Annotated in this window: 113 protein-coding genes and 1 tRNA gene (2 of these 114 cut by a window edge); 40 read left to right on the top strand and 74 right to left on the bottom strand. The window is 63.4% G+C overall.

The annotated features are described in order from the left end of the window. From IVB29_RS17760 to IVB29_RS17730, 7 genes are all read left to right on the top strand, one after another. Positions 1-664, top strand: partial view of an ABC transporter permease subunit gene (locus tag IVB29_RS17760; protein ID WP_247504669.1) — the 3' portion only. Its footprint begins 359 nt before the window's first position; the window shows 664 of its 1,023 coding nt (coding positions 360-1,023); its start codon lies off the left edge, out of view; the stop codon is at positions 662-664. Beyond that, a complete protein-coding gene (locus IVB29_RS17755) occupies positions 658-1,452 on the top strand; it encodes an ABC transporter ATP-binding protein (protein ID WP_247504668.1) in 795 nt (264 codons plus the stop codon). The genes IVB29_RS17760 and IVB29_RS17755 overlap by 7 nt, the downstream gene beginning before the upstream one ends. Then, positions 1,446-2,618, top strand: a complete 1,173-nt coding sequence (locus IVB29_RS17750; RefSeq protein ID WP_247504667.1) for an acyl-CoA dehydrogenase family protein — start codon at positions 1,446-1,448, stop codon at positions 2,616-2,618. Before IVB29_RS17755 ends, IVB29_RS17750 begins: the two co-directional genes overlap by 7 nt. A 24-nt stretch (positions 2,619-2,642) precedes the next feature. Further along, complete coding sequence (locus IVB29_RS17745; protein ID WP_247504666.1) at positions 2,643-3,737, top strand: LLM class flavin-dependent oxidoreductase; 1,095 nt, start codon at positions 2,643-2,645, stop codon at positions 3,735-3,737. 345 nt (positions 3,738-4,082) lie between these two features. Continuing rightward, on the top strand, positions 4,083-4,928 hold the full coding sequence (locus IVB29_RS17740; protein ID WP_247504665.1) for a CmcJ/NvfI family oxidoreductase: 846 nt from the start codon (positions 4,083-4,085) through the stop codon (positions 4,926-4,928). Between the two features lie 101 nt (positions 4,929-5,029). After that, entirely contained in the window at positions 5,030-5,341 is a 312-nt protein-coding gene (locus IVB29_RS17735) for a septal ring lytic transglycosylase RlpA family protein (protein ID WP_247504664.1), read from the top strand. A gap of 43 nt (positions 5,342-5,384) precedes the next feature. Then, positions 5,385-6,554, top strand: a complete 1,170-nt coding sequence (locus tag IVB29_RS17730; RefSeq protein WP_247504663.1) for a Gfo/Idh/MocA family oxidoreductase — start codon at positions 5,385-5,387, stop codon at positions 6,552-6,554. A gap of 26 nt (positions 6,555-6,580) precedes the next feature. Here the strand turns inward: IVB29_RS17730 and IVB29_RS17725 are convergent, their stop codons facing one another. From IVB29_RS17725 to IVB29_RS17685, 9 genes are all read right to left on the bottom strand, one after another. Continuing rightward, positions 6,581-6,760: a hypothetical protein gene (locus IVB29_RS17725; protein WP_247504662.1), complete on the bottom strand. Its 180-nt coding sequence runs from the start codon at positions 6,758-6,760 to the stop codon at positions 6,581-6,583. Positions 6,761-7,034: 274 nt separating this feature from the next. Then, complete coding sequence (locus IVB29_RS17720) at positions 7,035-8,345, bottom strand: ABC transporter substrate-binding protein (protein WP_247504661.1); 1,311 nt, start codon at positions 8,343-8,345, stop codon at positions 7,035-7,037. A gap of 193 nt (positions 8,346-8,538) precedes the next feature. Next, positions 8,539-9,777 (bottom strand): ABC transporter substrate-binding protein, encoded by a 1,239-nt coding sequence (locus tag IVB29_RS17715; RefSeq protein WP_247504660.1) that lies wholly within the window; start codon positions 9,775-9,777, stop codon positions 8,539-8,541. Positions 9,778-9,817: 40 nt separating this feature from the next. Next, complete coding sequence (locus IVB29_RS17710; protein ID WP_247504659.1) at positions 9,818-11,299, bottom strand: ATP-binding cassette domain-containing protein; 1,482 nt, start codon at positions 11,297-11,299, stop codon at positions 9,818-9,820. Continuing rightward, positions 11,299-12,225 (bottom strand): branched-chain amino acid ABC transporter permease, encoded by a 927-nt coding sequence (locus tag IVB29_RS17705; protein ID WP_247504658.1) that lies wholly within the window; start codon positions 12,223-12,225, stop codon positions 11,299-11,301. Before IVB29_RS17705 ends, IVB29_RS17710 begins: the two co-directional genes overlap by 1 nt. Position 12,226: 1 nt before the next feature. Beyond that, positions 12,227-13,102, bottom strand: a complete 876-nt coding sequence (locus tag IVB29_RS17700) for a branched-chain amino acid ABC transporter permease (protein WP_247504657.1) — start codon at positions 13,100-13,102, stop codon at positions 12,227-12,229. 87 nt (positions 13,103-13,189) lie between these two features. Further along, positions 13,190-14,434, bottom strand: a complete 1,245-nt coding sequence (locus tag IVB29_RS17695; protein WP_247504656.1) for an ABC transporter substrate-binding protein — start codon at positions 14,432-14,434, stop codon at positions 13,190-13,192. A gap of 292 nt (positions 14,435-14,726) precedes the next feature. Beyond that, positions 14,727-15,842, bottom strand: coding sequence for a D-alanine--D-alanine ligase family protein (locus tag IVB29_RS17690; RefSeq protein ID WP_247504655.1), 1,116 nt, complete (start codon positions 15,840-15,842; stop codon positions 14,727-14,729). A gap of 133 nt (positions 15,843-15,975) precedes the next feature. Next, positions 15,976-17,208 carry an SMP-30/gluconolactonase/LRE family protein gene (locus tag IVB29_RS17685; protein WP_247504654.1) on the bottom strand — a complete coding sequence of 411 codons (1,233 nt, stop codon included), beginning with the start codon at positions 17,206-17,208 and terminating at the stop codon, positions 15,976-15,978. 291 nt (positions 17,209-17,499) lie between these two features. On the opposite strand from IVB29_RS17685, the gene IVB29_RS17680 reads away from it, so the two are divergent. The 5 genes from IVB29_RS17680 to IVB29_RS17660 all read left to right on the top strand — a co-directional run bounded on the left by IVB29_RS17680 (position 17,500) and on the right by IVB29_RS17660 (position 21,991). Then, the gene (locus IVB29_RS17680) at positions 17,500-17,742 is read left to right on the top strand and encodes a hypothetical protein (protein WP_247504653.1); all 243 of its coding nucleotides are present in this window, start codon (positions 17,500-17,502) and stop codon (positions 17,740-17,742) included. A gap of 394 nt (positions 17,743-18,136) precedes the next feature. After that, on the top strand, positions 18,137-19,699 hold the full coding sequence (locus IVB29_RS17675; RefSeq protein WP_247504652.1) for a 2-isopropylmalate synthase: 1,563 nt from the start codon (positions 18,137-18,139) through the stop codon (positions 19,697-19,699). Positions 19,700-19,920: 221 nt separating this feature from the next. Beyond that, the gene (locus IVB29_RS17670; RefSeq protein WP_247504651.1) at positions 19,921-20,922 is read left to right on the top strand and encodes a TRAP transporter substrate-binding protein; all 1,002 of its coding nucleotides are present in this window, start codon (positions 19,921-19,923) and stop codon (positions 20,920-20,922) included. A gap of 227 nt (positions 20,923-21,149) precedes the next feature. Next, positions 21,150-21,746, top strand: coding sequence for a Spy/CpxP family protein refolding chaperone (locus IVB29_RS17665; RefSeq protein ID WP_247504650.1), 597 nt, complete (start codon positions 21,150-21,152; stop codon positions 21,744-21,746). Positions 21,747-21,915: 169 nt separating this feature from the next. After that, positions 21,916-21,991: transfer RNA gene (locus IVB29_RS17660), tRNA-Lys, on the top strand. Between the two features lie 397 nt (positions 21,992-22,388). Here the strand turns inward: IVB29_RS17660 and IVB29_RS17655 are convergent. The 15 genes from IVB29_RS17655 to IVB29_RS17585 all read right to left on the bottom strand — a co-directional run bounded on the left by IVB29_RS17655 (position 22,389) and on the right by IVB29_RS17585 (position 38,094). After that, positions 22,389-23,456: a UDP-glucuronic acid decarboxylase family protein gene (locus IVB29_RS17655; RefSeq protein WP_247504649.1), complete on the bottom strand. Its 1,068-nt coding sequence runs from the start codon at positions 23,454-23,456 to the stop codon at positions 22,389-22,391. A gap of 11 nt (positions 23,457-23,467) precedes the next feature. Further along, a complete protein-coding gene (locus IVB29_RS17650; RefSeq protein ID WP_247504648.1) occupies positions 23,468-24,592 on the bottom strand; it encodes a glycosyltransferase in 1,125 nt (374 codons plus the stop codon). After that, on the bottom strand, positions 24,589-25,677 hold the full coding sequence (locus IVB29_RS17645; protein ID WP_247504647.1) for a glycosyltransferase: 1,089 nt from the start codon (positions 25,675-25,677) through the stop codon (positions 24,589-24,591). The genes IVB29_RS17650 and IVB29_RS17645 overlap by 4 nt, the downstream gene beginning before the upstream one ends. Beyond that, on the bottom strand, positions 25,674-26,804 hold the full coding sequence (locus tag IVB29_RS17640; RefSeq protein WP_247504646.1) for a glycosyltransferase: 1,131 nt from the start codon (positions 26,802-26,804) through the stop codon (positions 25,674-25,676). Before IVB29_RS17640 ends, IVB29_RS17645 begins: the two co-directional genes overlap by 4 nt. After that, entirely contained in the window at positions 26,801-27,913 is a 1,113-nt protein-coding gene (locus IVB29_RS17635; protein ID WP_247504645.1) for a glycosyltransferase family 4 protein, read from the bottom strand. The genes IVB29_RS17640 and IVB29_RS17635 overlap by 4 nt, the downstream gene beginning before the upstream one ends. Next, entirely contained in the window at positions 27,910-29,196 is a 1,287-nt protein-coding gene (locus IVB29_RS17630; protein WP_247504644.1) for a TIGR04295 family B12-binding domain-containing radical SAM protein, read from the bottom strand. The genes IVB29_RS17635 and IVB29_RS17630 overlap by 4 nt, the downstream gene beginning before the upstream one ends. Next, positions 29,193-30,257, bottom strand: a complete 1,065-nt coding sequence (locus IVB29_RS17625) for an NAD-dependent epimerase/dehydratase family protein (RefSeq protein WP_247504643.1) — start codon at positions 30,255-30,257, stop codon at positions 29,193-29,195. The genes IVB29_RS17630 and IVB29_RS17625 overlap by 4 nt, the downstream gene beginning before the upstream one ends. After that, complete coding sequence (locus IVB29_RS17620) at positions 30,257-31,369, bottom strand: NAD-dependent epimerase/dehydratase family protein (protein ID WP_247504642.1); 1,113 nt, start codon at positions 31,367-31,369, stop codon at positions 30,257-30,259. Before IVB29_RS17620 ends, IVB29_RS17625 begins: the two co-directional genes overlap by 1 nt. Before the next feature lie 209 nt (positions 31,370-31,578). Further along, positions 31,579-32,784: a phosphopentomutase gene (locus IVB29_RS17615; protein WP_247504641.1), complete on the bottom strand. Its 1,206-nt coding sequence runs from the start codon at positions 32,782-32,784 to the stop codon at positions 31,579-31,581. After that, a complete protein-coding gene (locus IVB29_RS17610) occupies positions 32,772-33,725 on the bottom strand; it encodes a beta-xylosidase (RefSeq protein ID WP_247504640.1) in 954 nt (317 codons plus the stop codon). Before IVB29_RS17610 ends, IVB29_RS17615 begins: the two co-directional genes overlap by 13 nt. Next, positions 33,722-34,489, bottom strand: a complete 768-nt coding sequence (locus IVB29_RS17605; protein ID WP_247504639.1) for a TIGR04290 family methyltransferase — start codon at positions 34,487-34,489, stop codon at positions 33,722-33,724. The genes IVB29_RS17610 and IVB29_RS17605 overlap by 4 nt, the downstream gene beginning before the upstream one ends. Next, entirely contained in the window at positions 34,486-35,295 is an 810-nt protein-coding gene (locus tag IVB29_RS17600) for a sugar phosphate nucleotidyltransferase (protein ID WP_247504638.1), read from the bottom strand. The genes IVB29_RS17605 and IVB29_RS17600 overlap by 4 nt, the downstream gene beginning before the upstream one ends. 2 nt (positions 35,296-35,297) lie before the next feature. Further along, positions 35,298-36,401 (bottom strand): glycosyltransferase, encoded by a 1,104-nt coding sequence (locus tag IVB29_RS17595; RefSeq protein ID WP_247504637.1) that lies wholly within the window; start codon positions 36,399-36,401, stop codon positions 35,298-35,300. Continuing rightward, positions 36,398-36,994, bottom strand: coding sequence for a histidine phosphatase family protein (locus tag IVB29_RS17590; protein ID WP_247504636.1), 597 nt, complete (start codon positions 36,992-36,994; stop codon positions 36,398-36,400). The genes IVB29_RS17595 and IVB29_RS17590 overlap by 4 nt, the downstream gene beginning before the upstream one ends. Continuing rightward, the gene (locus tag IVB29_RS17585) at positions 36,994-38,094 is read right to left on the bottom strand and encodes an inositol-3-phosphate synthase (protein WP_247504635.1); all 1,101 of its coding nucleotides are present in this window, start codon (positions 38,092-38,094) and stop codon (positions 36,994-36,996) included. Before IVB29_RS17585 ends, IVB29_RS17590 begins: the two co-directional genes overlap by 1 nt. A gap of 333 nt (positions 38,095-38,427) precedes the next feature. Here IVB29_RS17585 and IVB29_RS17580 point away from each other — a divergent pair, with 333 nt between their 5' ends. Next, entirely contained in the window at positions 38,428-38,715 is a 288-nt protein-coding gene (locus tag IVB29_RS17580; protein WP_247504634.1) for a hypothetical protein, read from the top strand. A 15-nt stretch (positions 38,716-38,730) separates the two neighbouring features. Beyond that, complete coding sequence (locus IVB29_RS17575; protein WP_247504633.1) at positions 38,731-39,645, top strand: hypothetical protein; 915 nt, start codon at positions 38,731-38,733, stop codon at positions 39,643-39,645. A gap of 6 nt (positions 39,646-39,651) precedes the next feature. Here IVB29_RS17575 and IVB29_RS17570 read toward each other — a convergent pair whose 3' ends face one another. The 3 genes from IVB29_RS17570 to IVB29_RS17560 all read right to left on the bottom strand — a co-directional run bounded on the left by IVB29_RS17570 (position 39,652) and on the right by IVB29_RS17560 (position 42,481). Beyond that, the gene (locus IVB29_RS17570; protein WP_247504632.1) at positions 39,652-40,434 is read right to left on the bottom strand and encodes a Crp/Fnr family transcriptional regulator; all 783 of its coding nucleotides are present in this window, start codon (positions 40,432-40,434) and stop codon (positions 39,652-39,654) included. 164 nt (positions 40,435-40,598) lie between these two features. Further along, positions 40,599-40,778 carry a CsbD family protein gene (locus tag IVB29_RS17565; protein WP_247504631.1) on the bottom strand — a complete coding sequence of 60 codons (180 nt, stop codon included), beginning with the start codon at positions 40,776-40,778 and terminating at the stop codon, positions 40,599-40,601. A 101-nt stretch (positions 40,779-40,879) separates the two neighbouring features. Next, complete coding sequence (locus IVB29_RS17560; RefSeq protein ID WP_247504630.1) at positions 40,880-42,481, bottom strand: alpha-amylase family glycosyl hydrolase; 1,602 nt, start codon at positions 42,479-42,481, stop codon at positions 40,880-40,882. Positions 42,482-43,124: 643 nt separating this feature from the next. On the opposite strand from IVB29_RS17560, the gene IVB29_RS17550 reads away from it, so the two are divergent. From IVB29_RS17550 to IVB29_RS17535, 4 genes are all read left to right on the top strand, one after another. Continuing rightward, entirely contained in the window at positions 43,125-43,346 is a 222-nt protein-coding gene (locus tag IVB29_RS17550) for a hypothetical protein (protein ID WP_247504628.1), read from the top strand. Then, positions 43,342-44,313 carry a cation diffusion facilitator family transporter gene (locus tag IVB29_RS17545; protein ID WP_346731293.1) on the top strand — a complete coding sequence of 324 codons (972 nt, stop codon included), beginning with the start codon at positions 43,342-43,344 and terminating at the stop codon, positions 44,311-44,313. The genes IVB29_RS17550 and IVB29_RS17545 overlap by 5 nt, the downstream gene beginning before the upstream one ends. 295 nt (positions 44,314-44,608) lie before the next feature. After that, a complete protein-coding gene (locus tag IVB29_RS17540) occupies positions 44,609-44,809 on the top strand; it encodes a hypothetical protein (protein ID WP_247504626.1) in 201 nt (66 codons plus the stop codon). Between the two features lie 65 nt (positions 44,810-44,874). Further along, complete coding sequence (locus IVB29_RS17535) at positions 44,875-46,641, top strand: SDR family oxidoreductase (protein WP_247504625.1); 1,767 nt, start codon at positions 44,875-44,877, stop codon at positions 46,639-46,641. 20 nt (positions 46,642-46,661) lie between these two features. On the opposite strand, the gene IVB29_RS17530 is transcribed toward IVB29_RS17535, so the two are convergent. The 13 genes from IVB29_RS17530 to IVB29_RS17475 form a co-directional block, all read right to left on the bottom strand. After that, a complete protein-coding gene (locus IVB29_RS17530) occupies positions 46,662-49,052 on the bottom strand; it encodes a membrane-bound PQQ-dependent dehydrogenase, glucose/quinate/shikimate family (RefSeq protein WP_247505128.1) in 2,391 nt (796 codons plus the stop codon). A 13-nt stretch (positions 49,053-49,065) separates the two neighbouring features. After that, the gene (locus tag IVB29_RS17525; RefSeq protein WP_247504624.1) at positions 49,066-49,443 is read right to left on the bottom strand and encodes a c-type cytochrome; all 378 of its coding nucleotides are present in this window, start codon (positions 49,441-49,443) and stop codon (positions 49,066-49,068) included. Between the two features lie 17 nt (positions 49,444-49,460). Continuing rightward, positions 49,461-50,087 carry a cytochrome c gene (locus tag IVB29_RS17520; protein ID WP_247505127.1) on the bottom strand — a complete coding sequence of 209 codons (627 nt, stop codon included), beginning with the start codon at positions 50,085-50,087 and terminating at the stop codon, positions 49,461-49,463. Then, complete coding sequence (locus IVB29_RS17515; RefSeq protein ID WP_247504623.1) at positions 50,087-50,926, bottom strand: substrate-binding domain-containing protein; 840 nt, start codon at positions 50,924-50,926, stop codon at positions 50,087-50,089. The genes IVB29_RS17520 and IVB29_RS17515 overlap by 1 nt, the downstream gene beginning before the upstream one ends. Then, positions 50,910-52,721, bottom strand: a complete 1,812-nt coding sequence (locus IVB29_RS17510; RefSeq protein ID WP_256466892.1) for a methanol/ethanol family PQQ-dependent dehydrogenase — start codon at positions 52,719-52,721, stop codon at positions 50,910-50,912. Before IVB29_RS17510 ends, IVB29_RS17515 begins: the two co-directional genes overlap by 17 nt. 139 nt (positions 52,722-52,860) lie before the next feature. Then, entirely contained in the window at positions 52,861-53,649 is a 789-nt protein-coding gene (locus IVB29_RS17505) for a heme-binding protein (protein ID WP_247504621.1), read from the bottom strand. 58 nt (positions 53,650-53,707) lie between these two features. Beyond that, positions 53,708-54,637, bottom strand: a complete 930-nt coding sequence (locus IVB29_RS17500) for a cytochrome c oxidase assembly protein (RefSeq protein ID WP_247504620.1) — start codon at positions 54,635-54,637, stop codon at positions 53,708-53,710. After that, positions 54,625-54,978 (bottom strand): hypothetical protein, encoded by a 354-nt coding sequence (locus tag IVB29_RS17495; protein ID WP_247504619.1) that lies wholly within the window; start codon positions 54,976-54,978, stop codon positions 54,625-54,627. The genes IVB29_RS17500 and IVB29_RS17495 overlap by 13 nt, the downstream gene beginning before the upstream one ends. Beyond that, the gene (locus tag IVB29_RS17490; RefSeq protein WP_247504618.1) at positions 54,975-55,574 is read right to left on the bottom strand and encodes a cytochrome c oxidase subunit 3; all 600 of its coding nucleotides are present in this window, start codon (positions 55,572-55,574) and stop codon (positions 54,975-54,977) included. Before IVB29_RS17490 ends, IVB29_RS17495 begins: the two co-directional genes overlap by 4 nt. Continuing rightward, positions 55,571-57,484 carry a cytochrome c oxidase subunit I gene (gene ctaD, locus IVB29_RS17485; RefSeq protein WP_247504617.1) on the bottom strand — a complete coding sequence of 638 codons (1,914 nt, stop codon included), beginning with the start codon at positions 57,482-57,484 and terminating at the stop codon, positions 55,571-55,573. Before ctaD ends, IVB29_RS17490 begins: the two co-directional genes overlap by 4 nt. Beyond that, complete coding sequence (gene coxB / locus IVB29_RS17480) at positions 57,481-58,491, bottom strand: cytochrome c oxidase subunit II (protein ID WP_247504616.1); 1,011 nt, start codon at positions 58,489-58,491, stop codon at positions 57,481-57,483. The genes ctaD and coxB overlap by 4 nt, the downstream gene beginning before the upstream one ends. An 88-nt stretch (positions 58,492-58,579) precedes the next feature. Further along, the gene (locus tag IVB29_RS38405; RefSeq protein ID WP_256466891.1) at positions 58,580-58,702 is read right to left on the bottom strand and encodes a hypothetical protein; all 123 of its coding nucleotides are present in this window, start codon (positions 58,700-58,702) and stop codon (positions 58,580-58,582) included. Between the two features lie 21 nt (positions 58,703-58,723). Continuing rightward, positions 58,724-58,933 (bottom strand): hypothetical protein, encoded by a 210-nt coding sequence (locus tag IVB29_RS17475; RefSeq protein ID WP_247504615.1) that lies wholly within the window; start codon positions 58,931-58,933, stop codon positions 58,724-58,726. 86 nt (positions 58,934-59,019) lie between these two features. On the opposite strand from IVB29_RS17475, the gene IVB29_RS17470 reads away from it, so the two are divergent. Beyond that, positions 59,020-59,487, top strand: coding sequence for a metallophosphoesterase family protein (locus tag IVB29_RS17470; RefSeq protein WP_247504614.1), 468 nt, complete (start codon positions 59,020-59,022; stop codon positions 59,485-59,487). A gap of 68 nt (positions 59,488-59,555) precedes the next feature. Here IVB29_RS17470 and IVB29_RS17465 read toward each other — a convergent pair whose 3' ends face one another. Together IVB29_RS17465 and IVB29_RS17460 are read right to left on the bottom strand one after the other, a co-directional pair. Then, positions 59,556-60,332, bottom strand: coding sequence for a Crp/Fnr family transcriptional regulator (locus tag IVB29_RS17465; RefSeq protein ID WP_247504613.1), 777 nt, complete (start codon positions 60,330-60,332; stop codon positions 59,556-59,558). 137 nt (positions 60,333-60,469) lie between these two features. Next, entirely contained in the window at positions 60,470-61,180 is a 711-nt protein-coding gene (locus IVB29_RS17460) for a Crp/Fnr family transcriptional regulator (RefSeq protein WP_247504612.1), read from the bottom strand. A gap of 270 nt (positions 61,181-61,450) precedes the next feature. Between IVB29_RS17460 and IVB29_RS17455 the strand changes: the two genes are divergently transcribed. The 3 genes from IVB29_RS17455 to IVB29_RS17445 all read left to right on the top strand — a co-directional run bounded on the left by IVB29_RS17455 (position 61,451) and on the right by IVB29_RS17445 (position 63,464). Next, positions 61,451-61,657 (top strand): hypothetical protein, encoded by a 207-nt coding sequence (locus IVB29_RS17455; protein ID WP_247504611.1) that lies wholly within the window; start codon positions 61,451-61,453, stop codon positions 61,655-61,657. Between the two features lie 210 nt (positions 61,658-61,867). Then, a complete protein-coding gene (locus IVB29_RS17450) occupies positions 61,868-62,725 on the top strand; it encodes an SDR family oxidoreductase (protein ID WP_247504610.1) in 858 nt (285 codons plus the stop codon). A 541-nt stretch (positions 62,726-63,266) separates the two neighbouring features. Then, a complete protein-coding gene (locus tag IVB29_RS17445; RefSeq protein ID WP_247504609.1) occupies positions 63,267-63,464 on the top strand; it encodes a hypothetical protein in 198 nt (65 codons plus the stop codon). Between the two features lie 136 nt (positions 63,465-63,600). On the opposite strand, the gene IVB29_RS17440 is transcribed toward IVB29_RS17445, so the two are convergent. Continuing rightward, the gene (locus tag IVB29_RS17440) at positions 63,601-63,981 is read right to left on the bottom strand and encodes a hypothetical protein (protein ID WP_247504608.1); all 381 of its coding nucleotides are present in this window, start codon (positions 63,979-63,981) and stop codon (positions 63,601-63,603) included. Positions 63,982-64,171: 190 nt separating this feature from the next. Between IVB29_RS17440 and IVB29_RS17435 the strand changes: the two genes are divergently transcribed. Then, positions 64,172-64,669: a ferritin-like domain-containing protein gene (locus IVB29_RS17435; protein WP_247504607.1), complete on the top strand. Its 498-nt coding sequence runs from the start codon at positions 64,172-64,174 to the stop codon at positions 64,667-64,669. Positions 64,670-64,773: 104 nt separating this feature from the next. Next, positions 64,774-65,028 carry a hypothetical protein gene (locus IVB29_RS17430; protein WP_247504606.1) on the top strand — a complete coding sequence of 85 codons (255 nt, stop codon included), beginning with the start codon at positions 64,774-64,776 and terminating at the stop codon, positions 65,026-65,028. Between the two features lie 108 nt (positions 65,029-65,136). Here the strand turns inward: IVB29_RS17430 and IVB29_RS17425 are convergent, their stop codons facing one another. After that, the gene (locus IVB29_RS17425; protein ID WP_247504605.1) at positions 65,137-66,408 is read right to left on the bottom strand and encodes a DUF892 family protein; all 1,272 of its coding nucleotides are present in this window, start codon (positions 66,406-66,408) and stop codon (positions 65,137-65,139) included. A 282-nt stretch (positions 66,409-66,690) separates the two neighbouring features. Between IVB29_RS17425 and IVB29_RS17420 the strand changes: the two genes are divergently transcribed. Beyond that, positions 66,691-67,002: a hypothetical protein gene (locus IVB29_RS17420; RefSeq protein WP_247504604.1), complete on the top strand. Its 312-nt coding sequence runs from the start codon at positions 66,691-66,693 to the stop codon at positions 67,000-67,002. Positions 67,003-67,053: 51 nt separating this feature from the next. On the opposite strand, the gene IVB29_RS17415 is transcribed toward IVB29_RS17420, so the two are convergent. Genes IVB29_RS17415 through IVB29_RS17405 form a run of 3 tightly spaced genes read right to left on the bottom strand, consistent with a single transcriptional unit; the run spans position 67,054 to position 69,908 of the window. Next, on the bottom strand, positions 67,054-68,190 hold the full coding sequence (locus IVB29_RS17415) for a DUF305 domain-containing protein (protein WP_247504603.1): 1,137 nt from the start codon (positions 68,188-68,190) through the stop codon (positions 67,054-67,056). Then, positions 68,177-68,722 carry a hypothetical protein gene (locus IVB29_RS17410; RefSeq protein WP_247504602.1) on the bottom strand — a complete coding sequence of 182 codons (546 nt, stop codon included), beginning with the start codon at positions 68,720-68,722 and terminating at the stop codon, positions 68,177-68,179. Before IVB29_RS17410 ends, IVB29_RS17415 begins: the two co-directional genes overlap by 14 nt. A 10-nt stretch (positions 68,723-68,732) precedes the next feature. Further along, positions 68,733-69,908, bottom strand: coding sequence for a zinc-dependent alcohol dehydrogenase (locus tag IVB29_RS17405; protein WP_247504601.1), 1,176 nt, complete (start codon positions 69,906-69,908; stop codon positions 68,733-68,735). A 576-nt stretch (positions 69,909-70,484) separates the two neighbouring features. On the opposite strand from IVB29_RS17405, the gene IVB29_RS17400 reads away from it, so the two are divergent. Continuing rightward, entirely contained in the window at positions 70,485-71,045 is a 561-nt protein-coding gene (locus tag IVB29_RS17400) for a type 1 glutamine amidotransferase domain-containing protein (RefSeq protein WP_247504600.1), read from the top strand. An 803-nt stretch (positions 71,046-71,848) separates the two neighbouring features. On the opposite strand, the gene IVB29_RS17395 is transcribed toward IVB29_RS17400, so the two are convergent. The 12 genes from IVB29_RS17395 to IVB29_RS17340 all read right to left on the bottom strand — a co-directional run bounded on the left by IVB29_RS17395 (position 71,849) and on the right by IVB29_RS17340 (position 83,931). Beyond that, entirely contained in the window at positions 71,849-72,823 is a 975-nt protein-coding gene (locus IVB29_RS17395) for a tripartite tricarboxylate transporter substrate-binding protein (protein ID WP_247504599.1), read from the bottom strand. A gap of 25 nt (positions 72,824-72,848) precedes the next feature. Next, positions 72,849-73,565, bottom strand: a complete 717-nt coding sequence (locus IVB29_RS17390) for a GntR family transcriptional regulator (RefSeq protein ID WP_247504598.1) — start codon at positions 73,563-73,565, stop codon at positions 72,849-72,851. Positions 73,566-73,588: 23 nt separating this feature from the next. After that, the gene (locus IVB29_RS17385; RefSeq protein WP_247504597.1) at positions 73,589-74,329 is read right to left on the bottom strand and encodes an SDR family oxidoreductase; all 741 of its coding nucleotides are present in this window, start codon (positions 74,327-74,329) and stop codon (positions 73,589-73,591) included. 36 nt (positions 74,330-74,365) lie between these two features. Further along, positions 74,366-75,136, bottom strand: a complete 771-nt coding sequence (locus IVB29_RS17380) for an SDR family oxidoreductase (protein ID WP_247504596.1) — start codon at positions 75,134-75,136, stop codon at positions 74,366-74,368. An 18-nt stretch (positions 75,137-75,154) separates the two neighbouring features. Further along, entirely contained in the window at positions 75,155-75,532 is a 378-nt protein-coding gene (locus tag IVB29_RS17375; protein WP_247504595.1) for a carboxymuconolactone decarboxylase family protein, read from the bottom strand. Between the two features lie 27 nt (positions 75,533-75,559). Beyond that, complete coding sequence (locus IVB29_RS17370; RefSeq protein WP_247504594.1) at positions 75,560-76,795, bottom strand: ABC transporter substrate-binding protein; 1,236 nt, start codon at positions 76,793-76,795, stop codon at positions 75,560-75,562. 33 nt (positions 76,796-76,828) lie between these two features. Further along, a complete protein-coding gene (locus IVB29_RS17365; RefSeq protein ID WP_247504593.1) occupies positions 76,829-78,079 on the bottom strand; it encodes an ABC transporter substrate-binding protein in 1,251 nt (416 codons plus the stop codon). 34 nt (positions 78,080-78,113) lie between these two features. Then, positions 78,114-78,821 carry an ABC transporter ATP-binding protein gene (locus IVB29_RS17360; protein WP_247504592.1) on the bottom strand — a complete coding sequence of 236 codons (708 nt, stop codon included), beginning with the start codon at positions 78,819-78,821 and terminating at the stop codon, positions 78,114-78,116. Beyond that, positions 78,808-80,586 (bottom strand): branched-chain amino acid ABC transporter ATP-binding protein/permease, encoded by a 1,779-nt coding sequence (locus IVB29_RS17355; protein ID WP_247504591.1) that lies wholly within the window; start codon positions 80,584-80,586, stop codon positions 78,808-78,810. The genes IVB29_RS17360 and IVB29_RS17355 overlap by 14 nt, the downstream gene beginning before the upstream one ends. Beyond that, on the bottom strand, positions 80,583-81,518 hold the full coding sequence (locus IVB29_RS17350; protein ID WP_247504590.1) for a branched-chain amino acid ABC transporter permease: 936 nt from the start codon (positions 81,516-81,518) through the stop codon (positions 80,583-80,585). Before IVB29_RS17350 ends, IVB29_RS17355 begins: the two co-directional genes overlap by 4 nt. 94 nt (positions 81,519-81,612) lie before the next feature. After that, on the bottom strand, positions 81,613-83,007 hold the full coding sequence (locus IVB29_RS17345) for an MmgE/PrpD family protein (protein ID WP_247504589.1): 1,395 nt from the start codon (positions 83,005-83,007) through the stop codon (positions 81,613-81,615). Between the two features lie 30 nt (positions 83,008-83,037). After that, positions 83,038-83,931 (bottom strand): NAD(P)-dependent oxidoreductase, encoded by an 894-nt coding sequence (locus IVB29_RS17340; RefSeq protein ID WP_247504588.1) that lies wholly within the window; start codon positions 83,929-83,931, stop codon positions 83,038-83,040. A gap of 226 nt (positions 83,932-84,157) precedes the next feature. Between IVB29_RS17340 and IVB29_RS17335 the strand changes: the two genes are divergently transcribed. From IVB29_RS17335 to IVB29_RS17285, 11 genes are read left to right on the top strand one after another with little or no spacing between them, the layout of a single operon-like run. Then, positions 84,158-85,534, top strand: coding sequence for an MmgE/PrpD family protein (locus IVB29_RS17335; protein ID WP_247504587.1), 1,377 nt, complete (start codon positions 84,158-84,160; stop codon positions 85,532-85,534). A gap of 28 nt (positions 85,535-85,562) precedes the next feature. Further along, positions 85,563-85,952: a carboxymuconolactone decarboxylase family protein gene (locus IVB29_RS17330; RefSeq protein WP_008557256.1), complete on the top strand. Its 390-nt coding sequence runs from the start codon at positions 85,563-85,565 to the stop codon at positions 85,950-85,952. A gap of 21 nt (positions 85,953-85,973) precedes the next feature. Beyond that, the gene (locus IVB29_RS17325) at positions 85,974-86,816 is read left to right on the top strand and encodes an N-acyl homoserine lactonase family protein (RefSeq protein WP_247504586.1); all 843 of its coding nucleotides are present in this window, start codon (positions 85,974-85,976) and stop codon (positions 86,814-86,816) included. Positions 86,817-86,875: 59 nt separating this feature from the next. Further along, positions 86,876-87,604, top strand: a complete 729-nt coding sequence (locus IVB29_RS17320) for a GntR family transcriptional regulator (RefSeq protein WP_247504585.1) — start codon at positions 86,876-86,878, stop codon at positions 87,602-87,604. Between the two features lie 50 nt (positions 87,605-87,654). Beyond that, a complete protein-coding gene (locus IVB29_RS17315; protein ID WP_247504584.1) occupies positions 87,655-88,620 on the top strand; it encodes an ABC transporter substrate-binding protein in 966 nt (321 codons plus the stop codon). Between the two features lie 2 nt (positions 88,621-88,622). Continuing rightward, on the top strand, positions 88,623-89,378 hold the full coding sequence (locus IVB29_RS17310; protein WP_247504583.1) for an ABC transporter permease: 756 nt from the start codon (positions 88,623-88,625) through the stop codon (positions 89,376-89,378). Continuing rightward, complete coding sequence (locus tag IVB29_RS17305) at positions 89,357-90,163, top strand: ABC transporter ATP-binding protein (RefSeq protein WP_247504582.1); 807 nt, start codon at positions 89,357-89,359, stop codon at positions 90,161-90,163. Before IVB29_RS17310 ends, IVB29_RS17305 begins: the two co-directional genes overlap by 22 nt. A 7-nt stretch (positions 90,164-90,170) precedes the next feature. Then, positions 90,171-90,968, top strand: coding sequence for an ABC transporter permease (locus tag IVB29_RS17300; RefSeq protein WP_247504581.1), 798 nt, complete (start codon positions 90,171-90,173; stop codon positions 90,966-90,968). A gap of 9 nt (positions 90,969-90,977) precedes the next feature. Beyond that, positions 90,978-91,637 carry a polysaccharide deacetylase family protein gene (locus IVB29_RS17295; RefSeq protein ID WP_247504580.1) on the top strand — a complete coding sequence of 220 codons (660 nt, stop codon included), beginning with the start codon at positions 90,978-90,980 and terminating at the stop codon, positions 91,635-91,637. A gap of 3 nt (positions 91,638-91,640) precedes the next feature. Beyond that, the gene (locus tag IVB29_RS17290) at positions 91,641-92,495 is read left to right on the top strand and encodes a fumarylacetoacetate hydrolase family protein (protein ID WP_247504579.1); all 855 of its coding nucleotides are present in this window, start codon (positions 91,641-91,643) and stop codon (positions 92,493-92,495) included. 36 nt (positions 92,496-92,531) lie between these two features. Beyond that, a complete protein-coding gene (locus tag IVB29_RS17285) occupies positions 92,532-93,575 on the top strand; it encodes a uroporphyrinogen decarboxylase family protein (protein WP_247504578.1) in 1,044 nt (347 codons plus the stop codon). A 373-nt stretch (positions 93,576-93,948) separates the two neighbouring features. Here IVB29_RS17285 and IVB29_RS17280 read toward each other — a convergent pair whose 3' ends face one another. The 7 genes from IVB29_RS17280 to IVB29_RS17250 all read right to left on the bottom strand — a co-directional run bounded on the left by IVB29_RS17280 (position 93,949) and on the right by IVB29_RS17250 (position 103,051). Further along, the gene (locus tag IVB29_RS17280; protein ID WP_247504577.1) at positions 93,949-94,533 is read right to left on the bottom strand and encodes an HdeD family acid-resistance protein; all 585 of its coding nucleotides are present in this window, start codon (positions 94,531-94,533) and stop codon (positions 93,949-93,951) included. A 162-nt stretch (positions 94,534-94,695) separates the two neighbouring features. Continuing rightward, complete coding sequence (locus IVB29_RS17275; RefSeq protein ID WP_247504576.1) at positions 94,696-97,824, bottom strand: multidrug efflux RND transporter permease subunit; 3,129 nt, start codon at positions 97,822-97,824, stop codon at positions 94,696-94,698. Then, positions 97,821-99,065: an efflux RND transporter periplasmic adaptor subunit gene (locus IVB29_RS17270; protein WP_247504575.1), complete on the bottom strand. Its 1,245-nt coding sequence runs from the start codon at positions 99,063-99,065 to the stop codon at positions 97,821-97,823. The genes IVB29_RS17275 and IVB29_RS17270 overlap by 4 nt, the downstream gene beginning before the upstream one ends. Positions 99,066-99,100: 35 nt before the next feature. Beyond that, entirely contained in the window at positions 99,101-99,577 is a 477-nt protein-coding gene (locus IVB29_RS17265) for a DUF992 domain-containing protein (protein ID WP_247504574.1), read from the bottom strand. Continuing rightward, positions 99,578-100,177, bottom strand: coding sequence for a hypothetical protein (locus tag IVB29_RS17260; RefSeq protein WP_247504573.1), 600 nt, complete (start codon positions 100,175-100,177; stop codon positions 99,578-99,580). Beyond that, a complete protein-coding gene (locus IVB29_RS17255; RefSeq protein WP_247504572.1) occupies positions 100,174-101,304 on the bottom strand; it encodes an AI-2E family transporter in 1,131 nt (376 codons plus the stop codon). Before IVB29_RS17255 ends, IVB29_RS17260 begins: the two co-directional genes overlap by 4 nt. Before the next feature lie 307 nt (positions 101,305-101,611). Continuing rightward, positions 101,612-103,051 (bottom strand): basic amino acid/polyamine antiporter, encoded by a 1,440-nt coding sequence (locus tag IVB29_RS17250; protein WP_247504571.1) that lies wholly within the window; start codon positions 103,049-103,051, stop codon positions 101,612-101,614. Positions 103,052-103,682: 631 nt separating this feature from the next. Here IVB29_RS17250 and IVB29_RS17245 point away from each other — a divergent pair. Further along, on the top strand, positions 103,683-104,393 hold the full coding sequence (locus tag IVB29_RS17245; protein ID WP_247504570.1) for a Bax inhibitor-1/YccA family protein: 711 nt from the start codon (positions 103,683-103,685) through the stop codon (positions 104,391-104,393). A gap of 5 nt (positions 104,394-104,398) precedes the next feature. Here the strand turns inward: IVB29_RS17245 and IVB29_RS17240 are convergent, their stop codons facing one another. The 8 genes from IVB29_RS17240 to IVB29_RS17205 form a co-directional block, all read right to left on the bottom strand. Then, on the bottom strand, positions 104,399-104,902 hold the full coding sequence (locus IVB29_RS17240) for a DUF1269 domain-containing protein (protein ID WP_247504569.1): 504 nt from the start codon (positions 104,900-104,902) through the stop codon (positions 104,399-104,401). A 174-nt stretch (positions 104,903-105,076) separates the two neighbouring features. Further along, complete coding sequence (locus IVB29_RS17235; protein ID WP_247504568.1) at positions 105,077-106,843, bottom strand: proton-conducting transporter membrane subunit; 1,767 nt, start codon at positions 106,841-106,843, stop codon at positions 105,077-105,079. Next, positions 106,843-107,184: an NADH-quinone oxidoreductase subunit K gene (locus tag IVB29_RS17230; RefSeq protein ID WP_247504567.1), complete on the bottom strand. Its 342-nt coding sequence runs from the start codon at positions 107,182-107,184 to the stop codon at positions 106,843-106,845. Before IVB29_RS17230 ends, IVB29_RS17235 begins: the two co-directional genes overlap by 1 nt. A gap of 2 nt (positions 107,185-107,186) precedes the next feature. Then, a complete protein-coding gene (locus IVB29_RS17225) occupies positions 107,187-108,125 on the bottom strand; it encodes a hydrogenase subunit MbhD domain-containing protein (protein ID WP_247504566.1) in 939 nt (312 codons plus the stop codon). Further along, entirely contained in the window at positions 108,122-108,412 is a 291-nt protein-coding gene (locus tag IVB29_RS17220) for a monovalent cation/H(+) antiporter subunit G (RefSeq protein ID WP_247504565.1), read from the bottom strand. Before IVB29_RS17220 ends, IVB29_RS17225 begins: the two co-directional genes overlap by 4 nt. Then, positions 108,409-108,699, bottom strand: a complete 291-nt coding sequence (locus IVB29_RS17215; RefSeq protein ID WP_247504564.1) for an MrpF/PhaF family protein — start codon at positions 108,697-108,699, stop codon at positions 108,409-108,411. Before IVB29_RS17215 ends, IVB29_RS17220 begins: the two co-directional genes overlap by 4 nt. After that, a complete protein-coding gene (locus tag IVB29_RS17210; protein ID WP_247504563.1) occupies positions 108,692-109,144 on the bottom strand; it encodes a Na+/H+ antiporter subunit E in 453 nt (150 codons plus the stop codon). Before IVB29_RS17210 ends, IVB29_RS17215 begins: the two co-directional genes overlap by 8 nt. A gap of 287 nt (positions 109,145-109,431) precedes the next feature. Next, entirely contained in the window at positions 109,432-109,635 is a 204-nt protein-coding gene (locus IVB29_RS17205; protein ID WP_247504562.1) for a DUF3551 domain-containing protein, read from the bottom strand. Between the two features lie 309 nt (positions 109,636-109,944). Between IVB29_RS17205 and IVB29_RS17200 the strand changes: the two genes are divergently transcribed. Beyond that, positions 109,945-111,054 carry an efflux RND transporter periplasmic adaptor subunit gene (locus IVB29_RS17200; RefSeq protein WP_247504561.1) on the top strand — a complete coding sequence of 370 codons (1,110 nt, stop codon included), beginning with the start codon at positions 109,945-109,947 and terminating at the stop codon, positions 111,052-111,054. After that, on the top strand, positions 111,051-112,505 hold the 5' portion of the coding sequence (locus IVB29_RS17195) for an efflux RND transporter permease subunit (RefSeq protein ID WP_247504560.1). It continues 1,632 nt past the right edge of the window; the window shows 1,455 of its 3,087 coding nt (coding positions 1-1,455); its start codon is at positions 111,051-111,053; its stop codon lies beyond the right edge, outside the window. The genes IVB29_RS17200 and IVB29_RS17195 overlap by 4 nt, the downstream gene beginning before the upstream one ends.

Raw genomic sequence — 112,505 nt, 5'->3', positions numbered from 1 at the left:
GTTCTTTCCGCCGCCGCAATCGATCATCGAAGTCTATACCGACGATTTGCCAAAGCTGCTCGACAGCGTGTTTGCTTCGGTCAAGCTTCAGCTCGGCGGTTATCTGATCGGCGCGACAGTCGGCTTCCTGACCGGCGTCTCGATCGGCTGGTCGCGTGCGGTCGGCTATTGGGTGCATCCGGTGCTGCGCTTCATCGGCCCGCTGCCGGCGACCGCCTGGCTGCCGATCGCCTTCTTCACGTTCCCGTCGAGCTGGAGCGCCTCGACTTTCCTGATCGCGCTGGCGACCGGCTTCCCCGTCACAGTGCTGACCTGGTCGGGCGTTGCGAGCGTCAGCAACGCCTATTACGACGTCGCGCGGACGCTCGGCGCAAAACCGTCCTTCCTGGTGCTGAAGGTCGCGATCCCCGCGGCATTGCCGCATGTCTTCGTCGGCCTGTTCATGGGGCTCGGCTCGTCCTTTGCCGTGCTTGTCGTCGCCGAGATGATCGGGGTCAAGGCTGGCCTCGGCTGGTATCTGCAATGGGCACAGGGCTGGGCTGCCTACGCCAACATGTATGCGGCGCTGATCGTGATGGCGCTGCTCTGCTCCGGCGCGATCACGCTGCTGTTTGCGATCCGCGACCGCCTGCTGGTCTGGCAGAAGGGGACCGTGAAATGGTAACTGCACTGGCAGAAATCGCCACCCCGCCGGCCGCCGGTGCCGCGCTCGACATCGAGCAGGTCAGCCACGCCTTCGACATCGATGGTGCCGAGCTGCCTGTTCTCAGCGACGTCAGCCTCTCCGTCGAGCCTGGCGAATTCGTCGCGCTGCTTGGTCCCTCCGGCTGCGGCAAGTCGACGTTGCTGCGTCTCGTCGCCGGCCTCGACAAGCCCAAGGCTGGGACGCTGCGTGAGGACGAGGTCCGCATCGCCCGGCCGCATCCGTCGCGCGTGGTCGTGTTCCAGGATCCGACGCTGTTTCCGTGGCGTACGGTCTGGGACAATGTTGCGTTGGGGCTCGAAGCGCAGGGCGTATTGAAGAGCCAGCGTCATCGCGTGGACGATGCGCTCGATCTCGTCGGGCTATCGGACTTCCGCACCGCTTATCCGCACCAGCTCTCCGGCGGCATGGCGCAGCGCGTCGCGCTGGCGCGGGCCCTGGTCAACGATCCAAAAATCCTCATCCTCGACGAGCCGCTGGGAAAACTGGACTCGCTGACTCGCATCACCATGCAGGCCGAGCTGGTCTCGCTCTGGCAGCGCAAGGGTTTTACGACTCTGCTGGTGACGCATGACGCCGAGGAAGCCCTGGTGCTCGCCAACCGCGTCATCGTGTTCAGCGACCGCCCCGCGCGCGTGAAGGCCGACATCCGCGTCGACCGGCCCTATCCGCGCCATCGCGGCGATCCATATCTGGCGGATCTGCGCCGCCAGATTCTTGGCCTGTTGGGATTGGATGCCACATGGTGACTTCTGTAGCTCAAGGACGTGTGGCCCATAGCGAACCCGATTACATCGCGCGCGCCGAAGCACTGGCCGAAGGTTTTGCAGCGCGTGCGGCCGAGCATGACCGCACCGCGAGTTTTCCCTTCGGGAATTTTCGCGAGCTCTCCGAGGCGGGCCTGCTGTCGCTGACGGTGCCGGCTGCCCTCGGCGGCGCCGGTGCCGGGGCGAGATATGCCGCGCGCGTGCTCGGCCTCGTCGGCAAAGCCTGTTCGTCGACGGCGCTGGTGCTGTCGATGCACTACATCAACCATCTGGTGATGGCGCGAAGTCCTAGCTGGCCGGTGCGGCTGTCACGCAAGCTCGCTCACGAGACCGTTGAAGGTCTCGCGCTGATCAACGCACTGCGCGTCGAGCCCGAGCTCGGCTCACCCGCACGCGGTGGTCTGCCGGCGACCATTGCGCGTCGCACCGAGACCGGCTGGCGTCTTTCCGGCCACAAGATCTATTCGACGGGCTCGCCGATCCTGAAATGGTATCTGGTCTGGGCCCGGACCGACGAGGCCGAGCCGCGGGTCGGGCAGTTCCTGGTGCCGGCCGGCCTGCCGGGCACGCGTATCGTTGAAACCTGGGACCATTACGGCCTGCGCGCGAGCGGCAGCCACGACGTGATCTTTGACGACGTCGTGATCCCGCTCGATGCCGAAATCGATGTCCGCAAGCCCGCCGACTGGCGTGCACCGGACTCGGTACAGGCAACCGTTCACACGATTTTCGTCGCGGCGATCTATGACGGCATCGCACGCGCCGCACGGGACTGGCTGGTCACCTTCCTGAAGACACGTGCGCCGGCCAGTCTCGGCGCGCCGCTGGCGAGCTTGCCCCGCGCCCAGGAAATGCTCGGCGGCATCGAGGCGCGGCTCGCCGTCAACGCACGTTTGATCGACAGTTTTGCCTCCGATTTCGACGACGGCTTGCAGCTCGGCGCGATCGAGTCCAACATCGTCAAGCTGACGGTGACCAATAACGCCGTGGCCGCAGTGGAGGACGCCTTGTCGCTGACCAGCAATCACGGTCTGTCGCGCAAAAATCCGCTGGAGCGGCATTACCGGGACGTGCTCTGCGGCCGCGTCCACACCCCACAGGATGACACCACGAAAATCGCTGCCGGGCGCCATGCGCTCGGCATCTGACCAATCACCAAACGGAGTTTTCTGATGTCGGTCGAGTTCATCGGCTTTATCGCTAACAGCAATGCCTCCGAGACTATCGTGCGCCAGGGGCCGGTGCTCGATCCGAACTACATCGAAACGGTGGCAAAGGCGCATGAGCTCGCCGGTTTCGACCGCGCGCTGCTGGCGTTCCATTCGACCACGCCGGATGCGCTCCAGATCGCCCAGCACGTGCTGACCATCACCAGGAAGCTCAAGGTGATGATCGCGCAGCGGCCGGGTTTCACGGCGCCGACGCTGCTGGCGCGCCAGTTCGCCACGCTCGACCAGCTTTATGAAGGCCGCGTCTCGCTGCACGTCATCACCGGCGGCAACGCGATCGAGCTGCGCCAGGACGGCAACACGCTCGACGACAAGGACGAGCGTTACGCCCGGACCAGCGAATTCCTCGACGTGGTGCGGCTGGAATGGACCAGCGAGAAGCCGTTCAACTACAGCGGCAAGTACTACAATGTCGAGAACGGCTTTTCGCAGGTCAAGCCGCTGCAGAAGGGCGGCATCTACACCTTCGTCGGCGGCGGCTCCGATGCCGCGATCGAGGTCTCGGGCAAGCATGCCGACACCTTTGCGCTGTGGGGCGAATCCTACGCGCAGGTGCGCGACGTCACCGCGCGCGTGCGGGCGGCGGCGGCAAAGCACGGGCGTCCAAGCCCGCGCTTCAGCCTGTCGGTGCGGCCGATCCTCGCCGACACCGAGGAGAAGGCCTGGCAGAAGGCCGAGGCGATTCTGGAGCGCGCCACCGCGCTTCAGGACCAGACCGGCTACCGCCGGCCCAATCACGCGACCGATGGCGCCAAGCGGCTGCTGGCGCTGGCCGACCAGGGCAGCCGCATCGACAAGCGGCTGTGGACGGAGATCGCAAAACTCACCGGCGCCAACAGCAACACGACCGCATTGGTCGGCACACCCGAGCAGGTCGCCGAGGTCTTCGCCGACTATTACGACCTCGGCGTCAGCCACTTCCTGATCCGCGGCTTCGATCCGCTTCCCGATGCCATCGACTATGGCCGCGAGTTGATCCCGCTGACGCGCGAGCTGATTGCCAAGCGTCAGGCGGTTCGCGGCGAGGCGGCGGAATGATCCAGGTCATTTAACGACGCTCTCATGTCCCGGACGCGGCGCAGCGTGCAACGCTGCTCCGCAGAGCCGGGACCCATGTCGCGCATATCGCTTTCGATGAGATGGGCCCCGGACGCAGCGCACCGCTGAAGAAGCGCTGCGCTGCGTCCGGGGCACGAGACCTCACGAGCCTCTCAAGCATTCGTGAAGCGAAGAGCGCGCCTTCCGATCTGATCCCCATCCTGGGAATATTTCTTCTGTCGTCCTCGCTTTCGACAACACCCCCATTGCTATTTGCACCGCCTCCCTTGCGCCGCGCCGCATCGCCGCAAAAATGATTCAGACGACCACATCGGGAGACCGGCCATGGGCCTGCAAGAAACAAAAATCGAATCGCTTCCTTTCGTCACCGCTGAACTCAATTACCTCGCGCCCGTTTCGGGCAAACCGCGCACCTACGCTTTCGATCCACCGCCGGGCGAGCCGAAAAGCACGTCGTTGCCGGAGCCGCATCAGGTGCCGATCTTCGATGCGCGGCTGATCGCGCAAAACATCTCGCTCGATCGCGAGGGCTTTGCCCTTGTGCGGCATCCGAACCAGGTGAAGGACTTTTCCAACGAGGCGGAGATCAAAGCGGTCTACTATCCCGCCGTCGAGGCCTTTTTGCGGGCGACGCTGAAAGCCGATCGCGTCTTCATCTTCGACCACACGGTGCGCAGGCGCGTCGAAGGCGCCGCTGACATTCGCGACGGCGGCCCGCGCCAGCCGGCGACGCGCGTCCATGTCGACCAGACCGCCGTCTCCGGCGCCAATCGCGTGCGCGAGCATTTGCCTGAAGAGGCCGACGAGCTTCTGAGAGGCCGCGTGCAGGTGATCAATCTGTGGCGGCCGATCCGCGGTCCCTTGCGCGATTCACCGCTGGCGATGGCCGACGGAACGACGGTGGCGCCGGATGATCTCGTTGCCTCCGACCTGATCTATCCCAACCGCCGCGGCGAGACCTATTCGGTGAAATACAATCCGAACCACCGCTGGTTCTATTTCCCCGAGATGACGCCGGACGAGGCGCTGCTGCTCAAATGCTACGATTCCGCAGCAGACGGTCGCACCCGCTTCGGGCCGCATACGGCGTTCATCGACCCGACCACGCCGGCGGATGCCGCGCCGCGCGAGAGCATCGAGGTTCGCGCGCTGGTGTTCCACAAGCAGTAACAAACTGTGATGCCACTGCCGGGCATAGCCCGGCAGGGGCCAGGAACCTGCGGGAACCAACAAACGTTTGCGCTCCGGGCAGGGCCAACCGGAGCGATGCCGTGCGAGCGCAGACCAAGCTATTTTCTTGCCTTGCCACCTTCTCGCTTTCAGCTTTTTCTGCCGCCCACGCCGAGAGTGGGCTTGCCTCATATTACGGATACGGAAAGGCCGGCAAAGGTGAGTTGACCTGCGCCCATCGCACGCGGCCGTTCGGCAGCGTTCTGAAAGTGTCCTACAGCGGGCGCACGATCCAGTGCCGCGTCAACGATCGCGGTCCCTTCATCCGTGGCCGGATCGTCGATCTCTCGGTGCCGGCCGCCCGCGCGCTCGGCATGATGAGCGCCGGCGTGGTGCGGGTCTCGGTGGAATAGGCCTGTGAGCGCGCTATAGTGCCGCCCAAAGCAAGGGGGCGCTATGGCCAGGATTCGTGTTGGGCTCGTCGGCTGCGGCTTCGTGTCGGAGCTGCATATGTATGCGTTCCGGCGCGTCTACGGCGTCGAGGTCGAGGTCGCGGCGGTGGCCGCGCGCGGCGATCGCGTCGCCGATTTTGCGAGGCACCACGGGATACCGAAGGTCTATCGCAGCTTCGCCGAACTGATCGCGGACCGTGAGCTTGACGTCGTCGACATCTGCACCCCGCCCAACCTTCATGCGGAGATGATCATCGCCAGCATGCAGGCCGGCAAGCACGTGATCTGCGAAAAGCCGTTCGCCGGCTATTTCGGCCGCGAGGGCGATCAGCAGCCGATCGGCAAGCACGTGCCGAAGGCGCAGATGTACGAGCGCGTGCTGGAGGAGATGGACGCCACGCGGGCCGCGATCGAGCGCACGGATAAACTCTTCATGTATGCCGAGGACTGGATCTACGCGCCCGCGGTGACCAAGACCGCGGAGATCATCAAGGCGACGAAGGACAAAATCCTGTTCATGAAGGGCGAGGAGAGCCATTCCGGTTCGCACGCAGCCCATGCCGCGCAATGGGCGATGACCGGCGGCGGCTCGCTGATCCGCATGGGCTGCCATCCGCTCTCGGCGGTGCTTTATCTGAAGCAGGTCGAGGCCAAGGCGCGGGGCGAGACCATCAAGGTCGCCAGCGTCACCGGGGATGTCGGCAACGTCACAGCCAGCCTCAAGCCGGAGGAGCGCACTTACATCAAGGCCAATCCGATCGACGTCGAGGACTGGGGCACGCTCACCGCGACGTTCTCGGACGGCACCAAGGCGACCGTGTTCTCCGGCGACATGATCATGGGTGGCGTGCGCAATCTGGTCGAGACTTACACGTCCGGCGGTTCGCTGTTCGCCAACATCACGCCGAACAACCATCTGATGAGCTACCAGACCTCCGAGGAAAAGCTCGCCAGCGTCTACATCACCGAAAAGGTCGACCGCAAAACCGGCTGGCAATATGTCTGCCTGGAGGAGGAATGGACGCGCGGCTATTTGCAGGAGATTCAGGATTTCATGGAATGCGCGGCAACGGGACGGCAGCCGCTGTCGGACCTGGCGCTGGCCTATGAGACGATCAAGGTGAATTACGCCGGCTATTGGGCGGCGGAGGAGGGGCGGCGCGTAGTGTTGTAGGGGACGACCGCGCGCCCGCTGCCGAGCTATTTCCTGACGCGCTTCATTTCTGCTTCGTGCTGCGCGTCCATCCTGCTTACGTCTTCTGGATCGTCACCGGCCTGCGGGAGTTCGGGATGCTTGCCCGTGAGCAGAAGCTGTTTGCGCATTTCAGCAAGGCGAGCGCGGCAAAATTCCTTGTAGAGCAATTCGAATATGGCGGGCATTGTCACCCCCATCGCTGGAAATTGACGATTGGAAAATTTCTGATCCGTGCTGGATGGCTCGGAAATGCGAGCCGGCCCTGCGCGTGATCGTAGATCGAGAATCCAACCAGGGGCGTGAAAACAACGTGAATGGCAATGACGGTGCGCGAAAGAGCCGAACGAGGGGCGGTTTTGCGAAGTCACGAGCGAGATGTTCGCGCGTCGCGAGAATCTCTCACTCGTCTCGCCGATATGGCGAACCGCTCACAAGGGGTGAGGCTGCACCTTCATCGCCTCACACCCCGTAAGTCGATCCCTTCGGCAGGGGAAACACCGGATCTTGCGTGCGGATGTTGGTCGGCCACACCACCGAGATGTGCTCGCCGGCGTTCTGCATCACGACCGGTGTCGAGCGCTCGTTCTGGCCTGACATCGGCGTGCCCGGCGGGAAGAATTTGACGCCGTAGCCCTGGATGGTGCCGCCCGCGGGGATGTCGACGTCGAGCGCGGCCTTGCGGATGGCTTCGGGCTCGAAGCTGCCATACTTCTCCTTGGCGACCGGCAGCACGTTGTTGATCAGCACCCAGGTCTGGTTGAAACCCATCGAGCAGTGCGGCGGCACGTCGGTCGCGCCGGTCTTGGTCTTGTAGCGCGTGACCATGGCGTTGGTCAGGTCGCCGACCCCCGGCGCAAGTTTGGCCGGATCGAGCAGTTGCGCCGGCACCGGATCGATGTTGCAGAAATTGTCGATGTCAGGACCGAAAGTCGCGCGCAGCTTGTCGAGCTGGCTGTAGCCGGCGCCCGCGCCGAACAGCATCTTGAAGCGTAATCCGCTCTCGCGGGCCTGGCGCAGGAACAGGGTGATGTCGGGGTTGTAGCCGGCATGCGAGATCACATCGACCTTGGCGCGCTTGAGTTTGGTCACGAGCACTGAGAGGTCGGGCGCGGACGCCGAATAGCCCTCGCGCATCACCACCTGGATGCCGGCCTGCTTGGCATAGGCCTCGTCCGCTGCGGCAACGCCGACGCCATAGGGGCCGTCCTCGTGGATCAATGCGACCTTGACCTCGCCCGGCTCCATGCCGAGCTTGGCCTTGGCGTGCTCGGCGAGGAAGCCCGCAAACGCCTGGCCGTACTGGTCGGAATGGATCTGCGCGCGAAACACGTATTGCAGGTTCTTGTCCTTGAACACGGCGGTCGACACCGCGGTCGTGATCCAGAGGATCTTCTTCTGCTGCTCGACTTTCGCCGCCATCGGCACCGCATGCGCGCTGGAATAGACGCCGTTGATGATGTCGATCTTTTCCTGGCTGATCAGCCGCTCGGCCTCGTTGATGGCGACATCCGCCTTGCTCTGCGAGTCCGCCGCAACCGGCACGATTTTGGTCTTGCCGCCGATGCCGCCTTTCTCGTTGACGAGGTCGATGGCGATCTGCGCGCCGACCGAGGAGGCGACCGAGCCCCCGGCGGCAAAGGGACCGGTCAGATCGTAGATCAGGCCGATGCGCAAATTCTCGGCCTGCGCCTGCGCCCGTGTCCAATCGAGGCTGAGTGCAGCGGCGGCAGCCGCCGAACCCTTCAGCAGCTGCCTGCGTGAAGTCGGCATCCTATCCTCCCTCAAAACCTGTCTGTTGATTGGTCTTGCTTTTTGCGAAGTATGGGGAGCGGCACGGCGGAAAGTCAACATCGCACAAGGTCGATACGCGGCGCCGGCCGCGCCACACAACGCATTTGCGAAGGGCACCGGAAAAGCCCACCGCTCGCAAGCGAGCGATGGGCCTGATGCCGCTGCGGGCCGATTACTGCGACAGCTTCACGAAGCTCGGAAACTTCAGCTTGCCCTCGGCGATCTTCTGCGGCCAGACCACGACCTGCTTGGAATCCTGCCACTGGAAGACGAGGCCGGTGACCGCGCCCGGACCGGACTTGATGCCATGGGTGAACTCGTCGTCCTTGCCGTAGAACTGGATGCGTCCGATCGTGCCTTCGTAGTCGGTCTTCTCGAGCTCGGCGACCATCTTGTCGGGATCAGTCGAGCCCGCCCGCTTGATCGCGTCCGTGATGAAGTAGACCTCGTCATAGGCGGTGTAGCCGGTATAGGCCGGCGGGCTGCCGAACTTGGCCTTGAAGGCCGCCGCGAACGGCTTTGTCTTGGAGGTCACGGCGACGTCCGGCGTTGCGACCGCCAGCGACGGCACGCCATCGGCGGCGCCATTGGTGTCCTTCCAGAAAGTCGGGCTCAGCGCCTGCGCGCTGATGCCGAACATCGGGATCGGCACCTGCTGGTTCTTCCACTGCACCGTCGGCTGTACGCCGACATGGGAGATGCCGGTGACGATCACGTCGGGCTTCTTGCTCTCGATGTTGTTGAAGATCGGCGTGAAGTCGGTGGTGTCAGGCGAGAAGCGCACATGCTCGACGACCTTGAGGCCGGCCTTGGGCAGGCACGCCTCGTAGCCGACGTCGAGCGGCTTGGTCCAGGCGGCGTCCTCGCTCATGATCGCGACCGTCTTGAACTTGAGCTCGTCGACGAGCAGGTCCTTCGCGGCGTCGCAGACGAGCTGGGCCTGCGCGGCCGATGTCAGATAGCCGTGGAACGTGTATTTGTTCTTCTCATAGTCGTTGTGGATCGCCTTGGTGATTTCGTTCGAGGCTGCACCCGGCGTGATCAGCGGCATCTTCAGCCGCGCCGCCCAGGGTTCCAGCGCCAGCACGACCTCGCTGATATAGCTCGCGATCACAGCGGAGACCTTGTCCTCGCTCACCGCGCGCTGGAACGCGCGCACCGAATCTGCGGACGAGCTCTTGTTGTCATACGTGACGATCTCGACCCTGCGACCGAGGATGCCGCCCTTGGCGTTGATCTCGTCGGCCGCGATCTGCGCGCCGCCGGGCGTCGCAGCGCCCGCGATCGACTGTACCTCGGCGATGACGCCGATCTTGATTGGATCGTTCGACTGCGCGTAGGCGGGCGCGGCAAGGCACAGCGCCAGCGCCGAGGCGAGGAAGCTGCCACTGAGAAGTGTCGATAGTCGCATGGTCGTTTCCCTTTCGCTTGTTCTTGTTGATGTTGACGAACTACAGAAAATCAGCACCGGCCTCACTCGCGAAGCGGCCGGGATCGCCCTCCCAAACGATTCGCGCATGCTCCAGCACATAGACGCGGTCGGCATGCGGCAGCGCGAAGGTCACGTTCTGCTCGCCGAGCAGCACCGTGATCGACGTGGTCTGCCGCAGCTTCGTCAGCGCCTTTGACAGCTGTTCGAGGATGACGGGAGCGAGCCCGAGCGTCGGCTCGTCCAGGATCAGGATCTGCGGCTGCATCATCAGCGCGCGGCCGATTGCCAGCATCTGCTGCTCGCCGCCGGAGAGCGTCTGCGCCATCTGCCCCTGCCGTTCCTTCAGAATCGGGAACAGCTCGAATAGCCAAACGAGCTGTGCGGCGCGCTTGTGCTCGGAGAGGTGCTGCCCGCCGAGATCGAGGTTTTCCCGCACGCTCATCTCGCCGAACAGCTCGCGCGACTCAGGGCATTGCACGAGACCGCTGCGTGCGATTTTCGCCGGGCTGGTGCCGCGCAGCTTCGTCCCGCCGCGCATGATCTCGCCGCCATAGGGCAGGAACCCGGAGATGGTGTTGAACAGCGTGGTCTTGCCGGCGCCGTTGAGGCCGACGATCGACACGAACTCGCCTTCATGGACGTGGATCGAGACGTTCTCCAGCGCCTGCGCCTTGCCGTAGAACACGCTGACATTCTCGACCTGGAGCAGCGGCACCTTGTCCTTGAAACTGGTCTCGGATCGCGCATGGGTCTCGATGGCGCCGCCGAGATAGACCCGCCGCACCGTCTCGTTCTTCATGACCTCGTCGGCTTTGCCGGTCACGATTTCCTCGCCGAGATACATCGCGAGCACGCGGTCGACGAGGGCCGCGACGCTCTTGACGTTGTGGTCGACCAGCATCACGGCGCGGCCGTCATCGCGAAAGCTGCGGATCAGGTCGGAGAAGACGTCGACCTCAGCGCGCGTCAACCCGGCGAAGGGTTCGTCCACCAGCACGACTTTTGGATCACGCGCGATCGCCTTGGCGAGTTCGAGCCTACGCAGATCGGCGAACGGCAGCGTCGGCGGGCGGCGATTCATCACGTTGCCGAGCCCGACGCGGTCCGCGATCCATTTGGCGCGCTCGACCAGCGCCTTGTCCGGAAACAGCATGAACAGGCTGTCCGGCAGCAGCGCGACCATGATGTTCTCCAGCACGGTCTGCCGGTTCAACGGCCGCGAGTGCTGGAACACCATGCCAAAGCCTTTGCGGGCGATCTTGTGCGCGGGCAGGCCGGCGACGTTCTCGCCCTCGAAGATCACTTCGCCCGCGGTCGGCCGCTCGATGCCCATTACGCTCTTCATCGCGGTCGACTTGCCTGAGCCGTTCGGCCCGATCAGCCCGAAGATCTCGCCGCTGTTGACCTCGAAGCCGAGATCTTTCACCGCGGTCAATCCGCCAAAGCGCTTGGTCAGGCCGCGAACTTCGAGCGCGGCCCTGTTTGATGTTCTCATGTCCATCACGAGCGCGCCTCACGTGAAAGGGCCGCTCCAAGGAAGCCGCCGGGAAAGAACAGCACGACGAGCAGCGCAACCGCCGAGACGATGAAGGTCGCAAGCTCGCCGGTCGGGCGCAGGAACTCGCCGGCGACGATCAGGAAGATCGCGCCCAGCGCCGCGCCAAGCACGGTGCGCCGCCCTCCGAGCACGGCCGAGACGATGACATTGACGCCGACCGCGACGTCGACGACGGTCCCGACCGAGGCCGTGCCGAAGTAGAACACCAGCAGTGCCCCCGAGAGGCCCGAGAAGAACGCGCTGACGATAAAGGCGGCGAGCTTGTGCTTGACGATGTTGAAGCCGAGCGCGCCGGCTTGCACCGGGTCCTGGCCGCTCGCTTGCAGCACGAGGCCAACAGGCGATTGTGACAGGCCGTAGAGGATCGCTGCCGAGATCGTCATGAAGCCGAGCGCGATCCAGTAATTCACGCCAGCGTCGATCGAGATGACGTCGGGGATGGTGAGGCCGATCTCGCCCCCGGTGAGATCGGCAAACACCACGATGAAATTCTGCAGCATCAGCACGGCGACCAGCGTGGTCAGGCCGAAATACGGTCCGCGCACGCGTAGCGCCGGGAGGGCCAGCACCAGGCCGGCGATGACAGAGGCGAGCGCCCCTAACACGATGCAGAGATAGACCGACCAGCCGAACTGGGCGTTGAGGATTCCGGCGGTGTAGGCGCCGACGCCGATCAGGAAGGTCGGCCCGAAATTGACTTCGCCGGCGAAGCCGAACAGCAGGTCCCAGGCCATCGCAAACACGCCGAAATAGAATGCGACGGTGAGCAGGCCGAGCACATAGCCGGAGACGTAGAGTGGCAGCGTTGCCGCGATGATGACGAGCGCGAGCGAGATGAAGAACAGGCGCGTGGTAAAGAAGCTGGCCATCTCAGCGCCTCCCCAGAAGGCCCTGGGGCCGGATGTACATCACGAACACGAGCAGCAACAGCGCCGGAATTGTGCGGTAGGCCGGCGAGACCAGATAGGCGGTGAGCGTTTCGAGATAACCGACTACGAAGGCCGCGATCAGCGAGCCGGAGACGCTGCCGAGGCCGCCGAGCACCACGATCGAGAACGCGCTCGCCGTCAGCGGTCCGACGCTGTAGGAACTGACCCCCAAGAACATTCCGAGCAACACGCCGGCGATGCCAGCGAGGATGCCGTAGATTGCCCAGACCACGATGTAGATGTTGGTGAGCTCGAGCCCCAGCAGGGTGACGCCGCGCGGGTTCATCGAGGCGGCCAGCACTGCCTTGCCGGTGCGGGTGCGGTTCACCAGCAGCCACAGCAGCGCGATCACGAGGCAGCACACGATCGCGGTGAAAATCTCATTCTTCGGCGTGCGGACGCCAAGCACGTCGACCACGCCTTCGACGATCGGCAGCACCGTCTTGGCGTTGTTGGTGAAGAAATAGGCGATCAGTTCCTGGATCATGATTCCCCACAACAGCGTGCCGGTGAGGACGAAGATCTCCTTCTCTTCGTTGGGAATGCGCCGGGAGTCCTGGATCGGCTTCACCACCGCGAAGTAGGTGGCAAAGGCGGCGAGGAGGGCGACGGCGACCCCGATCAGCGCGCCGGCATAGGTGCCGACATTCAGGATGCTGGCGGCGGCCCAGGCGGCCACCGCTGCCGCCACCATGATGGCACCGTGGGAGAGGTTGAGCACGCCGGAGACGCCGAAGATCAGCGTGAAGCCGGTGGCACCGAGGGCGTAGAGAGCGCTGATGGCAAAGCCATCGATCAGGATCTGGAAGGCTCGCATCTATGTCGGGACTGCTGCTGTGAGGGGAAGGCGCTGCGCGCGCCGCACGTGGAAACTCCCGGGAGATGGTCCCGGGAGCTGTTCCGGCTAGTTCGAGAGCTTGATAAAGCTCGGGAACTTGACGTCGACCTTGGCGACGTCCTTGGGCCAAACCGCGCTCTGCTTGCCATCCTGCCATTGCAGCATCAGCCCGGTGATCAGGCCCTTGCCGTATTTGATCGAGTGAGTGAACGGATCGTCCTTGCCATAGAACTGGACGCGGCCGATCGTGCCTTCCCAGTCGGTCGTCTCAAGCGCGGCGACCAGCTTGTCGGCGTCGGTCGAGCCGGCCCGCTTCACCGCGTCGGCGATGTAATAGACCTCGTCATAGGCCGTGTAGCCGGCATAGGACGGATAATTGCCGAACTTCTTCTTGAAGTTTTCCGCAAATGGCACTGACTTCGGCGTCACCGCGACGCCGGGACCGGAGACACCCTGGTAGAGCACGCCTTCGGCGGCTTGGTTGGTGTCTTTGCCGAAGGTCTCGTTGGTCGCTTGCGAAGAGATGCCGAACATCGGGATCGGCACCTGCTGGTTCTTCCATTGCACGGTCGGCTGCACGCCGACATGGGAGATGCCGGTGATGATCACGTCGGGCTTGGAGCCCTCGATCTTATTGAAGATCGGCGTGAAGTCGGTGGTATCAGGGGAGAAGCGGATGTGGTCGAGCACCTTCAGCCCGATCTTCGGGAGGCATTCCTCGTAGCCGACATCGAGCGGCTTGGTCCAGGCGGCGTCCTCGCTCATGATGACGGCCGTCTTCATGTGCATTTTGTCGACGAGCAAATCCTTGGCGCCGTCGCAGACCGAGAGTGCCAGTGCGGCCGAGGTTAGATAGCCGTGGAATGTGTATTTGTTCTTCTCGTAATCAGCGTGGACGCTCTTACTGATCTCGTTGGAGGCAGCGCCGGGTGTCACGAACGGCGTCTTCAGCCGCGAGGCCCAGGGCTCCAGTGCCAGCACTACTTCGCTGATATAGCTGGCGATGACCGCGTTGACCTTGTCCTCGTTCACAGCACGCTGGAATGCGCGCACTGAATCTGCCGAGGAGGAGTGATTGTCGTAGGAGATGATCTCGATCTTGCGACCGTCGATGCCGCCGCTCGCATTGATCTCGTCGGCGGCGAGCTGCGCCGCCTGCGGAATGGAGGCACCGGCAATCGCCTGCGCTTCCGCGATCACGCCGATCTTGATCGGATCCGCCGCAAAGGCCGGGCTTAAGGCTGCCAGCAATGCGCCCGTCGCGGCCGCACCAAACGCACTTCGCAATGCACCAGAGAGTGCTTTATTCATGTTGTTCTCTCCCTTGAACCAAGCTTCTTTGAGCTATTGGGCCGGACTATAACGGCGAGAGAATCCTCGGCAAGTGAAACTGTATTCAGGATTGTACGATGCGGACTAAAGTCTAGCGCTTGCGCAAGTCGTGGGCAGGAGAGGCGCGGAAGACTGGCCGCACGCACAGGCATGCAGATTCCGTCGGCGGGCATGCGTGGCTATCGTGTCGCAATGCGATCGAGAAAGAGTGATGCCGCCGAGGAGCTTGCGCCAGCCGTGCGGTTTTGCTCTGTCTCCGACGGAAAGAAACCTAGCTCGAATAGCCTCGTTCGAGGGAATGACGCTGTTGGTACCGGTCGAGCGCCTGATCGACCAGGCGCGTCAGCAGTTCTGCATAGGGCACGCCCGAGGCTTCCATCATCTTCGGGTACATGCTGATTGAGGTGAAGCCGGGCAGGGTGTTGATCTCGTTGAAGCAGAATTTGCCGGTTTGCCGGTCGAGGAAAAAGTCGACGCGCGCGAAGCCGCTGCATTCGAGCGCCGCGAATACCTGCGTTGCCAGCGACCGCACGCGCTCCATTTCTGCCGTGTCGAGCTTGGCCGGCAGGTCGACCCGGGCACCATCGGGATCGAGATATTTGGCCTCGTAGGAATAGAACTCGTGATGGGCGTTGGGGTTCAGCTCGCTGGCGACGCTCGCGAACAGCGTCTCGCCCTCGAGCACCGCGACCTCGATCTCGCGCGCGTCGATGCCCTGTTCGACCAGAACCTTGACGTCATAGCGAAATGCATCGTCGAGCGCAGCGCCAAGCGCGTCCCACGTTTTCACCTTGTGGATGCCGACGCTGGAGCCCATGTTGCACGGCTTGACGAACACCGGCAGGCTCAAGCCCTCGACCGCCTTCGCAAGCGATGCGGAGCGGTCCTGCACGAAGGCCTTGCGGGTGAGCACGCGGTAGGGCGCGATCGGAATGCCGGCGAATTCAGCGAGCCGCTTGGCGACATCCTTGTCCATGCTGACGGCGGAGCCGAGAACGCCCGATCCCACATAGGCGACATCAGCCAGTTCCAGCAGGCCCTGCACGGCGCCGTCCTCGCAAAGCGGCCCATGCATAACCGGAAAAACGACGTCGATCTCGATCGGGGCTCCCAGCGTGATCGGCATGAGGGCGCCGCGTCCGTCGGGGCCTCTGGCGAGCCGCATCTCCGGCGCGTCGGGCAGGATCGGCAAGGATGCCGCGTTCGCCTGATCGAGCGTGCGAAGATCGTTCCATTGCCACCGGCCCTCCTTGTCGATCGAGACCGGGATCACCTCGAAGCGGGTGCGGTCGAGATGATGGAGCACGGAGGCCGCCGATTTCAGCGAGACCTCATGCTCACCGGACCTGCCGCCATAGAGAACAACGACGCGAATTTTGTCTGCCATGGTTCAATTATCACGCGCTCCGGCAGGAAGTCACCTCCGTTGCTTCGGCTCGCGCATCGGGAAGGCGACCAAAAACAAAACGGCGCCGGCGAGGGACGCCGGCGCCTTGTCGCAATTAGAAGCTCGGGCCTGCTCAGCCTGGTCCTGCGCCCTGTGTCGCTGTGTAAACCGCGTAGAGCGACTGGCTCGCGGCCATGAACAGGCGGTTGCGCTTGGGGCCGCCGAAGCAGATGTTGCCGCAGACCTCCGGCAGGCGGATGCGGCCCAGCAGCTTGCCCTCCGGCGACCATGTGGTGACGCCGCTATAGCCTACCGCGCGTCCGGCATTGCTGGAGGCCCAGACATTGCCGTTGACGTCGCAGCGCACGCCGTCCGGTCCGCATTTCACGCCGTCGATCGTGCAGTCCGAGAAGCGCTTAGGGTTGGTGAGCTTGTTGTCCGTGCCGACGTCGAACACAAAGATCTCGCCATTGCCGCCGGCGCCGGTGTCACCCGGTCCCTTGCCGGTCGAGACGACGTAGAGCTTCTTGAAGTCGGGCGAGAAGCACAGGCCGTTGGGATCGGGCACCTGCTCTTCGGTGACGACGAGATCGACGCGGCCTGAGGGATCGATGCGATAGCAATTGGTCGGCAGCTCGCGCTTGCCCGGTGCGAAGCCGGCCGGCTGTCCGATCCGCGGATTGAGCTTGCCGCCCGCATTGCTCGGGCCGCCCGGCCCGTCGGGCTCGCCTTCATAGAGCTGGCCGCCATAGGGCGGATCGGTGAACCAGTAGCTTCCGTCGGGATGGGCTGCGATGTCGTTCGGCGAGTTCAGCCGCTTGCCCTGATAGGAATCCGCGAGCACCGTGGCGGTGCCGTCATGCTCATAGCGCGTCACCCGCCGTGTCAGGTGCTCGCAGGAGAGCTGGCGGCCCTGGAAGTCGAACGAATTGCCGTTGGAATTGTTGGAGGGTGAGCGGAACACGCTGACGCGGCCGTCGTCCTCGCTCCAGCGCAGCTGCCGGTTGTTCGGGATGTCGCTCCAGAGCAGATAGCGGCCTTGCGCGCTCCACGCCGGGCCTTCGGCCCACAACAGCCCGGTGTGCAGGCGCTTGATCGCGGTGTTGGGCTGCGCGAGATCGTTGAAGGACGGATCGACCGCGATGATGTCGGGGTCCCAGAAATAGGTCGTCGGCGCGCCGTTCGGGCCGAAATCGCGCGGCGGGGTGGTGATCGTCGTCGGCGGCGCGGCAGGTCCGGTCTGGGCCAGCGCGGGGCCGGCCATCGTGGCGGCGGCGCCGAGCGCGAGCCCCCGGACCAGTGTTCGTCGTGAAAGCGCAGCATCCTGGTCACGCGGCTCGTGGTCACGAGCCTGTTGGCGTGTCATCGCGTCCTCCCGGTCATGTTCGGCCAGCCGGTTGATCCGGCTCAGCAGCCGTGGAGGTTAGTCCGGTCCGCGACGAGTTGCGAGCGGTGGATTCGCATCCTTTGAGCGATGCCGAAATGATGTCGCGAATTCGACGCAGCTCCGTCGCAAACGACGCTCCGGAACCTGCGCATGGCAGTTCCACGGACGCGAACGACTGTTCGTTCGCGTCAGAATGGCGGCGCATGTCATGCCTTGACCGCGCCCTCATTGCTGCGCACAAACTCTCCCGGGACAAAGTCGGAGTTGAGTGTGGGTGGCTTCATATTGATCGCGTTGCTCGGGATCGCGTTCGCGGCCGGCTATTTCACACGCGACCACATCTCCCGCCAACGCCGTGCTGAAGCACGCCGCATGCGCGGCTACGCGCAGCCGCATTGGCTGAGCGCCAATTCGCCCGCCAACACCAATGAGGTGGCGCCTCCAGCCACGGGCGAGCTGGGCCAGATGCTCGACCGCTGGGAGAGCCGGGCCCGCGCCCGCCGCGCTGGGTAGCGTCTCCAACCAGGTCAGCCCCGCTGACCATCTTTTGACGTTGCAGTTGCGCCCGTTTCTCGTCTAGAAACGGGCTTATCGAGCCTCCCGGCAACCAACCGTCAACGGTTTTCGCCGAGGATTTGAGGGCTCAACAGGGTCTGGCAATGCTGATTCGCGGCCAAATTGATGGGATTTCGGGGGAGGTGGCTCTGGCCGCCGCCACGATCCCGGCCGCGTCCCTGCTCACCCTTATTATTGGCGAGCTCCTTCTTATTATTGGCGAGCTCCTTCTTAGCTGCCCCTGAGGGCCGGCTGGGCGCATGCGCCTGGGCGCTCAGGGGTTGGTCGAGATCACCGGACACCTCAAGCGCCCAGACCACTGACGGCGCAAAAGCTCAAAAGGAAATTTGTCATGACCACCGCGAACAAGTCCGACAAGGACCGCGTTATCATTTTCGACACCACGCTGCGCGACGGCGAGCAGTGCCCCGGCGCCACCATGACCTTCGAGGAGAAGCTCGAGGTTGCGGAGATGCTGGATGATATGGGCGTCGACGTTATCGAAGCGGGCTTCCCGATCACCTCGGAAGGCGACTTCCAGGCGGTCAGCGAGATCGCCCGCCGCTCCAAGAACGCCGTGATCGCCGGCCTGTCGCGCGCTCATCCGGCCGACATCGATCGCTGCGCCGAGGCGGTGAAATTCGCCAAGCGCGGCCGCGTCCACACCGTGATCGCGACCTCGCCGCTGCATATGCGGGTGAAGCTGAACAAGACCCCGGAGCAGGTGCTGGAGACCTCGGTCGCCATGGTCGCGCGCGCCCGCAACCAGATCGACGATGTCGAATGGTCGGCCGAGGACGGCACCCGCAGCGAGATGGATTATCTGTGCCGCATCGTGGAAGCCGTCATCAAGGCCGGTGCCACCACGGTGAACATCCCCGACACCGTCGGCTACACCACGCCGGACGAATACACCCACTTCATGAAGACGCTGATCGAGCGCGTGCCGAACTCGGACAAGGCGGTGTTCTCCGTGCACTGCCATAACGACCTCGGCATGGCCGTGGCGAACTCGCTGGCCGGCGTCATCGGCGGCGCGCGTCAGGTCGAGTGCACCATCAACGGCATCGGCGAGCGCGCCGGCAACGCCGCGCTCGAAGAGATCGTGATGGCGATCAACGTGCGCAACGATAAATTCCCGTTCTGGAACAAGATCGACACCACGCAGCTGACCCGCGCCTCGAAGGTGGTGTCGGCGGCGACCTCGTTTCCGGTGCAGTACAACAAGGCGATCGTCGGGCGGAACGCGTTCGCGCATGAGAGCGGCATCCATCAGGACGGCGTGCTGAAGGATGCCTCCACCTACGAGATCATGCGGCCGGAGATGGTCGGCGTGAAGCAGTCGTCGCTGGTGCTCGGCAAGCATTCCGGCCGCCACGCCTTCGTCCACAGGCTGGAGGAGATGGGCTACAAGCTCGGCCCGAACCAGCTGGAAGATGCGTTCACGCGGATGAAGGCACTCGCCGACCGCAAGAAGGACATCTACGACGAGGACATCGAGGCGCTGGTCGACGAGGAGATGGCGGCGTCGCACGACCGCATCAAGCTGACCTCGCTGACCGTGATCGCCGGTACCCATGGCCCGCAGCGCGCCACCATGAAGCTCGACGTCGACGGCCAGATCAAGATCGAGGAGGCCGAGGGCAACGGTCCTGTCGATGCGGTGTTCAACTGCATCAAGCGCCTGGTGCCCCACGAGGCCAAGCTCGAGCTGTACCAGGTTCACGCGGTTACCGAGGGCACCGACGCGCAAGCGGAAGTCTCGGTGCGGCTGTCGCATGAGGGACGTGCGATGACGGCGCGCGCGGCGGATCCGGATACGCTGGTAGCCTCGGCCAAGGCGTATCTCGGCGCGCTGAACAAGATCGTCATGAAGCGCCAGCGCGATACGATGACAACTGCTGCGGCCAGCTGACGTTTATGCTCCGGATGAATCGGTGGAGACGCGGCGCCCTCGGCGCCGCGTTTTTCATTGATCGCCGACGCGGGCGTTTCCTGCCGGATACCGCATTTTTGCAAGGTGACCCCTGCTAAGGGGCAATGGCGCCTCAGCCTGCTTCCCTATAATGCTGCCTTCCAAGAATTTAAGGTTTGGGGCCGGCGGTCCACGCCCCACAAAAACGTACGGGAGAAAGCATGCGAAAACTGATTTTGGCTGCGGCATCGATTGCGGCTCTGGCGCTCACCGGGCCGGCATCGGCCCAATCGCCCATCATCATCAAGTTCAGCCATGTCGTCGCCACCGACACGCCGAAGGGCAAGGCATCCGAGAAGTTCAAGGAGCTCGCCGAGAAGTACACCGGCGGCAAGGTCAAGATCGAGGTCTACCCGAACTCGACGCTGTACAAGGACAAGGAAGAGCTCGAGGCGCTCCAGCTCGGCAGCGTGCAGATGCTGGCGCCGTCCAACTCCAAATTCGGCCCGCTCGGCATCCGCGAGTTCGAGGTGTTCGATCTGCCCTACATCCTTCCTGATCTGAAGACGCTGCGGAAGGTGACGGAAGGTCCGCTCGGCGCAAGGCTTCTGAAGCTGCTCGAACCCAAGGGGATCACCGGCCTTGCCTATTGGGACAACGGCTTCAAGCAGATGAGCGCCAACAAGAAGCTCATCACGCCGGCCGACTATCAGGGCGTCAAGTTCCGCATCCAGTCCTCGCGCGTGCTCCAGGCCCAGTTCAAGGCGCTCGGCTCGCTGCCGCAGGTGATGGCGTTCTCGGAAGTCTACCAGGCGCTCCAGACCGGCGTGGTCGACGGGCAGGAGAACACCTGGTCGAACATCTATACGCAGAAGATGCACGAGGTGCAGAAGTACATCACCGAGACCAATCACGGCTACATCGGCTACGTCGTGATCGTGAACAAGAAGTTCTGGGACGACCTGCCGGCCGACATCCGCGACCAGCTCTCGAAGGCGATGAAGGAAGCGACCGACTTCAACAACGCGCAGTCGCAGAAGGAAAACGACGACGCGCTCGCCGAGATCAAGAAGGGCGGCAAGAGCGAGATCATCAAGCTCACGGCCGAGCAGGACGAGGCGCTGCGCAAGGCGATGGAGCCGGTCTACAAGGACGCCGCAAGCCGCGTCGGCCAGCCGCTGATCGACGAGTTCCAGAAGGAAGCCAAGAGCACGACGAACTGAGGAGCACGACGAACGAGCTCACGTCGTACATGGATAAATAATGCATGAACAAAGGGCTTCCGTGTCGGCACGGAAGCCCTTTTTGTTGCAAATCATTTCAGTATGCATCTGAACAGACATTCACGGCAGTTACATCTCTGCAAGAACGGCTTCCCTGTCCAAGTTGTAAGTTGCGCGTAAGCCGCTTGGCGCTCATCTTCACCGCCATCCTTCCAGAGGAGGTACTTATGAGGAAGTTCACCATCGCCGCTATCGCCGTGCTCAGCATCGCCGGCTCGGGCGCGGTCTATGCCCAATATCATCGCCCGTGGATGGAGCACTTCCACCACATCCGCATGAACCCTGAAGACCGCGCCGCCTTCGTCGACGCGCGGATCGCCGCGGTCCATGCCGGGCTCAAGCTCAATGCCGACCAGGAGAAGCTGTGGCCGCCGGTCGAGGCCGCCGTGCGCGACTTCGCCAAGCTGCGCATCGACCGCGCCAATGCGCGGATGAATGCCGGCCCCGGCGCTGCGGACAAGCCGGAGGATCCGGTCGCCCGTCTGCGCGAGCGCGCCGATGACATGGGCGCCACCTCCGTGGCCCTGAAGAAGATCGCCGATGCCGCCGATCCGCTCTACAAGACCCTGGACGAGGGCCAGAAGCGGCGCCTTGCCGCGCTGACCCGCCATCGCGGCCCGTTCGGTGGCGGCGAGGATGGCCCGCCCCGGCACTTCATGGAACGCGGTATGGACCGCATGATGGAGCGCGGCATGGACCGCTTCCATGGTGACCGTTTCGACCGCGATGGCGGCCCGGACCGGGATCGCGAGGGCCGGCTCTGAGCGATCAGGGTTTTTGCGGGACTTAACCCCGAGATTAACCTTGGCGAAGCCGCTGGAATCCAGCGGCTTTTCGCTTTTTGGGGATGGTGGAAAAACCTTCACCGCATCGCTTGCCAGACCCGGATCGCTTTGCTAAACGACCGGCCTCGCAAGGCATTGACCGCCTTTCGGGCGCATAGCTCAGTTGGTAGAGCAGCTGACTCTTAATCAGCGGGTCCCAGGTTCGAGCCCTGGTGCGCCCACCATATCAAGGCCTTAGCGGCAAAAACCGTTTGAGAACTTGATTTTTCAAACGGTCTTTTTTCAGAACGACGGCCAACAGCGCCCGATAAAGAGCGGCGTCGCGCGACACCTCAGCAGTTCGTTGTGTGAGTGAGGCCTGACTGACTGTCGGCGGATGGCAGGCAACGAGTGGGCGCGGCGGCTTGTCGAATGATGGATTGCAGCGAGGGTTCAGGATTCCAGTCGGTTAGAGGTAGCGTGCGCGCGGCCTGTGCACCGGGAGATCAAGCACAATCAATCGTTGACTGGTGTGCGGTCGCTGTGCGCAGTGCTTTTGAAGTTGATCGAAAGGATTGAGCGATGGCTTCATTGCGTCTACCGAAGGTGTGGTCGTATCGCCGGTGCTCTGTCGACACGACGTCATCCGCTTGGATCAGTTGCCTTCAACTGGCTTCGCGCTGAATGTCCCGTCCGACGTGATGCAATAGCCGGCACCAGTGTCGGTGCCTCACCCGCAATGCGCAACGCGAAATAGGCGATCGTGGCCTGAAGACCGTCCGGCAGCGCGACGCGAGGCCGCCATCCCAATAACCGCGCGGCGGTGTCGATCACCGGCTTGCGGCGTTTTGGATCGTCCTTCGGCAGCGCCTCGAAGCGGATAGGCGAGGCCGATTCGGTGTAGGTGAGGACCTCACGGGCTATGGCCTCTATGGTGATCTCGTGCGGATTGCCGAGGTTGCAGGGGCCGGTCACCGAGACTGGACTCTCCATCAGCAGCTGGAGGCCCCGCACGAGATCGTCGACGAAGCAGAAGCTCCTCGTTTGCGTGCCGCCGCCGTATATCGTGATCGGCTTGCCCCGGAGCGCCTGCACGATGAAATTCGAGACGACACGGCCGTCGTTCTCCAGCATGCGCGGGCCATAGGTGTTGAAGATGCGCGCGACCTTGATCTCAGTCCCGTACGTGCGGTGGTAGTCGAACATCAGCGTCTCGGCGGCGCGCTTGCCCTCGTCGTAGCAGGCCCGCGGTCCGGTCGGGTCGACGTTTCCGAGATAGGATTCCGGCTGTGGATGCACCTCCGGATCGCCGTAGACCTCGCTCGTGGAAGCTTGCAAGACGCGGGCGCCTTTCCGGGACGCGAGTTCGAGCAGGTTGATGGTGCCGAGTACGCACGTCTTCATCGTGCCGACCGGATCCTTCTGGTAGTGCCGGGGCGAGGCAGGGCAGGCCAGGCTGTAGATACGGTTGATCTCGCCGCCGATCTCGATCTCCTCGCGCACATCATGCTCGATAAAGCGGAAATTCGGATGGTTCAGCAGCGGCCTGATGTTGTCGATTTTGCCCGTGAACAGGTTGTCGAGGCAGATCACCTTGTTACCGCGTTGGAGAAGCGCGTCGCAGAGATGAGAGCCGATGAAGCCGGCGCCACCGGCGATCAGCACATTCGTCGGCTGATGGAGCGGGGGAATGCGGGTCTGGAGTGTCATGGCAGGATCTCTCAGAGTTCGGCGACCTGAACCGGACGGGCGGTGGCAGGACGGACGGATTTACGGCGGCGTCGTGCGGCCGCTTCGGTGTAGTACCCTTCCAGCTGACGGGCTCGGTGGTCGGCGGTGTGATCGGCGAGAACACGCCGGCGCGCGTTTTCCGCGATCGTGCGTCGACGTTCCTCGGGCATGTCGCGCAGTATCTCGACGACGTCACGCGAGGTTGAGGCCAGCAGGATTTCCCGCGACGGCTCGAAGATGGTTTCGATGCCCGGCCATCGATCGGAGATCACGGGCGTGCCACAGGCGGCCGCTTCGAACAGCCGGACGCTTGGCGAGAAGCCGAGCGCACGCATGTCGGCGCGGGTGGTGTTCAGGGTGAAGCGCTGCTCCGCGTAAAAAGCCGGGTGCTGCTTTGGCGGGAGGTGCTCGATCCGCCCGACATTGTCGGGCCAGGCGATATGTTCGGGGTATTGCGCCCCTGCGACGGCGAACTGCTCCGATGACAGTGTTCGCGCTGGGGACAGCAGCAGCTGATCGAGGACGGATTGCCGGTCCTCGCTATAGGTCCCGAGATAGCCCAGCGTCCATTTCGTCTGGGCCTGTTGCGGCATGTAGGCTTCTGTATCGGCGCTACAATAGAGAACGCGTGCCAACGGGCTGCCGTACCGCTTCTCGATCATGTCGGGCACCGGGCCGCCGGCAAAGGACAGATAGAGATCAAAACGCGGGATCATCGCCGCGGACAGATAGCTGAGGCCCTGGTCCAGCCGCGCCAGCGTCACCGGCGTGTCGATGTCGTAGAAGGCGGTAATCCCTCGCGCCTGGCTCGTGACCCACTCGGAGATGGCGATGCCGTCGGGTACGTAGGACCCGACGACGACGAGGTCGGCGTTCCGGACCAGCTGGCCGAAGCGGCGAGGAACATCCTTCAGCGACTGATAGAGCTCGACCGTCCATGACGATGGTTTGGTGAGATCGCGATGCTCGCGATACCAGGCAACGTCGCGTTCCAGGAACGTGACATGGTGGCCTCGTCGCGCCAAGGCCTCGATCAGGGCGCGATAGGTCGTGGCGTGACCATTGCCCCATGATGACGTGACCGAAAGACCGAAGACGACGATGCTGAGTTTCATTCTGCTGCCTCGATGCGCGAGCTGTTTCCGACAAAGAGTTGGTTGAACTGGCGGGCGCGATGCCGATAGGTGTGTTCGCTCAGGATGCGCGCGCGCGCACGGCTCGCGATCGCGGCGGCGCGATCGGGGCTGAGGGCGCCGAGATGGCTGGCCACTTCGGCTCCGTTCGCGGCCACCAGCACTTCGCGATCCGGATCGAGGAAATGGTCGATCCCGTCCCATTGATCGGTGATCAGGCAGGCGCCGGCACCAATCGCTTCGAACACCCGTGTCGGCGGCGAGAAGCCGTAGCGCGCCATGCTGTCGCGATTGACGTTGAGCGTGGCAAGTCCGGAGCCGAAGAAGGCGTTGTGCTCGCCGGTGCCGACATGGCCGACCTTGCTGACATTGCTCGCCATGTCCTTGGTCTCCCAGCCGGAGCCGCCGAGGACGAACGTCTTGTCCGGCAGCTCGCCTGCGACGTCGAGAAAGAAGTGTTCGACCCGCTGCTCGCGGTCGGGCAGACGGTTCGCCAGCAGGCTGAGATCGCAGGTGAAGTTCGGTTTGGGCGGGGACGGAAAATGCGTCTCGGGATCGAGCGCGTTGTAGATCGGCACGCAATCGCGCGCACCAATCGCGCGGTAGTCGGAGACGACGCCATCGCCGCCGCCGTAGGTCAGAACCATGTCGTACGAAGAGATCGCGCGCCGCAGATGATGCTCGGGGTCGCTTGCGATGGCTTCGAGCGTGGCAGGGGCATCGACATCCCAGTAGATCCGAATGGTTCGCGGCGGCAGGGCCGCAACCGCGAGCTCCAGCTCCCGATCGAAGACGCCGACGCCGCTGGCCTTGATCAGCATGTCGGCGGATCGCGCGGCCGCATCGAGCGAGCGGCGCCAGCCCTCCGCCGTCGCGGGGTAGACGACGACCCTGGCCCAGCCGGGATCGGCAATGTCGCGATGGGCCTGCCGCTCGAAGGCGTCGGGTTCATAGAAAGTGATGTCGTGTCCGAGCGCCGCAATCTGCTTGAGCATGCCGCGATAATAGGTAGCGGCACCGTTCCAGTATGACGAGACGAGGCTCGATCCGAAGAAGCAGATCTTCATGCGGAGGCTCCGATGTATCGCAGGGGTCGCGACGACGAGTCCGACGCGCGGATGTCCTGCGCGATGCCGACAAGCTGTTGTGCGCGATGACGACAGGTATGACGCTCGCGGATTGTCCGGAGGCCGGTCTCGACCATTGCGGCAGACAGTGCGCGATCGTCGAGAACGGCACGCAGCGCGCGCTTCATCTCCGTGCCGTTCGCAGCCTTCAGATATGCGCCGTCTGGAAACAGGCCTTCGGCATCGGACCAGGGGGCCGACACCAGGGGAATGCCGCAGGCGAGCGCCTCGAACACGCGGATGGTGGGGATTCCCGGGAGAGACCGCACATAAGGGCCGCGCGGCACATGGATCGTCGCGTGGGCGCCGGCAAAGGCGACCGGTGCCCAATGTGCCGGCAGCCAGCCCCCGTGACGGATGCCTGCGGCCCGGATGGTCTGGAGAGCAGCATCGGAATAACGCACACCATAGACGCTTGCGCGCAGCTTCAGCTCGGCGACCGGGTCGACGAGAAATTCGCTGAGCTCGGCGCTGCGTTCGCCGTCACCCCAATTGCCGATCCAGACCAGATCGTCGGCGCGCTCGACATTCGGCAGCGGATGGTACATCGCGACGTCGGCAGCCTCGTGCCATGTATACGCCCGATTGCCCCAGCCGAGCTTCATATAGATCTGGCGAAGGACCTCGCCAAAGGCCAGCACGCCATCGAACGCGTCGAGGTCGAACTGCGCGAGTTCGTCCGGCGCGGTCACCGCGCGATGATGGGTGTCGTGGAACAGCAGTGTGAAGGGAGCGCCGTGCGCACGCTTGTATCCGATCTTCTCGATCACATCAGGCGAATTCCACTCATGCACGACGACGAGATCGGCGCCGTCCAGCGCTTCATCGAAATCGAGCGAGGCGTCGTAGCGACGAATGGAGATGCCGGGGAACAGCGCGCCAATGTCTTGCAGGGCCTGGCTGCCGTTCTCTCGCATGGCATTCAGCCGGCTCCAGCCATCGATCGGCTCGAACACGACGACTTCGTGACCGAGCGAATGCAGCTCGCGGGCGTAGCCGCGCAGGAAATGCGCGTTGCCGTTGTTCCAGCAGGAGGTGAACGCGTGGTAGAACAGGACACATCTCATGCGCGCACCTCGATCCGGCCGGCTTGTGATGTCGTACGATCGGGCGCGAGAAGCCCCTCGTAAAGCTTCAGATATGCGCTGGTCGTGCGCGCCAGCGAATATGTCAGGGAATGTTCATAGGCGGCGCGCTGCAGACGGGCTCTTCCGGACTCATCGGCGCAGAGCCCGGTGAGGATTTGGTGCAACGCCTGACCGTCGTGCGGATCGAAGAACAGCGCGGCGCCGCTCCACAACTCCCTGAACGTCGGAATGTCCGACAGCACGAGCGCGCACCCGGCGGCGGCTGCCTCCAGAACCGAGAGCCCGAACGGCTCATACAGCGCCGGGCTTACGAAGATCGCCGCGTGCTCGAGATGTCCGCGCAAGGCATCGTGTGGCAATTGTCCAAGCCAGGTGACGCCTGTTGACGGATCCGCATTGGCAGGGCCTGCGACCTGAACCGTCCAATCCAGTCCCGGTGCTGCCGCCGACAAAACTTCGATGTTCTTGGCACGATCCCAGAGCCGGCCGGCCGCGAAGATCAGCTCCCGCTTGCGACTCGGCGAATTCCCAGCAGCGATGCCGTTCCAGATCACGGCTCCGGGTGAGCGGGGACCATAGATTTCCACGATGTCGTCGTGGAAGGACCGGCTCGGGCAGACCCAGGCCTGCGTGCGGTTGAGCGCTGCGGCAACTCGTTCGGTATATCCGGCCCATCGGGGTTCACCGAGCCAGGCCGTATCTCGACAGGCCAGCGCCCACGAGTTGACGCAGGAGTGTGCCACGACAACGGTCGGCGCGCGCCACGGCAGGGTTGCTTCGCGGAAACTGTTGAGGTGGACGATATCGGGCTTGAAGCGCGCTTCGAGGCCGGAGAGGACGCGTCTTGCCTTGGGCAGGTCGCGGCCCTCCGGGTCCTGCCACTCGAGAGCAAGGTCGGTTTCGACGAGATGGACTTGCGAGTCGCCGAGCATCTCGCGCTGGTCAGGGCGTGCGGGCGGCCCCATCGTTGCGAGGATGACCTCGGCGCCCGCCGCGGCAAGGCGCGAGGCAAGCGCGCAGGAATAGGTCCACACGCCGCCGACGGTGTCGGTCGTCATCAGAATCCTGATGTCCGCGCCCTGGCTCATGAGGCCACCGAATGTTCGAGGGCCTCGAGCGGGACGGGACGATCGTTCTGCACGTCGCTGAACTGGTCGAACATCCCGAGATAGTGCCGGTGCGCGCGCTCCCAGGCGAAATCGTCGGCCTCGCCCCACAGCCTCCGGTAATCCGGAGAGCCGGGATAGGGATAGAGCGGGACCGGATCGTTCGCCCAGATGCCGGCATCCTGCATCTTGCTCCGCCAGCGCTGAACGACGGGATCGTCGTCCTCGGGCACCTCGATCAGATTGGCCTGCACGAACGGGACGTGCCGGCGGGCTTCGACCAGCCGGTCGGCGAGCTGGTCGGTGGTCATCTTGCAGTTCTTGGCGAGCGCGGCGCGCCCCTCGGCGGTGAGGCTCTCAACACCGGCCTCGATCGATACGCAGCCGGCGCGGCCGAGCAGCGCGAGCATATCGGGCTTCCACAGATCGATCCGCGTCTGCACGCCGAACTTGAGGCCCCGCGTGCTCAGCCCTTCAAGGAGTTCGGGGTTCGGAAGGAAAATCTCGTCGATGAAGTAGACATATTCGACGCCTTGCCCGCGCAGGCGATCGATCTCGTCAAGAATGGTGGAGGGCGGCCGCTTGCGATAGGCATTGCGGAAGTTCTCCTTGGCGCAGAACGTGCAATTGTATGGGCATCCCCGCGAGGCCTCGACCTCCGCGCCCGGACCCATCGGCTCGGCCTCGAAACGGTGATGGTGGTGATGATGACGCCGGATCATCTCGTCAGGCCAGTCGAGCGCCGGCTGATCCCTGAAGTCGACGGCCTGCGGGCCGCCATTCACCCGGACCGACGCGCCGTCCGCAAAACACAGGCCAGGAAAGTCGCGCTCGCCGTTTGCCAGGCGCAGCAAGGACGCTTCGCACTCGCCCATCACGATGATGTCGACAGCGAGCTTCTTCAGAGCCGCCCGAGGCGTGGTCGAGCCGTGCGGGCCGACTGCGACCAGGATTGGCGCAAGATCCTGCACCGCCAGTGCCAGCTCCTGCGGGACGCGCAGCTCGGGGGGCGCGCAGCGCCAGAACAGGTAGGTCGGCGCCGTCGTGATGACGATCAGGTCGGGCCCGAACGCGCGCAGCTCGGCCTCGATATCCCGGAACGACAGATCGAACATATGCGCATCGAGCAGCAGCGTCCGGTGCCCGGCCTGCTTCAGATAATGCTCGGAGATTCCAAGCTCGAGCGGAAGGTGAGGGGAACGGCAGCCGAAATAGATGCTGCCGCCAAAATTCCAATTCGGGTTGATCAGGGCGACGCGCGTCATGCCAGGGCCTCGCGGCTGCCGTGAGTTGCGCCGAAACGGTCGTCCAGCCAGGCGTGAAGCGAGCGAAGTCCCTCGGCGACCGAAACCCGCGGTGCCCATCCGAGTGCGGTCGACAGCGCGCGCGTGTCGGTGACGTACCAGGGCTGATCGCCCGGACGCCAATCGGCAAAGCGGTAGGTGACCTGGCGACCGGTCAGATCGGCAATATGGTCGATCAATTCCCGAAGGCTGACGGCATTGGCCGGCCCGCCGCCGAGATTGAACACGCGTCCACGCGCGAATGAGATCTGGTCGAGCACTGCAAGCCAGGCCGACGTTGCATCCGACACATGCAAGGCGTCGCGAACCTGATAACCGTCTCCGTAGATCGTCAGGGGCTTGCCGCGGATCGCACTCAGCAGGAAATGCGCGATCCAGCCCTGATCCTCGGTGCCGAACTGGCGCGGCCCGTAGATGCAGCTCATGCGCATCACCACGGTCTGCAGCCCATAGACACGGGCATAGTCATGGACGTACTGATCCGCGGTTCCCTTGGAGCAGCCATAGGGACTGTAGAAATCGAGCGGCGCGTTTTCGGAGATGCCGTCCGCCAGCAGGGCGCTGGTGGGCGTATAGCGGCGGCTCGTGAGTGCGATCTCGCTGTCCTCGATCAGGCGGCCATAGACCTTGTTGGTCGACGCGAACACGACCGGGGCGGTGCTGTTGTGCTGCCGGACCGCTTCGAGCACGTTCAGGGTGCCGCGGGCGTTGATCTCGAAATCGGCGGCCGGGTCGCTCACGCTGTCGGTGACGGCGACCTGGGCCGCCAGATGCAGCACGGCGCGGGCTTCGCGCACGGCATCGATCACCGGGATCGGCTCGCGAATGTCGGCCACAGTGATGGTGATGAGGTCGCCATGCCTGGACTTCAGCCATTGCGCGTTCTCCCGCACGCCAGCGCGGGCAAGATTGTCGAGTACCAGTACGCGCTCGCCGCGCTGCGCCAACTGGTCGGCAAGGTTGCAGCCGATGAAGCCGCAGCCGCCGGTGATCAGGACGGGCCTGTTGTCTTGCTGGTTCATCACGCAACCAATCCTCGTTGCAGCAGCTCCTGGGTCGCCCGTTCGGCCTGATCGTCGGCGATCTGGTCTGCAAGATATTCCGCCAGCTCTTCGAGGCCGTCCTTGAACGCCACATGCGGTTCGAAGCCGAGCAGATCGCGCGATTTGCCGATGTCGGCGAAGCAGTGCCTGATGTCGCCCGCGCGGTACTTTCGCGTGATCTCGGGCGCGATATCGCTGCGGCCCATGACCTCGGCGAGGTCCCCGGCGACCGACAGGATGCTCCGGCTTTGGCCCGACCCGACGTTGAAGACATCCTGCGCATGCTCCGCTTCCAGGGCAATGCGGCAGGCGCGGGCGACGTCGTGCACGTGGACGAAGTCGCGCCGTTGCTCGCCGTCCTCGAACACAAGCGGCGGCCGTCCGTTGAGCAGCCGCGCGGCAAAGATCGCGAGCACGCCCGTGTAGGGATTCGACAGGGCTTGGCGCGGGCCGAACACGTTGAAGAAGCGCAGCGCTAAGGTCGGGATTCCATAAGCCTTGCCAGTAATCAGGCACATGCGCTCCTGCGCGAATTTGTTCAGCGCGTACACCGAGCTGAGTGATGGCAGCTTGTTTTCCGGGGTAGCCACGGGCGTGAGCGGATGGCCCGCCGTGTCGCGCAACTCCCATTCTCCGCTGCGGAGCTGCTCGATCGACCGTCCGTCGCAGGCGACGACGGTTTGATCGGACCTGCGGTAGAGGCCTTCGCCGTAGATGCTCATGGACGAAGCGACCACCAGCCGCTCAACCGGGCGTTTCGACAGCGCCTGGAGCAGGACGGCGGTGCCGAGCTCGTTGGTCCGGACGTAAGACTCGATGTCGTACATGCTCTGGCCGACGCCGACGGCGGAAGCAAGATGCAGGACCATGTCGGCGCCGCGCAGGGCACGCTCGACAGCAAGGCTGTCGGTGACGTCACCGACGATGAGCTCGGCATCGTCGGCCAGATAGGAGGGGCGCTGGCGGTTGCCGCCGTGGACTTGCGGGGAGAGATTGTCGAGCAGACGGACGTCGTAGCCGGCGGCGAGCAGCACATCCGTCGCATGAGAGCCGATAAAGCCCGCGCCCCCTGTAATCAATACCCGCGTCATTCACCGCTCCGTACAACCGCAGGACCGATCCGATCGGGATCGATCGATGATGTAAGGTGAAGCGCACTTTCTGGTGGTCGGACGACCCGCGCGCCGGTCACGTTACGAGTCAGAAGCGATGCAAGGAATGTTCGTTCCTCCAAAATGTACAAACGAATATTTCTCTAACCTGGATCAATAACTCAGGTGAATCGGCGCCTAGCTGTCGGCTAGAAATGTGCACCATGAAGGTGGGCCGGCAGTCCGAGATGCCTTGCGGCAGTCGCGCCGATATCTGCAAAGCCGGCGCGCCGGCCGATCGGGAAAGATGATTGCGTCGACCAGGCCAGGATTGGCACCTGCTCGCGGGTGTGATCGGTGCCGCTCCAGGTCGGATCGCAGCCGTGATCGGCGGAGATGATCAGAAGGTCGTCGCTTCGCAGGCGGGACAACAGCGCGGGAAGGCGACTATCGAAGTCTTCGAGTGCCGCGGCATAGCCGGGCACGTCGCGGCGATGGCCGTAGAGCGTGTCGAAATCGATGAAGTTGGCGAACAGCAATCCTCCGTCGGCCAGGCTCGTCAGCCCTTTCAACGTGGCATCGAACAGCGCCATGTTGCCGTCGCCGCGCATGTTTCGCCCGGTCGCGCGATGGGCGAAGATGTCGTCGATCTTGCCGATCGTCACGATGTCACGACCCTCGCTTGCGGCGAGGTCAAGCACGGTGGTCGCGGGCGGCGGTACCGAAAAGTCGCGACGGTGCGCGGTCCGCTTGAAATCGCACGCGCTTGTCCCGACGAATGGCCGGGCAATGACGCGGCCGATGTTGAGGGGATCGATTAGCCGCCTTGCAATCGCGCAGATCTCGTAGAGACGTTCGAGGCCGAAAGTCTGCTCATGCGCGGCGATCTGGAACACGCTATCGGCGGAGGTGTAGCAGATCGGCATCCCCGTCTGCATGTGACGCTCGCCGAACTCGGCAATGATCTCGGTCCCCGAGGCATGGCAATCTCCGAGGATTCCCGGCACTCCGGCTTGGTCGCAGAAGTCCCTTGTCAATTCTGCGGGAAAGCACGGCGTCGTTCGCGGGAAATAGCCCCAGTCGAACGGGACGGGTACCCCGGCGATCTCCCAATGGCCCGACGGCGTGTCCTTGCCCTTCGAAATCTCGCTGGCGCATCCGAATTGCCGGTGCTGCGCCTGACCCTCCAGCCCCGGCGGTACGCGCCCCGTGGCGAGGCGGCAGGCCTCCCCGAGGCCCAGCGCAACGAGATTGGGAATCCGAAGCGGACCTCCGCGTACGGTGCTGTCGGCGCGGCCGGCGATGCAGGCTTCCGCGATGTGACCGACAGTGTCCGCGCCTTCGTCACCGTAGCGGGCGGCGTCCGGCGCGCCGCCGATGCCGACGGAATCCATCACCAGGATCAGGGCACGCATGTTGGCTCTCTGATGGGAGGATCAGCCGACGCTGGGGAGGATGCAAGACCGGTTCTCGTACCGTAGCGGTCGACCATCGACGCGCAGAAATCGGCAAATTCATTGACGTCGAGCGGCGGGCTGGTGTGATGCGGCTCGATGCCCCGATGCTCGGGCGTGAAGCAGAACGTGACCGTAACCTGGAACTCCGCCAACGCCTCCATCTGGCGGTCGAACCAGTCGAGCGCATTGGGACGAAAGCTGTCGGCCCATGACAGGCCGGTCCGCAGATGAGCGACGCCGAGACGACGCATCCAGTGCACCGCCTCGTGCAGGCGGTGATCCTCGAAGTGGAACCATTGGCACAGGCCCATGGCAGGCGCATAGGCGCCGAACAGATCAGCGGCCGGCTTGGGGGTGCCGTCCTCGCGCAGCAGACCCATGTGGAAATGCCTGTAGTAGGAGGAGCCTTCAGCCTCCTTGTGCCGTGTCGTTGCTTCCCAAGCCGAAGGAAGGTCGTAGAGGCTGTACCAGTGGATGCGCGGGGCGCGGCCGATCAAGAGCTCGGCAGTGCGCGACAGGCCCCAGGCTTGCACCTCTTCTGCGCCGAATGAGGAGACGCCGACCTCAGTCACCCACACGGGCAGGGTGGTGACCGCCTTGATCTCCTCGATCTTGGCCGGCCACTCGCCGATCTGCCACAGGTTCCAGTCGAGCGGAAAGCCGTGCACGGCGACCGCATCGAAATGGTCGAGCACGCCGCGGCCTTGCATATTGCGCATGAAGGACGGATCGATCGGCGAGATGCCGCCGAGCACGATCGGCAATGTGGGCCGAGCGCTGCGGATCGTTTTTCCAGCGGCGATCGCGAGGTCCGCAAACCGCGCCCAGTCCGGGTCGATCAGGAGGTCCCAATGCGACTTGTTGTTTGGCTCGTTCCAGATCTTGGCCGCCTCGATCATCGGCTTGTGCTCCGGGATGGATAGACGGGACCCTCGATTTGAGGCCGCTCGGTGCGCTTGCAGAGGTAGACTTCCTCTTCGGGATGCGCGGTGATGGCAAAGCCGGCGCTGCGCAGCATGGCCTCGACGCAGGCCCTGTTCGGCACCCACCAATTGGTGGGATCGTCGGCATATTTGTGCTCGATGAAGTGGAGCCTGGGATAGCCGGCGGAATCGAACTGGTCGGTGGTCCAGAAATCGTAGTTCTTGTCGATCGCGTCGACATGGCTGGCGCCGCGCTGCATCGACTGGAACAGCAGGAGATCCCCGGCAACGTGCTCGTGGATGAGATCCAGCGCCAGCAGCGGATGACGCAGATGATAGAGCACGCCCATGAAGATCACGAGATCGAACTTTTCGCGAAGCTGTCCCACATCGTAGGCCGACATCTTGCGAAATTCGATCCTGAGGCCATTCACTTCGGCGGCGAAGCGCGCCTGCGCGAGGTACTCCTCGTCAGTATCGAGTCCAAGCACGCGCTCGGCCCCGCGCCGCTTCATCTCCATGGCGTAGAAGCCGGCATTGCAGCCGATATCGAGCACGGTCTTGCCTTCGAGGCGGTCCGGAATGATTCCCGAGAAGCGCCGCCATTTCACATTGGGATAGTCGCCAAGGAAGTGGGTGGGCGCGGTCGGCACACCGTTGAGGTCGAGGTTGTGAAACCACGGCCCGAGCGCGTCGACGCGCCTGCGGATTTCCTCACGCGTGAGCAGCGCTCCAGTCATGCCGTCGCTCCATTGTCCATTGCCTCTATCGGTCGAGCCCCATCGGACGAGGTGCCGGCTCGCAACCGCGACCGGCCGTCGCTACCGGTACTCTCCGCCAGAAGCGCCATCGCGGTGCGATAGCCGTCGACGGTCCCGACATCGACATAGGATTCGCCAGCCTTGATTCCGATGCCGAGGCCGCCCGCCTGGAGATAGGCGTTGACGAGCGTTCCCAAATACTCGTCGCGTCGGTCTCGTTCGTTCCAGAGCGCGTGCAATTCGCGAAAGCCGGTGGCCGACATTCGGAATGCACCCCAGATCCACCGGGATGCCGGGTTCGGCTGCTTGACCTGAATCTCCCGCACGCTGTCGCCGTCGAGAACGACAGCGTCGAAGAATTCCGGGCGCTCGACGGGAAAGAGCAGGAAGGAGAGGTCGGCGTCGGGCAGGGTCTGCAAGGCGGCCTTTGGAAACCATACGGTGTCGGGCAGGCCGACGAGGATATCCTCGTCATGGCCGACGACGGTGCCGGCTCGGAAGACGGCGTCACAAAGCCCGGATGCGTCGGGCTGGACGACATAGGCGAGCTGGGCACTGCCGTAGTGATCGCCGAAATATTCGAGGATGTCGGATTTGCCCGGCGAGATCACGAAGCAGATCTTGTCCGCGCCGCCGAGGATCAGGCGCTCCAGGAGATATTCGGAGACCGCGCAGGGACGCTCGGTGCCGTTGTCGCGCCGACTGCCGACGGGCAGCAGCTCCTTGGAGAACGCCAGCGGCTGGATACGACTGCCGCGGCCCGCGGCTGGAACGATGCCCCACATTGTCAGGCCTCCTCGGATTGCTGGTGACGCGCGCCGCTGGATACCGCCTGCTCGAGCAGCGACACCAGCTCCCGCGCGCGTTTGTCGGATGTGTGCTGATCCATCGTCCGCTCATAGGCGCGCTTGGCGATGGACTGCAGGTCGGGGCTCGACATCGCCAACGCGGCCAAAGTGTCCTGCGCGTCGCGGGCGATCAGGATCTCGCTGCCGGGCGTGAAGAACTCTTCGATCCCCGGCCAGTCGTCGCTCAGGAGCGGGACGCCGCAGGCCGCCGCCTCGAACAGACGGCCGGAGGGGCACCAGCCCATCTCCGCCATGGCTTTGCGCGTGACGTTGAGGGTCAGGCGCGAGGACGCAAAGAAAGGCGCATGCTCCGATGGCGGCAGATGCCGCACGAAGTAGATATTGGGCGACCACGGAAAGTCGTCGGGATATTGCGCTCCGCCGATCAGGAAACGCAGGTCTTGCCGCGCGCGTGCCGGTTCGACGAAGAGCGCTTCGAGCGCGCGCTGGCGATCTTCGGAATAGGTGCCGAGATAGGACAGGTCCGCGCGATAGTGCGGCTGGGACGGCACCGGGCGATGAACATCGCTATCGACGTGGCCGTACAGGGGGCGGATGTCGCGGGCACCGAGCCGGTCGCGAAATTCCTGGACCACGCGCGGTCCGCCCGTGAAGCTGAGGACGAGCGCGAAGCCCCCGAGGCCTTGCGGGCCGATATAAGGCACGGCTTCGCCGGCCATCAGCCGCGCCAGCGTGATCGGGGTATCCAGATCATAGAAGACGGGAATGGCGCGGCCTTCGGACATGATCAGGTCTGTCGCCGCGATCGCATCGGGACAATACGACGTCACGATCGCAACATCGGCATCCGCGATATCCTTGCGGGCGAGGGAGCGGGTCTCCTCCCAACTCGAGAACAGCCGCAACTCGCCGCCCGGCAACTCATTGAAGTCGCGGGCACCGGCGTAATAGGGCACGTCGCGCTCGTAGAAGACGACAGTGTGGCCGAGACGCGCCAGATGCTTGCAGAGGCCGCGCCACAGGGTCGCGTGGCCGTTGCCCCAGGAGGAGGAGATGGTCAGGCCGAAAATGACGACCTTCACGCCGGCACCCGCTGATTGACCCCGGTGATCCTGAATCCGCGTCGGTCTGCGCTGAGGCTGCTGATGCTGGATGGATCAATCTCGATCGAGAGGAAGTCGTCAAGATGCCTGCGCGCGTAATGCAGCAGCGCCGCACGGATCGGCTCCGCATGACTGACGGCAATGACGGTGCCCGTCGAGTGATCGCTGCGCAGTTGCTCCAAATGGCCGACGATACGAGTCTGGAGCGAGCGCATGTTCTCGCCTCCGGGTGGGCGAGCGCTGCCACGCCGCCTGTTCCAGTGTAACCATTGCGGGTCCTCGCCGAGTTCCTCGAAGGATCGTCCGGTCCATTCGCCATAATCGAGCTCGTCGAGAGCCGGAACGATCTCGATCGGCAATCCGAAGTGTGCCGCAAGAATCGAAGCGGATTGCATGCAGCGCCGCTGCGGGCTCGACTGGATCAAGGCAGGCCGCGGACTGACGTTGGCCGCACAACGCGCGATCTCCTCGCAGCCGATGTCGTCGAGCGTGACGCCGCTCATCCGGCCGCACAGCGTGCGGCCGAGCAGGGCATGGTGACCGTGACGCACGAGATGAACGATCCTCGCCATCAGCTGTACACCCTGTCGTCGATGAAGGCGCGCGTCCGCCGTCCGGCCTCCTCGTCGGTGAACTGCTGCGGCGGCGATTTCATGAAATAGCTGGAGGGACCGGTCAGGGCGCCGCCCTGACCGCGATCCATTGCAAGTTTTGCGCAGCGGACGGCGTCGATCACCACGCCTGCCGAGTTCGGGGAATCCCAGACCTCGAGCTTGACCTCGGCGCTCAAGGGCACGCCGCCGAACGTCGTGCCTTCGAGCCGGATGAAGGCGAGCTTGCGGTCGGTCAGCCATGGGACGTGGTCGCTCGGGCCGACGTGAATGTTATCGGGGTCCATCGGGACGTCGAACTGGCTGGTGACGGCCTGCGTCTTGGAGATCTTCTTGGAGGTCAATCGCTCGCGTTCGAGCATGTTCTTGAAATCGGTGTTGCCGCCGACATTGAGCTGATAGGTGCGGTCCAGCCGCACGCCACGGTCGCGGAACAGATTGGCCAGCACGCGGTGCAGGATGGTGGCGCCGACCTGGCTCTTGATGTCGTCGCCGACGATCGGCAGGCCCGCATCTTCGAACCTTCGCCGCCAGTCCGGATTGGATGCGATGAAGACCGGAATGCAATTGACGTAACCGCAGCCGGCTTCGATCGCGCGCGCCGCGTACCATTCGCTTGCACGCTGCGAGCCGACGGGCAGGTAGGACACCAGCACGTCGGTTCGGGACATCGCCAGCACTTCCGAAACGTCGGCCTCCGGGACGTCGGCGACCGGAACGTCATCCTCGAGATAGTACCCGATGCCGTCCATGACCGGGCCGCGTTGAACGATCACGCCGGTCTGATCCACGTCTGCGAAGCGATGCGTGTTGTTTGGCTTGGCAAAGATGGCATCAGCGACATCGCGCCCGACTTTGCTGGCATTGACGTCGAAAGCCGACGCGATCTGGATATCGCTGATGTGGTACCCGCCGAGATCGACGTTCATCAGGCCGGGTACGGGCTCGTTCGCCTTGGCGTTCCGATAGTAGGTGAGACCCTGGACGAAGGAGCTCGCGCAATTGCCGACGCCGACGATGCCGACGCGCACGCGGCGCCTGTCCTGAAGACGGGAATGCATGGACGAAAACCTCCTGGAAGACGTTCGGCGTCAACGTAAGTAGGTCGGCGAACGTGTCGGGAGGTATGTTCGTTCCTGTGCTGCAGACGCACCGCCGCGGGCGCGGATCGATTCAAGGCAAGAAAATGCAGCAGGCTTAACCTGGGATAGAATCCGCCGCCGCCCGAAGGGAACGAACATCATCCTGGATGAAGATGAAGAAGATGATGCTGGTCGTCTCGCCTGAACCCGCGTCGTGCCGTGAAGAACAAATCTTGCCGACCCGCGTTTCACCGCAGATGGTCCGCTGCGGTGCCGTGGCATTGCCGGGCCTGCCAACAAGCGAGGTGCCACATGACGACCAAAACCCAGAACAGCGAAGCCGAACAGACCACCGATCACGCTGCGATCCGCAAATGGGTGGAGGAGCGCGGCGGACAGCCGGCGACGGTCAAAGCGACCGAGCAGGACGGACATGCCGGCATCCTGCGCATCGATTTTGATCCGCCGGATGAAGCGCTCGACCGTATCGGTTGGAACGAGTTCTTCGACAAGTTCGACGAAGCCGGCATTGCTTTTCTGCATCAGGACCGGACCAAGGACGGCAAGCTCAGCCGCTTCCACAAATTCGTCCGCCGCTAGCCGGATCGCCGGCAAATGGCGAACAACTGGGTGGAGGCGATGCGCGCAGGCGATTTTGCGCGTGCCTGGGCCATCAACGACCACGATCTCGCGGCGGCGTCGCATCCGCCAAAGCACACGGGTCCGCGACATCTCCAGCGGATCTGGCGCGGGGAGCCTCTTGCGGACAAGCATGTGCTCGTCCGGTGCTATCACGGGCTCGGCGACACCCTCCAGTTCCTGCGTTTCATGCAGCCCCTCCGCGGCGTGGCGCGCAGCGTGACGGTCTGGTGCCAGGCCGCACTCCTGCCGCTGGTGGAGCGCACGGCAGGCGTCGATCACGCACTTGCGCTCCATGAGGGGACGCCCGAAGCGGCCTTCGAGGTGGATATCGAGATCATGGAGGTGCCGCAGGCGCTGAGGGTCGGGCGAGAACAGATCGAGATGCGCGCGGCTTATTTGACGCTACCGCCGAGGAGCACGCCTGCGTCGGTCGACCGCGAGGGCTTGGCCGTCGGCCTGGTCTGGGAGGTCGGCCAATGGGACAAGCGGCGCGCAATTCCGCCCGCCTTGTTGAGATATCTCGCTGTTCCTGGCGTTGCGCTTTACTCGCTTCAGGCAGACGCGGCAATTGAAGAGCTCGCACAGATCAGCGCGCGAAACATCAGCACGTCCGACATCGCGACCCTCGGCCATCTGGTCCGCCGGCTCGATCTGGTCATTTGCGTCGACACCATGATCGCACATCTGGCAGGCGCACTCGGATGCGAAGCCTGGGTGCTGCTGCACGCCGATTGCGACTGGCGATGGCCCTCATCCGGGTGCCGCTCGCTCTGGTATCCGAGCCTGCGGCTGTTTCGTCAAAAGAGGGCGGGCGATTGGAGCGCTGTGATCTCGGAGGTGCGCGAAGCCTTGGAGCAGCGCGGGATACCCCCGCAAAGGGCCACGTGAACATCATCAGGCCGGCGCAACCACGCATTTTGCCGGTCCCAATTGCGTTGGTCGCGCGCCTTGGTCTCGCGGCCGGATGCCGAGATAGGCGGGATCGAAGCCCGCCAGCCGGACCAATCCCTGCCAGTCGGAGATCGTCAACGTCTTGCCATGCCATTGCAGCAGGTTGCAGCGGCGCAGCTCCTGGATGGTGCGGTTGGCATGGACCGGGGAGATGCTGCAGGCCGCGGCGAGGTCGGATTGGGTGAACGGGGAAGCCAATCTGAAATCTTTGGCAAGCCCGACATTTTGCAGGCGCGTCGTGATCTCGCAGAGCAGGTGTGCCACCCGCGTCAAGGCGTCCCGACTGCCGAGGTTTATCATCCAGTTGCGCTGTATGGCGTGGTCGCTAAGCAGCATCAGCAAAAGGGTACGCGACATCGCGGGCGAGCGCGCCGATAATTCATGAAAGAAGCGATGCGGCACCAGCGCGACCACAGCGGGGCCGAGCGCAATGAGGTTGCCGTGGACGCGAGGCCGGTACAGCGTCTGGGGGTCGGCGATGTCGCCGGGGACCGAGATCGACGTGATCTGCCCGTCCCTTCCTTCGGCGTTCCGCCAGGATAGATAGCCCTGGAGCAGCAGGCAGCATTGATGGCTGTCGTCGCCGTGGCGCAGGATAGTCTGATGTGAACTGAAGTGCGCAATCGTGCTCGGCATCTCTGCCAGGAGATCAAGATCCTCAACAGTTACGTCGCCAAGGCTCGCCAGATGATCGGCGAGCTTAGAGAAAGAAAATCCGGTCTGCATTGGTCGTCCGATCGCATGTCACCCAGGCGCACTTTGGGTCAAATCGCAAAAGGCAGGCATTAACTTTTGATACAACCGTCCGGATTCAGCGGATAGATCGTTGGATGCAGGTCGACCTCCGTTCGATGTCCCCCCCCCTCGGGCCGAGCGTTCGAGGCGACGAGCTAAGTTAGCCGGTTGAGCTTTTTGAGCGGATTGAGCTCTCTCGGTCCGTCCTGCTCATCACGACCACGCGCCGCTTGGGCCTTGCCATCCTCGTGCAGCGACTGGTCGCCGATGATCTCCCCGAGGGTCTGCTTGGCCTTGCCGACGATCTCTTCCTTGATATCTTTCGCTCTGCCCATTGCCGATCTCCGAAGCGGCTTCGTCCAAAATGCTTCGGGTGATGGGGCACGCCGGAAGCTTTGGGTGAGACTCTCCGTGGGGAAAATGGTTCCTGCAGTCCTTACCTGGGTTCCAGCGCAATGATTACGCCTTCATTGCCACGAAGCAGGATCGAGGTTTCGGGCGGCGAGCTCGATGCCTGGTCAAGATGGGTCGACAGCAGCAGACGGCCGCGTCCTTGCCAGCGCCATTTGCGTGGCTCGGAGGCGATGTTGAGAGCGACCAACATCTCCTGTCCGTCCGTGACGCGTCTGAAGGCAAGCACGTCGTTCTGCGATCGCAGCGGTTCGTAGCGACCTTCGCGAAGGCACGCATGTTTGCGCCGCACTGCCATGAGGGCGCGGAACAGTGCCAAAATCGACCGTTCGTCGCTTTGCTGGGCGGTGATATTGGCGGAACCTTCCGGATCAAGCGGCAGCCAAGGGTGCCCGCTCGTGAACCCGCCATTGGCGCTGGCGTCCCACCTCATCGGCGCGCGCTCGGGATCGCGGCACAGGCCGAAACCCGGCACGAGCTTTTCGAAGGGATCGCGGATGCGATCAGGCGGTATCGAGACGCGCTTGCGGCCGATCTCGTCGCCCATGTAGAGGAACGGCGTTCCCTTCAACGTCATCAGCAGCATCGCCAGCACGCGCATCTGTGCTTCGCCGATCTTGCTCGCGACTCGCTGCTTGTCGTGACCGCCGATCACCCATACCGGCCATGCTTGCTCGGGCAGGGCGTTGAAATACGCGTCAATTGCCGCCTGCAGCGACAACGCTTCCCATGGCGTGTCGAGCAAGGCAAAGTTGAGAGGCAGGTGCAAGCGCGGCCGCTCCGTGCCGTAGAAATGACCGATGCGGTCGGTCTTGCCCTGGACTTCACCGCACAGCAGTCGTCCGGGATATTCGTCGATGATGCCACGAATGAACTCGATGCAGTGCATCGTCTCGGGCCGGTCGTCGGTGAACACCGGCGTATGGCGTTGTGGCGGCGGCTTGCCCTCGGCTTCGGGATTCGGGGGATTGTCGCGCAGATGCGCGTCCTTGATCAGGACTGCGCTGGCATCGACACGAAAGCCGTCGACGCCCCGATCCAGCCAGAAGCGCATGACGTCGGCAATGGCGGCGCGTACCTCGGCATTGCGCCAGTTGAGGTCGGGCTGCTCGACCAGGAATGAATGGTAGTAGTATTGCCGCCGAGCTTCGCACCATTCCCATGCGCTGCCGCCGAAGCGGCTCAGCCAATTGTTTGGCGGGCCGCCGTTCTCGGCGGCTTCGGCCCAGATGTACCAGTCGGCTTTCGCGCTGTTGCGTGAACTACGGCTCTCGACGAACCATTCATGATCGTCCGCGGTGTGATTTGGTACCAGATCAAGGACGAGCCGGATGCCGGCCTCGTGCAGGGCGGTGAGGAGCTCATCAAAGCTGCCGAGATTGCCGAAGGCTGGATCGATCGCGCGATAGTCGGAAATATCGTAGCCGAGATCGCGGAACGGGCTCTTGTAGATCGGCGTGAGCCATACAGCATCGACGCCCAGCCATTTCAGGTAGTCGATGCGGGATCTCAGGCCGGCGAGATCTCCCTTGCCGTCACCATCGGAATCCTGAAACGAGGCCAGCGCGATTTCATAGATTACCGCGGATTGCCACCACGGGCTTTCGTCGTTCGACCCGGCAGTCATTGCGTCGTTCACCTCGTGCGGCGGCGCATCTCATGCCGCCCTCAGCTTCGCGTTACGAAGCATCCAAGTCCAGGAGGGAACAATGGTTGCTATGGCTGTCGCAAATCTTCGCCTGTGCTGCCATTTCTGGTGTGCCGAAACGAGATTGTGGATTCGGCGACTGCCGGTTGCGCGGGTCCGCGGCGCCCGGTGTCAGAGGGAAGCCACGCCGCGGCCGATTGGGTCATTCCTTGCCCAAGGCTTCCCTTGCCCAAGGCTTCCCTTGCCCAAGGCTTCAGAAAATCCGGCTTTCTTAACTTATTGAAGTGCTGGAACCCAGTTCCGGCACCAACCTGTGAACAGTGCCGGTCTGGGCCGCCCCGACCCGGCATGCATCGGCCCCGGCGCCCTACGTCCCGCCGGGGCCATTTTCCCTGAACGAGCAACCCCAGAAAATTTCAATGACTGGCAAACGTAATCGCAGGAAACAGACGCAACCGCTACAGCAACGCTTGATGTCGTTCGCCGAGGCCGCCCGGGAGCGGGCGCGCCGTGTGCCTCCGGGCAAGGAACGCGAGATGCTATTGCGACTTGCCAGGCAAAACGAAGTGACCTCGGACTTGACCGAGCTGTTGAGCGCTCCTGTTTACCGACGACATGAAGGATGAAGATGCCCGCCATCAAGCATTATCGCGCGTTCCAGATTGGTCCCGATGGTCACGTCTCTGGCAGCATCAACCTGGTGTGTGGCGACGACGAGGAGGCCCGGCGCGAAGCGGCCGCGCTCGTGCTGATCCATCGCATCGAGCTGTGGCGGCTGGACAAGCGGATTGCGCAATTCGAGCCGGTTCCAGAGGCGACGCATCAAGCGGCAACTGGCCATTAGCGACGCGGGAGAGCAGGCCCGGTCGTCGACAAAGATTGCCGTTTACGCGGCGTTGATCGGCAACATCCTCGTTGCCGTCACCAAGATCGGTGCGGCGCTGTGGACGGGAAGCTCGTCGATGACGAGCGAAGCCGTTCATTCTGTCGTCGACACATCCAACGAGGCCTTGCTGCTCTATGGCTATCGACGGGCAAACCGCCCGCCGAACGAGGCGCATCCGCTCGGTCACGGCCGCGAGCTTTATTTCTGGAGCTTCATCGTCGCCCTGCTGATCTTTGCGCTCGGAGCAGGCGTTTCATTCTACCAAGGCGTGATGCATATCTTGTGGCCGCGCCCGATCGACGATCCCATGGTCAGCTACATTGTGCTCGGATTGTCGTTCCTGTTCGAAGGCGCATCCTGGTTGGTCGCTCTACGGCGCGTTCGGGCGGACGGTCGAAGATACGGCTACTATGAGGCATTCGTCCGCAGCAAGGATCCGCCGGCCTTCGTGGTGCTGCTGGAAGACAGCGCTGCGCTCATCGGAATAGTCATCGCCGCTGCCGCAACGGCGGCAGCTGCCTTGCTGGAGCAGCCGGTTTGGGACGGTGTCGGGTCCATCCTGATCGGAGTTCTGCTCGGGGGCACCTCCATTGCACTTGCGCGCGAGAGCAAGAGCCTTCTGATCGGCGAGCCGGCCGATCCCGAACTCGCGCGATCGATCATTGCTTTGGCGCGACGGTCGCCCGGCGTGCTTCGCGCCAACGGTTTACTGACGGTGCAGTTGTCTCCGACCGAGGTCGTTGCGGCCCTCAGCGTCGAGTTCTCGGACGACAGGCGGGCGAACGAAATCGAGCAGTCGGTCGTCGCGATCGAGCACGATATTCGGAAGCATCATCCGGAGGTCGCCGCCATCTTCATCAAGCCGCAGACGGAGGCCCGATACCGCCGGGTGCGGGCGGATCGGTTCCGCGACGACGAGCCGTAGGATGCCGTCACGTCGTCCGGCGTTCGAGGGCGTTCACGACGATCAGAACGGCCAGGACGGCGATCAGAAAGCTTCCAGCAGATATCGACCGCTGACGGTTTCGTTTTCGGGTTACTCGCATGAGCATGCTCCGGATGCTGCTCGTCAAGCGATCGCGCGGAGTTGGGTTCCTGGGCTCGCTGACCCGCGCCATCCTGTCGGCATTCGATCAAAAAGTCGTTCGTTCGTTAACAATGTTGAATCCCACGCCGCTGCGGTCGGCCTAATGTGAGATCTTTCCGCTGGAGCGGCTCCCATGTTCGATACCGATACAACAGCGCTTTTGCGCGCCGTCCTCGAGGAGGTATGTGAAAACATATCGCGTCGAGAAATAGGGGCCCGGACCCACGTCGCCTCGAAGCTCCTGGAGGCGGCGACAAGAGGACAGATGTCCCTCGACGACCTCAGGCGAGCAGGTTCCAGCGCACTTTCGGAAGCGTCGGCCATGCGGCTGTAGTCGCGAGGAACGAGCGTCATATCCGGGGACTTGGATAACATCCGCACCGGCATCGGAAGACGTTCATGCAAGGATCTGGCACTGCCCTGACGACTGCCGTCCTCACGAGGGTGACGGACGACATCTGGATTGCGGACGACGCGCCAATCAGCGCGGCAGGTCTGGTTTTGCCTGTTCGCATGACGGTCATCCGGTTGTCGAATCGTGACCTCGTGCTGCACTCGCCGGTGCGATATTCGCCCGCTCTGCGCGACGAGCTCGAGCATATAGGTCCGATCAAATATCTGCTGGCGCCGAACGTCGGGCACTGGACGTTTCTGCCCGAATGGCAAAGGCAATTGCCGCAGGCAACGACCTTCGCAGCACGAGGCCTCTCGGCGAGGAAGCAGGTACGAGAGGCAGGCCTCCGTATTGACCGGGAGCTTGGCGACACCACCCCGGAAGAATGGTCCGCGGAGCTCGAGACCATCGCCGTGAACGCGCCGATGTTCTCGGAAGTGGAGATATTCGACAAGCGCAGCCGCACATTGATCCTGACGGATCTGGTGCAGAACCTCGATTCCCATCAACTTCCCCCATCAAGCCAGACGGCCGCGGGCCTGCTTGGCATCATCAAACCTGACGGGAAGGCGCCGGCCTATCTGCGGCTCCTGCTCCGCCTGGGCGGGCGTTCGGTCCAGGCCGCAGCTGAGCGTCTGGTGAGTCTGGCGCCCGAGCGGGTCGTCTTTGCGCATGGCGACTGGTTCGAAGCCGGAGCGACCGAGCAGCTCCGGCGGTCGCTGCGATGGCTGCTCCCTACGGGGGCCGAGGGAGCCGCGCCGCGGCCAATGGCCGGCAAACGCGTCGTCATAACGGGGGCCTCCAGCGGAATCGGCCGCGCCGCCGCGCTGGCGTTTGCGCGGGCAGGTGCAAGCGTGGCCTTGGCCGCCCGGCGCGGGGAGATCCTGACGCGCCTTGCGGCGGAGTGCGAGGCGCTGGGAGGTGGTGCCTTGGCGATCCCGACCGATGTCACCGATGCCGAGGCGGTGCAGCGATTGGCGAGGCAAGCGGAAGATGCATTCGGTGGGATCGATGTCTGGATCAACAACGCCGGCACGGGCGTGTTCGGCGCCTATCAGGACGCCGATCTCGCGCTGCATCGCCGGACAGTCGAGGTCAATCTGCTCGGAACCATGAACGGTGCGTTCGCGGTGCTTCCGATCTTCTTGCGCCAGAACCGGGGCATCCTGATCAACAACATCTCGCTCGGCGGCTGGGCCCCGACGCCGTTTGCGGCTGCGTACACCGCAAGCAAGTTCGGCCTGCGCGGGTTCACGGCGAGCCTGCGCCAGGAACTCGGCGCACGTCCGAACATCCACGTCTGCGGCGTCTTCCCGGCAATGGTGGATACGCCGGGCTTTGTTCACGGCGCCAACATGTCGGGCAAGAAGCTCGACCCCGGGCCGCTGCTTTACCAGTCCGAGGACGTCGCCCAGGCGTTCCTGAATCTGGTCCGCGCGCCGCGCGACGAAGTGGCGGTCGGGTGGCCCGCACGGGCTGGCCAGGCGGCTTACGCTGTCGCGCCGAAATTGACAGAGAAACTGCTGGGAGGCGCATTCCGATTTCTTTTGTCGCGCGCCCAGCGCGCACCGATCAGCGAAGGAAGCATGATCAAGGCATCCGCGCCCGGCACGTCGGTGGATGGCGGCTGGCTGGCGCGGAAGCACCTTCCACCGGCTGGGGTCATCAGCCAGGGACTTGCGGTGCTGGGACTAGCTGCGGGCGTGGTTCTCCTGGCCTCAGCAGTTGCGCGTCCGCGCCGGCAGATCGGGACAAGACGCCGTCGGGCCTAGGCAAGCCGCGCCGACGCGCATCACGGCAGCGCGTAGGCCCGCACGTAATCGCCGAGTTTGGTTCCGAACGAGCCGTGGCCGCCGTCGACCGTCACGACATATTGCTTGCCGCCGGCCTGATATGTCATCGGCGTCGCTTGGCCGCCCGCGGGAAGGCGATCCTGCCAGAGCTGCTTGCCGTCGCTGACGTCGAAGGCTCTGATGTAGTCATCCATCGTCCCTGTAATGAAGATAACGCCGCCTGCGGTCACGATCGGGCCGCCCAGCATGGGAACGCCGAGCTTGAACGGCAGCGGGAGCGGGGCCTGATCGCGGATCGTGCCGATGCGGTGTTGCCAAACAACCTTGTGCGTCCTGAGGTCGATGGCCGCGATATTGCCCCATGGCGGGGCAAGACAGGGGATGCCGAGCGGCGACAGGAAGATGCCGAGGTCGACGCCATAGGGCGCACCGTACATTGGTTGCACGCCGAGTTCGGTGCCGGGCGGATGCGTCGCATTCGGCGCAGCCGGATTGTCTTTTCCACGCGGCACAAGGCGGGAAACAAACGGGATGGATTGCGGGTTCGCGATCGCGATCTGCCGCTGCGGATCGATGGCGATGCCGCCCCACTCGAACATGCCGAAGTCGCCGGGGAAGACCAGCGTGCCTTGCTCGGACGGCGGCGTGAACGGTCCCTCATAGCGCAGGCGCTTGAACTTGATACGGCAGGCGAGCTGGTCAAACATGGTGCTGCCCCACATCTGCGCGTCGGTCAGCATGTTGCGGGGCCGGAAACTCAGATCGGAGAACGGCTGGGTCGCGGCAAGACGGTCGCCGGACGCAGCGCCTTGCGGCACTGGCTTCTCCGGCGCCGGCACAAGCTGGTGTCCGTCACGCCGGTCGAGCACGAAAATGTCGCCGGTCTTGGCCGGGATGTATATTGCCGGCGTCACGCCATTGCTGGACCGCAGATCGACCAGGCTCGGCTGCGACGGCATGTCCATGTCCCAGAGATCGTGGTGCACGTTCTGGAACGACCAGCGCAGCTTGCCTGTCATGATGTCGAGCGCGACCATCGCCGAATCGTAGCGTTCTTTCTCGGGCGAGCGGCCGCCGCCCCAGATATCCGGCGAGCTCGAGCCGAGCGGGACGTAGACCAGGCCGAGATTTTCGTCGACCGCGGAAATGCTCCATGAATTCGGCGAAGCGGCGGTGAAATGATGCGAGGCCGACGGCATCTCGTTCGGGTCGGGATTGCCGGCATCGAACGCCCAGATCAAGCGCCCGGAGTAGATATCGAAGCCGCGGATCACGCCCGACGGCACGCGGTCGGAATAATTGTCGATGACGGCACCTCCGACGATCAGAACCTTGTCGGTCGTCACGGGCGGCGAGGTGCCCTCGTAGAAGCCGAGCGTCTGGATCTCACTGCCTTGCTTGAGGTCGATCTGGCCGTGATTGCCGAAGCTGCCGCACGGCGCGCCGGTTTGGGCATCCAGCGCAAACATCCGGCCGTCATTGGTCGGCACGAAGATGCGTTCCGGACAGTCGCCTGGTGCCGGCGCGCCGTCGGCTGTGACCGCGCCCGGCTTCGTCGCGTGATAGGACACACCGCGGCAGGTCATGTGCTGAAAGGCTTTATTGTGCTGGACCTGCGGGTCGAACTTCCAGCGCAATTTTCCGCTGGCGGCGTCGAGCACGAACACGATCTGGTGCGGCGAGCAGGTGTAGAGGAGATCGCCGATCTTGAGCGGCGTCGCCTGGTTGGTGATCTCGTCGGGATCATCAGGTCCCTTGTGGTCGCCGGTGCGGAATTCCCAGGCGAGCTTGAGGTCCTTCACATTGGCTTTGGTGATCTGGCCGAGCGAGGAATAGCGCGTGCCGAGGCCGGTGCCGCCATAGGCCGTCCAGTTCTCGCCCGCGCCGGGCGGTGCGGATTCGGAAGCGGCAACGGCGCCTGTCGTTCCGATCTCCGGTATCGTGCCGGCGATATCATGCCGGTCCCTCGCCAGAGAAACGCCGAGCACGCCGACGGCGACGATCAGCACCAGGCCGAGTGCCCAACGCGCGGCACGCAAATGCGGCTCCAGGCGGCCGGAGATGAAGGGCAACAGCAGCCACACGCCGAGCGGCGCCAGCACGTCGCCCCGAGGCGCCAGCGACCAGAAATCGAATCCGGCTTCGAAGATCGCCCAGGCGATCGTGCCGAGCAGCAGCGCGGCATAGACGGCGAGCGCCGTGGCACGCCGGCGGGCGAGCAGCCAAGCTGTAAGGAGAAGCATGAGCCCGGCAACGAGATAATAGAGGGAGCCGCCAAGCACGGCGAGCCAGGCGCCGCCGGCGGTGAGGCACAGTCCCATGATGGCGACGATCACGACGGTGACGCCCAGCAAAGGCGCGTTGCGGAACAGGTCTGCGGAGCGATGCATGGAGGTCATGGGGCTACTTCAACGTATAGAGAAACGCTGCGATGTCGCGCGCGTCCTTCTGCGGGATGTCCATTCTCGGCATGGCATTGCCTGGCAACGCCCGCTGCGGATCCTCGATCCAATCGGCCATGTTGTCCGGCGAATTCTGGATGTAGCCGGCGATGTAGGTCCGGGTGCCGATCCTGTGCAGGGGCGGGCCGACATTGCCGTCGGCACCGGCAATGCCCGGAATGTCGTGACAGCTGCCGCACTGGTATTGTTTGACGAGATCGGTGCCGCGGCGAGCATCGCCGACGAAATTGTCCGGGCCGGCAGCCTTGCCGGGCTCGCAGGCCGCGGCCGACATGGCGAGTAGCGAGGCGGTGAGCAAGCGTGTCGTCGGACGCATCATCGGCTCCGCTTCCCCGCTCAGGGCTTCTGGCCGAAATTGAAACTCTTGGTGGCGGACCACGGATCGGTGGTCGAGACCTGCTCGCTCGGGACCTGCTCGATCTCGGGCGACAGCGGATTCGCCGCGAAGGTGCGGCCCCATTGCCGGTTGGGGTCGTTGCTGATCCTGCCGATATAGGTGACGAGATCCCAGATCACGCTGTCAGGCAGCACGCCGCCCCAGGCCGGCATGCCATTGGGCCGTCCCTGATAGATCGAGAGAAAGATGTTCTCGGGCTGCGAGCCATAGGTGAAGAGGTTGTTGCTCAGTGCCGGTCCCATGCCGCCACCCCCGTTCGGCGCGTGGCAGCCGACGCAATTGAAGTTGACGTAATAGGTCATCCCGCGCTGCTCCGCATTCGGATCGCCTTGCACGGGGTTCTTGATCTGCGGCGGGTCCGGCTGCGCGCCGGGATGGAGATGACTGACCGGCACCTGCATGAAGACACCGGGCCTGCCGTTACCGACGCTGCCGCCAAAATTGGGCCGTGGGGCCAGCGCGGGCTGCTGCGCCTCCTGGGATTGCGGCAGGGTCTGCTGGGCGATTGCCGCGCCGTTCGGTGCGGCCAGCAGCAGCAATGACAGGATGCTTGCGCGCAACGACATCATGGCTGTCCTCCCGACGCCGTGACGGGCGGATCGACCAGAGGCACGCCGTAGCTACGCAGCAACGCGTTGATCTCGGATCGGTGCTCGTCGATGAAGGCATTGAGCCGGTCGCGCAGGGCGTGATCGCCTTTGCGCACGCCCATCGCGATGGCGAACTGGAATTGCTGGGGCGCAAAGCGCTCGTAATCCCGGATCGGCACGACCGTCAGCGGCACCGGAGAGCGCTGCGCGAAATAGCCGCCAAGCGGTCCCCAGGCGGCCGCGACATCGATCGCGCCGTTCTCGACCGCTTCGATCAGGCGCGCCGGCGGATTGGCCTCGCGATAGTCGCCGTAGATCGAGTAGCCGCGGACATTGTCGACGATGCCCTGGTCGCCGAGCGCCTGTGCGGGCGGCGGATTGTTGCCGTCATCGCCGATCAGATGCACGCCGATCGCCAGATGGTGCAGGCGCGGGTCGATCAGCGAAGACAGCTCGAGCTGCCGGTCCCGGCGCGTGACGAAAACATAGGTCGAGCGATAGTACGGCTTCGTCGTCTCCACGAGATCGTAGCCGGCGGGCAGGCCCATCACCACGTCGCATGTGCCTGCCTTGAGCGTGCTGCGGATGAAGCCGCGCCGCTGCGCCCACCAGGTGTAGGAGACCTGCTCGCCGAAATGTGCGGCCACCATGGCGGCAAGCCTGTTTTCGAATCCCGCCTCGGCGCTGTCCGAGAACGGTAAATTGTTCGGATCGGCACAGACCCGAAGCGCGGCGTCCGACGCGGCCGCCGCACTGGTCGCGAGCGCGAAGAGAAGTCCGAGGGCGATGCCCGGCAGATTATTTCGGAGGCGCATGGCTGTTGTCCTCACCATTTGCGCCGCCGAGCTTGAACACCAGCAGCTCGCTCCCGCCCGCGGTATAGAACGGCAGGTCCTGCGTCGCGCCGGTGAAGCCGAGTGCACCGTTGCGCACGCGTGGATCGACCTCCGCATTGGCGACGACACCAGGCCACCCGCCGACGCCCGACAGGATCGCGATGTATTGCTGCCCGTCCGAGCCGCGATACGAAATCGGCTGACCGATGAATCCCGAGCCCGCGCGAAACTGCCAGAGCACGCGGCCGTCCTTGGCGTCGACGGCCTTGAACAGGCGGTCCATGGTCCCATAGAACGCGACGTCGCCGGCGGTCACCAGCGCGCCGCTCCAGACCGGCAGCTTCTCGTGGATCTCCCAGACTTTCTTGCGCGCGACGGGATCCCACGCCATGAACTCGCCGCGATGCCCGCCGGGACCTGCATACATGTCGACGTCGGCGCCGACATAGGGCGTGCCGGCGATATAACCGACCTGCGAGGCCTTGAAGTTCATGCAGAGATGCTGATGCGGGACGTAGAGCAGCTTTGTACGCGGCGACCATGCTGACGGCTGCCAATCCTTCGCACCCGGCGCGGTCGGGCAGATGTTCTCCACCGTCTTGCCGACCAGCGGGGTCTTTTCCTCATTGGGGATGATCTTGCCGGTCTTGAGATCGACGCCCTTATAAGCGTTCACGAACTCATAGGCGTCTGCCGAGATCACTTCGCCGGTGGCACGGTCCATGACGTACATGTAGCCGTTGCGGCCGGGATGGATCAGCACCTTGCGCGGCTGGCCATTCAGCTCGAGGTCCACAAGCACGTTCTCGTTGATCTCGTCATGGTCGAACAGGTCGTGCGGGTTGACTTGATACGCCCATTTCGCGTGCCCGTTGTCGGGATCACGGGCGAAGATGGTGGTGCTCCAGAGATTGTCGCCGCTGCGCTGGTTCGCGTTCCAGGGACTCGGATTGGCGGTGCCGTAGTAGATCAGGTTGAGGTCGGGATCGTAGGAGATCCATCCCCACATGGTGGCGCCGCCGACCTGCCATCGGTCGGCAGGCCAGCTCTTGACGCCGAGATCCTTACCCTTGAGGCTGTCGTAGAACGGCTTGAAGTCGTCGCCGATCAGCACGTCCTTGTCGGGACCCGTCGCATAAGCGCGCCAGGCGATAGCGCCGGTGTTCTCGTCGACCGCGGTGACCCAGCCGCGCACGCCCAGCTCGCCGCCGCTGTTGCCGATCAGGACCTTGCCCTTGACGACGACGGGCGCCATCGTGATGGTCTCGCCCTTGTTGATCTCGCCGAGCTTGGTGTGCCAGAGCTCCTTGCCAGTCTTGGCATCGAGCGCGACCGAGTGATTATCGAGCGTATTGAGGAAGATTTTTCCGTTGTCGAATGCGAGCCCGCGATTGACGACGTCGCAACAGGCAACGCCCGCCGCGGCAGGCTCCGGTTTCGGCGCATACGACCATTTCAACTCGCCCGTGGTGGCGTCGAGCGCGAACACGCGGTTGGGATAGGGGCCGGCATAGGGGCCGACCACATACATGCTCCCGTCGACCACGAGAGGGGCGGCCTCCTGCCCGCGATCTGCTCCGACCGAGAACGTCCAGGCCAGTTGCAGGCGCGACGCATTGCCGGGGTTGATCTGGTCGAGCTCGCTGTAGCGCGTGTTGGCGTAGTCGCGCGCGGCCATCGGCCATTGGCCCGGATCCTTCATGCGGCTGGCAAGATCAGTCTGGGCAAGACCAGGCGAAAGCGATGCAGCGCACGCGCACAGCGTACTCAGCATTCCCCACAGCAATCGCCTGAGGCCGGGCATTAACATAAGTGAAGATCTCCACGGCATTGATGAGGCCCTGCCGCGTCGCAGGCCGGTTGCCAACGTACAAACGTTGCGCTCCGCCTTGGTTCCAAAGCGTGCCGCGTCGTTATCTCACGACATTTCCCGAGACGCCGGCGCCGAGATCGACGGCGATCTGATCTTCCTTGCCGTCGCATTTGGGATGGCCGAAGCCCGAAGGGCTTTTGCTGTCCGGCCCGATATCGTAGATGATCGCGTCCTTCATGTTCGGGCTGACGCCGGCCGGCACGTGATCGAGGCCGAGGAAGTGACGCACGCGCCAGGCGACATTGTGATCCGCGCAGGAGCTGTCCCCGCTGATGCCGAGCGCGCCGACGATGCCGTTGCCGTCATAGAGCGCAAGGCCGCCGCCGAACACGATCACGCCGCCGACGGGCTTGCCGACCATCGGATCATGTGCGGTTCCGAACTCGTCGGGCGTACCCGCATAAAGAACCTCCGGGGAAGGCGGGTTGCTCAGCGCCGCGCCGAACAGGAAGCCGCCCGGCTGGGCACCCGCGTAGAGATTGGCGGTGGCCATCGCCTTGTTTTTCAGGCTGAACGCATTCGCGGTGTTGGCCTTCTCGGCCGCGATGGCCCGGCTGCCGAGCCATTGGTCGTCGACCTTGCCGCCACTATAGGCAACCGCGCAGACGACGCCCTGGCGGTTCACGACAGCGGCCCACTCGTTATTGTCCAGGCCGCCGTTGCTCGGACCGCCGCCGGGCTTGACGCTCTTCTTGAGGATGTCGGCGAGCCGATCATGGTCGACGGGACACGACGTTGCCGGGCGCGGCTGGTCTTGTGCGGACGAACCTGCCGGCGCCGCAAAAGCGGCCGCGAGAATGACAGCCGTCATGGCGGCGTGCTTGCTCATCTGACCTCCACGGAGATTGTCGAGTCAGCAGGCGAACGTTGCAGCGCATCCGCGGTTCCTATGTTCCTTGCGAACCGGCATGATGAACCGCGGGCATGCGCCCATCGAACTCGGTCAGCCATCGATAGGCGAAGAACAGAGCTGCACCGGTGTAGAGCATGCCCATGGGCACCCACATCAGGATGCCGGCGAGCTGCTGATCCTCGAGCGGCGACAGACCGAACTCGCCGGCAAGGGCGCCCTGACCCGGAATCCATACACGCGTCGACAGGGTGAGGAGCGCTCCGAGCACGCCGGAATGCAGGACAGTGACGAAGAGGCAGGCGATCGCGATGCCGTCCCGAAGCCGTATGCTGCGTCCGACGCCGCGACCGTGCAGGAGCACCCACCAGAACAGCAATGCAGTGGCAAAGAAGCTGATGTGCTGGAGACGATGGACGGCGGTGTTTTCGAGCGCCCACGCATAGAGCGGCGGCGCATGCCAGGCCCAGAGCGCCAGGCCATGCAAGGCCGTCGCGCTGACAGGATGGGATAGCAGAGCCCATGGCCTCGCGACGATTGGCCGATTGAGCAAGCGGCCGGCGGCCGGACGAAGCGAAGCCGACAGGCTCCACAGCAGCGGCCCGTTGATCCGGGCGTAGGCCATCAGCGGCGCTCCGACGACCATGAGCAGTTCGTGCTCGACCATGTGGGCGGTGAACAGGTGCTCGCCGAGCCAGTGAAGCGGTGATGTCAAGGCGAGCGCGACGACCAGCCACCCCGTCCAGAATGCGCCGACCTGGCCAAACCGGACGCCGCGACCGCCGCCGGCATGATGCCAGAGCCGCTGCGTGCCGATGTAGAAGGCGATGCCGACGATATAGAGCGGTGCCAGAAGCCAGGGATCGAAGCTCCAGAGCGATCCCGGATCGACCTCCGAGATGCCATGGGCGTTCGCTGGCCCTGCGAGCAGGCCCAGCACGAGCGCGAGCAGGCTCAGCGCAGGCATGGGCTGATCATCAGCGAGGCCGCGAGCTGGTTTCCGATCGCCAGCGCGAACAGCAGGCCGGAACCGACGCCGAGCCAGGCCATGAACGTCCGGGGACCGCCGCCTTGCGGATCGGTCCATTCCGGGCCGGCGCCGCGCCGAACCGCGCGCGCGGATATCGCCGCGCCCGCGAGGGCGACGAGGGCCAGGACGGCGCTCATGATCGTGCCGCTCAGCTTTGTGGTCTCGCACGAGAAATGCGCCAGTGCATAGACCCCTTGCAGGTTGATGCCCCAGGCCAGGGGGCCGAGCGCGACGCCGGCCCAATAGAGCAGCTTCGGATGTCGTTCAGCAGCGGTCATAAGCGCGGCACCCAGTCGAGCAGGACGTAGAGCGGCAGCCAGGCCAGCACGACGAAGTTCCAGTAGAACACGTTGTCAGTCACGTCGCTGAAGCGGCGCGGCCGGGCGTGGCGTGTGAACATCAGCACCGTCAGCACCACGGTGTCGCCGACGTCGGTGGCGAGATGGGTCGTGTGCAGTCCCAGGATCAACCAGACGATCGATCCGTAGGCCGAGTTGTCCCAGCGCGTGTTGAGATGAGCGAACTCGAAGCCGCGCAGGACCAATAGCCCGATTCCGATCAGCGACATCACGATGAGGCCTGTGCGTACTTTCGCAAGGTCCTGCCGATGAGCCGCGCGATTGGTCATCTGGTTCGGAATGATGCTCAGGAGATAGATGACGGTCTCGGCCGTGCCGGGCCATAGATCGGGGGGCGCGGCTCCAATCGGCCAGCTCGGGTTGACGGCATAGAGATAGAGGTAGGCCCCGATTGCGATGGCAAATCCCATACCCTCCAGCGCCATGAACCCCATGGCGCCCCACCAGGGGCCGCTGCGCGGACCATAGCCATAGGTTGGCAGTTCGGCGACGTTGCGGACGATGGTGTGCCTCATTCCTCGTCCTCCTTGCTGCCGCTAGGCCAGAACCAACCGATCAAGGTGACGGCCATCGGCGGCGTGCCCCACAGCACCGCCCAAGGCGTGAAGATCGAGCCGATGAAGAATACACTTGTCGCAATGGCCGTCAGCAGCGGCCAGATGCTCGGCTCGGGCGACGCTTCACGGATCTGCGGCTCTGCTTCGGCCAGCGATGTCACAAGCATTTCGCGTCGCTCCACGCTGAGACCGGCCACGACAGGCAGGCTCGCGTTGTCGAGCCAGAGCGGATCGCGGTGCTTGACCACGGGAATGCGGTCGAAATTCTGCGGGGGCGGGGGGGAGGATGTCGCCCATTCCAATGTCGAAGCATTCCAGGGATTATCGCCTGCGAGCGTGCCGCTGCGAAGACTCATGATCACGTTGACGAGCAACAGTACGAAGCTGAGCGCAAAAATCACGGCCCCGCCGCTGGACAGGAGGTTGAGGTGGGCCCAGTCCATGTCGGCGGTGTAGGTGTAGACCCGGCGCGGCATCCCGATCAGTCCGAGGATGTGCATCGGGAAAAACGCGACGTTGAAACCGACGAAGGCCAGCCAGAAGTTCCAGCGGCCGAGCCGCTCGCTCAGCATCCGGCCGGTGATCTTGGGAAACCAGTAATACACGGCCCCGATGAGCGGGAAGACCGCGCCGCCGATCAGGACGTAATGGAAGTGCGCGACGACGAAATAGGTATCGTGCACCTGTGTGTCGATCGGCACCGAGGCGACCATCACGCCGGAGAGGCCGCCGAGCACGAAGATCACGATGAAGCCGATCACGAACAGCAGCGGCGTCCGGTACACCGGGCGTCCGTCCCAGAGCGTCGCCAGCCAGCAGAAGATCTGCAAGCCGCTCGGCACCGCGATCAGCATGCTGGACGCCGTGAACAGGCCGGCGCCGAGCTGGGGCAGGCCCGTCACGAACATGTGGTGGACCCACAGGCCGAACGACAGGAAGCCGGTCGCAATCAGCGAGAGGATGACCACGGGATAGCCTATCACCGGCCGGCGCGCGAACGTGGCGAGGATGGCCGAGACCATGCCCGTTCCGGGTATGAAGATGATGTAGACCTCGGGATGGCCGAAGAACCAGAACAGGTGCTGCCAGAGCAGGGGATGTCCGCCCGACGAGGAATCGTAGAAACGGGTGTTGACGAGGCGGTCCAGGATCAGCGAGGTCGACGCGACCATGATCGAAGGCATCGCGAACATCACCAGGAAGCTGGTGACCAGCATCGCCCACACGAAAAGAGGGATTCGGTCGAGCGTCATGCCGGGCGCGCGGAGCTTGAACACGGTGACGACGATCTCCACGGCGACCGCGAGTGCCGCGACCTCGGTGAAGGTGATCATCTGCGCCCAGACGTCAGGCCGTTTCGTCGGCGTGTACTGCAATGACGACAGTGGAACATAGGCGAACCAGCCGACATCCGGGCCGACATTGAGCGCGAAGGAGATCCAGAGGAAGCAACCTCCGAACAGAAACATCCAGTAGCTGAACGCATTCAGGCGCGGGAAGGCGATATTCCGCGTTCCGACCATCAGCGGCACGAGGTAGACGGCGAATGCCTCCATCACCGGGACGGCGAACAGGAACATCATCGTCGAGCCGTGCATCGTGAAGATCTGGTTGTATTTGTCGGCAGACAGGAACGTCTTCTCTGGGCCGGCGAGCTGAATGCGCATCAGGATCGCGAGGAGGCCGCCGAGGAGCAGGAACGCGAATGCGGTGACGATGTAGCGGCGCCCCACGACCTTGTGATCGACCGACGTCAGCGCGCCGAGCAGGCCGGACGGCGTCTGCCAGATGCTTCGGAGGCGCGCGGAGAGCTCCAGGCCGTTCAGCTCGTCGTCGCGCAACTCGCGTTCTTCAGCTGCCACGGTCACTTGAGCTGCTCCAGATAATGAAGGATCGCGATGAGCTCATCCGACTGCAGCGGCATCTTCGGCATGTAGTTTCCGGGCTTGATGTGCTGGGGATCGGCGATCCAGCCGCCGAGCGTGGCCGGCGTCAACGGCAGCGTCCCGGCCGCGATCGTGGTCCGGCTGCCGACATGGGTCAGATCAGGGCCCAATTGCCCGCCGGCGAGCGTGCCGCGCACGGTGTGACAGAGCGCACAGCCTCTGGCGCGAAACAGCTGCTCGCCCTGCTTGCCGAGCTGGTCGGTCGGGCTGCTCGCGCCCTGGTTCTCGCGGTCCCGCCAGCGGCCGAACTCATCGGGGGGCAGCGCGAGCACGGCAAAGGCCATATGCGCATGCTGCAGTCCACAGAACTCGGCGCACTGGCCGCGATAAACGCCGGCGCTCTTCGCCGTGAATTGCAACTCGTTCTTCTGCCCGGTGATGAGGTCCATCTTCCCGGTCAGGCTCGGCACCCAGAAGCTGTGGATCACGTCGGCGGATTCCAGCTCGACCTTCACGGGCTGACCGGCCGGAATCCGGATCTCGTTTGCGGTCACGAAGCTCTTGTCGGGACTGTCGTCCTCGTAGCGGACCTCCCACCACCATTGATGGCCGATGATCTTGAGAGTGAGGGCGTGCTCGTCCTTGGCGAAGACGGTGCGCTGGCCGGCATAGCTGACGATGGAGAGCCCGAGCACGATGGCGAGGGTTGCGAGCCCCAGGATGAAGACGACACGACCGGCCGCCCTTTCAAACGGCTGGTGCAGCGCGAGTGGTTGGTCGGCGGAACGCTTTCGGCGCAGCATGCCGACAGCAAGCACGATCACCACGGCGATCCAGACGACGGCCGCGAGGCTCAGGAAAATGAAGAGGGTATTGAGGATCTGGTGGGACTGAAGGCCTTGCGGATCGAGCACCGACTGCCGGCCGGCACAAGCGGCCAGCGGCAGTGTCGCAAATGGCACCAGAACCGTTCGCATCCGGACAGGCATCAATGATCGCCGTGCTCCCCTGTTGCAGGGCGAACCGGTCAATCCTATGAAGGTTCCTATTGCACCGATCCGGCTGGCTCATTGCGCCTCAGAACGGCCATCCCCTGGCCGCGACGAAGATTGCGGCATCAGCGGCGCCCATCAGCAGCAAGATGACGAGGATGGCGATCATCGCTCCCGGCTGAGCGATCACGCGAAGGTTTTCCAGCATGTGTCATCCTCGGCCGCGCGCTCACCGAGCCATGGGCTTTTGCGGATCGTCGCGGCGCTGTGCGGCTTCCGTGTTCCGGTCCAGCTGCGCGCGCTCGCTTCGGCTCAAATGGCCGGATCGTCTGACGCCATACCAGATCACTGCGCCAAGGACGAAGGCGCCGATGAACCACAGCCACAATGCCGTGACCGAGACGTCTCCCAAAAGCATGCCGACGCCACTATTGCCCATTTGTGCACTCCAGTTAGATATGCGAGCAATGCGAATGTGGTGCGGTGGTTCCTAAGCGTGGCAAGATCGTCGGCAGGATGTCAGGAATGGCTGTGATCAGAATCGGCGTGATTTCTGATACGCACGGGCTGCTGCGGCCGGAAGCAGTGCACCACCTGGCCGGGATCGCGCACATCATCCACGCCGGCGATATCGGCGCCGAGCATGTGCTCGAGGGGCTGCGCAGGATTGCGCCTGTCTCGGCCATCCGGGGGAATGTCGACACCGGCGATTGGGCGCGGAACTATCGGGATACGGAAACCGTACGCCTCGGCGGATACGACTTCTACATCCTGCATGATCTGAACGAGCTCGCGAGCAAACCTGCGCCTGAAGGCGTCGCTGCCGTGATTAGCGGTCATTCGCACCGGGCGAGTGTCAGGACGGTTGACGGGGTGCTTTATCTCAATCCCGGGAGCGCCGGGCCGCGGCGCTTCAAGCTCCCGATCACGCTGGCGACGCTCGATCTCGACGAGAGCGGCGAGATTCGACCGTTCGTGCACACGCTCGGTTAGTCGCAAGCCCGGTCGAAGCGCACCGGGGACGATATCTCCGCTGAAACCGCCGAAATGACGCTACAAATTCAAATGACATTTCCGCGCTTGTTGCCACGCTCTCCAGCGTTGCCGTTGCGGACAGGTGAACGGGTCGTCTCCAGCGCATGAAGATACTGGCGGCTGAACTCGGCCGCGTCCTCCAGCCTGGCCCGGTCAAGTAACTGCACCGTGTGATCCCGCCATTCAATGAGGCCCTCGCGTCTGAGTTCCTGAAGTGTCCTGTTCACATGTACGACTGACAGCCCACACGCATCGGCAATATCCTGTTGTGTAAAGGGCAGATGGAAGCTGCCGTTGTCGAGCAGGCCAACGAGCTCCAGCCGGACGGCGAGTTCGCAAAGCAGATGCGCGATTCTCCCCAAGGCTGGGCGTGCGCCAAGGTTTTCAATCCATTCGCGATAGATGGCTGCATGTATCAGCGTCTCGCGCCAGAATGCCTGCGTAAGCCCGGGAGAGCCGCTCATCACTTCCCTGAGATAGGCGTGAGACACAGAAGCTACGGTCGAACGGCCCATGCTGCGGAGCTCATGGTCCATGACAGGCAGGTGTAGCGTGTGCAGATCCGGCATATCGCCGGCGATATAGAACGATGAGATCTGGTTGCGCTCGGAGATCACTCTTTGACGAGACAGAACCCCACTCATCACAACGGTCGAACTCGTTGGGCTGTCGCCTTCGCGCACGAGATATTCGCCACCATCCAGCGTCTTGAGCTTGTACGGCATGCCTGCGAGCTTGGCTTGATCTTGCTCAGACAGTCCAGCGACCGCCTGCAAGCGCGCGATCAGCTTGCGATGTGGCATGACACACCCTTATGCACCCATCCATATGCACCCATCCATATGCACCCATCCATATGCACCTATCCATATGCACCTATCCAATCTTTCGCCCAAAAACTGCCGCTGACCCGGAGCGACTCAAGGTCCCGCCAAACTGGCTAATTCGTACTCGGTAGCTCGCCCAGCAAGTGCCGGTGCTGCTCCTTGACAGTTTCGTAGCACTCGCAGGCTCCTTCACGCAGACCTTCGACATCTCTTATTTCGATTTTGCCGCGCGTGTATTTGATCAACCCGGCTTCCTGAAGAGTGCGCGCTACTGTGGTCACGCTCGTTCGTCGAACGCCCAGCATTTCGGCCAGAAATTCCTGCGTGAAAGGAAGCTGGTCGCTTCCCGACAAATCGCGGGCGCGCAACATCCACCGGCAAAGACGGGCGTCGACTTCATGATTTGCCATGCAAGCCGTTGATTGCTGCGCTTGCGCAAACAGCGTTTGCTCGTGACGCATGATCCGAGAAATGAGGCTCTGAGATTGCAGAGCTGCGCCGCTGAATGCAGCCGGGTCGCAAACCATCGCATCGCCGCCGAGTTGGACGATAGCTCTGCTCATCGCGACTCGTCCATCCAATGCCGACGCCATGCCGACAGCGCCATCCCTGCCCACCATTGCGGCCTCCGTCGTTTCCCCGGTCGCGAGCGTCACGACCAGAGACACCACCGCGCCGAGCGGAAAGTAGACGGAATCGATCGTGTCGCCCGCTTCATACAGCACGGTTTTTTGCTGCAGATGAGTGGGTTTGAGGTGAGGTCGAAGGGCGGCGGCGTCGCTGGCGGACAGGGACGCGAGTATCGCGTTGGCGTGAGGCATCATGTTTCGCTCCCGGCTCGCAGGCGGGAGCGCAAGATCTCTCAGTTGCTGACGCCCATTTCATCGGCCAGCAATGGCTATAGCCTAACACGGGAGCAGAATTGGTTCTGTCCGCTACATGACTCATCCGGCACAATTTTTGCGAGAGTTAGAGAGTAGCCGGTGCCGGCAGCGTTCGAGACGGAAATGCCGATCTTGAGTCAGACAGCGAACAGACGGAGCCCTCTATATACTGTCCTACTAGATATTGGGGCGTTCAAGAGGGCTTTTGCCATGACCCAGATGCGTAGGCGCATCAAACACACATTGAGCTTTGAAGAGCGGCTGGCTGAGGAGGCCAAGAGGTTTAAGGAGGCCGCCGAAAAAGAGCTGCCCGGCAGCCATGCCCGCGAACTGCTTTTGCGCCGGGCGCGCCAGGCAGAGGCAGCTTCGCACATAAACGATTGGCTCACCTCGCCGGCGCTGGCCCAACCGAAGTGAGTGAGCTCCGTTATGTCGTGCATGCTGACAGCCGGATGCCGGGAGTGTAGCGGCTCCCGCCTGACGGGCCGGAGTGGCCTGTACCGTTCGGGTCTCCACAAGGTGCATCCCATGTCAGCAAAGCTCGCTTTGCGCACTGATCACTAAGCTGCGGGCTGGGAACGCTAGCGGTCGCTTTCCGTTACCTGAGCAAATTCAGGAGCCGCTTTCATGACCGAATATCCCAAGCCCCCCTTTCCGTCGCAGCAGCAGCCGATGCCCGGTTCGACCCGCGCGATGAACCCGCGGCCGGATCATGGCGAGGAGAGTTACCGAGGCGCAGGGCGCCTCGCCGGCAAGAAGGCCATCATCACAGGCGGCGACAGCGGCATCGGCCGCGCCGTCGCAATCGCCTATGCCCGCGAGGGCGCGGACCTCATCATCGCGTATCTGAACGAGGATGAGGACGCAGCCGAGGTCAAGGCGCTGGTCGAGCGGGAAGGGCGCAAGGCTGTCCTGATTTCCGGCGACATCAGCAATCCCGATCATTGCCGTTCCATCGTCCATCGCGCGGTCGAGGAACTCGGGGGGATCGACATCCTCGTCAACAACGCGGCCCATCAGGCGACCTTCAAGGGCATCGAGGATATCAGCGATGAGGAATGGCAACGAACGTTCGAGGTGAACATCCATGCCATGTTTTATTTGGCCAAGGCCGCGGTCCCGCACATGCGGCCGGGCGGGGCGATCGTGAACACGGCTTCCGTGAACTCGGACATGCCGAACCCGAGCCTGCTCGCCTACGCCACGACCAAGGGCGCCATTCAGAACTTTACCGGCGGGCTTGCGCAGATGCTGGCAAGCAAGGGCATCCGGGTCAACGCGGTCGCCCCGGGACCGATCTGGACGCCGCTCATTCCCTCGACCATGCCCGAGGATTCCGTCAAGAATTTCGGCAAGCAGGTGCCGATGCAGCGCGCCGGACAGCCGGCCGAGCTTGCGACGGCCTATGTGATGCTGGCCGACCCGCTTTCGAGCTACACCTCGGGAGCCACTCTCGCTGTGACCGGCGGCAAGCCGTTTATTTGAGCCGATATGCAGCCGGCGCCGGGTTCAGCGCGTGCCTGCCGGGGAACACGGTGATCGCGCCGCTTGGCGTCACAGTGTGATGACGTAGACCGTGAAAGCGACAATAAGTCCAAGGCTCACGACGGCGATGCCGATCAACAGCTTTCCCATGACGCTCCACCCTCTCCGGGGAATGTCAATGGAACACTCGCGTGTCTGTTCCAGGACGTTGGAAATCAATCGTGTTCGATCTGGGCCGACATTGGCAAGCCCGGGCAAGCTCGTGAACGAGTTTGCTCAGCGGGGCAAGACGCCGTCGCATGTCTCGAATGATGCCAGTCTACAGGTGTTTTGCCCGACGGGTCAACTGGAGTTCGAAAAATCAGAAATTATTTTTGGCCGCGTGCCAAACCTTTGAGTGCCAAGCCATTGATCTCGTTATCATCGGCTACTGTGCATGGGGTTGTTTTCGCGTTTTCTTCGTCGCGCGGCGAGGCTGGCAAGCCGAGTTAGGAACGTCTCTTCCGGCGACATGTTTTCGAGGCAGTCACGGGAGAGCAGCATGGATCAAAACGACCACACCACGGTCCGGTCACGGCAGAACAGCGCAGTCGGCTGGATAGTCGGCGCAATCTTCGTCATAGCGATCGTCGCGGCCGTCTTCTTCTACAACGGACGCGATGTCGGTGATCGGGCCACCACCACGAGTCCGACCAACGCCCCAAGCGTCACGACCGGCTCGGGCTCATCCAACAAGTAGGCGCGCTGTCGCAGGGGCGGGCCGCCCGGCACACACATTCTGTAAGAGGGAATGCGGCTCCGGCGCGAGGGAGGGTCTCGCCGGAGCCGCTCTCGCGCGCAGGTCTGGAAGGAAACAGACCAGGGCGCGCGTTGATCTATCGCCGCGGAACGGTGCCGTTCGACGGCGGGGTCGTTTCGTTGCGCATGCCGGGAGGGCTCGATGCGCCTTGTCCACCGCGCTCCACGTGAGAGAGGCCGCCGCCGCCGCCCGATCCGTTACCGCTCGCACCGGTGCCGCTGCCCGATCCCGCACCACCGGCTCCGGCGCTGCCACCAGCGGCTCCGCCGGCTCCGGCACCACCTGCGCCTGCGCCTGCACCGGCCCCTGCGCCACCAGCACCGCCGCCTGCACCACCACCAGCACCACCACCAGCGCCGCCACCCGCACCACCACCCGCGCCTTGCGCAAACGTTGCGCCGACCGAAGTGCCGGCCAGCATCGCGGCCATGAGGATTGTCAGAATTGTCCTACGCATGTTGTATCTCCTGAAGTTGGTTTCGGACCAATCGCCTGCAGCCTCGACCGTTCCTAGCCGTTGCATCTTCTGCGGCAACGGGGAACGGCGACGTCATCGAAGTGCGGAGGCGGAGAGCGGCAGCGGCTTAGGAACGATCGCCTCGGCTTGCGGTTGCGGCATCGAAGCCAATCAAACGGAGGACAGCAAAATGGCGAACGCAGCGCGCGACACATTCGTGGCCGGACTACGGAATGCACACGCGATGGAAGTGCAGGCGAGGGAGTTGATGGAGCGCCAGTCGGAGCGGCTGGACGAGTATCCGGAGGTCAAGGCGAAGATCGCCGCTCACCTTCAGGAGACCAACGAGCAGCTGAAGCGCCTCGAGCGGTGTCTGGAAGCCTGCGGTGAGAGCACGTCCAGTCTCAAGGACACCGCTCAGTCCGTGATGGCCAACATGCAGGCGATGGCGCACTCGGCGGCCAATGACGAGATCCTGAAGAACACCTTCGCGAACAACGCGTTCGAGAATTTCGAGATCGCCGCTTACAAGTCGCTTCTTGCTCTCTGCGGCCCCGCTGGGGTTGCGGCGGCCAAGGAGCCGCTCGAGGCATCGTTGAAGGAAGAGCAACGCATGGCCGAGTGGATCGATTCCAATGTCGCGAAGGTCACGATGGAGTTTCTGGCGCATCAGCGTCAGGCTGCATAGCGGCCATCATGACGCTGGCGGTGAGATCGCCGGTTCATCTTGCACGGATCGGCGATCCCGTCGCTCACGGCGGCGGACTTCGACCACGTCTCTGGAGTGGCTTGGTGACACACATCATCTTCAGCGACTACCGTAATCCGGCTGCCGAGCAGGCTTACGAAATCGCTTGGGACTTTCTGGCGCGCACCGGTATGATCCAGGATGAGTTCGAGGCCTGTGTGTTCCTTGCGCAGCGAATCGCCGTGATGGTCGACCAGGGCCACACCAGCCGCATCCGCATGGCCAACCGAGCGATCACCGAATATCAGCACCACATCGATGAGTGCGACGACCGCGTTCGCTGCGGCGGCATGAGGTGAACTTCGGGCGGGCGCCCGTATCCGGGCAGCGAACATTGCGGTTTAATGCGATCGGCTGGCGGTTCTTGCGTCGGCGCGATGCCGCCAGCCGAACGTGTTGCGTGCGGCCTATTCCGTCTGCTCGACGGCCGCCGGCATCTTCGCGACCGACATCAGCGATCGAGCCACCTGGTTCAACAGCTGGTCGGCGTTCTCCTCTTCGGCAAGCGACTTCGACAGCAGGCCGACGATTGCGCCATGGCGCAGTTGCTGAGCCAGATTGCGCGCAGTGGTGTAACCGGCGATCTCGTAGTGCTCGACCCGCTGCGCCGCCCCGATCAATGCGAGGTCCGCAGCAGCATCTTCCTTCTTCTCGCCCTCATGCATGATTTCCTGACCTTCCTCGACCAGACCCATCATGCCCTTGCAAGGCTTGGCGCGCGCAGACTTTCCGAGCATCTCGAAACATTGGTTGATCCGCTCGACCTGGGCCTCGGTCTCGGCGAGATGTTGCTCGAACAACTCTCGCAGCTGATCGAAGCGCGCGGCTTGCGCCATCTTTGGCAGCGCTTTCGTCAGTTGCTTTTCTGCGTGAAGAATGTCGCGGAGCTCATCGATCAGGAGTTCGCCAAGACCGGCTTCGTCGACCGGCGGGGAGCTCTCGGTGACGATCCCGTTTGCCGGGCCGGGGTCACCGGCCTGAATGGCAGGAGAGGCGGTGTAGACCCATTCGCCACCTTCATTCCATGGCCCGCGCGTATCGATCTCGCCGTGATCGCCGGTTCCCGTCGAGTCATTGAAGAACTGATCGACGAGGCCGGGTGTCGGCGCGATCCGGCCGATGCTGAATGCCGGCTTTGCCATGCTTTCCAGCGCCAGCGAGAAGGCCTTCATGTGCGTAATCTCGCGGGTCATGAGGAACTGAAGCGCATCCTTGGTGCCGGCGTCATCGGTGAAGTTGATCAGCCGTTCGTAAACGATCTTGGCTCTCGCCTCCGCGGCAATGTTGCTCCGAAGATCGACATCCAGCTCGCCCGTGATCTTGAGATAATCGGCAGTCCAGGCATTGCCCTGCGAGTTGAACAGGTTCACGCCGCCGCCCCCGGCGATCGCGATGAGCGGATCGGCCTCGGCAGCCTGGCGATCGAATTTCGCGGGCTTGAGATGCATGCGAGCGAGCGTGCCGACGACTTCGAGATGGCTCAATTCCTCGGTGCCGATGTCCATCAGGAGATCCTTGCGATCCGGGTCCTCGCAATTGAGCCCCTGTATGGAATACTGCATCGCGGCGGCGAGCTCGCCGTTGGCGCCGCCGAACTGCTCGAGCAGCATATTGCCGAAACGGGGATCCGGTTCGTCGACACGGACGGTGAACATCAGTTTCTTGACGTGATGGTACATGGAGTTTCCTTAGGTTGCGAGGAATGTCCGTTCTCGAACCGGCATGCATTGGCGTTGTTCCTATGTAGCTGCTGCGCGGTGGCGTCTGTCCGGCATGACCGGAGATGAGCGCCTATCGATTGATCGCCGACCGCTGCCTGCACAAGTCTATCGATGATGAAAACGGAGACCGCGGACGAACGCGCCGAGCGCCTCATTCAGGCCGAGCCGCGTGCGGGCTCGTGTAGGAACGCGGAGGATGATCTCCGCATTATTCGGTCATACAGATCGAGGAGAACAGGAATGCGAAAACTTGCTCTTGCAGCGCTGGCGGTCGGCGCAATTTCGGCCGCGACGGTTGCCCCTGCCGAGGCCCACTGGCGGGGCGGCGGCTGGCACGGTGGTTGGGGCGGACCTGGACTCGGTTTCGGACTTGCCGCCGGTGCGCTGGCGTTCGGAGCCGCCGCCGCCGCGGCTTCGCCCTACTATTATGGCCCGGGCTACTATCCGGGACCGTATGGTTATTACGGCCCGGGCCCATACGCGTATTACGGTCCCCGGTATTATGGGCCGCGATACCATCGCGCCTATTACCGCCCATATGGATATTGGTGACGACGAAGGCCCGGCGATGAACCGGGCCTTTTCCCTTGTCATGGCTTTGGATCAATTGACATTGTCACCCAGCATGTTCCGGGTTGCAGTCACGACAGCGGCAAGGCCGCTCTCGCCGTGCATCAACGCGATCTCGCCCTGCTGCTCATGACGAATGGCATGGGCCATGACCCGCAGGCGCGGATCGCCGCGGCTATGCCACATCTGGTCGGCCATTTTGACCGCCCCCTTGTGATGCCGGGTCATCATCTCGACGAAGACCGCGTCGAATTGGTCGGGCGGCGCAAGGTTGACCAGTCTCATTTCGGCCGGTGTGAGGAAGCCCGGCATGGCAGCACGCTCGTCGAATCCGCAATCGGGCATCGCGGTATCGAACCAACTCAGCCAGAAATTTTCAAGGAGCCTGTTCTCGCCGGTCTGGCTTGCCACCATGAGCAGCGCGAGTTTTTGCAGATGTGGATTTTGCGCACGCCGGGCGCCAATGCGCGCCAGCTCGATACCCTGAGCGTGATGGGTCGTCATATGGCGCATATAGGTCTGGTCTGCATCCTTGTCGCGTCCGATCCACGGCGGTTCATGGCCATGGCTACCGAACGCGGCGACAGTTCCGAGCGCTATCACTAGGACCAGTGCACCCGCGAGCCACGCTTGCGTAAACCGCAGGTGTCGCCCGGTTGCCGCGCCGCGTTCCCACCGCAGCCGGGCGAACAAGGGATACATCAGGGCTGATGAAGCATGGACCAGAAGCCCGATCCAGTATGGCTGCTGCAGCGTGAACAGCGGTTGCCAGAACGGCAAGAGCGGTACCAGCACAAACCATTCCATGCCCGACGAGAAGATCGCCCAAGGCAGCGCCAGAAGCAGGATCGCCGCAGGCCGCAGATCGGCGGTCCAGCGTCCGAGGACACCAAAGAAGACCACCGCCCAGGAAAAGTCCGCCCATTGGTGGAAGGCAATGCCGATCAGGATAGTGCTCCACGATGGCTCCGAGCCGAGCGCCCAGTCGCGAACCGGAATGGTCGCGACCGTCATCCAGTCCACAGCCGCATCGCGCCCCAGCCGCGCTGCGAACAACTGGCTGACGATGGTGGAGAAAGTGCTGCTGATCAGCCCAAGCTCGACGGCCGCAATCCAGCGCGAGCGTCGCCGTCGCTCTTTTGCAATCCCGGCCCGGTCAGGAGGTGACACCGGCCGTCGCGTGCTGGATCATCTCCTTTGCTCGATCTTTCGCGGCCTGGAGTCCTTTGGGGAAACCGCTGCGGTTGGGATACAGCTTGCGTCGCGCATTCGGCCCCGGCCGCTGCGGCTTGGTATCCTGAGCGGCCCGGTAGTCGAGCACGGCAATGCCGCCAACCATGAGGAGCGCCAGCGCGATGTTACCCTTCTTTGGATTATCGGGAGTGAGGCCCGAAAGAAGGGCAGCCGCATCCAGACCATCCCCACCGACGCGGGCCCACAGCCCCGCGTTCTTATCGACCGAGAGCGACATGACGCCGGCGAGGATTTCCCGCACGCCGAAAGCACGGACCATCGTCTCGTGTCCCTCCATCCCGAGCGTTTCCGTGACGCGTCGAGGCGCGAAGAATTCCACGATGCCAAGACCGATGCTGAACCAGCCCAGCGCGCGTGCAAGCTGGTCCGACGGCTGCTTCAGGCTCGATCCACCTTCGACGATCTTGGGATCGCCCTTGGAGCGCGTGATATTTGAGAAATGAAACATGGTGGCTCCTTCAGGGCTTCAACACGACCTTGACACAGGAATCGCGCTTATCGCGGAACACCTGGTACATTTCGGGTCCTTGCTCGAGCGGCACGGTATGGGTGATGACGAATGACGGATCGATTTCGCCTTGCTCGATGCGGCGAAGCAGATCGTCGGTCCAGCGGTTGACGTGGGTCTGCCCGGTGCGCATCGTCAGACCCTTGTTCATGAACGCGCCCATCGGAAGCTTGTCGGAGAAGCCGCTGTAAACGCCGGGAACCGAGATGATGCCGCCGGGCCGGCAGACATAGATCATCTCCCGCAGCACGTGGGGCCGGTCGCTCTCCAGCATCACCATCTGCTTGGCGCGGTCGAGCAGGGTATCGGGCAACGACGCCATCACATGCGATTCCATCCCGACGCAATCAATGCATTTTTCCGGACCTTTGCCGTCGGTCAGTTCCTTGAGGCGCTCCAGAACGCTCTCGTTCTCGAAATTGATCGTGGTCGCGCCAGCGGCTTCCGCCATGCTGAGCCGCTCGGGCAGGCAATCGATCGCGATCACTTGATTGGCGCCGAGCAGGATGGCGCTCCGGATCGCCATTTGTCCGACCGGACCACAGCCCCAGATCGCGACCGTATCGGTCGGTACGATGTCGCACTGTACGGCGGCCTGCCAGCCGGTCGGAAAGATGTCGCTGAGAAACAGCAGCTGTTCGTCTGGGATGCCCGCGGGAACCTTGATATGCGTGGCATCGGCGAACGGCACGCGCAGATATTCCGCCTGTCCGCCGGGATAGCCACCGGTCAAATGAGTGTAGCCGAACAGACCTGCGGTCGAATGTCCGAATACCTTATCGGCCAAGTACTTCTTGCGGTTGGTGGTCTCGCACACGGAGAAATTGCCGCGTTTGCATTGATCGCATTCGCCGCAAATGATCGTGAAGGGAACGACGATGCGATCGCCCTTCTTCAATTTGCCGTCCACGCCGGAGCCGACTTCGACCACTTCGCCCATGGTCTCGTGACCCATGATGTCGCCGGGCATCATGCCCGGGATGAAATTGTGGAAGAGATGCAGGTCGGAGCCGCAGATGGCGCAGCTCGTGACCTTGATGATGGCATCGCGCGGGTCCTGGATCTCCGGATCGGAGACGGTGTCGCAGCGGATGTCCTCCTTGCCGTGCCAAACCAGCGCCTTCATTTTCGTTCTCCACTTGGATTACGAGGCACTCAAGTCCAGAATGGAACGATGGTTGCTATTGCTGCCGCAAATCTTCGCGCCTGATTACAGACGTTTGGATAGGAACGAGCTGGACACGCGGAGCGATTGGCCGTCATCAAGGTCAGCCGCGAGATAGGCCCATGTCCGCCAATCGATCGCCCGCCAGCAAATTTGCCGTCGTAACCGGAGTCTCCACCGAAAACGGTCTGGAACTCGCAAGGTGGCGCGTCGGCCTCGGCAATGCTCTTCTCGATCAGCATTTCGGCCGGATCAGGCGCGCGTCGACACCAACATTACCGGAACTCTCCATTTGGTCTATCGCATCGGCAATGAGATGCCGCGACGCGGTTCAGAGCGCATTCTGATTATCGGCTCAGTACTTGTCGTCCATCATGTCTTCGGTCACGACGGAACGTTTCGGACATCCGAGACACTCCTGCATTTGCCCGCCGGACAACACTCCTCGCTTCCGTTGGATCCTAACTCGTCAGGGCGAGGGGAACGAAGTCCGAGGCGGTCGATTGTTGGACGACACCCACACGAAGGAGCGGATTGATGGATCTGACTGGAAAAAAGGTCGCCATTCTCGCCACGAACGGCTTCGAACAGGCCGAGCTTGAGGTGCCGCAGGAGCGGCTGAAGAAGGCCGGTGCGACGGTCCACGTCGTTTCGATCGTTGCTGGCGAGATCAAGGGCTGGGACAAGAAGGATTGGGGCCAGCCGATCAAGGTCGACAAGACGCTCGACGAGGCATCGGCCAACGACTACGACGCGATCGTCCTGCCTGGCGGTCAGATCAATCCGGATCTTCTGCGGGTCGAGCCGAAGGCGCTGAAGTTCATCAAGGATATCTTTGATGCCAAGAAGGTCGTGGCGGCCGTCTGCCATGCCCCTTGGCTTCTGATCGAGACGGGCATCGCGAAGGGCCGCAAGATGACCTCGTTCAAATCGATCAAGACCGACGTCGAAAATGCCGGTGCGAAGTGGGAGGACGCCGAGGTCGTTGTCGATCAAGGGGTCATCACTTCCCGCAATCCCGGTGATCTCGAGGCTTTTTGCGCCAAGATCGTCGAGGAGGTCAAGGAAGGCCGCCATACGCAGCGCAGCGCGGCTTGATGGCGATGAAGACCGCAAAGATAGCGGCCCATGGCAGTCCCGAGACCCGCGTCGTCATTCTCGAGTCCGGAGAGGAAGCGTTCGCAACGCTCGCCAGGTTCTCGTTCACGTCGTTCTGCTGCGAAGTTCTTTGCTCCTGATTCCCGGCCGAGCCGTATGGAAGCGGTGCAAGGCGTCCATGGTCGCCATCCTGATCGATGGCTCCGAACGATGGTTTGCCGATCGCGCTCGGTCCTTTTCTCGGGGCGTTGTTGGAGTTAAAGCCCACACCCCAGATCAGCATCCTGATTTGGGACTTTGCGGCGCTGTACGCCGCAGAGCGCGAACGCTGGACTGCGAAGCTATGCGACAAGTCCCTATAAATAAAAGGTACTCTTCGACCTCATCGTAGTGTGGCGCAGATTTAGAAATCGCAGAGAGGCGCCGGTCTTGAACTCTTAGTCAGCGGGTCCCAGGTTCGAGCCCTGGTGCGCCCACCAAATATTCCAGACACTTAGACGATGGCTGCTTGCGGCGCTCCGCGGAGGCGGCGAGCTGCGGCGTTTCGGGGATGGCGACGATCGCGTCCGTTTTGCTTTGGCGGAATTTGCGGCGGCCCTTGTCGTCGCGGCGGGCGGCGATGCGGCGACATCAGCATCGAAGCGCTCCATTGACCGTGACGGTTCCGGGGAAGCTCGTGCTGCACCCGCCTGATCACTGGGAGGCAGGCAGCGGCGAGATGATGCGTTCGAGGCGCAGGATCGGGCGATCGAGCTGCGGCTCGATCGCGGAATAGAGCGATACCGAGAATTGCCATTCGCCGCCTATTGCGGCTCGATTCCGGCCGCTTTGATAATCCGTCCCCACTTGCCAATCTCGGACTTCAAGAAAGCTTCGAGCGCCTCCGGCGTTGCGCGCTCGGATTCGACCGGCGCCATGCTGAGCTCGGCAAAACGGCTGATCAGAGCAGGGTCCTTGAGCGCCGTCTGGAGCGCGCCGACGAGCTGGTCGACCACCGGCTTCGGCGTGCCGCGCGGCGCGTAGAGGCCGTACCAAGTCGTGACGTTGAATTCGGGAACACCGGCCTCTGCCGAGGTCGGCACGTCCGGCAGCGTTGCGACACGCGTCTTGCTGGTGATCGCGTAGCCCTTGATCGTGTTCGACTGAATATAGGGCGTCGGTCCGGTCGCGGGATCGCAATAGACGTCGATGTGACCGGCGATGACGTCGTTCAGCGCCGGCCCGCCACCCTTGTAGTAGATCTGCGAGAGCTTCGTGTCGGTGGTGCTCATGAACATCAGGCCGCAGAGTTGCGAGGCCGAACCGAGACCGACATTGCCGAAGGTCATCTTGTCGCCCTCGCTGCGGATGCGCGCGATCATCTCGCCGAGATCCTTGGCCGGAAAATTCGGCCGGGCCACCAGGATCATCGGCACGTCAGTCACGAGCCCGATCATGGCGAAGTCGCCGACCGGGTCGAACGGTAGCTTTGCGTAGAGCGCGGGCGCGGTGGCCTGGCCGACATGCATCAGCAGCACGGTGTAGCCGTCGGGCGCGGCCTTGGCGACGCGATTGGTGCCCAGCGTGCCGCCGGCACCGACGACATTCTCGATGACCATGGATTGCTTCAGCGTCGCGCTCATGGCGTTGCCGAGGATGCGGGCGATGACGTCGCCGGGACCGCCGGCGGAGAAGGGCACGATCATCGTGACCGGGCGAGAGGGGTAGTCGTCCGCGATCGCGGTGCCGCAAGGGCAGAGCAGGACAAACAGGATCAGCGATCGTACAACAGACTTCATCGAACACTCCCTGGCGGCATTGTTTTTAGTCGTCGGAAGGCGCCGCCTCCTTGGCCGCCGACGATTTTTCAATCATGTCGAGCGCGGCCACTGCGGCCGCGTTGATGTGATCGACGCAGCAACGCTCGGCGAGATCAGCATCGCCGTTCTGGATCGCGCGCCAGATCGCGGTGACCTCGCGCAGGCTCTTGTTGATCCGCTTCGGTTGCGACATCGACGTGATCCGCAACAGCTGGATGCGGTCGTGCAGCGGCTTGAGCATGCGCTCGATGAAGGCATTGCGGCAGCCGCCGATCAGCGCGGCATAGAAATCGGTCTTGGCTACGAGGCTGCCGACGAGGTCCTGTTTGGCCGCGGCAGCCTTCAGCCGCGTCAGCGCGTCCCCGATCCGGCGGGCCACTTCCGGGTCGTGAAGCCGGGCGCATTCGCGACCGGCGTAACCTTCGAGCACCGCGCGTGCTGCGTAGAGCTGCCGGGCTTCCTCCAGGCTGATCGTAGAGACTACGGGACCGCGATGCGGGACGATGGTGACGAGGCCGTCGGCTTCGAGGGCACGCAGCGCCTCACGGATCGAGGGGCGGCTGACGCCCATCATTTCGCAGAGCTCGCGTTCGACCAGCCGCTGGCCCGGCTTGAGCGTTCCGGACATGATCGCCTCGCGCAGCTTTTGCGCGACCATCGCCCGGACGGTCGGGACGTCCTCGATGCGGAGTGTCGACTGCAATTCGCTACGTCTTTCCATGTCCGGGTCCTGTTCGGGAAAACTCAGTACCGGTTTACAGGCAGAATCATCATTTCGGCAATTTGAACGTGCGGGGGCTGGTCGAGGGCAAAGACGATGGACCGGGCGATATCGGCAGGCTCGAGCGCCAGCTTGAACTGGTCGAAATAGTCCTTTTCCTTCTGCTGATCGCCGCGATAGCGGGTCAGGATGATGTTGGTCCGGGTCAGGCCGGGCTGCAGCTCGGTGACCCGGATCGCGGTTTCCGCGAGCTCTCCGCGAAGGGTCTCGGTGAACATGTGCACGCCCGCCTTGCTGGTGCTGTAGGCGGCCATGTCAGGCACGATCCGGACCGCGTTGATCGAGCTGATGTTGACGACATGGCCGACATTGCGCCGGACCATGCCGGGAAGGATCGCGCGGGTGACGCGCATCAGGCCGATCAGGTTGGTCTGGATGATGTTGGACCAGTCGTCGGGGGAACCAACGTCGAAGCGGGTCCGTCCGCCGATGTCGTGGCCGGCATTGTTGATGAGAATTTCGACCGGCTTGAACTGCGCTGGAATGGCATCCGGCAGGCCATCCACAGCCTTTGCGTCGCTGATGTCGAGCTGAATCGGAAACACGGCGTTGCCCGCCGTGGCCGCGAGCTCTTGGAGCGCCTTGGCATCGCGATCGACCAGCACGACACGGCGGCCGCTCTCCAGCAGCGCCTTGGTGATGGCGCGTCCCATGCCGCCGGCGGCGCCCGTCAGCACGACGGTCTGGCCTGATTGTTCAGTCATCGCAACACTCCGTCTCCAATATTCTTGCCCATGTTCTCATGCGACCGACCAGCCGCCGTCGATCGGCAGGCTTGCGCCGGTGATGTCGTTTGCGGCCGGACCACAGAGAAAGACGACCATGGCGGCGACCGCATCCATTTCGACGAAGCGCTGCGTCGGCTGGCGCTCGCCGAGATATTCGCGGGTCACGTCCTCGATCGGATGGCCGGTATTGGCCGCTATGCCAGCGATCTTGTTGAGGATGGCGGGCGTCGGCAACGTGCCGGGGCAGAGCGTATTGCAGGTGATGCCGCTGCGCGCCGTCTCGATGGCGACGGCGCGTGTCATGCCCAGAATCGCCGTCTTGGTGGTGACGTAGTCGATGCGATCCTCCACCGCGCGGCTTGAATAGATCGAACCCATGTTGATGATCCGGCCCCAGCTGCGCTGCTTCATCGCCGGCAGCGCCAGGCGGATGAGATGAAACGGCGCCGACAGGTTGACGGCCAGCGCCTGTTCCCATCGATCGGGCGGGAACTGCTCGATCGCCGAGAAATGCCTGACCACGGCGTTGTTGACGAGGATGTCGATGGCGCCGCAGCGCTTGAGCAAATCAGCCATCATGGCCTCAATTGCCTCGCGCTGGGTAAGATCAACACCGGCCGCGATAACCTCCACGCCGAAGCGGGCGCGGAGGTCATCCACGACCTGCTTCGGTGCGACGAGATCGTGAAGGACGATGTTGGCGCCCGCGCCGGCAAGGCCTTCCGCCACGGCAAGGCCAAGGCCTGCCGTCGCGCCGGTCACGAGTGCCCATTTGCCCTTCATCGCAGCCGCGCCTCCTTATTATTTGTCGAGCTCGGCGAAGACTTCCTTCGCGTTCCGGAACGCATCCACGCCCGCCGGCACGCCGCAATAGATCGCAACTTGCATGAAGACCTCGCGGATCTCCTCGCGGGTCGCGCCGTTGGCGAGCGCGCCGCGAACATGCGTCTTCAACTCGTGCGGCCGATTCAGCGCGCAGAGCATCGCCAGATTGAGGAAGCTGCGGGTCTTCCGCGCCAGGCCTTCGCGGCCCCAGACGTAACCCCAGCAATATTCCGTAGTGAGGTCCTGCATCGGCCGGTTGAACTCGTCAGCGGATGCGATCGCCTTGTCGACGAACTCGTTGCCGAGCACGCTCTTGCGGATTTCGAGGCCGCGGTCGTAAGTCGCCTTGTCCATGTTGTTCTCCGTTGTTTTGAGGCGTTGTCAGCTTTTCGGCCAGAACGGCTTTGCCAGTGCAAGCTCCGGCGGGAACACCGTCACCGGCACACCGGCCTGCCACTGCACGATGGTCATGCCGGCGCCGACGCGGCGGCCTTTTTCGTCGAACTTGATCTCGCCCAGCGGGTAATATTTCGAAGGACCTGCATCCATGGTGCGCAGCGCCTCGCCGACGGCGACGCGGTCGGCCTTGCCGGCCTTCTCCAGCGCGTCCTTGATCACCCACATGTCGCCATAGGTGGAGATCGCGTTCTGCGTCATCCACGGTTCCTTGTAGCGGGTCTTCAATTCGGCGATCAGTGCCTCGTGGCCCTTGGCGCCCCAGCTCGCGACGCAGGTCAACACGCCCTGGAGCAGTTCGGGGCTCACGGTCTGCAGCATGTCCGGCTCGGCAATTGCGATACCGAACGAGATGGTCGGCACCTTGCCCTGGCCGAGGCCGAACTCGTTCATCTTCTCGAGCAGCAGCTTTGCGTCCGAGATCACCGTCGGCAGGAAGAACAGCAGATCGGGCTTCGCCGAGCGGATCCTCTGTACGAGCGAGGTCGCGTCGGCCAGCGGCGGCGTGAACGTCTCGTCGACGATCAACTGCAACTGGTTCTCCGCCAGCAGGCCTTCGCGCATCGCCTTTGCGGAGGCGATCGAGGCTCCCGTGTTGTCGGTCAGGATCGCGACCGTCTTCGGCCGCTTGCCGGAGGCCGTCTCTGCCAGCTTGATGAGCTGAGGCAACGCTTGGCGCGCCTGCGAGCCCGCGGTGGCCGCGGTCTGGAACACGTATTTGAAGCCGCGGTCCGTGATCAGGTCGGAATAGGAGAGGGTGAGAACGGGCAGGCTGGCTCGCTCGGTCACTTCCGTCACCGCGAGCGTGAACGAGGACAGGTAAGCGCCGCTGGCCGCGACCAGATCGGTCTCCTGCGCGACCATGCGCTGGGCCGCGTTCTTGGCCTTCTCCGTGGTGTCGCCGGAATCCAGCACCACCAGTTTCATCTTGGCGCCGCCGAGCGCCTTGATGCCGCCTTGTGCGTTGATGTGGTCGATCGCCATCTCGGCGCCTTCGCGCATCACCGTTCCGGGGCGGGCATAGAGCCCGGAGATCGGCACCAACAGGCCGACCTTCACTTCAGAAGGCTGCTGCGCCCAGGCGCGGGATGCGATCAGCGTGCCGGACGCGCCGGCCAGCAGCGTTCGCCTTGAGATCGTGGTCTTGCTCTTTGCAGTCATGACAATTCTCCTCCCTGAAAAATCTCGCGGCGCTTATGATTTCTTCGGCCAGAACGGCTGCGCCTGCGCGAGCTCGGGCGGATAGACGGTGACAGGCACGCCCGATTGCCACTGCACGATGACGACGCCGGCGCCGACGCGGCGGCCCTTCTCGTCGAATTTGAGCTGGCCGCCCGGATAATATTTCGAATCTCCGGCATCCAGCGTTCGCAAGGCCTGCGCGACTGCATTGCGGTCGGCCTTGCCGGCCTTCTCCAGCGCTTCCTTCATCACCCACATGTCGCCATAGGTGGAGATGACGTTCTGCGTCGCCCAGGGCTCCTTGTACTTGGCCTTGAGCTCGGCGATGAGGGCTTCGTGCCCCTTCGCACCCCAACTGGCGACGATGGTCATGATGCCCTGCACGATGTCGGGGCTCACGCTCTGGAGCATGTCGGGTTCGGCGATGGTGATGCTGAAGGACACGGTCGGGATCTTGCCCTGGCCGAGGCCGAACTCGCTGATCTTCTCCAGCCCGAGCTTGGCGTCCGACACCGCATTCGGCATGAACAGCAGCAGGTCTGGCTTTGCCGAGCGCACCTTCTGGATCAGCGGCGTTGCGTCCGACAGCGGGGGAGTCCAGACTTCTTCGACGACGAGTTGGAGACCTTCCTGCGCAAACAGCCTTTCCTTGAGCGCCTTGGCGGTGGCGACCGAGGTGGCGGTGTTGTCCATCAGCATCGCCACGGTCTTCGGCCTTTTGCCTGATGCATTCTCGGCAAGCTTCATCAACGTCGGCAAGCCGAGTTCGGACTGACGGCTTGCGGTCGCGGCGGTCTGGAAGATGTATTTGAAGCCGCGGTCGGTCAGCAAATCCGAATAGGATAGCGTCAGCACCGGCAGCTCAGCGCGTTCGGTGACTTCGGTGACCGCGAGCGTGAAGGAGGAGAGATAGGAGCCGGTGGCGGCGACGAGGTCCGGTTCCTGCGCCACCATGCGCTGTGCCGCGTTCTTCGCCTTCTCGGTGGTGTCGCCGCAGTCGATCACGACCAGCTTCATCTTGGCGCCGCCGAGCGCCTTGATGCCGCCTTGCGCGTTGATGTGCTCGATGCCCATCTCGGCGCCCATCTTCATGACCTGGCCGGGGCGGGTGTAGATGCCCGACAATGGGACGATCAGTCCGACCTTGACTTCGGCCGGGGCTTGCGCGCGTGCCACGCCGGCGAGGCCGACGGCGGCGGCGCCGGACAGCACAGTCCGGCGCGTCAGTCCTGTTCTTGTCTTGCCTTTCGACGTCTTGTTCATTTTGTTTGCTCCCTGGTCTTTGTTTTTATGTTGGTCACATGCCGAGATAGGCTTTGCGCACGCGGTCGTCGGCGCGCAGCGTGTCGTTGTTGCCCTCGAGCACGACGTGTCCGGCTTCGAGGACATAGCCGTGGTCGGCGGATTCCAGCGCTTCGGCGACGCGTTGCTCGACCAGCAGCATGGTCAGCCCGGACTGTCGGCGGATATCGATCAGGCGTTCGAAGATGAAGTCGGCCGTCGACGGCGCGAGCCCCATCGACGGCTCATCCAGCATCAGCAGCTTTGGCGAGGAGGCCAGCCCACGGCCGATCGCGAGCATCTGCTGCTGGCCGCCGGACATCGTGCCTGCGAACTGATCGCGGCGTTCCTTCAGCACCGGCAGCCATTCGAAGATACGCTCGATATTGGCCTGCCAGTCGCGCCGGCCGCTTTCGGTCATCGCGCCCATTTCCAGATTCTCCATCACGGTCAGTGACGGAAAAACCTGGCGGCCCTCGGGGACATGGGCGATGCCGAGATGAGCACGCTGCGGCGGCGGCACCGCGAGCAGATCGACGCCGTTGAACGTGATGGCTCCGCCGCTCGGCTTCACGATGCCGGAGATTGTCTTGAACAGCGTGGTCTTGCCGGCGCCGTTGGGGCCGACGATCGCGACGAACTGACCCGCGCCGACATTGATCGACACGTCGTTCAGGACGGGTTTTGCGGAATAGCCCGCGCTCAATCCCTCAATTCGCAGCATGGGCCGCCCACTTTTTGCCGAGATAGGCCTCGACGACGCGGCTGTCCCGCGTCACCACTTCCGGCAGGCCCTCGGTAATGACGGCGCCGTGGTCGAGCACGAGGAATCTGTCGACCAGGCGGACCATCGCCTGCATGGTGTGCTCGATGATCGCGATGGTCATGCCGTCGCGCGCGAGCTGCTGGATCACGGCGACGACCTCGTCAGCTTCGCCGTGGCCGAGGCCCGCGAGCGTCTCGTCGAGCAGCAGGATGCGCGGCTGGCCTGCGATCGCGCGGGCGAGTTCCATCAGCCGCAGCTCCTTGGTCGAGAGTTCGCCGGCGACACGGTCGGCCACGGAAGAGAGTCCGACGCTGGCAACGGCATCGACGGCAAGCTTACGTGCCTCAGCATCGGTGCGGGCGCGCACATAGGCGCCGACCACGACATTGTCGAGGATCGACATGCGCAGGAACGGACGCATCACCTGGAAGGTGCGGCCGATGCCGGCCTCGCAGATCACGTGCGGCCGCTGACCGGACATGTTGCGGCCGTCGATCAGCACCTCGCCCTGGCCCGGCTTCAGAAAACCGTTGAGGAGGTTGAACAGCGTGGTCTTGCCGGCGCCGTTCGGGCCGATGATGCCGAGGATCTCGTTCTTGTGCAGCTTGAAGCTGACATCTTGCACGGCTTTGAGGCCGCCAAAGGAGCGCGAGAGGTTGCGGACCTCGAGCACGACCTCGCCGGTCGCAGCGCGCTGCCGTGAGGCGGGTTTTAGTGCCGTGATGTCGGCGGTGGTCGCTTCCGGCGTCTCGCTAGCCGTTGGTCTGGAACCATTCCGCTTGCGCAGGAGATCGCGCAATTTCCAGAACAGTCCTTCCGGCGCGAGCAGGATGACGCAGACGATAGCCAGGCCGAAGATGACGCCCTGGATGCCGGGGATGCGTGCGCCAGCTTCGGCGTGCAGGATTTCGGCGAGCGGAATCAGAATGACCGCGCCGATGACCGGCCCCCATACCGTGCCGACGCCGCCGAACATCGCGACCGTGAGCGCTTGCGCCGATACCAGCATGCCGAACACGGAGGCCGGCGTCACGACGAGCAGCACCTGCGCGTAAAACCCTCCGATGGCGGCGGCGATCGCACCGCTCAGCGTAATCGCACGCAGCTTCCAGGCCAGCGTGTTGATCCCGGCCGCCTCTGCCGCGGCCTCGTTCTGCTTGATCGCGAGCAGCGCCATGCCGAAGCGGGAGCGCTCGATCATCTGCGTCAGCACGATGATGCCGAGCATGATGGCGAGTCCCAGCAGCGTGTAGAGGCGGGGATCGGCGAACTGCATGAAGGCGATCGGCGCGTCGCGCTTGATCGGAAGCGTCACCTCCTGGAAGCCGAGCCATTCGAACACGTAGAGAATGGCAAGCGGGTAGGCCAGCATCGCGAGGGCGAAGTAATGGCCTTGCAAACGGAAGGTCGGGAAGCCAATTAGCAGCCCGGCGATGCCGCCGAGCATGGCGGCAACCGGGATCAGCAGCCAGGGCGAGATATTGAAGTAGATCTGCCCGAGCGCGGTCGCATAGGCGCCGATCCCGAAGAAAGCCGCGTGACCGAACGAGATCAGCCCGGTGTAACCGCTGAGCAGATTCCAGGACAGCCCGAACACCGCCCACACCGGCACGAGGGTCAGGATCAGCTGGTAATAGGAGTTTGTGACGCCGAGCGAGATCCCGGCATAGGCGAGCGTGAACAGCAGGGGAGGCAGCAGTGATCGCATCGGGAGCATGGTCATGTCCTCTCGACCATGCGCCCGAAGAAGCCTTGCGGGCGGAAAAAGATAATGAGGAGGAAGACCGCGAAGATCGCGGCATTCTGGAGTTGCGTCGGCAAGATCAGCGTCGACATCTGCTGCACGAGGCCGATCGTCATGCCGCCCCAGAAGGCGCCGATGATACTGCCCATGCCGCCGAGCACGACGCCGGCATACATGACGATGACGTATTCGAGGCCGACGAACGGATGGAACGGATAGTTTGTGGCGAGCAGGCCGCCGGCAATCGCCGTGATGCCGCAGCCGAGCGCGAAGGCCGTGCGGTGCGCGCGGTCGACGTCGATGCCCATATAGGTCGCAGCGGTCGGATTATCGGCGGCGGCGCGGAGCGACTTGCCGATCCGGGTCCGCGTGATCAAGAGCGAAAGCAGGATCATGATCGCCAGCGAAACGATCGCATCGATGCTGCGCGCCTTGTTGAGGAAGATGCCGATGTCGAGAAAGGGATTAAGCTCCCATGCCGAGCTCGACAGTGGCGTACGGATCGAGGCCAGCACCGAGCCGAACACGATCAGGCCGCCGTTCTGGAGGATCAGCGCGATGCCGAGCGTGAGGATGAGCTGTGCGTAATGGCCCTCGCCCTCGAGCGAGGCAGTGCGTGTGCCCGAGACGCGTGAGATCAGGGCCAGATGGACGAAATAGCCGAACACGGCGAGCACGGGTCCGGCCAGCAGGATCGCGACGAACGGGCCGACCGTATTGCCGAACAGCGACTGGATTCCGGCGGCGGTGAAGAGATAGAAGGCCGCGTACATGCCGAGCATCATGAAATCGCCATGGGCGAAGTTGATGACCCGCATGACGCCGAAGATCAGGCCGAGCCCGACGCACATCAGGCCGTAGACGGCGCCGATCAGCAGGCCCGCCGCGAGCGCTTGAAAGAATCCTTCCATCAGCCTGGCCTCCGCGCGGTGGCCGCGCTCGCTGCCGACGATGCTAGACTGGTCTCCAACTCGACCATGTTTCCCCCGTATTCTCCGGCACTTCTTATGATGCCGATCGTAAAACCCGTTCCGGTGTGTCCAGACGGCACTGTGTTGCGATGGCATCGGCATTGCCGAGCTGTTCGCAGTCGTCGATGAGTCGCTCGAGCCGGTGTGCACGGTCCTCGCCGAGCACGCCGCTGGCGGAGCGCCGAAAGCGCGCGCGAATATCTGAAGGCGTTGCGGCGATGACGTCGGGCAGGGCGTGCCGGATGGTCCGGCCGTTGCGCAGCTGCACGGTCACGTCAGCGCCCTGCTTCCCGGGGAAAGCGGCGGTGAAGCCGGGATCGGCTTTGAGGTCCGTCACCGAAACCAGGCGGATGATGTCGGCATCATCGAGTTCGGAATAGTTCCCTTCCTCGATCTCGCCCCGGGCAAGCGTCGCGGCGACGCTGAAGGGAATGCTCATCTTGGCCTGAAGGGCGTTGCGAAATGGGCCGATGGAATCGCAGCCGGGATAGCGAACGGCGGCGTCGGGCGCGAGAATGACGACGCGCTCGATCTCGTCCGCACCGGCGAGCTCCTGCGAGACACGAAGCGCCGCCTGTGCCGCGGTCTGCGCGAAATTGCAGGCCGGGACCGGCTTGTTGTAGACGGCCATGATCTCGCTCTCCCCATTGGGGAAGAGCACGATGCCGTCGGGCGCGGCTTTGCGCCGATAGGCCGCGAACAGGCCGGCTTCGCCTTCGAGTATCGTTTCCGAGCCGAAGCCGCCGGCCGCTGCAAGGCCGATCGCCTTGATCGCATTGCTGGCGGCAAAACCGGGATGGAAATACATGTCGGAGCCGCCGGCATGCGGCCACTCGTTCAAGCCGCTGGATGTGTTGGCGGCGATCGCGATGGCGCTGGTCGCGGCGTCCTCGGAAAGACCGAGCGCAAAACTTCCCGCGAGTGCGGCGCCTAGAGGTGTCACCAGGCCCGTCGGTCGATAGAGGCGCGCGAGGTCGGAGGTGAGAAGCGCGCGGCCGATCCGCGCGCCGGTCTCGTAGCCGATGATGGCGGCTGCAAGCAGTCTCGCGCCGTGCAGCGGCGTCTGTTCCGACAGCGCGAGCAGCGTCGGCCAGATCACGACGCCGTGGTGCGCGATGCTGGCGGCATGCATGTCCTCGCGCACGAGACCGTGTCCCATCACGGCGTTGGCAAATGCGGCATCTGCGGGTGAGGAGAGTTGCGAGGTGCCGATGATCGTCGCGCTGCCACTGCCGTGCGCGATCGCAACGGCCTGACGGCTCCAGGGGTGATGGCCTGCCTCAAACGCGCAGGACAGGAAGTCGAGCAGACAGAGTTTTGCTTTCGCGACGACTTCCGGCCCAAAGTCCCCGAGACCGAGCGCAAGCACGCTCCGCGCCATCTGGCGCGCGAGCGAGGTCTTGCCTGATCCGTTCGGACCGATCGTCATCGCGTTCGCTTTCCCTGAAGGCCCGCGCGATCAGCCGCGCATCTCGACCCCGGCCCACTCCTCGAGCACCTTGGCGATCGAGGTGAAGTCCGATGACGCGCCGTACTTGGCGTTGGTGATCGCGAGCATCTGCCGCACCACCGCGCCGCAGACCATCGGCACGCCCATCGCTTCGGCCTCGTCGACGCAGAGCCGGACATCCTTGTAGGAAAGGCCGGTCGTGAAACCGAAATCGAACGTGCCAGGCAACACCGCGCGGGGGAATTTGTCTTCGGAGGCGCTGTTGCGGCCGCTGCTGGCGTTGATGATGTCGATCAGCACCTTTGCGTTGACGCCGCCCTTGACGCCCATGGCGACGGCTTCCGAGGTGATGACGAGCGCTGCCGCCGCCATCAGATTGTTGGCGAGCTTGGCCGTCTGCGCCACGCCGGGCTTGTCGCCGGTGTAGAACAGCTTGCCGAAAGTCTTCAGGATCGGCTGCACCGTCTCGTAGGTCGCCTGCGGGCAGGATACCATCACCGCCAGCGTGCCGTTGACGGCGCCCTTGATGCCGCCGCTCACGGGCGCATCGACCAGCGTCATGCCCTTGGCCTTCAGGCCTTCAGCAACGAACTTCGCCGTGCCAGGCCCTGAAGTCGACAAATCAATGACGATCTTGGCGCGGTTGCCCATGCTGATGCCGTCCTGTCCGAGCGTGACGGCCTTGACGATGTCGGGCGTCGGCAGGCTGGCGAGCACGATGTCGGCGCGCGAGGCGACGTCAGCCGGAGATTTGGCGAGTTGCGCGCCGCGCTTGACCAGCGGCTGGGTGGCCTCAGTCTGCGTGTCATAGATGACGAGCGAATGGCCCGCGTCGATCAATCGCCCCGCCATGGGGCCGCCCATGCGACCCGTGCCGATTACGCCGAGAATTTCTCCCGCCATCGTCTACTCCCTGTCGCGCGATCCCGTGACGGGCGCGCCTTCTTGATATTCTGGCCAAACGTTTTCGCCGGCCGGCCTTCTCGGCCGCCGTCGTCGTGGCGGCGGGATCCCGCGCCAACGAGGCAGATTGTTATGATTGTCAGACAAGCTGTCAAGCATAACATTTGGGGTCGACAGTTTGCCGCGGCTCGGCATAAGGTCCGGGAAAACGAGGAAGACGCCCCGCGTGCCGAAAGACCCAATTCCGAGTGTGAGCAAGACGCTCGCCGATTTCGTCGAGTCCTCGTCATGGGCGGACGTCGAGGCGCAGAGCCATGAGGCGCGGCGATCGATCCTCAATTTCTTTGCCACGGCACTCGGCTCAGCGCGCGATCCCGTTGTCATGGCCGCGATGCGCACTTTGTCGCCGTTCAGCGGCGCCGCGACATCGACGGTCATCGGCCACTCGCGGCCGATGGATGCGCTGTGCGCCTCGTTTCTCAATGCCATCTCGGCGAATCTGCTCGATTTCGACGACACGCACCCTGAAACGATCATTCATCCGGCAGCACCAGTCGCCGCTCCCGTGCTGGCACTTGCGGAGATGCACAAATTCTCGGGGCGCGAGGTGCTGACGGCGTTCATCCTCGGCGTAGATGTCGAATGCCGCATTGGCAATTCAGTCTCGCCGCGCCACTACGCGCGCGGCTGGCATATCACCTCCACTTGCGGGATTTTTGGCGCGGCGGCCGCGTGCGCGAAGCTGTTGGGGCTGCCGGCGGAGGGGATTGCGAACGCCATCGGACTGGCGGCGAGCCAGTCGGCCGGCAATGTCGAGAATCTGCCGAGCGCCGCCAAGAATGTCAGCGTGGGGAACGCTGCGCGTAACGGGTTGTTCGCAGCGCTGCTTGCGCAGCAGGGTTATGAGGCCGCGCCCCGCGCCATCGAGGGACCGCTCGGCTGGGCGCGAACCATGGGTGACGAGCCCGATCTCGCCCGCTTGCTCGACGGTCTCGGCAACACCTGGGAGATCGCGAAGAATACCTACAAACCCTATCCCGCCGGCATCGTGTTCCATTCGGTCATCGACGCCTGCCTGCTGTTGCGCGAGCGGATTGGCCGGCGGGTCGACCAGATCGAGTCGGTAACGGTGCAGGGCTCGGCACTGCTACTCGCGCGCGGTGATCGGCCCGTCAACAACGAGCGAGATGCGCGCGTCAGTATCCATCATTGCGTGGCCTGCGGACTATTGCTCGGCGCGGCCGGCGTTGTTGAATTTGCGCACGGGACGGTGGTCCGGCCCGATATCGCGCAGTTGCGGCAGAAGGTGAGGGCGGAGCTCGACGATGCAATACCCGACGGTGCCGCGCGCGTGACCTTGCGCCTGTCGTCCGGTGAGGTGCTCACCGAGGCTATTGTCTCGCCGCGCGGCAGCCCGCCTGCGCCACTCGACGATCGCGACCTCGAAACCAAATTGCGCGAAGGCGTGCGGACCGGTCAAAGCGATTGGGACCCGGATCGCGTTATCGATGCGGTCTGGCGGCTCGATGCGGCGGATGACGTCGGCAATCTCTTGCAATCGCTGCGGCCGCAATCGGCGTCGCGCCAAACAATTTCCAACTAGAATCTCTCAAGACCGAAAAGGGACGATCATGAGCAAGACCGAACTGTTCGAAAAGGGCCTCAAGGTACGCAAAGAGGTGCTCGGCGAGGATTACGTCAATAAGTCGATTGCCGGCGCCGACGAGTTCACGCGCACCATGGCGGAATGGTCGACCGAGTTCTGCTGGGGCGCGCTGTGGACGCGGCCCGGCGTCGATCGGCGCACGCGCTCGATCGTCAATCTGGCGATGCTCGGCGCGTTGAACCGCCCGCACGAGTTGAAGCTGCACGTGAAGGGCGCGTTGAAGAACGGGCTAACCAAGGAGGAGATCAAGGAGATTTTGCTTCAGGTCGCCGTCTATTGCGGCGTTCCCGCCGGCATCGACGCCTTTCGCAATGCGCGTGAGGCGTTTAACGAAGTCGATGCGGCGGGTTCCTGATCTCGCTTGATTGGAAACTCTATGGCTGACCCGGAATACGAGCTCTTTGCCATCCGCTACGCCACGCGCGATGCGCAGCGGAGCGAGCACTTCATCGGCGGCGATCCGCATGATGGGCCAATGCCGATGGATTATTTCATGTGGCTGGCGAGGGGAGGCGGCCGCACCTTCGTCATCGACACCGGGTTCAACGCCGACATCGCAAAGCAGCGCAGGCGGAATTTCCTACGCTGCCCGGTGGAGACGCTTGCCACATTTGATGTCGACATTACCGACGTCAAGGATGTCATCCTCACGCATCTGCACTACGACCACGCCGGTAATTTCGACCGGTTTCCGAATGCGCGGTTTCATCTGCAGGAGCGCGAGCTCGCCTATGCCACCGGTCGCTACATGCAATATCCACGGCTGTCGCATTCGTTCGAGGTCGAGGACGTCTGCGGGATCGTGCGGCTGAACTACGCGCGCCGGGTGCTGTTCTACGATGGCGACGCCGAGATCGCGCCCGGACTGACGGTCCATGCGGCCGGCGGGCATTCCGCCGGTCTGCAGTTCGTCCGCGTCAACACGCGACGCGGCCCAGTCGTGCTCGCCTCCGACGTCAGCCATTTCTACGAGAACATGACGACCGAGCGTCCGTTCACGACGGCGTTTCACGTCGGCGACATGCTGGTGGGGTTCGACAAGCTACGCGCCGCAGCGCCCGACGCGGACCACATCGTTCCCGGCCATGATCCGCTGGTCATGGAGCTTTATCCAGCTCCGAGCCCGGACCTGAATGGCGTCGCCGTTCGCCTCGACGTCGCGCCCTCCGGTGCTACGCACACCCTGATGTCAAGCAGGGCGCAAGGTAGCCCGGGCTAGAAAAAATCGATTTTCGATTTTCTATTGACCCCTGCGCCCTCTCTTGCGATCATCCGGCCATGGGTCCGCTTCAGTTCCAATTATCCGGAAGCCGCGGGGATGGTCCGCGCAGCCTGACGTCGGCGCTGCACGAACGTCTGCGCGCCGACATTCTGGCGACGCGGCTGTTGCCTGGACAGAAGCTGCATATCGCGGGACTCGCAAAACAGTTTTCCGTCAGCCTTGCCGCCGTGCGCGAGGCACTGTCGCGTCTGGTCGCCGACGGTCTGGTGCAGGCGTCCGACCAGCGCGGCTTCCGGGTGAGCCCGGTCTCGCTCGCCGATCTCGCCGACGTGACGCAGACCAGGATCGACATTGAGGGACTTGCACTCCGCCGCTCGATCGAACGGGGCGAGGATGCCTGGCTCGCCTCGGTGAAAGCGGCCTGGGCGGATCTGAAGGCCGTTCCCTATCGCTATCCAAATGATCCGACCGTGCACTACGAGGAATGGGTGATCCGTCACCGCATCTTCCATCGCGCGCTGGTCAATGCCTGCGGCTCGCCCTGGCTGCTCGGCTTCCGCGACGTGCTGCATGAGCAAAGCGAGCGATACCGCCGGCTCTCGATCCGCCGCGAGCCCGGCAGCAAGCCGCGTGATGTCGAGGCCGAACACAAGTCAATCGTCGCCGCCGTGGTGAAACGTGATGCGGATGCGGCAGTTCGCGCATTGTCAAAGCACTTCGGCATCACCAAAGAGTTCGTCGAGCTCGCCGCCTCGCGAATTGCGGAGGTGAGCCGCACGACCTGACGATCCGGAAAAAATCCGGCACGCAAAAAACGAGAGACCGGGAGGAAACAATGAAGATCAATCGCCATCACGCGCTGATGTCGCTCGCCGCCGTCGCAATTCTGGCCGGCCCTGCGAGCGCCGCCGACACCATTCGCGTCGGCCTGCCCACGAAAACCTATTGGCCGACGACGATCGCCGAGACGGCCGTGCGCCAAAAAATGTTCGAGAAGGAAGGGATTCAGGCCGAGCTGACCATCTACCGCAGCGGCGCCGAAACGTTCGAAGGTATGGCTGCGGGCGCCGCTGACATCATTCTCGATCCGCCGTCGCTGGTCTCGGCCGGCCGCAAGAAGGGCGTGATGTCCAGGATCGTAGCCAATGCCGCGATGGGGAATTTCGGCTGGCAATTGATGGTCCCGACCAAATCAACGCTCGACGTCAAGGATCTCAACGGCAAGAAGGTCGCGATCACCGCGGCCGGCTCCGGCTCTGATCTGCTTGCGCTTTGGACCATCCAGGACAAGAAGATCGATTTTACGCGTGTCCCCGTCGGCGGCGGCGGCTTGGTGCCGAACCTGCTGGCCGGCAACGTCGAGGCAGCCGTGGTCTATTCGCCGCTGAGCTTCCAGATATCGAAATCCGGCGAAGCCAAAACCATCCTTGATTACGCGACGGCGGTTCCGCCGAACCTCACCGCCGGCTGGATCGTGCTCGACAAGCTCGCCGAGGCGAAGCCGCAGATGGTGCAGAAAGCGGTGAACGCTCTCTACGGCGCGGTCGCGTTCATGCGCGCCAATCGCGACGTCACCGTCAAGCTGATCGCCGAGCTCTACGAAATGCCGCCGGAGATCGCGAGCCTCGAATACGACAACACCATCATGAAGCTCGAGACCAGCGGCGACATGGGCGCGCCCAACGTGAATGCGGCCGTGCAGCTGTCGCTCGACCTCGCCAAGCTCGGCGGACTCAAGGACATCGTGCCGGTTGAGGACGTGATCTCCGCCAAGTTCAAGCCGGTTCCGACCAGGCCGTAACCATGCCAAGCACGCTCATCATCAACCTTGCGCGGATCGCGATCATCATCGCGGTCCTGGCGCTGTGGGAGGTGCTGTCGCGCACCGGCGTGGTCAATCCGCGCCTGCTGCCGTCGGCGTCCGACACGTTTGCGACGCTCGGCGATCTCCTGCAGCGCGCGGCCGTGCAGAAGGATCTGATGGTGACCGCGACCGAAGTGCTGGCCGCGTTCGCGCTGGCCGTGCCCTTCGGCGCATTGATCGGCTTCCTGGTCGCGGAGAACCGCTACTTCGCCGATGTGGCCAAGCCGCTGCTGTTCTTCGCCTTCAGCATCCCGAAGTCGATCTTTCTGCCGATGTTCATCCTGGTATTCGGCGTCGGCTTTGCCCAGAAGGTCGGCTTCGGCTTCTTTTCCACGATCTTCATCGTGATCATGTCGACCACGACGGCGGTGGAGTCCGTCAAGATGGAGCATCTGACGGTGGCGCGCTCCTATGGCGCCACGCGGCTCCAAACTGCGTTTCGGGTCTATCTGCCCAGCATGCTGCCGGTGCTGCTGGAAGCGCTGCGGATCTCCATGATCTTCAACCTCACCGGCGTAATTCTCGCCGAGATGTACGCCTCGCGCGACGGCATCGGCCACCAGATCGCGACTTGGGGTGAGAATTTCCAGATGAAGCAGCTCCTCGCCGGCGTCGTGATGGTCGCCGCGATCGCCATGACGTTCAACGAACTTGTCAGATGGGTGGAAACGCGATGCAGCCATTGGCGAACGTGACCCCGTTGAAGCCCGCCGCGCGGGCCGGCGCGATCGAGGTGAAGAATGTCGGCCAGGTCTTCAGGGGCCGGTCGCAGGACGTTGTTGCGCTGGAGGACGTCTCGTTTGAGGTCAAGCCAGGCCGCTTCGTCGTGCTGGTCGGCCCGAGCGGCTGCGGCAAGTCGACCCTTCTGATGATGATGGCGGGCCTGCGCCAGCAGACCTCGGGTACCATCACCATCAGCGGTGCGCCGATTCCGCAGCCTGACCCTGACAGGGTCGGTGTGGTGTTCCAGGAGGCCAGCCTGTTTCCGTGGCTGACGGCGGAGGACAATGTCGAGTTTCCGCTGGCGCTGCGCGGCGTGCCCAAGGCGGAGCGCCGCGCCAAGGCGCAGGATGCGCTGAAGCTGGTCGGGCTCGACGGCTTCGGCAAACGCCATCCGCATGAACTCTCCGGCGGCATGAAGCAGCGCGTCTCGATTGCGCGCGGACTGGTGCAGGACCCGCCGGTGTTGCTGATGGACGAGCCGTTCGCAGCGCTCGACGAGCAGACCCGCATGACCATGGGCGACGAGCTGCTGCGGATCTGGGCCGCGACCGGCAAGACGGTCGTTTTCGTCACGCACAGCCTCACCGAAGCCGTCTATCTCGCTGACGAGGTGATCGTGATGTCGGCGCGGCCAGGCCGCATCGTCGACCATCTCCAGGTCCAGCTGCCGCGACCCCGTACCTACGAGATGCTGAGCGGTGATGCCTTCGGGAGCTTGCGCGACCGCATCTGGCGGCACATCCGCAAATCGGCGTGAGGCGGAGATGAGCGCCATAACGCTGCGATATCTGATCGTGATCGGCCTGATTGCTTTGTGGGAGCTGCTGCCGCGCACCGGTCTCATTCCCGAGCTGTTCCTGCCGTCGCTCTCGTCGACGCTGATAGCGGGCTGGACCGACGCAGGCGAATACGGTCATGCGCTCGCGGTGACGCTCTACGAGGTCGTGGTGTCCATGACCTTCGCCTGCGGTGGCGGCATCCTGCTTGGCGCCATCGTCGGCAGCCTGCCGCGCCCGCGCGTGCTGATCATGCCAATGGTGTCGAGCCTCTACGCCGTGCCGCTCGTGATCCTCTATCCCGTCTTCACGGTTTGGCTCGGCATCGGCTCGGAATCCAAAATCGCGTTCGCCTCGATCTACGGCTTCCTGCCGACCATGCTCGCCACCGCCGCCGGCATCCAGACTATCGACCCGCAGCTCCTGCTTGCCGCGCGCAGCATGGGGGCGACTTTGAGCCAGCGGCTGGTTCGCGTCATCATCCCCGCCGCGATCCCGACGGTGCTGTCGGGACTGCGCGTGGGCGGCGCGCTGGTCATCGTCGGCGTCGTCGTCTCGGAGATGCTGATCTCTTCGGCCGGCATCGGCTATCTGATCTCGCGCTACCGCACGATCCTCGACAGCCCGCACGTGTTCGCGGGCGTGCTGCTCGTACTGTTCCTCGCCATCGCCTTCAACGCCGCGATCCGCTGGATCGAGCGCAAGGCGGCGATCTGGCAGACCGGCACGCGCGCCGGTCAGGCCAACGAAGAGATCGCGTCGGGTGCGATGCAGCCGGCGACCTGAGGTATTGGCGTGTACGATTTGACCCTGACATTCGACAATGGCCCCGATCCCGATGTGACGCCGCGCGTGCTGGATATTCTCGCCGAGCGCCGGATCAAGACCACTTTCTTCGTCATCGGCGAGAAGCTTGCGGATCCCGCGCGGCGTGGCCTTGCCATGCGCGCGCACAACGAGGGGCACTGGATCGGAAATCACACCTTTACACACAGCATTCCGCTTGGTGAGCAGCGGGATCGCAACACGGCCGCGAACGAGATCGGCCGCACGCAATCCGCGATCGGCGATCTTGCGCATCCGCAGCGCTTGTTCCGGCCGTTCGGCGGTGGCGGCAATCTCGATGCGCGGCTGCTCAAACCGTCCGTCGTCGATTACCTCACCCGCAACAAACACAGCTGTGTGCTCTGGAATGCGATTCCGCGCGACTGGGACGACCCGGATGGCTGGACCGAGCGTGCGCTGGAGCAATGCAGCCGGCAGCCCTGGACGCTGATGGTGCTGCATGATCTCCCGACCGGAGCGATGGATCATCTGGTGTCTTTTCTCGACCGCGCCGAAGCCACCGGTGCCCGCTTCCGCCAGGATTTCCCGCCGCAATGCGTTCCGATCCGCAACGGCGAGATCGCCCTTCCGATCAACGACTATGTTTCCTCCATCGAAGAGAGCGTTTGACTGATGAAAGTTGCAAGCTTCACGATCGCCGGCAACGCGAGCTATGGCATTGTCAGCGACAAGGGTGTCATCGATGCCGGCAAGCGCCTGAAGGCATATCCGACGCTGAAGGCGCTGCTGGCGAAGGGCTCACTCGACGAACTGAAGAAATTCGCCGGCGAGAAGCCGGATTGCGCGCTGCAGGAGGTCGCGCTGCTGCCGACGGTGCCGGATCCCGACAAGATCTTCTGCATCGGCGTCAACTATGCCACGCATCTGGCCGAGAGTGGTCATCCGACGCCGGCGCATCCGATGATCTTTACCCGCTTCGCCAACAGTCAGGTCGGCCATGGACAGCCGATGATCCGGCCGCTCGAATCCGAGCGTTTCGACTATGAGGGCGAGATGGCCGTCATCATCGGCAAGGCCGGCCGCCGCATCTCGCGCGAAGCCGCGCTCGGCCATGTTGCCGGCTATGCCTGCTACAATGACGGCAGCATCCGCGACTGGCAGCGCCACACCTCGCAATTCGCACCGGGCAAGAATTTTGCCGGTACCGGCGGCTTTGGGCCGTGGATGGTCACAACCGACGAACTGACCGATGTCACCAAGCAGACGCTGATCACGCGGCTTAACGGCGTTGAGGTGCAAAGGGCCCCGATCTCCGATCTCGTCTTCGACGTCCAGGCGCTGATCGCTTACTGCTCGACTTTCACCGAGCTCGCGGCGGGCGACGTCATTGTGACAGGCACGACCGGCGGCGTCGGCGCCTATCGCACGCCTCCGCTGTGGATGAAGGGCGGCGACACCGTCGAGATCGAGATTTCGGGCATCGGCATCCTCAGTAATCCCGTCAAGGACGAGGGACGCGCGGCCTGAACGGTCACGCTCGACAACAACAAGAAGGAGACCCCCATGCCCATGCCAACCCATATCCTGCCGACCACGGTGGTCGGCAGCTATCCGCAGCCGGAGTGGCTGGTGAATCGCGCCATGCTGTCGAAGGTGGTGCCCCGCACCCGCCTGCACGACATGTGGCGGCTGCCCGCGGAGCATCTGGAGGAGGCGCAGGACGATGCCACCATCGTCGCGATCCGCGATATGGAGCGTGCCGGCATCGACATCGTGACCGATGGCGAGATCCGCCGCGAGAGCTATTCTAATCGCTTCGCGACCGCGCTCGATGGCATCGACGGGGACAATCCCGCAATGATCGTGGCGCGCACCGGCAACACCCAGACTCCGGTGCCACGGGTCGTCGGCCCCGTGAAGCGCAAGGGCCCGGTGGAGCTGCACGACATGCAGTTCCTGCGCAAAAACACCGATCGCGCCGCGAAGATCACCCTGCCGGGCCCGTTCACGATGAGCCAGCAGGCCAAGAATGAGTTCTACAAGGACGAGGAAGAGCTCGCGATGGCCTTGGCCGAGGCGGTCAATGCCGAGGCGCTCGATCTGCAAACCGCGGGCGCGGACGTGATCCAGCTCGACGAGCCCTGGGTGCGCAACAATCCGGATCTCGCCAAGCGCTTCGCGGTCAAGGCCATCAATCGCGCGCTGAAGGGCATCACGGTGCCGACCGTCGTGCATCTCTGCTTCGGTTATGCGGCGGTCGTGCCTGGCTCGAACAAGCCGGCAGGCTATTCCTTCCTCGCCGAGCTCAACGACACCATTGCCGACCAGATCTCGATCGAGGCCGCGCAGCCGAAGTTAGACCTCGGCGTACTCAAGGACCTTTCGTCGAAGAAGATCATGCTCGGCGTGCTCGACCTCGCGGACCCCACGATCGAGAGCGTCGACACCGTGGCTGACCGCATTCGCAACGGCCTCAAATATGTCTCGCCGGATCGTCTTGTTGCTGCGCCCGATTGCGGCATGAAATATATGCCACGTGCAACCGCGTTCGGAAAGCTGAAGGCGATGAGCGAAGCGGCGGCCAAGGTTCGCCGGGAGATCAGCTAACGGATTGTAAGGGGCATCTCGAAGCTTGTTTCGGGTTTGGCGGCGCACCTCGACCTCGCGGGAGAGAGCGCGCCGTGCCAATTCAGCCGTCTGTTGATCGGATTCTAAAACCATCGCCAGCCACAAACACGGCGACCGCGATGCCACCAGCAAACCCATCGGCGTCGGCGCCGGCCCCGGCGCGGCCCAGGCCCCCAACCGGGACCCCATTGCGCTTCAGTCACGAAGTCGGGCCGTTTATCGGCAGGTCCGGGGTTGGACGCGACCGGCATCGCCTCCGCACCCTCGACGAAATGAACCGCGATCGCGCTGACCGCGGCAGCGGCAACAGCCTTCTGAGCGAAACCAAGGAAATCACGACGGGTCGTGGCGCTCATTGCTGTACTCCTCTCCGTGTTACACGGCTGGCTGTCCGCACCGATTGGACCGCGTAGAGCAGCCAAGCCAGTCCGTGCGAAATCAGATCGACTCCAAGCAGGAATCCGAGTGCCCAGACGCTGATGGCTGGGGAACCGAACACGATCAGGAATCCGGCGAGCAGCCCGATAACGCCGGAAACCAGCATCAGCCAGCCACCCTGTTGCCAATGTGCAAAGCTCAGCACGCACCGGATAATGCCCGACGCCAACAGAACTGCGCCAAGGAGGGAGGTCAGGAGGAGGGCGCCGGCCGCCGGCTGCGTGAGCAGAAGCAACCCAAACGCAAGGTAGAGCGCGCCGAGCAGGATCTGCCACAGGAATCCGCCCCATCCCTTCGTCCAAAACGCGTGGATGATTTCGAACGCACCGGCAAGGATTGCGGTAAGCCCTATCAGCTTGACGCTGATGATCGTTGCGAACACGACGTCGCCTAACGCCATGATGCCGGCCGCGATCATCACGACACCAAGGAGCGCGCATGTCCACCGGGAAGGAGGACTAATGGTCTGTGCCTGGGGGCTGCTGTCGTAGGTGGCCACGCTATCCTCCCGCATTTCGGCGACCAATCAAGTTAGCGCCACGAAACGCTAATCGCTGCCGCGTAACCTTGGCATCCGATGAAACCCTGAATGTGCCGGCGGGAATATTCGCGGTGTTCCGAAGCCTGCTGGAAGTGCTTCCCGGCGTCCTGAACGCGCGGGTCAGGTGGTTCGCGCCGGAAGCGGTCGTGCCTTTATGCGCTCGCGCAGGCGCTGGAACGTCACATAGAGCATTGGCACCATGAAGATTCCGATCGAGCTTGAGCCGAGCATGCCGGCAAAGACGGCGGTTCCGACCGCCCTGCGGCTCAGTTCAGCGGCGCCGGTTGCGAGTACCAGCGGCAGCAGCCCGAGGATGAAGGCAACCGAGGTCATCATGACCGCGCGAAATCGCATATGCGCACCTTGAATCGCGGCTTCCGCAAGCTCCGTCCCGGCTTCTCGTCGTTCCTTCGCGAACTCCACGATCAGGATGCCGTTCTTGGCGGCGAGCGCGATCAGCACCACGAGGCCAATCTGGCCATACAGATCCAGATTGAGGCCGGAGATCTTGATGCCGATATAGGAGCCCAGCACGCCGACCACGACGGACAGCAGCACCGGGATCGGGATCACCGTGCTCTCATAGAGCGCCACAAGGAACAGATAGGCGAATAGCACGGCGAGCGCGAGCACGACTCCGGTTTGTCCTGCCGCCTGCTGCTCCTGATAGGCGGTGCCGGTCCACTCGAAACTGTAGCCTGCAGGCAGCACGGCGTTGGATATCTCCGCCATCGCCGCTATGGCGGTACCCGACGAGACGCCTGGCGCCGGGCTGCCATTCACGGTCACTGAGCGATAATTATTGTAGCGGGTAATGACCTGAGGCCCGGTTACGATCTTGATGCCGGCGAGCGACCGCATCGGAACCATCTGGCCGGTGCTGTTGCGCACATAGATGCGCCAGATATCGGAAAGATCGGCGCGATCAAGCGCCTCGCCCTGCACGTTGACCTGCCAGGTGCGTCCATAGAGGTTGAAGTTGTTGACGTAGATGCCACCCAGCGTCGCCTGAAGGGCGGTGAAGATATCGCTGATGGTCACGCCGAGCGCCTGCGCCTTGCGTCGATCGATGTCGAGATAGATCGACGGGTTGGTCGCGGTGAAGGTCGAGAACACGCGCGCCAGTCGTGGATCGGCATTGGCCGCTCCGATCAACGCCCCTGTGACGCTGGAGATCGCAGCGGGGCTCTGTCCTTCCAGCGCCTGGAGCTGGTATTCGAACCCGCCTGAGGTTGAGAGTCCGATGATCGGCGGCATGTTGAACGGCAGCACATTGGCCTGCCGGATTTGCGCGCCGGCTGCATAAGTCTGCTGGATCAAAGCCTGCACTGAATCCGCGGCTGCCCTGCGGTCGGCAAAAGGCTTGAGGCGCGTCACGACCAGCGCACTGTTTGGCTCGGATGCCCCGTCGAGCAGGGAGAAGCCGATGATGGCGAGAACGTGGTCGACTGCCGGCATCTGCTTCAGGACACCCTCGATCTGTCTGGTGACCTCGCTGGTCCGCGCCACGGACGCACCGTCCGGCAACTGCACCGAGGTGAAGAAGGCGCCCTGGTCTTCCTCGGGAAGGAACCCTGTCGGCGTCAGGTGCGACATTCCGAAAATGCCGGCGGCGAACACGGCAACCAGTATGAGCGAGAGACTGGCCACGCGCAGCAGCCGCCGTACGCCGCCGCTATAGCGATCGCGGATCCAGTCAATGCCGCCAAGAACGCGCCCGATCATGCCGCGCCGGGGTCCGGTGTGCCGCAGGAACAGCGCGCACAGAGCGGGTGACAAGGTCAGTGCATTCAGCGCCGAGATCATCATGGCAGCGCTGATCGTCACCGCAAACTGCCGAAACAACGTGCCGGAAATGCCGGGAATGAAGGCGATCGGAACGAAGACGGAGAGCAGCACCAGCGTGATCGCGATGATCGGCGCCGTGATCTGCGTCATGGCCTTTTTGCTCGCCTCGGCTGGTGAAAGCTCCGGTTCCTCCTCCATCACGCGTTCGACGTTCTCCACGACGACGATGGCGTCATCCACGACGATGCCGATGGCGAGCACCATTGCGAGCAGCGACACCGTATTCGCGGAATAGCCGAGCATCAGCAGCACGGCGAAGGTGCCGATCAGGCTGACCGGTACGGCAACGGCGGGTATCACCGTGGCGCGAAGATTGCCGAGAAACAAATAAACCACGATCACGACAAGGACGAAGGCCTCGCCCAGCGTCCGCAGAACCTCAGAGATCGTATCTCGTACGAAGCTCGTGGAATCGTACTGCACGAGGTAGCTCAACCCCGTCGGGAACCGCTTGGAAAGTCGCTGCATCGTGGCGGCGACCGCCTGCGCGGTCGTTACGGCATTGGCGCCCGGCGCCAGATAGATCGCGAGAGGCACCGCGGCACGGCCGTCGATCCTTGCTTCGCTGTCGAGGTTTTGCGCGCCCATCTCGACCCGGGCGACGTCCTTGACGAGCAAGGACGAACCATCCGGGTTGGCGCGCAGCACGATATTGGCGAACTGATCGACTGTCGCGAGCCGCCCCAGGGTCTGCACGTTGAACTGGAATTGCTGGTCGTCGCTGATGGGACGCGCGCCGATGCGGCCGACCGGCGCCTGGACGCTCTGCGTTCGAATTGCCGCGATCACGTCCGAGGGCGTGAGATTGAGGCTGGTCAGCCGCTGCGTATCGAACCAGATCCGCATCGAGTAATTCATCTTGGCGAACAGGTGAGCCTGCCCGACGCCGGGGGTGCTTGAGATCGCGTCGAGCACGTTGATGATGGCGTAATTGGTGATGAACAGCGGGTCCTGCTGGCCGTCAGCGCTGTAGAGCACCAGGAATTGCAGGATCGCCGACGACTTCTTTTGCACCGTCACGCCCTGCTGCTGCACTTCGGTGGGCAATTGCGACAGCGCGCTCTGGACCCGGTTGTTGACATTGACGGTGTTGATATCGGGATCGGTGCCGAGTGCGAACGACACCGTCAGGGTGTAGCTGCCGTCGTTGCCGCTGGTCGATTTCATGTAGAGCGCACGATCGACCCCGATCACCTGCGCTTCGAGGGGCTGAGCGACGCTGGTCTCCACGACCTCGGCAGACGCACCGGGGAAGATTCCCGCAACCGTGACCTGCGGCGGTACGATGTCCGGAAACTGCGCCACCGGGATCCGCGTCAGCGCGAGCGCGCCTGCGATGGTGATGATGAAGGCGACGACCATCGCAAGTCGCGGGCGATCGATGAAGACGGCGGACATCATGGCTTTTTGTCCTCCGGGCTCGAACCGGTCGAACCGCCACGGTCTGGCTGCGAGGGCGCGTCGCTTGCGCCGGCCTTCATACTCGACAGGATCAGCGCGCTGGCCGGCCCCGGCGAAACCGCCTGACCCGGACGAACCCTTTGCAGGCCATCGACGATGACTCTGTCGCCGGCGGCAAGGCCACTGATAACGGAGGCAATGGTGGGCGTCGATTGGCCAAGCTGGATGCGGCGTTGTACGGCCTTATCATCGGTGCCAACGGTGAGGACGTAATCGCCCTGCTGGTCGGACAGCACCGCCGAACGCGGGACCGCCAACACCTCGATGGGCTGGATACCTTCGAGCACGACTGTGACGAATTCGCCGTCGGTCAGTTCATGAACGGTCACACCCGCGGCGGACGGCGCGCGCAGGATCGGGTTGGCGATCTCGCCACGCACGGTGATCGTGTCGGTATTCTGGGCGATCGTGTTGTCGACAAAGTTCAGCTTGCCGGACTTGCCATACATGCGGCCATTGGGCAGCCGCAGCCGGATCACCACCGCTTCCAGACCCCCTTGCGGTCCATAGCGTTCGCGCAGTTCGAGGGCTTGGCGCAGCGGCACCGGGAAGGTGACGTACATCGGATCCTGGCTGACGATAGTAGTCAGTACGCCCGAGCTTGGACTGACGACATTGCCCTCAGTCACGGCAGTACGTCCGACCTTCCCGTCGATCGGCGCACTGATCATGGTGTAGTCCAGGTTGATCTGGGACGCATCGACTTGTGCTTGGGCGGCCTGGACCTGGGCTTCCAGGCTGCGTTGGTTGGCGATCGCTGCGTCGTAGGTCGATTGCTGGCCGGCCGGCCCACTGAGCAGCGTGCGCGCACGTTCGGTCGTCAGCTTGGCATTCTCGAGCATCGCCTGGAACTGGGCCACCTCCGCCCGCTTCGACGCGAGATCGGCCTCGAACGGGCCGCGCTCGACCCGGTAGAGCGGGTCGCCCTTTTTGAGCTCGGCACCGTCGACGAACAGCCGCTCTTCCAGAAACGCGGTGACGCGAGCCACGACGTTGACGCGATTGACCGCCTCGATGCGTCCAAGAAATTCGCTGCTCTCGGTGATCGGTCGCTTGATGGCTTCGACGATGCCGACAGCAGGCGGACCGCCGGCGGCTGGCTGTGTCCAGCTTGTACCGCTCGGGATGAGTGTCAGCACACTCGCCGCCAGCATCCCGATCGAGATTTTCGCAAGGTTCATTGTCCGCTCCTTGCTCCTGGACTTGGGACTAGCCGCTATCGCCGTCCGAGTGTCAGGTTCGTAATCCCCGCGGCAAGGTTCAAGCCGATCGATCGCTCGATCGACAGGGGCTGGAGCGCAATCGTCCGGCGAGAGCCTCCGATGAGAAGATTCGCTCCGAGACCGGGGCCGAACGCGACATTGCCGCTCGCACCCACGTAGCTCCCCCGCAGCGTGCCGGGGCCGACGCGCGAGTTCCTGGCGAAGACGGCCCATGACAGGCTGCCTGCGCTGGTCACGCCGATATCGAGACCAACCCGTCTGATCCGCCCCTCGTAGACGTACTGCCGGGTCGGGCGCGTCGTCGTGAACACGCAACGAAGCTCCTGCGCGGAGCCAAGCACCAGTCCAACGCGTGGTGTGCTGGTACATATCAGCCGGCCGACCCTGAATGTCTCGGCGCGTGCGGACAGGGCATCGGCGCACATCAAGGCGGATCCGAAGATGATTGCGAGAATCAGGTTAATGCGCATTCAGGCCTCCGTTTGGCTTCCACTGTTGGCGGGCGAACTCCTTGGGCTGCGGTCCTGGCGAAGCCAGAACGTGATGCCGAGGCCGATCAGCAGGACGGCGCCCAACAGGAAGAAGATGATGGATTGCTGCAACCAGGATATCGCCGGAACCGTGATGCCCATCGCAAGGCCGAGGAAGGCAATTTGCGGCGACAGAAGACTGATGCCTGCGAGGATGGTGCCGAGCGCAAGCAGTGTGAGAAGAACAAGGCTGGTTGCCGGCGTCGGCAGCAATTGCTGAACGCCTGATACCAGCATGACGTTCATCGCGACAAGGACGGCCACCCAGTGCAGCGCCTGAGTCCAGATCAGCCGCCAGCGAGCTTCCCTGCCATCGATCTCCGTCCACTTGTTGATGACACAGACCACGCCGATGGCGAGCGCGAGAAATTCCCAATAGCCGACGAGAGGCTGGTGCGACGCGTTGGTGTAGGCGACGCCGGCGACGCCGAGCACCAGTGCAATGATGTAGGGAAGTTGCTGCCACAGAAAATGTGTCATACCCGAATGCGTCGAGGATGGCTCCGTTCCCTCGTTCCGTTCGGCTCCAATCTCGCTCATGCCGCACCCATTTGCGACGGTCCCTTGTTGAACGCCCGCCCGCGGTCATCGCCGAGGTAATCCTCGACGTAAAATCTGATGATTGCGACCCGGCCGACGGCGACCAGCGGCATGGCGAGCGCAATGCCCATGACGCCGAACAACGCACCCAGCAACACGATCGCGACCAATGTCCAGGCGGGAGGAATCTCGACCGCCTGTCGCTGGATCAGCGGGCCGATCACATAGCCCTCGATCGATTGAATGATCGTGTAGATGACGACGGCCCAGATCAGCAGCGATCCGCCAAGCGGCATCGCGACGAGCGCGATCGGGATTGCGGCAAGGATGGGTCCCAGATATGGAACGAAGTTGGAGAGGCCTGCCTGCAGTCCAAGCACGAAGGGACCGGGAAGCCCGATGAGATAGAGCGCGACCCACACGCACAGTGTCATCAGGATGATGCGGATCAGCTGTCCGACGAACCAAAGCCGCAGGACGTTCCCCATCTCGTTCATCACGGCGCGTGTCCGGCCGCGATAGGGCGGCTTCGCCAGCATCACGAGGCTCTCGCGGTGGCTGGTGGGATCAAAGGCGAAGAGGATACCGAGGAACACGATCACCAGCACGCCGGCCAGAAAGCTCGACGCTCCGCCAAGGACGAGCTGGGCGTGACTGAAGAACCGACCTTGGTCGGAGACCAGCCATTGCGCGAAATCCCGGCCCCATTCCGGACCGAGCAGGTCGACGCCGTAGCTCAGAAGATGCCGCTGCAGGATGTCGAACTGGGTGTCCATGACTTTCAGCAACAGGCGCGTTTGCTCCGGAAGCTTGCCGGCTCCCCAGACGAGGCCAAGTCCGACCGCGGCAGCGAGCAGCAGAAGCACGAATGTCAGCCGCCAGATGCGATTGAGGCGAACGACAAGCGCCATCGCCCTCGCAGCAGCATCCAGAAAAGCCGAAAACAGCACGCCCGCGAAGATGATCAGGAGGCTTGATACCGTTTGCCACACCAGAAAGAGGGCAATGCATATGGAGAGCAAGGCAAGGCCTGTTGCGAGGAAGCCGCGCGGCCCATAGGCCGCGGCTGTAGCCTCGCCGATCGCGTTCTCACGAAGCTGCTTTTGTCCTGTGCTCACTTCGCTCATCGGTCAACTCGGGAATTGCAAGGGGCCGTCGAGTCCGGGCCTAGGTACGAACGCGGCGGCTGCCGTAGTGAGGATGCGAGCCGCCGCGATGGCGCCAGTAGCGATGCTTGGTTGGGTTCGTATTGGTATTTGGTGTCGCGGCATTGGGCGCAGGTGTTGCAGCGGCAGGTTTTGGCGCGGATGTGGCTGGGGCGGTCGATTGCGCTTGGGAGGAGGTTGGCTGCGCGGTGGCGATCGACGCGGCTAGAACCAGAGCGCCGCAAACGGTCCGGATATTCATGTTGGCCTCCATTCGACCCATAAGGCTTCAAATCGAGATAGCACCGACGGCCAGCGCATAGATTCCGGTGCAGGCTGCGAGCGCGATCACGGTAAAGATGATCGCCTCGAACGGCTTGAAGACGGTCTCCTTGCGTTCGCGCTTGGCCAGGAAAAACAGAAACGTTCCCGGTGCGTAAAGGATCGACGACAGCAGAAGGAACGTGGGGCCGCCCGCGTAGATCATGGCCAAGGCGTAGAGCGTTGCGATCGCCGAGCGGATCCCGTCGACGCTACGGGCGCGTTCGCCAGCGTGATATGAGTTGCCGAGATAAGCCAGCTTGAGGCCGTAGGCTGCGACCAGGAAGTACGGAATCAGCGTCATCGCGCTTGTCATCTTCAAGGCGAGAGTGAATGCATATTCGGCGAACCAGGTGACGAGAAGGAACGCCTGGATAACGCAGTTGGTGAGCCAGAGCGCGCCGGCGGGGACCTGGTGGGCGTTAACCCGCGCGAGAAAAGATGGCATCGTGCGGTTGACCGCCGCGGAGTGTAGAACCTCGGCCGCCAGTAGCGACCATGACAGGTAGTTGCCAAGAATCGAGATCAGCAACGCCACGCTGATGAAGATGCCACCCCAACGCCCGACCATCGCTTCCATCACTCCGGCCATCGACGGTGTTGAGAGGCCAGAGAGCTCCTGCCGCGTAAGGACGCCGTAGGACAACAGCGTCACCAGAACAAGAAGGCAGAGAACCAACAGGAAGCCGGCAACGGTCGCAAACCCGATATCGGAGCGGTCCCTGGCGTAGCGCGAGTACACGCTCGCGCCCTCAATTCCGACGAAGACGAAGACGGTGAGCAGCATGGTGCTCCGGACCTGCCCGAATATCGCTGCCCCGCTCGGCTGCTCAGTTCCCCAGAAATTCCGGGAGATCAGGTCGGGATCGAGGACAATGAATGCCACCCCGATGAAAAGCAGAATCGGAATGATCTTGGCGTAGGTCGCAATCGTATTGAGGGTGGCGGCTCCCTTGATGCCTCGCAGCACCAGGAAATGGACGCCCCACAGCAGGACGGATGCGGATGCGATGGCCGCCGGCGTCGTCCCATCGCCGAAGACGGGAAAGAACTGTCCGATTGTCGCCTTGATCAGAATGAGACAGGCCACATCGGCGAGGCAACATCCGATCCAGTAGCCGGCCGCCGAAGCAAAGCCGATATAGTCTCCGAACCCTGCCTTGGCGTAAGCGTAGATGCCCGTATCCAGGTCCGGCCTGCGGCGAGACAGCGTCTGGAAAACCAGGGCGAGCATGAGCATGCCAGTGCCGGCAATGACCCAGGCGATCAGTGTTCCGAGCACGCCGGTGACGCGTCCGAAGGAGGCCGGCAGCGCGAAGATGCCGGAACCAACCATCGATCCGACCACGAGCGCGACGAGCGCGCTACGCGAAAGCTTCTGATCGACCTCGTTCGACGAAGGAGCCATGATGAGAATGGCTTTCAATCGGAGATGAGGTGAGCGCGGCGGTTGAATTCGAGCGAGATAGGCCGGCCACCCTTGGCGCGAACCTTAGAGGCGGCTTTCCCCTCGTGACATCAGGGATTCTCTGTAGAGGGCAAGGCAGGAAATCGGCGGCCGATGTCTCTGGCACCTGCCCGACGCTGTGGAGCGAGGGCCGCGCGCTCTAATGGGAACCGGCGGATTCCGTAGCGGCGCACGCGATCAATACAAAGCCTGCACGGCAGAAATCGCCCGCTTTTGCGAGTTCCGCCGCGATGCGCCTGGCGTGCAGGACGGCGGCTTCCTGGTCCGCGTGCTCATACCCCGTCCCGTCCGGAGAGAGACCGTATTTGTCGACAATATGAAAGAAGTAGCGCATGCCAACGGAGTAGGCCGGTGTGCCGCCGCATTCCAGTGACAAGCGCGTAAGAATCTAGGCAAAAGGGATAAGGAGCGCCGGTCGAATCCCGCATTACGTTTCGGCAAGCCGCCGAAAATACGCGTCCGGCGAGTAAGGTAATGTATCCTCCTCCACTCGGGTGATCATCCGATGTTCTCGCTGGAGCCGGATCAATAGCCTGTCTTCTTCCTGCGAACGAACGCGAGGAGGCAGGCGATGTCGAACTATGAACCGAACGCGACCGTCCCGGGAACCGTTGGCAGCTCGCTCGCGATCGATACCGGATTGCGCACATATATGCTGCGCATCTACAATTATATGGCTGCGGGCGTCGGCCTGACGGCCGTTGTGGCGTGGCTGACCTATCAACTGACAGGCCCTGCGTTGCTTCAGAGCCCACTGATGTGGGTTTTCATCCTGGCACCGCTCGGGCTGGTATTTTTCATCGGAGCGCGCATTAATACGCTGTCGGTGGGAACGGCGCGGCTGTTGTTTTTCCTCTATGGCGGGCTGGTCGGCATCTCGCTCTCGACCCTGCTGCACATTTACACCAGCGCCTCGATCACGCGCGTCTTCTTCATCGCGGCCGCAATGTTCGGGGCACTCAGCATCTTCGGCTACTCCACCAGGCGCGATCTGTCCGGGCTCGGGAGCTTCCTGTTCATGGGCTTGATCGGCGTCATCGTCGCCAGCCTGGTCAACCTCTTCCTGCGGTCGACGGGACTCGATTGGCTGATCTCGATCGTAGGCGTCGGTGTCTTTGCGGGACTTACGGCCTACGACACCCAGCGGATCAAGGCGATGTATGACAGCAGGGACGACGAGACCACGGCAGGCCGCAAGTCCGTGATTGCGGCGCTGTCGCTCTATCTCAACTTCATCAATCTGTTCATGATGCTCCTGCGCCTGTTGGGCGGGCGGCGGTAGGCGGTTCAAGCCGCCGGTCGCTCCGCCGCACCGGCGAGCGCATCGCGCAGGATCTTTTCCTTGGTCTCGTCCAGGGAGGTCTTCAGCACGACCCCGCCGGCGTCCTTGATCTCGTTGAGGACCTTGTCGGCGGTCATGTTCTTGATCAGGACGAAGAGGGCGGCGTTGCCGGGGTGGAGCGATGCCGAAAGCTCCTTCACGAACGAATCGTTGATGCCGAAATCGGATAAGGCGCCTCCCAGCGCCCCCGACGCGGCGCCGAGCGCCACACCGATGATCGGATTGAGGAAGAGGACGCCGATCAGGAGGCCCCAGAAGCTGCCGGTGATCGCGCCCGTCGCCGTGGTGTTGACGAGCTGGTTCAGCTTCACGCTGCCGGCTTCCGTCTTCACCGCGATGACGGCATCGCTGATGGAGATCAGGTACTCTTTTTGCAACTTGAGCAGCCGCTGGCGGACGTCCTCGGCCTTCGCCTCGTTCGGATACACGATTGCGACAAGATCAGACATGGAGGCCTCCGTTACCATTGGGGTAGCTCCGTCCAGAAGGGACTGATCCCGGCTGCACGGTGCTAAATCGAGACTAGAAGGTGAGAGGCCAGCCCGGCATCCGAGAAAACCCTCGGGAGCAGGGAGGATGTTCCGGACCTGCCGGAACGCGGATCCCTCACCGGCCTTGGAAATTCAATTGGCGACGAACATCAGCGCGGCGAGCAGCAACGCGACCAGGAGGAGCGATATGCTGGCCGTCGACCATTGACGAAGAACGCCGTCGCCCGTTTCGACCAGGCTGCCGAGTCCGATACAGGTGCGCCGCAAGGGGGCGATCAGGTGCATTATCGTCTTCCCGGCTGCCGAAAACGCCAGGGGATGCGGCCAGGGACTGAGCAGGATTGCAAGCGCGGCACCTCCGAACACGGTTACGAGCAATTTGACGAGCGCTTCGACCCCGAACAGTTTCGATTCCGCGGCATACGTGATCGGCAAATACGGCTCCCATGGCAGCAGGCCAAGCAGTAGCGAGCAGAGTGCCAAGGCAAGCGCCGCCAAACCGCTGCTGCGTGGCGGCTTCGCCACGAGTGCGACCGGCTGATCCGGAGGCGAAAGCGCATGGGCAAGTACCAGAACGACATAGGCGGCCGTGAACATCCCGCCGACCTGGAGCACGCCGGCCCACCACCACTGTCCCGTCCTTGCCGTCTCCTGGAGCAACAACTCCTTCGCCAGGGCGGCGCCACCCGGTTGAACGCCCATCAGTGCGAAGCCGGCTAACGCAAAGGTCATGACGCTCAAGGGCAGGGCGCGTGCGGCGCCGCGGATCCCGGTGACGCGATCATGGCCGAATCCGGCGTAGATCGACCCGACTGCCAGGAACATCGCCGCTTTCGCAGTGGCGTGAGAGACCGTCTGAAGCAATCCGCCAGCAAGCGCTTGCCCACTTTCGAGCTGACCCGAGGCATTGAAGGCCAGCGGAAACATCAGGAAGAGATAGCCGATCTGAGCCAATGTCGAATAGGCGACGAGCAGCTTGAGGCGCTCCTGCCGCAGAGCGACGATGCTTCCGACCACGATCGCGCCGGCTCCCAGCGCCGCCAGAAATTGTGCAGCGGCAAAGCCGGACATGCCGGGGCGTACGTTGAACCACAGCCGCAGAAGGATGAAGAACGATCCCTTCACGACCAGGCCGGACAGGATCGCGCTCGCGGCCGCCGGTGCGCCGGCGTGAGCGGGCGGCAGCCAGAGGTGCAAAGGAAAGAGAGCGGTCTTGGCGAGGAGGCCGGTCGTCATCAATGCCGCCGCAATCAGCGCGCCGGGCTCCGCGGAGGCGCGATGAGACAGCAGCACGATGTCGAGCGTGCCGTACAGGCCATAGAACAGTGCGGTGCCCATCAGGTAGAGGATCGAGCCGAGCAATGCGAAGAGAAGATAGCGCAGCGCAGCCTGAAGCGTCTCTGCGCGCCCCTCCAGTGAGACCAGCGGCACCGCGGCGAACGTCAGCAGTTCCAGGGCGACGTAAAGGGTGAAGAGATCGCCTCCGACGAAGATCGTGTTCAGCGCCGCCCAGATCGCCAACAAAAGAATCCAGAATGCGAAAGGCGCACGCCGGTTCCCTGATGCAGGACGAAAATCGCTCGCGGCAAAAACGGCGACGACGCAGATTACGATCGCCGTGGTCGCGAGCATCACCGCCGACGATCCGTCCGCTCGCAAGGCGACCCCCAATGGTGGCGGCCAGGCACCGAGCAGATAGGCAAGGTGGCCGTCGTTCTGCGGCAAGACCAGGAGAACTGCCGCGGCAATTGTCGACCCGACCGGCACGACCGTGAATGCGACCAGCCGGACGTAGCGGTCGCCGAGAGCGAATGCCAACAGCACGCCCGCGACCGGTACGACGATCGACAGCACCAGCAGAAAGCCACCCGCACTCGTCTCCAGCGCGGGGGACAGCATCAGCCACCTGATGGATCAGAGCGCGGGCTCGTCGGCGCTCGACTGCTGAGCGTCGTGGAGCCCGCGGCGTGGAATAACCGGAGCAACAAGGCGATCGCCAGGGCCGTTGCGGAAAACGCGACCACGATCCCCGTGATCACCAGGGCCTGCGGCACCGGATCGTTGCCAACACCCGCCGCGGCACCCCGTCGCCCGACGATCCCGAACAGGAGAAACACTCCGCTGCCGAGCAGATTGAATGCGACGATCTTGCGTAACGGTTGCGGGTTGGTGATCAGGCCGTAAAGCCCAAGTCCGACCGCGGCGGCGGCACACAATCCGAACACCGATACGCTGCTCATCGCTATGCATTCCTTTCAGGCGCGCCGGCGAGGAGGAGGGCGAGGGTCGCTGCGATCGTCAGGACCATCGCGACCTCGATGCCGAGAATCAGCGGTTTGGCGAACGCAACCGGATAGGCGAGGAAGGCCGCTCCGAAACAAAGCCCACCGAGGCCAACGACAAGAAACAGGCCGGGCCCGGCAACCAGGATAAACCGCAGCCATCGGCTGCTCACGGGCGGCGTGTCCGCCAATCCAGCCATGATGGCCAGCAGCCACATGGACGCGAGAACCGCACCGCCCTGAAATGCTCCGCCGGGGTGATCGGCCCCAGTCCACAGCATGTAAATGCCGACGACAATGCCCGCAGGGGGCAACAGGCGGGCGAGGAAGGCGAGAACGCCATGTGGGTCGGCTTCGTGATGCGGTCCCGGACGGCCGCCCCAGGCCCGGTCCGACGCGAGCGACCAGACACCGACGACGGTCAGCAGGAGCACGACCTTCTCGAGCATGGTGTCCATCCCGCGAAATGCCATGAGGACATTGGTGACCGGATTGGCCATTCCGGTCGCTCCGGCATTCGCGGCGACGACCGGTGCCAGCGTTGGAGCATGATCGGGCAGGATCAGGATGGCGAGACCTAGCGCCGCCGCGATCGATGCGGACAGGATGGCCGCGATCAGACGCGTAAAGCGGTCGGGTCGTTCGGCTGCCGTGGCCTCGGCATCGCGCAACCGGGCAGCCGCTCCCAACAGCACGACGCCACCCAAGCCGCCGCCGATGGCGGCTTCCGTCAGTGCGACATCGACCGCGTCGAGACGAACCCAGATCAGCGCGACCAGAAGACCGTAGGCGACGAAACCCACCGTTGCCGAATACGTCTCGGGGACGGCGATGGTCCAGATGGCGAGGCCCAGCACCACGGCGGCGAGTGCGACCTCGAAGACCGTTGCGATGCTCATCCGGCCCCGCTTCGGCGCACCGTGCGCGCGATCAATTGCGAGACCGTGGCGCCGGCAAGAAGTGCGAACATCCAGATGCTCATCAGCTTCAGCCCGTCGCGCAGGCCTCCTGCCTGGGGAAGCAACCCGAGCACGACGAATCCGAGGCCGAGGTTGTCGGCCTTGGTCAGCGCGTGGAGGCGGGTCAAGGTGTCGGGGAAGCGAAGGAGGCCGACTGTGCCGGCCAGGAAGAAGAACGCGCCCGTCGAGACGCACGCGATAGTCATGATGTCCCGCGCGAAGTTCACTTGTCCTCCGCCGAACCGACCCCGTCGCTTTCGAGGCGGGACAGCCCCTTCTTGACGAACGCGATGGATGCGAAGGTGGCGAGCAGCGCCAGGATCAAGGCCACGTCGACGGCTGCCGGGACGCCTGTCACGGTGCCGAGCAACAGCAGCACCGCGATGCCCGCGGTACCGATCAGCTGCGCAGCCATCATCCGGTCGGTGTCGCCCGGACCGCGCAAGATCGACACCAGGCCGAGGGCCAGAAGCGCGAGGATCAAGCCGACGGCAGCGGTCAGGAATTCAGTCATTGTAGAGGGCCCGGACCAGCGCCGCTTCCTCGGCGGCGAGATCGTCGAGGACTGGTTGTGTGACGTCGAGGCAATGATAGACGATGTGCCCGTTCTCTTCGCCGGCCGGCACCGTCCCGGGCAGCAGGCTGGTGAGTGTCGTGAACACGTTCTGCCGTACGCCGCGTGATAGCCGGGACGGATAGGCCACAAATCCCGGATGTAGCGGCAATCGGGGATTCAGTGCGCGTCCCGCGACGTCTATGCCGGCGACGACGGAGTGATAGAGGAAAAGCAGCGCCAGTCGGGCGATGGCCACAAGCGAACGCCGCGAGCTGCTGGGTTCGAGCAGGTGCAAGCTTGTCCAGGTTGCCGCGGCGATCGCAACCGCAGCGGCAGGAATATCTCCTGGATTGGCTCCGGCAAGAACGAGCCAGAGGCAGAGGAACGATGCTGCTCTGAACATCGCTATCCGCCACAATTGTCCACCCGTGATGGCCGTGCGCCCGTCTCGATCACGTGAGGACCCTGTCATGTCGGCTTCCTCGGTTGCTCCGGATTTGCGTCGCCAGATTCGACGATGCCTCCAGGACGTGGGTTCGCTGGCGGCGGCTTCCTCGGCAAATCATTCAATGCACCGAGCCGCGAGCCGGCGTAGCGATACATCATCATCCAGAATGGCTCCGATGGCGCCCACGAGCGGATCGTACGGCGCCATCGTTTTGGATAGGATCTCGCGACCCTGCCGCGCAACTAGCGCGACGCCTGTCTGGCGAAGCAGGTGCCGCCCCTTCCGCTCCTGGACGCCCGGCACTGCTCCTCGGTGGAATACCTGCAATTGGTCATTCCCTTGAACTTGGAGCACCATTGATGTTGCTGAGTTTGCGCCTGTGACGCGACGGGCGTGATCGCCAGTGCCCCCAGGATGGCGGTGGCCACCAAGATAAACTTTCGCATTTGAAATCCTCCTGATCCGTCGTTTCGGTGGGAGCTACGTTCGAGCGTTGTTCTTCAAGCGTTTGCTTCACCTGACGTTGCATCATGTCGTGTCGGCGGAGCTGGCGGTATTGGGTGATTGCCTGATCGGGTCTCAGGAATCTCCCAAGGCACAAGCCACGGTGAACCACGATTACATCCGGTTGCATCGAGTAGATTTACCGATGTTGGCAGCGGGCCCCATCAGCAAAAATGCCAACCGCGACACCGAACCAACTCAACCCCGGAAAGGCCGATCGGCAACATTTCACACCCGGAACGGAAGAGCTCATGTTCACGCGCGGCAGCCGATCTACGCCTCGGCGCATCGTCACACTGACTTTCCTGGCTGCGTTCTCGCCGATTATCGCAGGCTGCGGCAGAGAAGCGGCAACGAATGACACGCCCGTGCCGCGGATCGTACGTACGGCGACCGTGGAAAAACGCAAAATCACGACGCCCTTGACATTTTCCGGCCGGGTCGAAGCCGAAGATGAAGTGAATGTGGCGTTCCGGATATCCGGGCGGCTGTCAAACAACGACAGCAAGATCGGCGATCGGGTCAATGTCGGCCAGGTGCTGGCGCGGTTGGAGTCCCAGAACGAGCTGAACGCACTGCGGCAGGCGCAGGCATCTCTCGCCGCGGCTCAGGGGCAGTTGACGCAGGCCCGCAATCACTTCGACCGTCAGGAGACGCTTTTGGCGCAGGGCTGGACCACGCGCGTCAATTACGATGCCGCGACCCAGGCGCAGCAAACGGCGCGATCGCAGGTCGATGCGGCTGAAGCCGCACTGAGTGCCGCGCATGACCTGGTCGGATTCACGGAACTGAAAGCCGATGCCCCCGGCGTGATAACCGCCACTGGTCCAGGAGCCGGCGAGGTGGTGCAGGCTGGGCAGATGATCGCAAGGATCGCGCGGCAAGACGGCCGCGATGCGGTCTTCGACGTCCCCTCTCAAATGGTCAGAGCTGCTTCAGCCGATCCGGAGGTTGAGGTCAGCCTGGCTGATGATCCTACTGTCAAGGCCAGAGGGCGCATTCGCGAGGTTGCCGCGCAGGCCAGTGCCGTCACCCGGACCTTTGAGGTCAGGGTCGGTCTGACCGACCCTCCGTCGGCGATGCGCCTGGGCGCGACGGTCGTTGGGCGGGTGAACACGAGTGCAGGGCCGATGATCGATATTCCGTCCTCCGCCCTGACCAGGATGAACCAGCGCGCCGCCGTATGGATCGTCGATCCGACCGCCAGTACGGTCTCGGTGCGCAATGTGGATGTGCTGCGGTTCGATGAAGCCCAAGCGGTGATCTCGCAGGGGCTCGACACCGGTGAAGTCGTTGTCACCGCCGGCGTCCAGGCGCTTCATCCGGGTCAGAAGGTCCGGGTGCTCGGATCAGGGCAATGAGTGGAATCAATCTTTCCGATTGGGCGCTGAAACACCGCTCGCTGATTGTCTATATGATGATCGTCGCGGTTATCGCGGGTGCATTGTCCTATTTCCGCTTGGGTCGCAACGAAGATCCCGCCTTCATCATCAAGACCATGGTTGTTCAGGCCGCTTGGCCCGGTGCATCTGTGGAGGAGACGATGAAGCAGGTGACGGAGCGCCTCGAACGTCGCCTCCAGGAAACGCCGCATCTCGACTTCCTGCGAAGCTTCACGAGGGCAGGTGTCTCGACTGTCTTTGTGAACCTGAAGGGCAGCGCCAACGCAAGCGAGGTCGCCGACACCTGGTACCACGTGCGCAAGTCGATCGGCGACATGCGCCATACGTTACCCGCCGGTGTGATCGGGCCTGGGTTTAATGACGAATTCGGTGATACGTTCGGCATCATCTACGGCTTCACCAGCGACGGTTTCAGCCAGCGTGAGCTGCGCGATCGGGTGGAGGATATTCGCTCGAAACTGCTTCTCGTGCCTGACGTGTCGAAGATCGAGCTTTTGGGCGAGCAGGATGAGGTGATCTTCGTCGAGTTTTCCACGAAGGAGCTCGCGGCCCTCGGCGTTGATCGGTCCTCCCTTATTGCGGCGCTCCAGTCGCAAAACATCGTGCGTCCGGCGGGAACGATACAGACGAGCTCGGAAAGCATCTCTATTCGGGTGTCAGGGGGCTTCCAGTCCGAGCAGGACATCGCCGACATCAACTTTTCCGCAGGCGGGCGCATGCTTCGCTTGAGCGACATCGCACGGGTGCGGCGCGGTTACACCGACCCGCCCCATCCGATGTTTCGGGTCAACGGAAAGCCAGCCATAGGACTCGCAATCGCCATGCGGGACGGCGGGGATATTCTTGCGCTGGGCGCCAACACCACAAAGGCGATGGCGCAGATTACCGCAGACCTCCCGATCGGAATCGAGCCGAGCCTGGTCGCCGACCAGCCCGTCGTGGTCAATCACGCCATTCGGGAGTTCATGGTCTCGTTGCTCCAGGCGATCGCCATCATCATGGTGGTCAGTTTCATCAGCCTGGGCGTGCGACCCGGTCTGATCATCGCGCTTGCCATACCGTTCACCTTGGCAATCGTCTTGCCGATCATGGGTCTGCTGAGCATCGACATGCAGCGAATATCGCTCGGCGCACTGATTATCGCGCTCGCCTTGCTGGTCGACGATGCGATGACAACGACCGACGCGACGCTCACCAAACTGGCGGAGGGCGCCAGCAAGGTCGAGGCGGCAACTTTCGCCTATCGGACCCACGCGATGGCGATGCTCGCCGGCACGCTGGTGACGATCGCCGGCTTCATTCCGGTGGGCTTTGCGGCGAGCTCGGCGGGCGAGTACACGTTTTCGCTGTTCGCCGTGGTCACGATCGCACTGCTGGTCTCCTGGATGGTCGCTGTCATTTTCACGCCA

The sequence above is a fragment of the Bradyrhizobium sp. 1 genome (genome assembly GCF_023073315.1).
Classification (GTDB): Bacteria; Pseudomonadota; Alphaproteobacteria; order Rhizobiales; family Xanthobacteraceae; genus Bradyrhizobium.
The sequence above is the reverse complement of the archived record's forward strand: the minus strand, read 5'-3'. Positions and strand labels throughout refer to the sequence as shown.

Coding starts and splice junctions, on each gene's coding strand:
- IVB29_RS17755 (WP_247504668.1), top strand. CDS start 658: ATGGTAACTGCACTGGCAGAAATCGCCACCCCGCCGGCCGCCGGTGCC.
- IVB29_RS17750 (WP_247504667.1), top strand. CDS start 1,446: ATGGTGACTTCTGTAGCTCAAGGACGTGTGGCCCATAGCGAACCCGAT.
- IVB29_RS17745 (WP_247504666.1), top strand. CDS start 2,643: ATGTCGGTCGAGTTCATCGGCTTTATCGCTAACAGCAATGCCTCCGAG.
- IVB29_RS17740 (WP_247504665.1), top strand. CDS start 4,083: ATGGGCCTGCAAGAAACAAAAATCGAATCGCTTCCTTTCGTCACCGCT.
- IVB29_RS17730 (WP_247504663.1), top strand. CDS start 5,385: ATGGCCAGGATTCGTGTTGGGCTCGTCGGCTGCGGCTTCGTGTCGGAG.
- IVB29_RS17725 (WP_247504662.1), bottom strand. CDS start 6,760: ATGCCCGCCATATTCGAATTGCTCTACAAGGAATTTTGCCGCGCTCGC.
- IVB29_RS17720 (WP_247504661.1), bottom strand. CDS start 8,345: ATGCCGACTTCACGCAGGCAGCTGCTGAAGGGTTCGGCGGCTGCCGCC.
- IVB29_RS17715 (WP_247504660.1), bottom strand. CDS start 9,777: ATGCGACTATCGACACTTCTCAGTGGCAGCTTCCTCGCCTCGGCGCTG.
- IVB29_RS17710 (WP_247504659.1), bottom strand. CDS start 11,299: ATGGACATGAGAACATCAAACAGGGCCGCGCTCGAAGTTCGCGGCCTG.
- IVB29_RS17705 (WP_247504658.1), bottom strand. CDS start 12,225: ATGGCCAGCTTCTTTACCACGCGCCTGTTCTTCATCTCGCTCGCGCTC.
- IVB29_RS17700 (WP_247504657.1), bottom strand. CDS start 13,102: ATGCGAGCCTTCCAGATCCTGATCGATGGCTTTGCCATCAGCGCTCTC.
- IVB29_RS17695 (WP_247504656.1), bottom strand. CDS start 14,434: ATGAATAAAGCACTCTCTGGTGCATTGCGAAGTGCGTTTGGTGCGGCC.
- IVB29_RS17690 (WP_247504655.1), bottom strand. CDS start 15,842: ATGGCAGACAAAATTCGCGTCGTTGTTCTCTATGGCGGCAGGTCCGGT.
- IVB29_RS17685 (WP_247504654.1), bottom strand. CDS start 17,208: ATGACACGCCAACAGGCTCGTGACCACGAGCCGCGTGACCAGGATGCT.
- IVB29_RS17675 (WP_247504652.1), top strand. CDS start 18,137: ATGACCACCGCGAACAAGTCCGACAAGGACCGCGTTATCATTTTCGAC.
- IVB29_RS17670 (WP_247504651.1), top strand. CDS start 19,921: ATGCGAAAACTGATTTTGGCTGCGGCATCGATTGCGGCTCTGGCGCTC.
- IVB29_RS17665 (WP_247504650.1), top strand. CDS start 21,150: ATGAGGAAGTTCACCATCGCCGCTATCGCCGTGCTCAGCATCGCCGGC.
- IVB29_RS17655 (WP_247504649.1), bottom strand. CDS start 23,456: ATGACACTCCAGACCCGCATTCCCCCGCTCCATCAGCCGACGAATGTG.
- IVB29_RS17650 (WP_247504648.1), bottom strand. CDS start 24,592: ATGAAACTCAGCATCGTCGTCTTCGGTCTTTCGGTCACGTCATCATGG.
- IVB29_RS17645 (WP_247504647.1), bottom strand. CDS start 25,677: ATGAAGATCTGCTTCTTCGGATCGAGCCTCGTCTCGTCATACTGGAAC.
- IVB29_RS17640 (WP_247504646.1), bottom strand. CDS start 26,804: ATGAGATGTGTCCTGTTCTACCACGCGTTCACCTCCTGCTGGAACAAC.
- IVB29_RS17635 (WP_247504645.1), bottom strand. CDS start 27,913: ATGAGCCAGGGCGCGGACATCAGGATTCTGATGACGACCGACACCGTC.
- IVB29_RS17630 (WP_247504644.1), bottom strand. CDS start 29,196: ATGACGCGCGTCGCCCTGATCAACCCGAATTGGAATTTTGGCGGCAGC.
- IVB29_RS17625 (WP_247504643.1), bottom strand. CDS start 30,257: ATGAACCAGCAAGACAACAGGCCCGTCCTGATCACCGGCGGCTGCGGC.
- IVB29_RS17620 (WP_247504642.1), bottom strand. CDS start 31,369: ATGACGCGGGTATTGATTACAGGGGGCGCGGGCTTTATCGGCTCTCAT.
- IVB29_RS17615 (WP_247504641.1), bottom strand. CDS start 32,784: ATGCGTGCCCTGATCCTGGTGATGGATTCCGTCGGCATCGGCGGCGCG.
- IVB29_RS17610 (WP_247504640.1), bottom strand. CDS start 33,725: ATGATCGAGGCGGCCAAGATCTGGAACGAGCCAAACAACAAGTCGCAT.
- IVB29_RS17605 (WP_247504639.1), bottom strand. CDS start 34,489: ATGACTGGAGCGCTGCTCACGCGTGAGGAAATCCGCAGGCGCGTCGAC.
- IVB29_RS17600 (WP_247504638.1), bottom strand. CDS start 35,295: ATGTGGGGCATCGTTCCAGCCGCGGGCCGCGGCAGTCGTATCCAGCCG.
- IVB29_RS17590 (WP_247504636.1), bottom strand. CDS start 36,994: ATGGCGAGGATCGTTCATCTCGTGCGTCACGGTCACCATGCCCTGCTC.
- IVB29_RS17585 (WP_247504635.1), bottom strand. CDS start 38,094: ATGCATTCCCGTCTTCAGGACAGGCGCCGCGTGCGCGTCGGCATCGTC.
- IVB29_RS17580 (WP_247504634.1), top strand. CDS start 38,428: ATGACGACCAAAACCCAGAACAGCGAAGCCGAACAGACCACCGATCAC.
- IVB29_RS17575 (WP_247504633.1), top strand. CDS start 38,731: ATGGCGAACAACTGGGTGGAGGCGATGCGCGCAGGCGATTTTGCGCGT.
- IVB29_RS17570 (WP_247504632.1), bottom strand. CDS start 40,434: ATGCAGACCGGATTTTCTTTCTCTAAGCTCGCCGATCATCTGGCGAGC.
- IVB29_RS17565 (WP_247504631.1), bottom strand. CDS start 40,778: ATGGGCAGAGCGAAAGATATCAAGGAAGAGATCGTCGGCAAGGCCAAG.
- IVB29_RS17560 (WP_247504630.1), bottom strand. CDS start 42,481: ATGACTGCCGGGTCGAACGACGAAAGCCCGTGGTGGCAATCCGCGGTA.
- IVB29_RS17550 (WP_247504628.1), top strand. CDS start 43,125: ATGAAGATGCCCGCCATCAAGCATTATCGCGCGTTCCAGATTGGTCCC.
- IVB29_RS17540 (WP_247504626.1), top strand. CDS start 44,609: ATGTTCGATACCGATACAACAGCGCTTTTGCGCGCCGTCCTCGAGGAG.
- IVB29_RS17535 (WP_247504625.1), top strand. CDS start 44,875: ATGCAAGGATCTGGCACTGCCCTGACGACTGCCGTCCTCACGAGGGTG.
- IVB29_RS17530 (WP_247505128.1), bottom strand. CDS start 49,052: ATGCATCGCTCCGCAGACCTGTTCCGCAACGCGCCTTTGCTGGGCGTC.
- IVB29_RS17525 (WP_247504624.1), bottom strand. CDS start 49,443: ATGATGCGTCCGACGACACGCTTGCTCACCGCCTCGCTACTCGCCATG.
- IVB29_RS17520 (WP_247505127.1), bottom strand. CDS start 50,087: ATGTCGTTGCGCGCAAGCATCCTGTCATTGCTGCTGCTGGCCGCACCG.
- IVB29_RS17515 (WP_247504623.1), bottom strand. CDS start 50,926: ATGCGCCTCCGAAATAATCTGCCGGGCATCGCCCTCGGACTTCTCTTC.
- IVB29_RS17510 (WP_256466892.1), bottom strand. CDS start 52,721: ATGCTGAGTACGCTGTGCGCGTGCGCTGCATCGCTTTCGCCTGGTCTT.
- IVB29_RS17505 (WP_247504621.1), bottom strand. CDS start 53,649: ATGAGCAAGCACGCCGCCATGACGGCTGTCATTCTCGCGGCCGCTTTT.
- IVB29_RS17500 (WP_247504620.1), bottom strand. CDS start 54,637: ATGCCTGCGCTGAGCCTGCTCGCGCTCGTGCTGGGCCTGCTCGCAGGG.
- IVB29_RS17495 (WP_247504619.1), bottom strand. CDS start 54,978: ATGACCGCTGCTGAACGACATCCGAAGCTGCTCTATTGGGCCGGCGTC.
- IVB29_RS17490 (WP_247504618.1), bottom strand. CDS start 55,574: ATGAGGCACACCATCGTCCGCAACGTCGCCGAACTGCCAACCTATGGC.
- coxB (WP_247504616.1), bottom strand. CDS start 58,491: ATGCCTGTCCGGATGCGAACGGTTCTGGTGCCATTTGCGACACTGCCG.
- IVB29_RS38405 (WP_256466891.1), bottom strand. CDS start 58,702: ATGCTGGAAAACCTTCGCGTGATCGCTCAGCCGGGAGCGATGATCGCC.
- IVB29_RS17475 (WP_247504615.1), bottom strand. CDS start 58,933: ATGGGCAATAGTGGCGTCGGCATGCTTTTGGGAGACGTCTCGGTCACG.
- IVB29_RS17470 (WP_247504614.1), top strand. CDS start 59,020: ATGGCTGTGATCAGAATCGGCGTGATTTCTGATACGCACGGGCTGCTG.
- IVB29_RS17465 (WP_247504613.1), bottom strand. CDS start 60,332: ATGCCACATCGCAAGCTGATCGCGCGCTTGCAGGCGGTCGCTGGACTG.
- IVB29_RS17460 (WP_247504612.1), bottom strand. CDS start 61,180: ATGATGCCTCACGCCAACGCGATACTCGCGTCCCTGTCCGCCAGCGAC.
- IVB29_RS17455 (WP_247504611.1), top strand. CDS start 61,451: ATGACCCAGATGCGTAGGCGCATCAAACACACATTGAGCTTTGAAGAG.
- IVB29_RS17450 (WP_247504610.1), top strand. CDS start 61,868: ATGACCGAATATCCCAAGCCCCCCTTTCCGTCGCAGCAGCAGCCGATG.
- IVB29_RS17445 (WP_247504609.1), top strand. CDS start 63,267: ATGGATCAAAACGACCACACCACGGTCCGGTCACGGCAGAACAGCGCA.
- IVB29_RS17440 (WP_247504608.1), bottom strand. CDS start 63,981: ATGCGTAGGACAATTCTGACAATCCTCATGGCCGCGATGCTGGCCGGC.
- IVB29_RS17435 (WP_247504607.1), top strand. CDS start 64,172: ATGGCGAACGCAGCGCGCGACACATTCGTGGCCGGACTACGGAATGCA.
- IVB29_RS17425 (WP_247504605.1), bottom strand. CDS start 66,408: ATGTACCATCACGTCAAGAAACTGATGTTCACCGTCCGTGTCGACGAA.
- IVB29_RS17420 (WP_247504604.1), top strand. CDS start 66,691: ATGCGAAAACTTGCTCTTGCAGCGCTGGCGGTCGGCGCAATTTCGGCC.
- IVB29_RS17410 (WP_247504602.1), bottom strand. CDS start 68,722: ATGTTTCATTTCTCAAATATCACGCGCTCCAAGGGCGATCCCAAGATC.
- IVB29_RS17405 (WP_247504601.1), bottom strand. CDS start 69,908: ATGAAGGCGCTGGTTTGGCACGGCAAGGAGGACATCCGCTGCGACACC.
- IVB29_RS17400 (WP_247504600.1), top strand. CDS start 70,485: ATGGATCTGACTGGAAAAAAGGTCGCCATTCTCGCCACGAACGGCTTC.
- IVB29_RS17395 (WP_247504599.1), bottom strand. CDS start 72,823: ATGAAGTCTGTTGTACGATCGCTGATCCTGTTTGTCCTGCTCTGCCCT.
- IVB29_RS17390 (WP_247504598.1), bottom strand. CDS start 73,565: ATGGAAAGACGTAGCGAATTGCAGTCGACACTCCGCATCGAGGACGTC.
- IVB29_RS17385 (WP_247504597.1), bottom strand. CDS start 74,329: ATGACTGAACAATCAGGCCAGACCGTCGTGCTGACGGGCGCCGCCGGC.
- IVB29_RS17380 (WP_247504596.1), bottom strand. CDS start 75,136: ATGAAGGGCAAATGGGCACTCGTGACCGGCGCGACGGCAGGCCTTGGC.
- IVB29_RS17375 (WP_247504595.1), bottom strand. CDS start 75,532: ATGGACAAGGCGACTTACGACCGCGGCCTCGAAATCCGCAAGAGCGTG.
- IVB29_RS17370 (WP_247504594.1), bottom strand. CDS start 76,795: ATGACTGCAAAGAGCAAGACCACGATCTCAAGGCGAACGCTGCTGGCC.
- IVB29_RS17365 (WP_247504593.1), bottom strand. CDS start 78,079: ATGAACAAGACGTCGAAAGGCAAGACAAGAACAGGACTGACGCGCCGG.
- IVB29_RS17360 (WP_247504592.1), bottom strand. CDS start 78,821: ATGCTGCGAATTGAGGGATTGAGCGCGGGCTATTCCGCAAAACCCGTC.
- IVB29_RS17355 (WP_247504591.1), bottom strand. CDS start 80,586: ATGACCATGCTCCCGATGCGATCACTGCTGCCTCCCCTGCTGTTCACG.
- IVB29_RS17350 (WP_247504590.1), bottom strand. CDS start 81,518: ATGGAAGGATTCTTTCAAGCGCTCGCGGCGGGCCTGCTGATCGGCGCC.
- IVB29_RS17345 (WP_247504589.1), bottom strand. CDS start 83,007: ATGACGATCGGTCCGAACGGATCAGGCAAGACCTCGCTCGCGCGCCAG.
- IVB29_RS17340 (WP_247504588.1), bottom strand. CDS start 83,931: ATGGCGGGAGAAATTCTCGGCGTAATCGGCACGGGTCGCATGGGCGGC.
- IVB29_RS17330 (WP_008557256.1), top strand. CDS start 85,563: ATGAGCAAGACCGAACTGTTCGAAAAGGGCCTCAAGGTACGCAAAGAG.
- IVB29_RS17325 (WP_247504586.1), top strand. CDS start 85,974: ATGGCTGACCCGGAATACGAGCTCTTTGCCATCCGCTACGCCACGCGC.
- IVB29_RS17320 (WP_247504585.1), top strand. CDS start 86,876: ATGGGTCCGCTTCAGTTCCAATTATCCGGAAGCCGCGGGGATGGTCCG.
- IVB29_RS17315 (WP_247504584.1), top strand. CDS start 87,655: ATGAAGATCAATCGCCATCACGCGCTGATGTCGCTCGCCGCCGTCGCA.
- IVB29_RS17310 (WP_247504583.1), top strand. CDS start 88,623: ATGCCAAGCACGCTCATCATCAACCTTGCGCGGATCGCGATCATCATC.
- IVB29_RS17305 (WP_247504582.1), top strand. CDS start 89,357: ATGCAGCCATTGGCGAACGTGACCCCGTTGAAGCCCGCCGCGCGGGCC.
- IVB29_RS17300 (WP_247504581.1), top strand. CDS start 90,171: ATGAGCGCCATAACGCTGCGATATCTGATCGTGATCGGCCTGATTGCT.
- IVB29_RS17290 (WP_247504579.1), top strand. CDS start 91,641: ATGAAAGTTGCAAGCTTCACGATCGCCGGCAACGCGAGCTATGGCATT.
- IVB29_RS17285 (WP_247504578.1), top strand. CDS start 92,532: ATGCCCATGCCAACCCATATCCTGCCGACCACGGTGGTCGGCAGCTAT.
- IVB29_RS17275 (WP_247504576.1), bottom strand. CDS start 97,824: ATGATGTCCGCCGTCTTCATCGATCGCCCGCGACTTGCGATGGTCGTC.
- IVB29_RS17270 (WP_247504575.1), bottom strand. CDS start 99,065: ATGAACCTTGCGAAAATCTCGATCGGGATGCTGGCGGCGAGTGTGCTG.
- IVB29_RS17265 (WP_247504574.1), bottom strand. CDS start 99,577: ATGCGCATTAACCTGATTCTCGCAATCATCTTCGGATCCGCCTTGATG.
- IVB29_RS17260 (WP_247504573.1), bottom strand. CDS start 100,177: ATGAGCGAGATTGGAGCCGAACGGAACGAGGGAACGGAGCCATCCTCG.
- IVB29_RS17255 (WP_247504572.1), bottom strand. CDS start 101,304: ATGAGCGAAGTGAGCACAGGACAAAAGCAGCTTCGTGAGAACGCGATC.
- IVB29_RS17250 (WP_247504571.1), bottom strand. CDS start 103,051: ATGGCTCCTTCGTCGAACGAGGTCGATCAGAAGCTTTCGCGTAGCGCG.
- IVB29_RS17245 (WP_247504570.1), top strand. CDS start 103,683: ATGTCGAACTATGAACCGAACGCGACCGTCCCGGGAACCGTTGGCAGC.
- IVB29_RS17240 (WP_247504569.1), bottom strand. CDS start 104,902: ATGTCTGATCTTGTCGCAATCGTGTATCCGAACGAGGCGAAGGCCGAG.
- IVB29_RS17235 (WP_247504568.1), bottom strand. CDS start 106,843: ATGCTGTCCCCCGCGCTGGAGACGAGTGCGGGTGGCTTTCTGCTGGTG.
- IVB29_RS17230 (WP_247504567.1), bottom strand. CDS start 107,184: ATGAGCAGCGTATCGGTGTTCGGATTGTGTGCCGCCGCCGCGGTCGGA.
- IVB29_RS17225 (WP_247504566.1), bottom strand. CDS start 108,125: ATGAGCATCGCAACGGTCTTCGAGGTCGCACTCGCCGCCGTGGTGCTG.
- IVB29_RS17215 (WP_247504564.1), bottom strand. CDS start 108,699: ATGACTGAATTCCTGACCGCTGCCGTCGGCTTGATCCTCGCGCTTCTG.
- IVB29_RS17210 (WP_247504563.1), bottom strand. CDS start 109,144: ATGTTCAGAGCAGCATCGTTCCTCTGCCTCTGGCTCGTTCTTGCCGGA.
- IVB29_RS17205 (WP_247504562.1), bottom strand. CDS start 109,635: ATGCGAAAGTTTATCTTGGTGGCCACCGCCATCCTGGGGGCACTGGCG.
- IVB29_RS17200 (WP_247504561.1), top strand. CDS start 109,945: ATGTTCACGCGCGGCAGCCGATCTACGCCTCGGCGCATCGTCACACTG.